The sequence below is a fragment of the Mediannikoviicoccus vaginalis genome, assembly GCF_928097925.1.
Taxonomy (GTDB): Bacteria; Bacillota; Clostridia; order Tissierellales; family Peptoniphilaceae; genus Mediannikoviicoccus; species Mediannikoviicoccus vaginalis.
The window spans coordinates 230,687-346,029 of sequence record NZ_CAKMRI010000001.1; the positions used below are offsets into that span (position 1 = coordinate 230,687).

The following is a 115,343-nucleotide window of genomic DNA, read 5'->3' on the forward strand; positions in this document are numbered from 1 at the left end:
CATCGGTTGAATTAAACCCTGATTACTTTAGATCTACATTTAATCTTGGAATAGCATATGAAAGATTAAATAGTGAAGATAAGGCGCTTGAATATTATTACAGGGCCTGTAAATTAAATCCTGAATATCAAGATATTTATCTAAACATATCCGCACTGTATATAAAGCAGAAAAAATTCATGGAGAGTTTAGAAATACTCACTGAAGGAATTTCATATGCTGAAAACACCTACAATCTTTATTACAACAGAGCCTGTGTATATTTAAAGGTTGGAGAAGAGGAGAAGAGCTTTAACGATTTAGAAAATGCTGTTAAAGAAAACCCGAAGCTAATTGATTATTTAAAAGTAGACGAAGATTTTAAGAGCTACAGGAAAGATGAACGATATTTAAAAATAATAGGAAGGGATTAAAATGAAAAATATTAAAAAAATACTTTTATTTACACTATGTTTATCAATTTTAACATTTACTGCTTCATGTAATAAGGGAAATGTTGACGAAACAAAAAATGGACAAATTGAAGACACTTCAAAGGAAACTGAGCAAACTTCAGGTGGAGAAATTTTAGTAGGTGCAGCAGCTAGTTTAACTGATGCAATGAATGAAATCAAACCTATATTTGAAGAAAAAGAAAACTGCACATTGAACTTTACTTATGCGGCAAGTGGAACACTTCAAAAACAAATTGAAGAAGATGGTGGAATAGATGTATTTATCTCTGCCAGCGAAGCAAAGATGAATGCAGTTAACGAAAAGGATTTAATGGTTAAGGAATCCATATTTCCTCTATTAAAAAATAAACTTGTACTTATTAAGAACAAAGAAGCTAATGAAGATATTAATATGGAGAACTTTATTGAAAAGTCAAATAAGATTGCCATTGGTCAACCAGATGTAGTTCCTGCAGGACAATATGCAAAACAAAGTTTGGAAAGTTTAAATCTTTGGGAAAGTGGACAAGAAAAATTTGTTTTTGCAAAGGATGTTAGAGCGGTACTTGCATATGTATCTACAGGTGAATGTGAATCAGGTTTTGTATATAAGTCAGATGCTGTTATAGACGACAATGTTGAAATAGCTGAAGAAGTTAAAGATGATGTACATGACGATATAGTATATCCTGGTGGAATTGTAAAATCTACAAAGAACCAAGAGCTTGCACAAAAGTTTTTAGATTTCTTAAAAGAAAGTGAAGCAAAAGATATACTAACAAAGTACGGATTTGAAGTAAATGAATAGAGCTGAAATCATGGCGCCAATATTACTATCTTTAAAAATTGCTGTTATTTCAACTTTTATAACGCTTATTTTAGGTTTGATATTGGCGTATGTATTCACTAAACATGAATTTTTATTTAAGGACGGCTTAGAAGTTATACTAACTCTGCCAATGACATTGCCACCTACCATAATGGGTTATATCCTATTACTTTTATTTAGCAGGAAGGGGCCAATAGGAAGGATTCTCTACAATGCATTTGATATAAATGTAATTTTCACCTGGGTGGCTGGTTGTATTGCGGCGGTGGTTGTATCACTTCCACTTATGTATCAAAGTATAAAATCATCTTTTCTAAGTACTGATCCAGTTTATGAAAATGTGGCAAGGACTCTAGGTAAATCGGAGTTTGAAATTTTTACAAAGGTGACCATACCCTTGGCTCTTCCGGGAATCGTAAGTGGAATTGTACTGAGTTTTTCAAGGGCCATAGGTGAGTTTGGTGCAACTTTAATGGTTGCGGGAAATATTCCAGGTAAAACTGAGACCATACCACTTGCCATCTTTTATGCAGTTGAGTCAAATAATAGACAAAAGGCAAATCTACTAATGGCGATCGTAATAGGCTTTAGCTTCATAAATATATATCTACTAAACAAGTGGATAAAGAAAAGGAAGGTAAATTGATGCTCTCTGTTGACATTGAAAAACAATTAGAGTTATTTAAATTGGATTTAAAATTTGATATTGAAAAAGAAGTTTTAGCAATTCAAGGTGCTTCAGGAAGCGGAAAGACAACAATATTAAATATAATTTCTGGACTTGTGAAAGCAGATAGAGCAGAAATATCCAATGGAGATACTATTTTAGAGTCAACGGAAAAAAATATCTATCTCCCATCAAGAAAGAGAGATTTAGGGTACATGTTTCAAAACTATGGACTTTTTCCACATCTAAGCGTTGAGAAAAATATTAAATTTGCAATGAAGGATAGAGAGATTTATGAAGACCTTCTAGATGTATTAAGACTTAGAGATTTACTTAAGAGATATCCTTCCGATATATCCGGTGGTGAGAAGCAAAGGGTTGCACTTTTAAGAACTTTAGTAACAAAGCCCAAAGTTTTATTAATGGACGAACCATTTAGTGCCCTGGACGCTGAACTAAAAGAAAAATTATATCCAAGCTTTAGTGAATTAATAAAAAGTTTAAACATACCAGTTTTAATTATCACCCATGATAATGATGAAGCCAACTTTTTAGCAGATAATATAATTCACATCGATAAAGGTAAAATAACAGCTTAAATGCTGTTATTTTATTTTTAACGATGACATTTTCTTTGATTTGGTATAATGGATATAAAGAGTGAAAGCAGGAGGTAAAAATGAGAATAAAAGAAAGAATATTAGAATATATTTCATCAGAGGACTACATGCCAAGAACTTCTGAAGAGCTATGTATGATTTTTGATATAGAGCCTAAGGGAAGAAGGGACTTTGTGAATGTTTTGAAGGTTCTCGAAAAAGAGGGCTTGCTAATAACAACTGCAAAGGGCAAGTATATGCTTCCTGCAAGTGAAAATCTATTTAGAGGTGTTCTTGAAGGTAATAAGGCGGGCTTTGCATACTTTATAGAAGAACATGGTATTATAGATGATGTTTTCATTCCAAGGGATGATTTAAATAAAGCATGGCATCAAGATAAGGTTCTAATAAAAGTTACAAAAAAAGCCGAAGCAGACAAAAAGGCAGAGGGCGAAGTTGTAAAGATAATAGAAAAAAATAAAAAGCCAATAATAGGAACTTATATTCAAGGTAAAAACTTTGGTTTTGTTGTTCCCGATGACACTAGATATGGCTTTGACCTATTCATTAGCAAGGGCGACCGAAACGGCGCCAAGACCAACGATAAAGTTGTTGCAAGGATAAAGGAAAGAAAACCTAAGGGAAAGAATCCAGAAGCCATAGTGACAAATATAATTGGAAATATAAATGAAAAGGGCGTGGACATTACATCCATCGTAATGGAATTTGATTTACCCTTTGAATTTTCTAAAAAAGTGCAAGATAGGGCAAGGGAAATTGAAACGGAAGTGGACTCGAAAGAAGTTGAAGAGAGAACTGACTTTAGAGATCTCTTCACAGTTACAATTGATGGAGCTACTGCAAAAGATTTTGATGATGCCATATCCATTGATAAGAAAGACGATAACTATTTGCTCTATGTTCATATTGCAGATGTTGCCCACTATGTGGCGAAAGGCTCTGCACTGGACAAAGAGGCCTATAGAAGAGGAAACTCAGTTTATTTATTAGACAGAGTTATTCCAATGCTACCAAAGGAATTATCCAATGGTATTTGTAGTTTAAACCCAGGAGTGGATAGACTTTCCATGACTGTAAAAATGGAAATTAATAAGAGGGGAAAGGTAGTTGACTACAAGTTTTATGAATCGGTTATAAACTCTGATTACAGATTAATTTACACAAATGTTTCCGACATCATTGAAGGTGAGCAAGATATTTACGAAGATGATTTATTAAAGGAAAAACTTTTAATGATGAATGAGCTATTTGAAATTCTTAAAGAAAAGAGGGAGAGAAGGGGAAGTATAGATTTTAACTTCACCGATCCTGAAATAATTCTTGGTCACGACGGAAAGCCAATAGATATTGTGCAGGAAGAGAGAAGGGTTGCAAATAGAATTATTGAAGAGTTTATGATTGTGACAAACGAAACCGTAGGAAGTCACTTTGGATTTATGGAAGAGCCGTTTATATATAGAATTCATGAAGATCCTTCGGAAACGAAGGTGGAAGAACTAAGAAAAATGATTAAAAAATTTGGTTACTCCATTAAAGGTCAGGACATTCATCCAAAGGACTATGAGTCAATAATAAACGAAGTTAAGGGAAAGCCAGAAGAGCCGCTTATTTCAATGATGCTTTTAAGATCCATGTCAAAGGCGGAGTACTCTCCTGATCCACAGCCGCATTTTGGTTTAGCAAGCATGTTCTATACTCACTTCACTTCTCCTATTAGAAGGTATCCAGACCTATTTATACACAGAATACTCAAAAACTTTTTGAGAAATAAAAAGAATACTAATAATATGAATGAGTATATGAAGTTCTTAAACGATGTGAGTAAGCACTGCTCAATGACTGAGAGAAGAGCTGAAGATGCTGAACGTGAAGTTGTAAATATGAAAATGGCAGAGTATATGGAGGACAACATCGGCAAGAGATTTGACGGTGTAATATCGGGGCTTACTAAGTTTGGTATATTTGTAAGACTTGATAATGGTGTTGAAGGTCTTGTGTCCTTTGTAAACATGACCGATGATTATTACAATTTCAATGAAGAGGCCTTTATAGTCGTTGGAGAGACAAGAAATAGAATATATAATCTGGGACAAAAGGTTCGAGTACAAGTAATAGATGCAAGTAGAATTAAGAGACAAATAGATTTTAAATTTGTAAATGGTGATAAAGATGGCAAAAATACTAACGAATAATAAGAAGGCAAGACATGAATATTTTATAGAGCAGGAGTATGAAGCGGGAATAGCTCTTAAAGGGACAGAGGTAAAGTCCCTAAGACTTGGCAAGGCATCTGTTACAGAAGCCTTTTGTCAAATAAGAAATGGTGAAGTTTTTATATATGGAATGCATATTAGCCCCTATGAACAGGGAAATAGAAACAATGTGGATCCATTAAGAACAAGAAAGTTACTTCTTCATAGACGAGAGATAAATAAACTTATTGGTGCAACAAAAGAAAAGGGATATACAATAATCCCGCTATCCGTATATTTGAAAAACGGACTTGTCAAAGTTAAGATTGGCCTTGCAAAGGGTAAGAAACTTCACGACAAGAGAGAGACAATAGCAAAGAGAGATTCTGACAGAAGAATACAACAGGCTTTAAGACGAAGATAAAGAAAACCTCCTTGAAAAAGGAGGTTTAAATCTCTTTAAATATTTGAAAATCAAATTCTTTCGGATTTACAAAAACAGTATTAAAATCATCGTAGTAGACCATGCCAGGCTTTGCACCCTTGGCCTTTCTAACATTTTTCTTTTCAGTATAATCCACAGCGACGTTTTGTTCATTTGAAACAGAGGAGTACTTAGCGGCTAAAAGGCATCCGTCAAGAATATCTTCTTCGGTAATGTTGTCATTTCTTAAAATCACATGGGAACCTGGAACGTCCTTAACATGGATAAAGATGTCCTCTTTATTTGCAAGTTTCAAAGTGATGTAGTCGTTTTGATAATTATTTTTTCCCACATAAAAATGCTTATCCCTCTCGTTTACAAAGTGATGAGGTGTGGAAGGTTTTGAAGATTTATTTTTGTCTTTATTTTTTGTTTTGCCCTTGCTAATATAACCACCACTTGAAAGCTCAGACCTAATCTCCATAACTTCTGAATCGGTTTCAACTTTTTTTAAACTGTCTAACACCTGCTCAAAATATTTTATATCATCTTTAAGTAGGGGAATTTGTTTCTTTAAAAGATTTTCTGAAGTTTTTAACTTGCTAAATTTTTTATAGTAAAATTGTGCATTCTCCCAAGGGGATTTTTTTACATCAAGGGGAATTTCGATGTTAGAAAGTTCAGCATCGTAAAAGTTCTGAAGCGTTATGCTCTTTAAGCCTCTGTCCATATTATGAACATTTGCAGAGATTATATCTGCATAAACCTTATATTTTTCTCTATCACTAGCTTTTTCTCTTTCGTCTAAAAGTTTAACCAATTTATTCCTATCTTTTTCTAAAAGATGAGAGACCTTCTTTGAAAGACTTGAAACTTTTTGTGACACCTTATCTGAAACAAAGGTTTCGCTAAAATAATTTTCGCATGCAGTTGACATGCTATCTTCAATCTTAGGTTCTACATTTAAATAATTTAATTTTAAACAGTGAAAGTCAAGTAGCTTTCCAGTTTCATCACGATATGTTGCGTAAGTATAATCATCTGAAAGAATTCTATCTGAAATTTCATTAAATGAATTATCAATTCTTCCTAGCTCCTCAGAATTTAATTCCTTAGCTTTTTTATTTTTGTCAACATTTGACTCATAAAGAATTTCATCTGTAATCTGTGGGGAAAACCCGGTGTAATTCATATAGAAAAATCTTGCCATCTTTATATCTTTTTCCATATTGGAAATTATTTGGGATGGAAGTTTGTTTTCCTTTGTAATATCCACCTTGTCATCTTCGATATAGGAATAGCTTAGTCCTGGAAGAAGTTGACGCACTCTAGAAAGATCTTCCGTAACCCTTGTGATGGAATCTAAAATATTAAACTCTTCTCTAAGAATAATGTTGGAATACTTTCCCATAACTTCTATGGTCAAAGTCTTCGTAACTAAATCACCAAGTTCATTCATTGATGATATATTTATATCCAAAACCCTGTCTAGACCCTTTTGTTCGATTGACTCTATAACTCCATTTTGCAAATGCTTTCTTAAAAGCATGCAAAAGTTTGGTGCCTTAATGGGGTTTTCTTTAATTTCATTTGAAAGGTAAAACCCAGGGCGATTACTAGAAGCATCTAATAATAATTTGTAATTATTTTTTCTATTATAAATTTGTAGCAAGATAGTTCTATTTTCCGGCTGGTTAATTCGATTCACCTTTCCACCGATTAATTTATCATTAAGTTCTTTGACTACTGCCCTTGTTACAATTCCGTCAAAACTCATAATTACCTCCAATCTATACTAATAAATTATACCATAGTAAAACTTTCATGAATAATGCAAGAAAATTGTTACGAAAATGTAACATATTATTGAATTAGCCTTGACATTGTTATAGAATGAGAAGAAAGAAGAGGTGGATTATGATATATTCAATGACTGGTTTCGGAAGATCATCCATAGAAGACAATAGCTATGGAGTATCGGTAGAAATAAAAACGGTAAATAATAAATATTTAGATGTGCAAGTTAAAAATCCCAACTTTTTAAATTTTTTAGAAGAGGATATTAAAAAAACTGTAAGAAAAAAATTGGACCGAGGACGTGCAGATGTCTTTATAAGATGTCAAAAGAAAGAATCCAACATTTCGAAGATGTATTTTGATTCCAACTTAGTTTCAAACTATATTGAAGCGGTAAAAGATTTAGAAAAATCACTGGACCATGACTTTAAATTAAAACTTTCAGACATAATGCAACTGGAAGGGGCTTTGCAAATAGAAGAAAGCGAAGAAGATGAAAAGTATTTAAAAGAACTTATTCTTTCACAAGTTGAAAATGCTCTTGAACTTTTAATCCAAATGAGAAGAAAAGAGGGAGAGAATATATCTGAAATTATTAAAACTCAACTTGATGAAATGAAAAGAATTGTAAAGGAAATAAAAGAACTTGCAAAGTCTTCCCATGACGAATACAAAGATTCTTTAATTAAAAAGCTTCAAGAGATAAATGACGAAGATTTGAAACTGGACATGGATAGAATCTATTTAGAGGTTGCTCTATATGGAGAAAGGTCTGACATTACTGAGGAGATAGTTAGACTAAACTCACACATTGATCAATTTTTACTTACCCTTGAGTCAAATGAGCCGAAGGGACGTAAGCTGGACTTTATTGTTCAAGAGATGAATAGAGAGGTTAATACAATATCATCAAAATCTCCAAACAAGAGGATTGTACAAAATTGCATTGAGTTAAAATCAATTATAGAAAAGATTAGAGAACAAATACAAAATATTGAGTAGGAGGGCAATATGAGAGATGGTTTTTTAATGGTTATTTCAGGACCTTCAGGAGTTGGTAAGGGAACTGTATGTGAAGCTCTAAGAGCAAAGAGAGATGATATTAAGTACTCTATATCAGCAACGACAAGAAAGAAGCGTCCCGGAGAAGTTGACGGAGAAAACTATTATTTTTTATCTCTAGATGAATTTAAGGAAAAGGTAAAGAGGGATGAATTTATAGAACATGCAAAGGTTCATAATAATTTTTATGGGACACCAAGGGCCTATGTGGAAGAAAATATAGGAAAGGGCAATATTGTAATTCTTGAAATAGATGTTCAAGGTGCTTTGCAAGTAAAGAAAAATTTCCCAGGTGCAGTTTATATTTTCTTACTTCCTCCAAACTTAGAAGAATTGAGATCTAGAATTACAAAAAGAGCCACAGAGGACGAAGAAACCATTAATTTGAGAATGCATAATGCGGAAAAAGAACTTTCTTTTATAGATAAATACGACTATGCGGTTGTCAACGATGAAGTTGATGACACAGTTTATAAAATACAATGTATTATTGAAGCAGAAAAATTAAAAGCGACATATTTAGGAGGTATGAAATAATGATAAATCCATCATTTAAAGAATTAGAGAGAATTTCAGGAAGTAGATATGCAATTTGTGTAATTGCATCAAAGAGAGCAAGAAGAATCATTGACGGTTCTGAACCAATGGTAAAATCAAAGACAACAAATCCTGTTACAACAGCAATTTCTGAAATTATGGAAGGAAAAGTAACTTACAATGTAGATAGCGAAGAAGAAAAAAAGGATGAATAATGAAAAAAAGATTTTGCTTGGAATCACAAGCGGAATAGCAATTTATAAGGTAGTAGACCTTTGTTCACGACTTGTTAAGGCAGGGTATGAAATTGAAATAATAATGACTGAAAATGCTACCAAGATGATTTCACCCCTTGTTTTTGAAACCATTAGTAGGGGCAAGGTTCACACAGATATGTTTCACAGTGGTCATCATGAAGAGGTTGAACACATTGAGATGGCTAGGAGGGCAGATTTATTTTTAATTGCTCCAACAACTGTAAACACATTGGCAAAGATTGCAAATGGAATTGGAGACAACTTACTAACTTCTACGGTATTAGCATATGACAAGACAGTTATGCTTGCCCTTTCCGCTAATACAAAGATGATTGAAAATCCAGCAACAATAGAAAATATAAATAAATTGCAGGATAGAAATTTTGAATTTATCAACTCTAAGTCTGGAATGCTTGCTTGTAACAACATTGGTAATGGAAGACTTGCAGAGCCAGAAGAGATATTTGAAAGAGTTGAAGACTACTTTGTTGAAAAGGACCTAAAGGGAAAAAATATAATTGTTACAGCGGGGCCAACTAGGGAAGATGTTGACCCGGTAAGGTATATCACCAATCGTTCCAGTGGAAAGATGGGCTTTGCAATTGCAAAAAAAGCATTTCAAAGAGGAGCTAATGTAACACTGATACATGGGGACTGCAAAGTGAGCCCTCCATATGGACCAGAAAACATAAGAATAAATTATAACCACGAACTTAAAAGTGAAATAGAAAAGAGATTTGATGATGCTGACTGCTTGATTATGGCGGCGGCACCATGTGATTTTAGAGTTGAAAAATATTCGGAAAATAAAATTAAGACAAAGAATAACTTAATACTTAACTTAGTTGAAAATGAAGATATTTTAAAATACTTTGGTGAAAAGAAAAAAGAACAGATGGTAATTGGATTTGCGGCAGAGACATTTGATTTACATGAAAATGCATTAAAGAAATTAGAATCAAAAAATTGCGATTACATTATTGCAAATGACGTTTCAAGTTCCACATCAGGCTTTGATGTGGATGATAACAAGGTTTCGATAATTTCAAGAGAAGATACAATTGACATGCCACTAATGCCGAAAATCCAAGTAGCAGATGAAATTTTAGATTTAATATGATAGTAAATATTGTTTTAGAAAATAAGACTAGAGTGCTGGACCGATTATTCAGTTACAGCGTTCCAAAAGAACTACAATCAAATATAAAAAGAGGACTAAGAGTTATAGTTCCATTTGGAAGGGGCAACTCAAAAAAACTTGGAATAGTTGTGGAAATTGCAGATAGTCCACTGGTTGATGTGAAGTTAAAGGAAATCTTTAAACTTGTGGACCACGAACCAATTATTTCTGAAGAACTTATAGACCTTGCTCTTTTTATGAGGGATAGATATCTTTCAGATTTATCCTCTGCATTCCAAAGAGTTTTGCCTCCTGGGAATTGGAAGGACTTGGAAAAGTTAATTTATCTAAATGAGGAAACTGAAGACAAGGATATTTCCTTTTTTTTTCAAAGACCAAGGGAGTATAAATCGGCAGTAGAGAGATTTGATGAAGATATAATTAATAGGTTAATTGATGAAGGCGTTTTAAAAGAAAAATATGATATTAAAGGAAGAATTAAGCCGAATTTAGTAGAGTATTACACAATAAATAAAAAGGTTGAAGTAGAAAATAAATTAAAAAATGCACCGGCTCAAGAAAAAATCTTTGAATTTATTTTAGAAAATGGTCCAGTGGATAAAAAAACAATTTTAATGGAGACAAATTCATCCCTATCCAGTTTAAAAGGTCTTGTAGAAAAAGGACTAGTTTCCTCTGAACTTAAAAATGAATTTACAAAAGTTACAAGAGATTATAAAAAATATTCCAAAATATCACTCAACAATGAACAGCAAATTGTTTTAAAATCCATTCTAGATGGAGATAAAAACAAATTTTTAATTCATGGAATTACGGGGAGCGGAAAGACGGAAATTTATCTTCAAATAGTTGAAGAAATGTTAAACCAAGGTAAATCATGTATTATTTTGGTTCCAGAAATTTCATTAACACCACAGACCATACTTCGTTTTTCAGGAAGATTTCCTGGCAAAGTTGCTGTGCTTCATTCCAAATTAAATCAAAGGGAAAAACTTGAACAATGGCAACAAATAAAAAATAATACATTTCCCATAGTTATTGGTGCGAGATCTGCAATATTTGCGCCGGTAGATAATCTTGGTGCAATTATCATAGACGAGGAGCATGATCAAAGTTATATTTCAGATATGAATCCAAAGTATGTTACCAGGGAAGTTGGGGAGTTTTTAAGTGAAAAACTTAATGCAAAACTAGTTCTTGGATCGGCAACGCCTTCCATTGAGTCCTATTACTTGGGTGAACAAAAAGATTATGAAATTTTAAATATAAAAAATAGGGCAACTGCAGGAGTATTGCCAAAGGTAAATATAATCGATATGAGAGAAGAACTTAAAAAGGGAAATACTTCTGTGGTTGGAGAAAAACTCCATGATGCAATTGTAAATAATTTGGAAAATAAGAAGCAGACACTTTTGTTTTTGAATAAGAGAGGCCACACTTCATATGTATTTTGTAGAAGATGTGGATATGTAATGAACTGTGACTCCTGCGATGTTTCAATGACTTATCACAAGTACAATAATATTTTGTTATGTCATCAATGTGGAAGGACTAAAAAGAAACCAGAGATTTGTCCAAATTGTGGAAGTAAGTATATAAGAGAGTTTGGTGCGGGAACAGAAAAGCTTGAAGAGTATTGCTATGAAAATTTTCCCGATGCAAAAATATTTAGAATGGATGCAGATACCGTAAGAACAAGACAAGAGTATTTAAATGTATTTGACAGGATGAACCAAGGTAAGATAGATATACTCATTGGAACTCAAATGATAACTAAGGGATTTGACTTTCCAAATGTGACACTTGTAGGTGTTATAGCTGCAGACCTAAGTTTAAATGTTGGAAGTTATAAGGCAACAGAGACAACATTTCAGCTATTAACACAAGTTTCTGGTAGAGCGGGAAGGGGAGACTATGCTGGTGAAGTTTTCATCCAAACCTATAAGCCGGAAAATTATTCTATTGAAGCCAGCAAGAACCATGACTTTATAGATTTTTATAACATGGAGATTGAACATAGAAAACTGTTTAAGTATCCTCCATTTTATACTGTTTTTTGCATTAATATTTCAGGGAATCAGCGCATTGCAACGAGACAAAAGCTATTTGAATTACAACAGCACATTCAAGCTGAATTAAGAGAGAATAATATAAAGGAGATTGAGATTATCGGACCAAATCCTAGTCCAATCTCTAGAATTAACAATAGATATAGATTTTATACTTTTTATAAATACAGAGAAGAAAATAAAAAGATTAAGGAAATTTTCAAATCCATATTAGTAGATAACAAATACAATGTGGATTTACAGGGATACAAGTTGAGCCTAACTTTTAATCCGACAAATTTTATCTAAGGAGGTAAATATGGCTATTAGAAATATTAGGATTATAGGAGATCCTATTTTAAGTAAAAAAGCTAGAGAAGTTGAAAAGATTGATAATAGAATTTTACAGCTACTTGACGATATGGAAGAAACCATGAGAGATGCCAATGGACTAGGCCTAGCAGCACCTCAAATAGGAATATTAAAAAGACTTGTAGTTGTAGACATGCAAGATGGAAATGGGGTTATGAAGATAATAAACCCTAGAATAACTGAAAAATCTGAAGAGACTCAAGAGAATTTGGAAGGTTGTCTATCAATTCCTGGCAAATCAGGACTTGTTGATAGACCAAAGAATTTAGTTCTTGAGTACACAGATGTTAACGGTAAAAATGTAGTTGTTGATTGTGATGAGTACAAGGCAGTTTGTATTTGCCACGAGCTTGATCATTTAGATGGGATTTTGTATCCGCAATTAGCAAAGAGAATGTTTGATAATAGTGAACTTGAAAGTTCAGAAGAGGATGATGAATAGATGAAGCCTAAGGTTATATTTCTTGGCACACCTGAATTTGCAGTTGAGTCTTTAAAAGCCATACATGAAAGTGGGAAATTTGAAATTCCTCTAGTAATTTCTCAAGTTGACAGGAAGAGAAATAGAGGTAAAATGACTCCAACTCCTGTGAAACAGTATGCACTGGACAATAACTTAGAAGTATTCACTCCAGATGATATAAATAGTGACGAAAGTTTTGAAAAGATAAAATCTTTGGACCCAGATTTTCTTGTAGTAGTTGCATATGGGCAGATTATTAAAGAAAGACTGCTTTTGGAATTCAAGGACAGAATTTTAAATGTACATTCTTCACTACTTCCAAAGTACAGGGGAGCAGCGCCTATAAACTGGGCAATTGTTGAAGGTGAAGAAAAAAGTGGAATAACAATCATGCTTGTTGAAAAGGGACTTGATACAGGAGATATCCTTTATAGCTTAGAAAAAGAAATAGCTTCCGATGAAAATGCAGAGGAGCTTCACGACTCACTAATGGTTCTAGGTGGAAAGGGCATTGTGGAAGTACTCCAAAATTTTGACAAGTTCTATGAAAATAGAAAAAAGCAAAATGAAGAAGAAGCAATATATAGGGGAATGTTAAACAGAAAAGACGGAAAAATATATTGGAATGACAACTGTTTAAAAATCTATGACAAGTTTAGAGGATTTTATCCATGGCCTGGCTCATTTTTTGAATATGAAGAAAAAAATATAAAAGTTTTAAAGATGGATTATATTCTTGGAGAAGTTAAACATGAACCTGGATACGTTGAAGAAGTTGGTCCTGAAAATATTAAAATTACAGCTAGAGATGGGTATATTTTATTAAAGGAGATTCAATTTCCAAATAAAAAGAGAATGTCAGTTGCAGACTTTCTAAAGGGAAATGAATTTAAGAAAAATATTTATTTGAAATAGGGGGTAATATTATGTATGGAATGATGCCATATTATAATAGCAACGGATTTTGGATGATTGCCTTACTTCTGGCAATGGCGTTTGGACTTATAGCACAAATGAAAATAAAGAGTACCTATGCAAGGTATGCAAGGGTACAAAATAAGAAGAATATTACTGGAATGCAAGCGGCAAGGGAAATTCTTGACAGAAATGGCCTTACGGATGTAAAAATAGTTGCGATTTCAGGAGAACTTACAGACCACTATGATCCTACAAAAAATATTATCAGATTATCTGAAAGAGTTTATAATGATCCAAGTATTGCATCTGTAAGTATTGCTGCCCATGAAGTGGGACATGCTATTCAACATGATAGAGGATATTCCTTTTTAAACTTTAGAAATAGCCTTGTACCTGTGGTAAACTTCGCATCGAGATCAATTTATCCATTGTTTTTGGTTGGGCTTTTCATAGCACCATTTTTTATTAATGTTGCCATTGCAGTATTTGCAATTACTGTGCTATTTCAAATAGTAACACTTCCTGTTGAAATTGACGCAAGTTCAAGAGCATTAAAAAATCTAGATGGAACAATACTTCATAGGGATGAAGTGCCAGAGGGGAAGAAGGTGCTTTCTGCAGCGGCAATGACATATATTGCGGCAGCTCTTTTCTCGTTGGTGCAATTATTAAGAATAATGAATAGCAGAAGAGACGATTAATGAATGAAAGAAATTTTTCCATAAAAGTTTTATTAAATGTGGAGCAAGGAGGATACTCCTCAGAACTTTTAGCTAAAATTCCAAAGAATTTAAATTCTCAGTTGATTAGACAATTGGTTCTTGGAGTTATTGAAAATAATATATTCTTAGAGATGGCCGTAGTGGAAGAGCTGGATAAACCAGATAAAACTCTTCCACAAGAGGTCTTAACTATTTTAAAAGTTGGAGTATATCAAAAGTTCTTTATGAATTCAATTCCTGATTATGCCATTGTGAACGAATCTTTAAATTCATGCGAGTATTTCAAAGTAACACAGTACAAGGGTCTGATTAATTCAATTTTAAGAAATATTGATAACTCAACTATAGAAAAAAAGATTTCAAATATGCCATCTGTTAACGACAGGCTTAAAGTTAAATACTCTGTTGGTGATGATTTTTATGATTTTTTAATTGGAAATTATAAAATAAAGACCATTAGAAAAATTTTGAATTCTTTTTCAGAAGTACCGAATCTTGTTATAAGAATTAATAATTTAAAAATTACTAAAAGTAAATTGGAAAATGAATTTAAAAAGCTCGATATTCGTTTTGAAGAGCATCCATTTTTAGAAAATGCATTAATAATAATTAAAGCAAGTAATCTTTTTGAAACGGACATTTTTAAAAATGGATATTTTACAGTTCAAGGTGGAGCTTCAATACTTGCAAGCAAAGTATTAAATCCAGAAAAAAATTCTAAAATTCTAGATATTTGTGCAGCTCCAGGAGGAAAGACCTGCCACTTGTCTGAATTAGTTTCAAACACAGGAGAAATTTTGGCAAATGACTTGCATGGGCATAAGATTGAAAAGATAAAAGAAAATGCTAAAAGGCTTGGTTGTAAAAATATAAAATACAGTAATTTTGGCGCTACTTCATTTAATGGGGATTTAGTTAATTCGTTTGACTATATCTTATTAGATGCGCCTTGTTCAGGATCTGGAATAGTTAGCAGAAATCCTGAAATTAAACTTAGAAGAACGAAAAAAGAGATTGAAGAACTTGTAATAACTCAAAGAGAGATAATGGATAACTGTTTGAAATATTTAAAGGTAGGAGGCTTTTTAGTCTACAGTACCTGCAGTATATTCAAGCAAGAAAATGAAATGCAAAGAGAATACTTTTTAGATAGATATGAAAATATTAAGCCTGTGGAATTCAGTTATAGAGATAACAATATCTCATACCTTTCACTAATGCCTTATGAAAAAGGGGCGGATGGTTTTTTCATATCAAAGTTTCAAAAAACATCTAGTTAGTATGTTATAATGGTGTAAGATTAAATGAAAAAAATTATATACAATAATTTAGAATATAATGAATTAAATTCTTCTTTACAAGAATTGAAAATTGAAAGATATCGTACAAATCAAATTTTTGAAGGAATTCATCATTTACTTTACAATGATTTTGAAATGTTTACTAATCTTTCAAAAAAAATGAAAAAAATGTTGGAAGAAGAGGGGAAATTTAAAAAGATAGAACTGGTTAAAAAGTTTGTCTCAAAGGTGGATGAAACCACCAAATACTTATTTAAACTTGAAGACGGAGCTTTAATTGAAACGGTTTTAATGGGTTATCATGATAGAAATACCATTTGTATTTCCTCCCAAGTAGGATGTAAGATGGGATGTAAGTTCTGCGCATCTACTAAAGCTGGATACGAAAGAAATTTAGAAGTATCAGAGCTTTTAGAACAAATCTATTACGTTTCAAGAACGGAAGATATTAGAATAAACAATGTTGTCTTAATGGGAATTGGAGAACCGTTAGATAACTATGACAATGTAATAAAGTTTATAAAGATTATTACTGATGAGAGAGGGTACAATATGTCAATAAGAAATATTACCCTTTCAACATGTGGGCTTGCTAAAGAAATTGATAGATTATCCCAAGAGGATTTACCGATTAACTTAACTATTTCTCTTCACAATCCATTTGACTTTGAAAGAAGTGCAATTATGCCTATTAACAATAGATATAAAATAGACGAGGTATTTAAAAGCGCAAAAAAATATTTTGAATCAACTGGAAGAAGAGTTAGTTTTGAATATACTTTAATAAAAGATGTTAATGATTCTGATAGACATATAGATGAAATAGTCAAATTGTTTAATCATGAAAACTTTCATCTAAATTTAATTCCTTTAAATGCAATAGATGAATTTGGAAAACCGAGTACAAACTCAAATGAATTGGAAATTTTCAAACAAAAACTTGTAAAGAGAGGAATTAACGCAACAATAAGAAAAAGTATGGGAATAGATATTGATGGAGCCTGTGGCCAATTAAGATCTGGTCATAAAAAAGAGATGAGGAAGTGATAAATTGAATTATTTTTCAGCCACTGATATCGGGCTACAAAGAAAATTAAATGAAGATTACTACGACAACTACGTAGACGGTGACACCATATTAATGGTTGTTGCCGATGGCATGGGAGGTCATAATGCAGGTGAAATTGCTTCCGAATTAGCTGTAAAATCTTTTATTTACTACTTTAGAGAAAACCTTAAAGACGCAGAGGATATGACTAAATTTTTGACTGATTGCGTTAACTATTCTAATGGGATTATATATGAAGAATCACATAATGATGACGAGCTTTATAACATGGGAACAACAATCGTAGTAGCTCTTATTCATGAAAATTATTTATATATATTGAATGTAGGAGACAGCAGAGCGTATTTTAAAAACTCCTTTGGATTTAAACAGGTTTCAAGAGATCACTCCTTGGTGAACGACTTGTTGATTTCAGGTACCATAACTGAAGAAGAAGCTAAAAACTATGGAAGAAAAAATGTTATTACTAAGAGTCTAGGTGCAGAACTAAATGTTGAACCTGATATAACTTCCTTGGAAATAAGCGAAGGAGATAAGGTGTTATTGTGTTCCGATGGACTAAACTCTTTGGTTTCAGACGGAGAAATAGATGAAATTATTTCTAAAGAAGACAAAACTGAAGAGGAAAGGGTGTTCGAACTCATAGACCTTAGTCTAAGCAGAGGGGGATACGATAATATTACAATTTCACTATATACACATAAGGAGGAAGACAGATGATTGGTCAAACTCTTGGAAATAGATATTTAATTGAAGAGAACATCGGCGTTGGAGGAATGGCCGTTGTATATAAGGCAAAAGATAAATTATTAAATAGATATGTGGCTATAAAGGTGTTAAAAGATGAGTTCATGGATGATGAGGAATTTCTAAAAAAATTTGCCATGGAGGCTCAATCTGCAGCATCTCTGTCCCATAACAATATTGTTTCTGTATATGATGTTGGAAATGCAGTTGTAAATGACCAAAGATATAACTACATCGTTATGGAATACATTGATGGACGTACTTTAAAAGACATAATCAATAATGAGGCGCCACTTGGAGCGGAATTTGTAGCAAACATTGGTTTTCAAATTGCATCTGCCCTTGAAGCTGCCCACAAAAAAGGCGTAGTTCATAGAGATATAAAACCACATAATATCCTACTTGATAAAGATAATGTTGCTAAGGTTACAGACTTTGGTATTGCGAGAATTTCATCCTCTGCAACCATAACATATACATCTACAGTACTTGGCACAGTGCATTATATTTCACCTGAGCAGGCAAAGGGAAAATTTATAGACAAAAAATCTGACATATACTCTCTTGGCGTAGTGCTATATGAAATGGCAACGGGAAGAGTTCCTTTTGATGCAGAAAATGCAGTTGGAATTGCACTTAAACACATTCAAGATAAATTAGTAGAACCAAAGAGCTTAAATCCAGATATTCCTCAAGGACTTAATGATATTATTTTAAAAGCCATGGACAAGGATCCTAATAATAGATTTAGCTCTGCTACTGAAATGAAGATGGCATTATTAAACTTCAGAAATTTCAAATTGGAATATGATGACAACTTTGACAAAACTGAAAGAATCGGTGTGATTAAAGAAGAGGATATAAAACCAAAGACTGAAGAGAAGGCAGTATACAATATGAAAAATGAATATGAAGATGAGGAAGAAGAAAAGAAGGGTGGTTTCTTTAAAACCTATATTCTTCCAATTTTGCTTGCTCTTATAGTAGTTGCCGCTTCTGTAGTAGGAGTTAAATACTTTAAGGGGAATCTTATTAAAGAAGATGTAGTAAAGACACCTCCACTTATAGGAATTGACGTTGATTCAGCTCAAGAACAACTTGATGAACTGGACTTTGATTTAAAGGTTAAGGTAATGGGCACAGTTGAATCAGATCAAAAAGAAGGGCTAATTGCAGAACAAGACCCAGAAAGTGGAACGGAGCTTAAGAAAGGATCAATAATAGAAGTTTATGTAAGTGGCGGAGAAGAAGATATTGTTCTTAAGAGCTATACAAACTGGAAGAAGAACGATGCAATATCATCTCTTGAATCCCTCGGACTTCAAGTTGAAATTAAAGACTCCTTTAGTGATAATTTTGATGAAGGATATATTATAAGTCAAAAACCTGGTGCAGGAGAATCCGTTAAGAAAAATTCAACAGTTGAGTTAGTGGTTTCTAAGGGAAAGGAAGATGACACCGTTCCAATGATTAATGTGGCTGGAATGAATGTTAGAAAAGCCACTGAAAAACTTGCTGAAATTGGTTTAAAATACAATATTGAAGAAACTTCTTCAAGTACGATAGATAAGGGAGTAGTTATTAGTCAAAGCGTTGACAATGGAGTTATGGTTAAGAAGGGTTCAGTAATAAATCTTCAAGTTAGTACGGGAGAAAAGGAAGAGCCTACAGAAGAGCCTACTGAACCAAAAACAAATAAAAAGACAACATCCTATACCTTTAGAATAAGGGTAGCTGATATATCTCCAGGAACATATAATGTTAGAATCGAAAGAATTGATGGAGACAAAGAAGTTAATGTTTACAATCGTCAACTTGATACAGCAAGGGGCGACGCCAATATAACTATTAATGTTCGTAGGGGAGAAAGCTACAATGTTTATGTAAATGACGAATTATATAGTGGAGAGACTATAGAATAATGTCTAAGATTATTAAATCCCATAGGGGAATATACTATGTTGAAAAAGAGGGACAAGTTTATCTATGTAAGGCAAGGGGGCTTTTTAGAAATAATAAAATTAAGCCAATAGTTGGAGATGAAGTTGATATTTTAATAAATAGTGATGGCACCGCCTATATAAATGATGTGCACGAAAGAAAAAATCAACTTCTGCGACCACCTATTTCAAATGTGGACCAGGTCATAGTTATAATGAGTCTTTCTTCTCCAGACATAAATTTATATACATTGGACAAATATCTTTTGATGTTGGAACTTTCTAATATTGAAACTAGAATTATCTTTAATAAAATTGATCTAGTTGACGAAACATACAGCAATAAAATTTCAAAAATATATGAAGATATTGGCTACGATATATATTTGAATACAAATGAAGAGGATGATAATGGTGAATTAGTTGAGCTATTTAAGAACAAGACTACCGCTGTTACAGGCCCTTCAGGAGTGGGAAAGTCTACTACACTAAATAAAATATTTTCTCATTTTGATTTTGAGACTGGTGCCATAAGTGAAAAATCCCTTAGAGGTAGACATACCACTAGACATATAGAAATATCTAAGATAAATGACGGGAGTTATGTCATAGATACTCCTGGCTTTTCTGCGCTTTCTTTAGATTTTGTAAATGAAATCAATGAGATTTCAGAAGGTTTTAGGGAGTTTGTAAAACTTAGGGGTGGATGCAAATTTAATAATTGTATTCATGAGAATGAACCGAAATGTGCAGTAAAGGAAGCTGTGCAAGATAAAAAGATAGCTGAAAGCAGATATAAGAATTATTTATTACTACTAGAAGAATTTAGAAATACAAGGGGGTATTAATGAGTTTTTTATCGCCATCACTACTATCGGCAGACTTTTATAATCTTTCAAAACAACTGGATATACTTGCGGAAAATGAAATCAAGTACCTACATCTAGATGTTATGGACGGAAATTTTGTACCAAATATATCTTTTGGTCCAGGGATTATTAAATCCTTGAGAGAAAATTATGATTTTATTTTTGACACACATTTAATGATTACAAGTCCTGAAAAATATATTGAGAACTTTAAAGATGCAGGATGTGACATAGTAACTATTCACTATGAAGCCACAAAACATCCTCTAAGAGTGTTACAACAGATTAGAGAGATGGGAATGAAGGCTGGAATTTCCCTTAATCCTGGAACGCCTGTTGAGGTTTTAGATTATCTTTGGGACGAACTGGACCTAATACTTATTATGACAGTTAATCCAGGTTTTGGAGGGCAGAGCTTTATAGAATCTCAAGTTAAAAAAATTAAGAGAGTTAGAGAGCTTATAAATGAAAATAATCCAAATATCCTTTTAGAAATTGATGGTGGAGTAAAGACTACAAATATTGAAAAGTTATTAGATTTAGATATTGATTTGTTTGTTTCTGGGTCAGATGTTTTTAATAAAGATTTAGATGCGATGCAAGCTAAGCTTGATAAGTATAAAGAAATTTTAAAGGAGGAGAATATTGGAAAGTAGAAAAAATAACACTAAGTTTATTGCGGAAGCAGGAATAATGTTGGCATTGACATTTATTCTAAACTCAATCAGACTTTATAAGTTGCCGCAGGGAGGATCAATAACTCCGGGAGGATACGTTCCTCTTTTAATATTTGGCTTTAGATGGGGATGGAAAAAAGGTTTAATTCTCGGTGGACTATATGGTCTACTGGACTTTGCTATGGACCCATTCTTTTTAAATGTAATTCAATTTTTATTAGACTATCCACTTGCATATGCAATGCTTGGTTTAACAGGGTTATTTAGAAAAAATTTAATTGTTGATGGCAAGGTAAATAATGCAAAGTTAATTGTTGGAACAATTGTTGCAACGGCTTTAAGAATGTTAGCTGCAGTTATTTCAGGAGTTGTGTTCTTTAAACAATATTTACCACAAGATAAACCTTTCTTATTAGGTTCAATTCTTTATAACGGCTCCTACACATTACCAAATATGATTATTGCTATTATATTGATTTTAATTATTTTCCCAAGGGTTAAGAACCAAGCATAATGATAGTTACAATAGTTACGGGAGGCGACTTTATAAACGCCTCCCTTTTATTTAAATATACTAAAATTGCAGACTTTGTTATTGGAGTGGACAGGGGAGTAGAGGAGCTGTTAAAATCAAAGATTTCCATGGACATAGCCATAGGTGATTTTGATTCCATTGAAAATAAAGAATTACTTCAATCTGATTTGGTCAAAGAAATTAATAAATTAAATCCTATTAAAGATATTTCTGACACACATGCAGCGGTAGAGTATGCTACTTCAAAGAAACCAGATGAGATTTACATTTTGAATGCAACGGGAACTAGGATGGACCACACTCTGTCGAACATATCACTCTTAAGGGAGATTTCTGAAAAGGGGATAGAGGCATTTATAGTAGATAGTCACAATAGGATTAGATTTGGAAAGAGAAATAATTTTATAAAAAAAGAATACGATTATGTTTCAGTAATACCATTAGAAGAAAAGATAAAGGTTAGCACTGTTGGATTTCTATATGAAGTTAAAGATTTAGAATTAAATTATTCTCAAAGTAGATTTTTGAGCAATGAGGTTAAAGAAGATAAAGCATCTATTGAAATTGAAGGTAGAGCATTAATAATTGAATCAAGAGATTAAAAAAGTGTAAAAAAAAATACCTAACAAGGTATTTTCATTAAAAATTTTGAGGTCTTTCTACTTTACCAGATCTTAAACATCTAGTACAAACATTAATTCTCTTAGGTTTGCCATCAACAACTGCTTTAACTCTTCTTATATTTGGCGCCCATGTTCTATTAATTTTTCTATGTGAGAAAGTTAGCTTATTACCAAAAGCTTTGCTCTTTCCACAGATTTCACATTTTCTTGCCATTGTTACACCTCCAATCAGCGTTTATTGAATAATAACAATGGTATTATAACAAAATTTTAAAGCCTTTGCAAACTTAAATAGAAATAGTGTAGAATAGAGGGTGGAGTAATTAAAGAATTATTGGGTATAATCTATTGAGTGATGATTTTAAAATAACTTAAAATGTAATACAATAGTATTTGTTATAAATAAGGAGGAATTATGTCAGCTCATATAAAAAACGAATTTGGTTTAATAAAAATAAACGACCAGGTTATAGCAACTATTGCCAGTGATGCAGCTATGAAATGCTATGGCGTTGTTGGACTTGTTAATGCTTCTGCATCAGAGAGCATTATGAACTTACTTTCAAAAGAAAGCCTTTCAGAGGGAATTGTTTTAAAAATCGAAGATAATAACCTAAACATAGATGTATCTGTAATACTTGAATTTGGAGTTAAGATTGCAACTGTTTGCGAAAATATTATTGAGACAATTAAATTTCAAGTTGAACATGAAACAGGTATAAGAGTCAATGAAATTAATGTAATCGTAAGAGATATAAGACTCCAAGATCAGGAGGGATAGAATGTCAACAATAGATGGTAAAAGTTTAAAAAATATTTTATCAGGAGTTTATTTTAATCTTGATAATCATAAACAAGAGTTAAATAGTTTAAATGTATTCCCTGTACCAGATGGAGATACGGGAACAAATATGTCATTAACTCTAAAATCAGCATATAACAATTTACAATCAGTTAGTTCTGATAAAATTGGAGAAGTAGTTAAGGCGTTTAGCAATGGTTCACTAATGGGAGCTAGAGGTAACTCTGGTGTAATTACATCTCAAATACTTAGGGGTGTTGCAAAGGGCATTGGCGAAAATGAAACAATTGATGTTCTAGTTCTTAGAGACATCATGGAAAGTGCATGTAAAGTTGCTTATAGCGCTGTTATGCAACCAACTGAAGGTACAATCCTAACAGTTATTAGAGGTGCAGCAGAGTTTGCGGAAGAAAACTACCAAAAATATACTGATGTAAAAGAGTTTTTTAAAGATATTACAGAAGAAGCAGCTAGGGTTCTAGATACAACTCCTGATATGTTACCGGTATTAAAACAAGCTGGTGTAGTAGACGCTGGAGGTAGAGGACTAGTTGTAATGATGGAAGGTGCTTTAAACTATAATAATCTTTCAAATTATGGAGAAAAGGAAGAAGTTACAGTAAAAGCTCCTGAACATAATCATCAAAGTGAAGTTTCTGGAGATATTAAATTTGGTTATTGTACTGAATTTTTAATTGAATCAGAAAATGGAGACTATTTACAATTTAGAAATAAGATTTCAAGCCTAGGAGACTGCCTAATCGTAGTTGGTGGAGAAGGTCTTATAAAGACTCATATTCATACAAATAATCCTGGTAAGGTTTTGGAAGAGGCATTAAAGCTTGGACAATTAAAGGATATTAAAATAGACAATATGAGAATCCAACATAGCCATGTGGTTATGGGACCTGAAGCAGATGTTTATTTAGATCCTTATAACAATCCTGATGAGACAAAGAAATATGGTTTCGTTTCAATTTCCACTGGAGACGGATTTGAAAAGATTTTTGAAGAGCTTGGAGTAGATCAAGTTATTTCCGGTGGTCAAACAATGAATCCATCTACAGAGACAATACTTGAAGCTGTAAAAAAAATAAACGCAGAGGATATATTCATTTTGCCAAATAATAGCAATATCATCCTTGCGGCAGAACAGGCTAAAGAACTTTCTGAAAAAAATCTTCATATACTAAAGAGTAAAACTGTACCACAAGGTGTAGTAGCAATGTTATCTTTTGATGAAGATAATAGTGTAGATGAAAACTTTGAAGAGATGACAGAAGCTTTAGAGGCTGTTAGAACTGCTCAAGTTACATTCTCAGTAAGAGATACAGAAATGGACGGTCTAAAGATTAAAAAAGACGACTTCATAGGAATTGAAGGTGGAAAGATTCTTGCTACAGGAAAGAAAGTAAATAAAACTACTTTAGATTTACTAGAAAGAGTTGTTGATGAAGAAGCAAGTTTATTAACTGTTTACTATGGCTGCGATGTTGAAGATAAAATTGTTAACGAACTTGAAAGAAAACTTAAAAGAGTTTATAAGGATATTGATGTTGAATTTATTAGAGGAGGGCAACCTCTTTACCACTATATAATATCTGTAGAATAAGAAAGAGCCTTACTTATGTAGGGCTTTTTAAAATAGAGTTGATTATATGAAATTACAAGATATAAAAGGTCTTGGACCGAAGAAAAAAGAATATTTAAATAATTTGCATATCACCAGTGTTAAAGACTTGATTTATCATTATCCCTTTAGATATGAAGACAGAAGAAACCCTAAGACTATTGAAGAAGCTTATGGAAAAGAGGATGCGCTTTTACATTTGAGTCTATTAAGCAGTCCAAGCACCAGGTACCTAGGTGGAAATAAAAATATAACCACCATTAGGGCTACGGATGGCAAATATAAAATCGAGTTAGTTTGGTTTAATCAACCATATATTCTAAACAATTTTAAGAATGTGGAAAAAGTTTATGTATTCGGCAAGGTTGAAAACTACAAGGGACAATTAAAGATAACAAATCCAATAATCAGTAAGACTTTAGGAAATGAACTTGGGAAGATTGTTCCAGTTTACAATGTAACAAAGGGACTTACTCAAAACGATTTAAGAAACTTTATTGGTCAGTCTTTACAAAAGATGAAGTTTAAAGAAAATTTGCCAAAAGATATACTAGAATCTAATAACCTAATGGACTATAGAGAGGCCATTATAAACATTCACTTTCCAAACTCCATGTCGCTACTACAAAAAGCCATTGAAAGACTAAAGTTTCAGGAGTTATTTTTATATCAACTTTATTTAGATATGAATTTTTCACAAATAAATAAAGAGGGAATTTCATTTAAAATCGTCCCTGAAGTGGATGAGTTTATAAATAAATTACCCTTCGAACTTACATCTGCGCAAGAACGAGTTGTGGGAGAAATTCTTGAAGATATGAAATCGCCTTTTATTATGAACAGGCTATTACAAGGTGATGTAGGCTCAGGAAAGACCATTGTAGCCGCAATAGCCATATTAAACGCCTATTACAATGGATACCAATCGGTACTTATGGCGCCCACTGAAATATTAGCAACTCAGCACTATGAAGATTTAAGAGATATGTTTTTGGGATATGGAATTAGAGTTGGTATATTAAAGGGATCGCTAAGTAAGGGCAAAAAAGAAAAAATTGTGGAAGATATTAAAAATGGCAATATAGATGTGGTGGTTTCAACCCATGCGGTGCTAGAAGATAATGTTACTTTTGAAAACATTGGTCTTGTTATAACCGATGAGCAACACAGGTTTGGAGTAAAACAGAGGGCGATTTTAACTGGAAAGGGCAATGTTGACACCTTAGTTATGTCTGCTACACCAATACCAAGGACACTTGCGTTGGCAAAATATGGTTCACTGGACATTTCAATTATAGATGAGTTACCTAAGGGAAGAAAAAACATCGAGACCTATGCAGTGGGAATGGATTATGAAAAGAGAATAATGAATTTCCTTATAAAGCATGTAAATGAAGGTCGCCAATGTTATATTGTATGCCCGCTGATTGAAGAGTCGGAAAATTTAAACTTAACATCCGTTGAAGAACTTTATGAAAGACTTAATGAAACTTATTTTCGAAATATAAAGACAGGTTTGATTCATGGCGCTTTAAATCCAAAACATAAAGACGAGATAATGGAAAGTTTTATAAAGAATGAAACTAAAATACTCTTTTCCACCACAGTTATTGAAGTTGGTGTTAATGTTCCAAATGCAAACACAATGGTAATTTATAATGCAGACAGGTTTGGATTATCACAGCTTCACCAACTAAGGGGAAGAGTTGGAAGGGGAAACTATCAGTCATATTGTATTTTACTTAATGATTCTAAGAGCCAAATTGCAAGGCAGAGAATGAGAATAATGGAATCAACCAATGATGGATTTATTATTGCAAAAAAGGATTTAGAGTTACGAGGTTCTGGAGATGTAATTGGCTTTAGACAGTCTGGCGAAGAACAGTTTAAATTAGTAAACCTATTTGAAGACATAGAGATGTTAAATAAAATTCAAAGCATAACAAGAGATATTTTAGATAATAATAAACTTGAGTCTGTTGAATATAGAAGTTTAAAAGACGAACTTAATAGCTATTCTAAAGATATTGAATCACAAATTATTTTTAATTGAGGTAAATTATGAGAGTTATTTCAGGAAAGAAAAAAGGCATGAGACTACTTGGTACAAGGGATCCACATACAAGGCCCACTGAAGACAGAATAAAAGAGTCTATCTTTAATTCTCTCTTTAGTATTGAAGAGGGGTCAAAAGTTCTTGATCTATTTGCAGGCACTGGCGGCATGGGAATAGAATTTTTAAGCAGAGGTTCTGATTTGGTAGTTTTTTGCGACAAGAGCAGATTAAATATTAACTGCATAAAGGAAAATCTAAATAACACCGGCTTTACTGGGAAAGCAAAGATTTATCAAGGAGACAATGAGAGAAATCTTTTTAATATTAAATCTGATAATATTAAATTTGATTATGTTTTTCTGGATCCACCATATGACAAAGTCGATTTGTACTACGATAGTTTAGATTTTATTAGAGAAAATAATCTTTTAAATGAAGATGGAATAATAATTGTTGAATCAGAACAAAGACTGGAATTTGATGGCTATGATATAATTAAAATCAAAGAATATGGAAAGAAAATTATCTATTTTTTAGGTGGAGAGTAGAATGAATGTAATTTATCCGGGAAGCTTTGATCCCATAACTTTAGGTCATTTAGATATTATTGCTAGAGCTGCAAAAAAATTTGACAAGGTATATGTGGCCATATTGAACAATGTAAATAAGAATTATATATTTGATGTATACGATAGAAAAAAAATCATTGAAGATGCGTGTAAAGAAATTCCAAATGTGGAGGTAGTTATATTCGGAGGACTTCTAATTGAACTTTGCAAAGAGTTAGATGTGTACAATATTCTTAGGGGACTGAGGATGATTTCAGACTATGAGGCGGAAGTTCAAATGGCCCTTGCAAACAAGTCGATGAACGATGAAATTGAAACTTATTTTATGGTTTCAAGTCCAATATATTCACATGTAAGTTCTTCGCTAGTAAAAGAGATTTTCCATTATAATGGAGATTATAAAAAACTTGTGCCAAGTTTGGCATATGAAATGTTAAATAATCTTAAGTAATGTAATTTTATACAGTTAAATTCTTGTATATGTCAAGGTTTTATTATATAATTGGAACAGAATTATAAATTGGAGGTATTTGTATGGATGTAAATCAAATTATCGAAGAGATAGAAGATCTTCTAGATGACGCATCAACAGTTCCTTTTTCAAAGAAAGTTTTAGTAGATGCAGATGATGTTCTTCATCTATTACAACAAATTAGACAAGGACTACCTGGAGAAATTAAACAAGCTCAATGGGTAAATGAAGAAAAGGATAAAATTTTAGCAGAAGCTGAAAGAGATGCTGAAGAGATAAGAAACGATGCAGGAAGAGAAGCTGACAAGATTATTAATGATGCAAAAGAAACATTTAATAATATGATTAGCGAACACGAAGTTACAAAGAGCGCTAACAGATACGCTGAAGATATTGTAACAAAAGCGGAAAAGAATGCTTTAATTTTAAAGAACGAATCTATGACTTATGTTGATGAGTTATTAGCTACTACACAAGAAAAGCTAAAAGATATTTTATCTGACTTAGACGAAGATAGAAAAGAATTAAAACAAGATTAATTTTTTTGAGATTTACTCATCAAATAATCCTTGATTTTGAAATTAAATAGGGCCATGAAGAGAAAAAAGCATCTAGAGTTTTTTAAAGAGAGCTAATATTTGGTGGAAATTAGCAAAATTTAAATGTGGGGAGTCTTGGAGCCTTTAACTTTAAGAGACGGCGAGAGCCGTAATTAGGGTGGAACCGCGGATAACTTTCGTCCCTAGCTTAGGCTAGAGTCGGAAGTTTTTTTATTAAGTTAGGAGGAATTATGAAAAAGGATATTACAATGGAAGATATTGTCTCACTGGCAAAGATGAGAGGATATGTATTTCCAGGATCTGAAATATATGGTGGATTATCAAATACATGGGACTATGGTCCACTTGGAGTTGAATTGAAGAACAATGTAAAAAAAGCATGGTGGAAGAAGTTCGTACAAGAAAAAGAGTACAATGTTGGAATTGATGCAGCAATACTTATGAACCCTGAAGTTTGGGTTGCATCAGGCCATGTTGGTGGCTTCTCTGACCCTCTTATAGATTGTAAAGCTTGTAAATCAAGATTTAGAGTGGACAAACTTATAGAGGATTACTACCTTGATGAAAAGGGAGAAGAGTTAACAGGTCTTGACGGTATGTCAAACGAAGAGCTAATGGAAATTTTAAATAAAGAACATATTGCTTGCCCTAAATGCGGTAAGTTTGATTATACTGATGTTCGTAAATTTAATTTAATGTTTAAAACATTCCAAGGTGTTACTGAAGATTCTACTTCTGAAATTTACTTAAGACCAGAAACGGCCCAAGGTATCTTTGTTAATTTTAGAAATGTTCAAAGAACATCTAGAAAAAAAGTTCCTTTTGGAATTGCACAAATTGGTAAGTCATTTAGAAATGAAATAACACCAGGAAACTTTGTATTCAGAACAAGAGAGTTCGAACAAATGGAATTGGAATTCTTCTGTAATCCAGGAGAAGATTTAGAATGGTTTAACTACTGGAGAAAGTACTGCTACGATTTCCTTATTGGCTTAGGAGTAGAAGAAGATAGACTTAGACTTAGAGATCACGACAAAGAAGAGTTGTCTTTCTATAGTGTTGCTACAACAGATATTGAATATAAATTCCCATTTGGTTGGGGAGAATTATGGGGTATAGCAGATAGAACAGACTACGACTTAAATCAACATATTAATTCGGTTAATGCGGACTTTGTTTACACAGATCCTATTACAAATGAAAAATATGTTCCATATTGTGTAGAGCCTTCAGTAGGTGTAGATAGAATGTTCTTAACTTTCCTTTGTAACGCATATGAAGTTGAAACTCTTGAAGACGGAACAACAAGAAACTTATTAAAACTACACCCAGCACTGGCACCATACAAGGCAGCAGTACTTCCTCTTACTAAGAAATTAACTGACAAGAGTGACGAAGTATACAAAAAGTTGTCTAGAGTATTCAATGTGGACACAGACGTTTCAGGATCAATAGGAAAGAGATACAGAAGACAGGACGAAGCGGGAACTCCTTTCTGTATTACAGTTGATTTTGACACTCTAGAAGATGAGACTGTAACTGTTAGACATAGAGATAGCATGGAGCAAGAGAGAGTTAAGATTGACGACTTAATTGACTTTATTGCGGAAAGGATAGAGTTTTAATGGAAATAGTAGTATATGGTGGCAGCGAATGCCCTATGTGCAAACCTGCTTCAGATAAGCTTAAGGAAAATGGAATAAAACATAATTACAGAGATATTATGAGGTCCATTGTAAGATTAAAAGAATTTCTTGCACTTAGAGACAGCAGAGAAGAGTTTGATAAGATAAAGGAACAAAAACTAGTAGGAATACCATGTTTTCATCTAATAGACGAAGATAAGATTTCTTTTGATGTGGATGAAGTAATTGAATATGTAAAACAAAAAGAAAAGTAAGAAGGTATATATGGAAAACATGAATCCCATAGAAAACGCCAGACTACAACTGAAGTCAGCTTGTGAACTTGGCGATATAGATAAAAATGTTTATGAAATTTTAAAAAATCCTCAAAGGGTTATTGAGGTGTCCATACCTGTTAAGATGGACAATGGGGATGTTAAAGTCTTTACGGGATATAGATCCTGTCATAACACAGCGGTTGGTCCAGGAAAAGGTGGAGTAAGATTTCATCCAAATGTAACTATGGATGAAGTGAAGGCTCTGTCCATGTGGATGAGTTTTAAATGTGGTGTAATGAATTTGCCGTATGGAGGAGGGAAAGGTGGAATAAAAGTTGATCCATCTGAACTGTCCCAAAGAGAACTTGAAGAACTTTCCAGAGGATATATAAGAGCAATTTATAAATACCTTGGTGATGATATTGATATACCAGCTCCCGATGTAAATACAAATGGGAAAGTAATGGGGTGGATGTTGGATGAGTATATAAAGTTAACAGGCCATCACAGACCAGGAACTTTTACAGGAAAGCCAATTGTACTGGGAGGCTCAAAGGGAAGAACTGAAGCTACGGGACTTGGAGTTACGTATATAACAAGAAATATTTGCCACAAATTGGGTTTAAAACTAAGCGACACCTCTGTACTATTACAAGGTTTTGGTAATGTTGGTTCATACACTTTCAAGTTTTTAGCGGAAATGGGTTTTAAAGTTATTGGACTTTTAGAGTGGGATAAGGAAATAGGAGAATATGCCCTTTATAATAAAAATGGTATATCCTATGAAAAATTATCCAAATTCAAAGAGGAAAATAATTCCTTAGTTGACTTTGACGGTGCAAGTAGAATAAGCGCTGAAGAATTTTGGAGCTTAAGAGCAGATATTTTAATCCCTGCAGCTTTGGAAAACTCAGTTAATGAAGAAATTGCTGAAAAGCTAGATATAAAAGTTATTGTTGAAGGAGCCAATGGGCCGGTTACTTCTGCTGCTGATGAAATATTAAAGAATAGATCTATAACTGTAGTACCTGATATATTGGCAAACTCTGGAGGTGTTACAGTATCTTACTATGAGTGGGTTCAAAACCGATATGGGTTCTATTGGAATGAAGCGGAAGTGTTTAATAAACTTGAACCTTCAATGAACGAAGCCTTCGAAAATATCTGGGCGATTAAAGAAGAAAAGAATCTTACATTTAGACAGGCAACCTATGTCTATTCTTTAATTCGTATTAGTGAAGCGATGAACTATAGAGGCTGGTTTTAAATAAGGATAAAAATGGAGTATATAGCAAAAGACAATAAAATAATATTTAGAAATCAATCTTTCAATCCAAAACATATTTTTGAATGTGGGCAGGCCTTTCGATGGGAAAGAAATGATGATGAATCTTATACAAATGTTGCATTTGGTAGAGTTATAAATGTATCTAAAAAAGATGATATTATAACTTTAGACAATGTTAATGAAGAAGATTTTAATAATATCTGGATGGATTACTTCGATTTAAATAGGGATTATGAAGCCATTAAAGAAAAACTATCTAATAACGAAACCATGAGAGAGGCAATGGACTTTGGATATGGTATAAGAATACTAAACCAAGACCATTTTGAAACCATTATTTCATTTATAATTTCTGCTAACAATCAGATACCGAGAATAAAAAAATCAATTGATATTATAAGCAGAGAATATGGACAAAAAATCGGTGAATATAGGGGTAAAACATACTACAGTTTCCCCAATTTTGAAACACTATCTAAAGCAAAAGTAGAAGATATGAGAGAAATTTGCAGAGTTGGATTTAGAGATAAGAGGATTGTAGAAACTTCCCAAATGATTTGCTCAGGTGAATTTCACTTAGAAGAGTCTAAAAATTATGACTCTTCTAAGCTTTACGATGAACTTATAAAGTTTCCAGGAGTAGGACCAAAGGTTGCTTCTTGCATAATGTTATTTGCATATGGCAAGAGCGAAACTTTTCCAGTAGATGTTTGGATAAAACGAGTTATGGAAAGTTTATATATTGGTCATGAAACTTCTAAGAAAAATATAGGAATATTGGCAAAGGATATTTTTGGAGATTATGGTGGATTTGCTCAACAGTATTTATTCTACTATGGCAGAGAAAATAAGATTGGAAAGTAGATTTCTAATTTGAGACAGGAGATTATATGATAGACAAAGAAGAAGTAAAAAGAATATATGAAATAGCTCATTTGAATATCAAAGATGAAGACCTGGATAAGATGGAAGAAAAATTTAATACGGTATTAGACTTTTCACGAGTAATCTTAGAGGTGGACACAAAAGATATTGATATGCTTGAAATTGTTGAAAATCATGAAAGCATTTTGAGAGAAGATATAGTTTTTGAAAGTATCGATAGAGAAGATGCGCTTTTGAATGCAAAAGACAGAGAGTATGGATATTTTAGATTGAAAAAGGTAATTGAATAATGAATATAAGAGATTTAAGAGAAAAATTTGTAAGTAATGAGTTTAGTTTAAAAGGCTATTATGATGAGTTATTTAAGAAGATTGAAGACTCAAAGGACCTTAACATATTCATTACTTTTGATAAAGATGACGTAATAAAGCAAATTGAAAAGCTAGAGAAAAAGGAAAATAAAGGGAAATTATATGGAGTTCCTATAACTTTAAAGGACAATGTTTCATATAAGGGACTAAGAATGACTTGTGGATCTAAGTTTTTGGAAAACTTTATGCCTATTTTTGATGCAACTTTAGTAAAAAAACTTATAGAAGAAGATGCAGTTATTTTAGGTAAAGTAAACATGGACGAGTTTGCAATGGGAAGTTCTTCAGAAACATCTTTCTTTGGCCCAACAAAAAACCCTGTGGACCCAACCCTTGTTCCAGGAGGTTCTTCATCTGGTTCAGCGGCGTCAGTTGCACAAGGCCTAGTACCTGTTTCAATTGGTTCTGACACAGGTGGCTCTTCAAGGCAACCGGCTCAATATTGTAATGTAGTGGGATATATGCCAAGTTATGGAACTATTTCAAGATCTGGTGTTGTATCCATGGCAAACACATTGGACCAAGTGGGAATTCTTGGGAAAAGTGTGGCTGATATAGTGGATGTTGTAAATGTTATTGGTGGAAATGACAAAATGGACATGACATCCACATTAAAAGAAAAGATAGAGTTTAATTTAGATGAAAACTATGATTTAAAAGACAAAAAAGTTGGGGTAATAGATTTAACTCCATTTGAAATAGATCCTGTTGTACAAGAGGACTATAAAAAAGGACTTGAACTATTAGAAAAAATGGGTGCAAAACTAGTTAATCTAGATTTTGAGTATCTAAAGTACTCCACTTCTATTTATTCAGTAATAACAGCCAGTGAAGTTAGCAGTAATATGTCTAGATTTGACGGAATCAGATATGGATATTTAACTGATAACTATGAAGACACAAGGGAGCTCTACACCAACACAAGATCAGAAGCACTTGGAGAAGAAGTGCAAAGAAGAATTGCCCTTGGAACTATGTTTTTAGCTTCTGATTCAAATCAAGAAGTATATATTCAAGCTGAAAAAGTTAGAAAATTAATGGCAAGAGAGTTTAATAGCAAATTTGAAGAAGTTGATTTCATAATAACTCCTACTGCTACAAATCTACCATGGAAACTTGGAGACAGAGCAGACGATCCACTATCAATGTATGACAGTGGAACATTTAATGTGCCTGTAAACCTATGTGGACTATGTAGTATATCAATTCCTATAAGAAAAGGAATCTCTGGATCTTTACAACTAATAGGAAAGAGATATGATGATGAAAAAATGTTAAACAGCGCATATTCATTAGAGAGGAGTATTGCAAATGAACTATAAAACTCTTATTGGACTTGAAATACATGTTGAGTTAAGCACAGACAGTAAGATGTTCTGTAGCTGTAAAAACGAATTTGGCCTTGCTCCTAACACTGCTGTTTGCCCAATATGCTTAGGACATCCAGGAGCTTTACCTGTGATGAATAAAAAGGCTGTAGAGTATGCTACAATGGCAGGACTTGCTTTTAACTGTGACATACATCAAAGTTTTAAAATGGACAGAAAAAAATATTTTTATCCAGACTTAACAAAGGGATATCAAATAACTCAACAAGACGAACCACTTTGCACAGGTGGATACATTGAAATAAAAGATGGAGATGAAACTAAAAAGATTAGACTTGAAAGAATACACATAGAAGAAGATACTGGAAAGTCTATTCATAATGAAGAGGGAAGTACTCTTATGGATTACAATAGAGCGGGAGTGCCTCTAATAGAAATAGTTTCGAAACCAGATATGAGTTCTGGGGACCAAGCGAGACAATTTTTGACTAATCTAAGAGAAACTTTAAGATTTTTAGATATATCTGATGTTAAAATGGAACAAGGTTCTTTAAGATGTGACGTCAATATAAATATTTTTGCGGAAGATGGAAGTTTTAAAACTGCAATTTCAGAAATAAAGAATCTAAACTCATTTAAGGCCGTTGAAAAAGCAATTGAATATGAAGAAAAAAGACATAGGCAAATGGCTGATAAAGGAGAAACTGGTTATAAGGAAACAAGAAGATGGGATGATGCAAGTTCTTCAACAATTCCTATGAGAAAGAAAGAGTCTGGTAATGACTACAGATTTTCAGTTGAGGGAGATATACCAAGAACTATTTTGAAAGATGACTTTATTGAACAAGTTAAATCAAAACTTCCTGAACTACCACATGAAAAGATGAAGAGATTTATTGAAGATTACAAATTGCCTGAATATGATTCTGATATACTTTCAAGAAGTATTGCCCTTTCAAATTATTTTGAGAAGTCGGCTAAATTAACAAATGATCCAGTACTAACAAGTAATTGGTTACTATCTGACGTACTAAGAAGGGTTAATGAAGCAGAGATAGAATTTGAAGATGTTAAGATGTCTAGCGAAAACTTTTCAAAGCTTTTGATTTTAGTTAAAGAAAAGAAAATTAATAACAATACTGGAAAAAAAGTGTTGAGAAAACTTTTTGAAGAAAACTTTGAGCCTGAAGAGTATGTTAAGGAAAATGGACTTATTCAATTAAACGATGATGGCTTACTGGAAGAGATAGTAGATAAGGTGCTTTCAGAAAATCCTCAATCTATTGAAGATATCAAAAATGGTAAGGACAGAGCCTTTGGATTCTTAGTAGGACAATGCATGAAGGCATCTAAGGGCAAGGGAAATCCTCAAAGATTTAATGAACTTATTAGAGAGAAAATTTAATGAAAGATTTAATAGTTGCATCTCATAATAGAGGAAAAATTGAAGAGATAGGTGAAATGTTAGGGCACTTGGGTATAAAGGTTATTGGTGTCAGTGATTATATATCCATGGACGAAGTAGAAGAGAATGCTCCAACCCTTGAAGGCAATGCTAAGATAAAGGCAGAGTTTATTTATGAAAAAGTTAAAAAGGCGACTCTTGCGGATGACACTGGACTTTTCGTTAGGGCTTTAAATAATGAACCTGGAGTCAGAACTGCAAGATATGCCGGGAAAAACCCAACGGAAAGAGACAATAGAGTAAAGATGCTAAAAGAAATGGAAGGCAAAGAAGATCGATTTGCTTTTTTTGAAACTGTACTCTATCTTATAGATGAGAATGGAAAAGGGTATTCAGTAAGTGGCATCTGCGAGGGGGATATTTCCACAGAGGAAATGGGCACAAAAGGATTTGGATACGATAGTATTTTTATACCAAAAGGAGAACAAAAGACCTTTGGACAGTTGTCCATGGAAGAAAAGAACAAATACAGCCACAGAGCTAAGGTCTTAAATAAACTTAATGAATTATTGGTGAGGATTTTAGATGAAGATAGGAATAGTAAGTGATACCCATGGAAGTTATAAAGAGGTTGCAAGTAGTCTTTTAGAAAATAATGTGGATGTTATTATTCACTTAGGAGATTACTCCGATGACGGTAAAGACATTGGAGAGATAACTAATAAGCCCATATATGTGGTTAGAGGGAATAATGACTATGTGGCAACTGATGAGCCATCTGAGCTACTTATAAACATTGGAGGCATCGATTTTTTTATAACACATGGACATAAATACAATGTTTATTCAGGATTGACAAATCTTATGTTTAGAGCCAAGGCTGCAGGAGCTCAAGTGGTTTTGTTCGGACATACACATGTTTATTTAAAAGAGGTTTCTGACAATATATTGTTTTTAAATCCTGGTAGTCCAAGCTATCCAAGATTTAATGATAAAAAAGGGTATGTAATATTTGATACTGAAACACTTAAAACAAATAGAATTTATATGGAGGACAAATAATGGAAAGAATTTTAACATCAAATGATTTAGCGGTAAAACTTGAAGAAGATATTATTTCAAGGGTGGAAAAACTAAGAGAAGAAAATCATGTTCCAAAACTTGCCATCGTAAGAGTTGGTGAAAACCCAAATGATATCTCTTATGAAAAGAGTTTAGTTAAAAAGGGTGAAAACTATAAGATAGATATTCAAAGAGTACTATTAGATGAATCTATTACTACAGAAGAATTAAAGAGTGAAATCGAAAAACTTAATAACGACGACTCTGTAACTGGAATGATTATCTTTAGACCGCTTCCTAAACACATTGATGAAGAAGTTATTCAACAAACAGTTTGCTGGAAGAAAGACGTTGACTGTATGACACCTACAAACCTTGCGAAGATTTTCCAAGGAGACTTTTCTTCTTTCCAACCTGCAACACCATATGCTTCAATGAAAATTTTAGAATACTACGATATTGACCTTGAAGGAAAAAATGTTGCAATAGTAAATAGATCAATGGTTCTTGGAAAGCCTATGGCTATGATGGTTTTAGGTAAAAATGGAACACCTATTATTTGCCACTCAAGAACCAAGGACTTAAAGAAGATTCTTAAAGAAGCAGATGTTGTTGTAACAGCAACAGGAAGAGCAAAGAGCTTAACAAGAGACTTCTTAACAGAAGATTCAATTGTAATTGACGTTGGAGTTTCCATGGGAGAAGATGGAAAACTTTCTGGAGATGCTGACTTTGAAGACTTAAAGGACTTCGTAAAGGGTATCACTCCAAGACTTGGAGGAGTTGGAAAGATTACTTCAACATTATTAATGGATCAAATTGTTCAAGCAAAAGAAAAAAGTTTAAAATAGGATTCAAATTTCCAAAATAAAGGGAGATGTTGTTAACAAGCAACACCTCCTAATTTTTGTTTATAGTGAAATATCTTCAAAGAATTTTTCAAATAACAAATGAATATATTCTTGGTCTTTAGAACCTCCCAGCTCTCTTACTGAATGCATTCCAAGAATTGGACATCCCATATCAATTGATTTTATATTTAGATGTGATGAGTTAATTGGACCAATTGTTGATCCACCAGGCATATCTGAACGATTTACAAAGTATTGTACAGGAACATCTATATCTCTAGATAATTTATTTATAAATGAAGCTGATATGCTATCTGAAGTGTAACTCATTCTAGCAGCCATTTTTATACATGGTCCTTCGTTTATGATTGGGAAATTAGTTGGGTCGTTCTTCTCAACGTAATTTGGGTGAAGGGCATGTGCTTGATCGGCAGAAATCATAAATGATTTGTCTATTGCTATATCAAAATCTTCAAAATTTCCACCAGTAGTGTAGACAATTCTTTGTAACACATCTCTTAAGAAAGGAGAGTCGGCACCTTCTTTTGTCATTGAACCAATCTCTTCGTGATTTGAAACTAATACAACATTAATTCCACTCTTTGACTTCGAAGAAATCAGAGCTTCAATTGAAGAGTAGGCCATACCAAGGTTATCTATTCGTCCAATGCTATAAAACTCTTCGTCTATTCCAATGTACTTTCCTTTTTCTGTGTCATATAAAAATAAATCAAAATCTAGAATATCTTCCTTTTTTACATTTAATTTTTCAGAAATCAAAGTTATTAAGAGTTCATCTTTTTCTGAATTTGAAGACAACATTCCAAGTATTGGTAGAGTATCCTTTTGAGGATTATAAGTGTAACCCTTATTTATCTCTCTATTCATATGAATTGCTAAGTTTGGAATTGTAGTAACAGGTTTTTCGAAGTCTACTAGTTTTGAAATGATTTTTTTATTTTCAACAACAGAAACTCTCCCGGCAATTGAAAGGCTTCTATCAAACCATGTGCTTAAAATTGGTCCACCATAAACTTCTGTGTTTAGTTTAATATACTTATCCTTTTCAATCATTACAGGATTTGGTTTTATTCTAAAAGTAGGGGAGTCGCTATGTGAACCTACAATGTTAAAGTGTGTAAATTTTTTAATATCATTAACAGTAAATGCAATAATTGCAGAATCGCCATTGCTTATAAAATACTTTCCATTATTTTTTAATTTCCATTTCTCAGATCTTAAAAGTTCTGTAAAACCATTTTCGTAAAGTCTTTCTCTAATATTTTTATTAACATGATAGACGGAAGGACTGTTATCTATAAAGTCCATAAGTCCATTTACGTATTTATTCATATTATCACCTCAACTATATTGTACCATTAAATTAATTTATTTTTAGATGATGTTGTGGTATAATAAAAATATCTTCAGGGCGAGGTGTAATTCCTCACCGGCGGTTATAGTCCGCGAGCCACTTAGGCCGATTTGGTGAAATTCCAAAACCGACAGTATAGTCTGGATGAAAGAAGAGATAGCTATTATAGCCCCGAAGTAATACGGGGTTTTTTTAATGCCCCTAAATTAGGAGGACGATATGAATATTAAAAAGTTGGTAAGAATAGCGCTACTTGGTGCTATAGCAGGAATTTTGATGATTGCATTTCACTTTCCACTACCTATGTTTCCACCATTTATGGACATAGACTTTGGAGAAGTGCCAGCACTTATTGCTGGATTCACAATGGGGCCATTAGCAGGATTTTATGTTATAATAATTAAGTTGATAGTAAAATTAATTGTACAGTCAACAAGTACGGGATTTATTGGAGAGCTATCTAACTTAATTGTTTCAAGTGCACTAGTGTGTACATCTTCATATCTTTATAGCAAAAAGAAGACAGCAAAAAACTCTGCATTTGCTTTAACAATTGGAGTTTTGGCAATGGCAACAGTTGCAACCATAAGTAATTATTTCTTTATATTTCCGCTATATGGATTGGATATACCAGTATATGCAAAGACATTTGGAAAGATTAATCCGCTTGTAAAGAACTCAGCAACATTTTTATTTATTGTTATAATCCCGTTTAATATAATAAAGGGATTTCTCAATTCAGTCGTAGCTGTAGCACTAGTAAAGCCGATTGAAAAATATATGAATAAGGCATAGAGGAATCGCTTAGCGATTCCTTTCTTAATTGGAGCGATATGTATAAATTTAATTCAAATAGTTTAGAAGATACAAATGAATTTGCAAAGATATTATCTATGGGCTTAAATAAAGGCTCTGTTATATCTTTAGTTGGAGATATGGGTGCAGGTAAAACTACATTTACACAATATCTACTAAAACAACTTGGAGTTTTAGACTATGTTACAAGTCCAACATTTTCTTTAGTTAATACCTATTATGGTGACTTTGAAATTAATCATTTAGATCTTTATAGAATGGAAAATGAAGTTGAAATGGAAACATTAGATATTGACTTGTTATTTTATCCTGATGGCATAACCATAATTGAGTGGGCGGAGAGGGCGAAGAGTTATTTGCCGAGAAACCTTATTGAGATACACATTGAAAAGACTTCTACCACTGGAAGAGAGTTTAGTATTTTAGGAAATAACAGAGAGGAAAAGAAATTAATAGAGAGATTACAATGAAAATTTTAAGTATTGAGACATCTGGAATGATATCTTCTTGCAGTGTAATGGAAGATGGAAAGATAATTGGAGAATTTAATATAAACCAGAAGAGGACCCATAGTGAAACCTTGGTACCCATGATTAAAGAGCTTTTAGACAAGCTTGGATTATCCACTAATGAAATAGACCTATATGCCGTTGGAAAGGGTCCTGGGTCATTTACAGGCCTTCGTATAGGCATGACAGTGGCAAAGACATTGGCCATGGTGTTTGATAAAGACATAATTGGCGTTTCCACTTTAAAATCTATTGCAAGAGGAGTGTATTCTCCAAAAAAAATAGTTTCTATTATAGATGCAAGAGGTGGAAGGGTTTATTATGGAATATACCAGTGGAAGGATAAGAAATTGGAAGAAATTGAAAGTGAAGATTTAATCTACTTTGAAGACTTAGTTGAAAAATTAAAAATGACCAATGAAAAATATCTTTTTGTTGGAGATGTGGATGACTTTTTAGATGATATTACAGAGCTAGGATATGAATACATTGAAAATTTAAACACCAATATAGCATCTAATATTTCTAAGATAGCTTATGAAAACAAAGATGAAGCTAAGAAAGATTATTTAGATTTAAAACCTGAATACATTAGAAAGTCACAGGCACAAAGGGATCTTGAAAATAAAAATGTATAGAGTGGAAAAAGTAACTCAAAAAGAAATTGCCCTCGTATCTGAAATGGAAAATGAAATTTTCAGTTTTCCATGGGCATATGAATCTTTTGAAACCCTAATTGAAAACCCCTGTAATCATTTTTACATTGTATTTGACAAAGGCACACCAGTTGCCTATTTTGGAATTATGATTATAATGAACGAATGTGATATATATAATATTGCCGTAAGACCAAATTACCAGGGAAAGGGAATAGGAAGCTTTATAATACAAGAGATAATTGAAATTTGTAGAAAAAAAGAAGTTGATACTATTACATTAGAGGTACGTGAATTCAATTATAGGGCAATAGGTCTTTATGAGAAATATGGATTTAAACTAGTTTCTCGAATAAAAGGATATTATTCGAAACCATTGGAAGATGGATTATTAATGAGGTTGAGTATAGATGAAGAAGAACTTAAAAATTTTAGCCATAGAAACGTCATGCGATGAAACTTCCGTTGCTGTGGTAGAGGATGGAAGAAATGTACTTTCAAATATAATTTCGTCACAAATTTCTACCCATAGAGTGTTTGGTGGAGTTGTACCGGAAATTGCAAGCAGGATGCATCTCGAAAGTATAAATCACATCATTAAAGCAGCTCTAGAAGAGGCGGGATTAACATTTTCTGATATAGATGTGGTTGCATGCACAAAGGGACCAGGACTAATAGGAGCGCTACTTGTGGGGATATCCTCTGCAAAAGCACTTTCGTTGGCCTTGGATATACCACTTGTTGGAGTTAATCACATGGAGGGGCATATATGCGCCAATTACTTGGTGCACAAAGATTTAAAACCTCCATTTGGTGGCCTTGTAGTGTCTGGGGGACATACTTACTTAGTAAATATTAAAGACTATAATGATACAGAAATAATTGGAAGAACAAAAGACGACGCCGCAGGAGAGTGCTTCGACAAGATTGCAAGAGCTCTTGGACTTCCATACCCTGGAGGACCAGAAATTGACAAGAGAGCAAAGCTCGGAGATAAACATGCGATAGAATTTCCAAGACCACTTATTGACGAAAACTCCTATGACTTTAGCTATAGTGGATTAAAGACTGCTGTGCTTAATTATTTGAATCAAAAGAATCAAAAAAATGAAGAGATTGATATAAATGATGTTGCTGCAAGTTTTCAAGAAGCTGTTCTAGATGTTCTTGTTACAAAGTCAGTACGAATGATTAAAGAATTTAATATGAAAAAATTTATTATCTCTGGAGGGGTTGCCGCAAACTCTGAACTTAAGGAAAAACTTCAAAAAGAATGCGACAAGCTTGGAGTGAAGCTTTTTTATCCAACCAATATATTTTGCACAGACAATGCAGCAATGATTGGTTCAGCAGCTTATTATAATTATATTAATGGCAAAGTTTCAGAGCTGGACTTAAAAGTTTATCCCAACTTGGAACTTAATGAATAAAATATTAAATTTAAAGTAAGAAATAAAAGTAGAGATAAAGATTTGCCCTGTGTCTCTACTTTTACTTTTTAACGATATATTATACAATGTAAGTAATTAATGTTTTGGAGGAATTATGAATAAGAAAGTAGTTTTAAGCGGAGTTCAACCCTCCGGTAGTTTAACAATAGGAAATTATCTAGGAGCAATACAAAATTTTTCTAGGCTTCAAGAAGATTATGAATGTATATATGCAATAGCGGACTTACACTCAATTACAGTTCCGCAAGTTGCAAAGGATTTAAGAAGAAGGACATATGAAGTTCTTGCACTATACATGGCTTGTAATGTTGATCCTGAAAAATCAACTATATTTGTACAGTCCCATGTGCCACAGCATCTTGAACTTAGCTGGGTACTTAGTTCCATTTCATATATGGGCCAACTAAGTAGAATGACTCAGTTCAAAGACAAGGCAAAAAAATCAGAAGAAAACTTAAATGCGGCACTTTTTACCTATCCTGTGCTTATGGCGGCGGATATTTTATTATATCAAACTGATTTTGTTCCAGTTGGGGAAGATCAAAGGCAACATTTGGAACTGGCAAGGGATCTTGCCATAAGATTTAATAGCAAGTATTCAGATACTTTTAAAGTTCCAGATAACTTAATCAGAAAAGAAACAGGAAAGATATATAGTTTAAAGGACCCTAGCGTTAAGATGTCTAAGTCAAGTGAAGACGAAAATAGCTATATCTTAATGTTGGATGATCCAAAGACCATTGAGAGGAAAATTAAGAGGGCAGTTACAGACTCAGATGCAAACTTCTGCTATAGTGACGACCAACCAGGTCTAAAAAATCTTATAAATATTTACCAAGCTTTTTCAAACGAATCTGTAGAAGATATTGTAAAACAGTATGAAGGTGAAAGCTATGGACCATTTAAAAATGATTTAGCAGAGCTTATAATTGAAAGTTTAAGACCAATTCAAGAAGAATATAATAGACTTATAAATGACAAGGCATATCTTGAAGAAGTAATGGCAAAGGGAGCTTCAAAAGCAAGTTACTTAGCAAATAAAACCTTAAGAAAAGTTTATAGAAAAGTTGGTTTTGTACAGATATAATTTGAAGTTATCGTTTTTTTGCTCTTAATTTTGATATAATAAACAATGATGCAAGAAATGAGAAGGGTATTATGAAAAGAAAAAGACGAAAGAAAAAGATTAAGATTACCCCACAGATTTTGATATTATTATTGCTTATTTTAGTTGTTGCAAGAAATGTATATTCAAAACAATTTAAATCTAAAACTTTGGAACTAAATAGTATAGAAAAATATGAAAGCATATTAAACCTTAAAGGGCCAGTAATAAGAGAAGAGTATTTAATTTCATATGGTGAAAGTATAAACACCGATAAAGAAGTAATGGACAAGATTTCTGCCCTTTCTAATATTGGATCTATTAATGATTTTAAAAATAATTTAGATTTAAATCTTGAGTATGCTAAGGAGCAGGCTGAAAAACTAAATGAGATTGAAGACATATATCACAAGAAGAGACAAAAAGAAGACTCTAAAGATGCTAAAGATTCTACAGCTGAAATGGAAGAAGATGAAAGCATTGTAGCAATTAATTCTGATTATATCTATGAAAAAGTGAAAAATAATGAGCTGGAGAGTTTAAAGAGCTTAAAGGAAATAGACTATAACAACATTTATAAAAATAGAGAAGAGCTTAATTATCTAAAGAACAAGTACAATGCTTTTTCTGAAGTTTTAAGTAAAAATGGTGAAAATCTAAAAGTTTCAGTTTCAGGAGTTCTTATAAATGAAGTTGATGGTTACGAGGATATTTTAAATCCATATGACATAGATTTAGAAAACTTTGAATTTAAAATACCTTCAGATAAAGATGAAAATGAAACGATTGATGGTTCAAAAATAGTTAATAATAACTTTTTCTACTTATATTTTAAAGTTCCAAATTCTAAATTAAATGGAAAATCTGAAATTGGAGACAGAATTAAAATAAAATTAGAAAAGGAATACTTAAATGGAGAAGTAAAAGATTTATTTGACGATGGCAAGAGTACCAAATTTTTAACTAAATTTGATGAAGGTTTTAAACTGATAGAAAATACTAGATTCTTAGATTTTAAATTAGTCAAAGATGAAGAGGATGCCTTTTTAATTCCAACGTCAAGTCTTGTAAAAAAAGACGAACTATGGGGGGCATATGTAAAAAATCCATCAGGAATAGTAGAGTTCAAAGCTGTTAAGATTATCAGTGAAGATGGAAAGAATACTTTTGTTTCTATTGGTAAAGATGGTATGATTACCTTTGGTGGAAAGAGTTATAAAACATTAAGCTTATACGATGAAGTACTACTTCACCCTAAGTTGGTTACGGACAATGAATTATTAGAATAGGTGATTTTTTTGAGTATTGCTGAAAACTTAGATAAAATTAGAAATAATATTGATACAATAAAAAAAGAGAAGGGACTGGACTACGATATAACTCTAATTGCAGTTTCAAAAACTGTTGATGAAGAAAAAGTTTTGGAAGCCTATGAACATGGGCAACATGACTTTGGAGAGAATAAAGTTCAAGAACTTACAAAAAAAGAAAGTTCATTAAATAATTTAGAAGATATTAACTTTCATATGATTGGGTATTTACAAAGTAATAAGGTAAAATATTTAGTTAATACAGCGAAGTTAATTCACTCACTGGACAGAAAATCTCTAATCAAAGAGATGGAAAAAAGAGGTAAGAGCGAAGACTTTATATTCAACTGTCTAATCCAAGTGAATCTAGCTAAGGAAGAATCAAAGTCGGGAATTTATTTAGAAGACTTAGAGGAGTTATTAACTTTAATCGAAGGTTCAAAATATATAAGAGTTAAGGGACTAATGATGATTGCACCTTTTTATGAAGATGCAGAAGATGTAAGACCATTATTTAGACAAATGAAAGAACTTTTTGACGAACTTAAAGTTAGAGATTTTAAAAATATTGAAATGAAATACCTTTCCATGGGTATGAGCCACGACTATAAAGTCGCTGTGGAAGAAGGATCCAATATGGTTAGGATTGGAACAGATATATTTGGCAAAAGAGTTTATGTTTAGGAGGAGCTATGGGCAAATTTGATAAATTTAAAAGTCTTTTAGGATTGGAAGACGAATATGATGACGATGAGTATTATGAAAGAGATTATTTAGACGAAGATTATTACGACGATGTAAGGGATTACGATGAACCTGAAATTAAAGAAGAGTACAGCGAACCTGTATCTACTTCAAATAGATATAAGAAAAATAATGTAGTTCCATTTAATGACAATTACTCATCAGACAGAGTGAAAATCTTAATACATGAACCAATTTCATATGAAGATGCACCTCCAGTTCTAGATGATATATTATCTAAAAATGTTGTAGTGCTTAACTTGGAGATGTTGGACATAGATATTAAGAGAAAGACATTTGACTTTGTTAGCGGTGGAATTTATGCACTTGACGGCAAAATACAAAAAGTTAGTAAGGATATATTTGTAATAGCTCCAAAAGAACTTGAAATAGACGGCAAGTTAAAAGATCAAATCGCTAGTAAAGGATTTTATCAATTATAATGTCTAAGGAATTAGATAAAATATTAGGTCATATTAAGGACCTGGAGACAAAGCAGACTATCAAAAGTTTTTATGATAGTCTATTTGTGGTTATGGAAAAAAGTATTCCATACTGCACCGACTTTATGACACCGATAGAGATAAAGTATGCTATATCACTTATGAATACATTTGGCTTTGACCGATACCTTGTGTATCCGAGTTTAAAGGAATGTGAGCGAAATGTTCTTATCCTCTTTGGAGAGTATTTTGAGCCAGAGCCTGATGAGTATATTAAGACTTTGTCCTTTAAAATTCCCGATGAGAATATAAATCATCGTGATGTTTTAGGCTCTCTTTTATCTCTAGGAATAAGTAGGAGCAAGGTTGGAGATATTCTTTTTACAAAGACCAATGTAGTATTATTTATTAGAAACACCATCGAGAATTATATACTTAATAATTTCTTTAAGGTTCGTAATCAAAATATATCCATAGAAGAAATATCGGACTTTGACTTCAAAGATGTGGAACAAAACTATGTACAAGAAACCATGGTAGTTTCATCACTTAGACTTGATACAATTTGTTCGGGTTTAATGAAATCTTCAAGAAAAAAAGCCAGTGATAAAATTACAAGGGGCGAAGTTAAACTTAACTATGTTGAAGAAAAATCCACCCACCAATTAGTAGAAGACTTTTCTGTTATTTCCATAAGAGGCTATGGAAGATATAGATTTTTAGAGCCACTATCACGAACAAAGAAAGACAATTATGTAGTAGAATTTTTAAAATATATTTAGGAGAAAATTGTGACAATAGTAATTATTTTAGCAGTAATTATTTTAGACCAAATTACAAAACATTTAGCCATAGGACTAAAAAAAGGTTCAATTAAACTAATTGACAACTTTTTAAGTCTAGTCTATGTGGAGAACAGAGGAGCTGCCTTTGGAATTCTCCAAGGAAAAAAAATAATCCTTGTTTTCTTTACATTTCTTATAATTTTGGCCATGTGTTACTATCTTTATAAAAGTCAAAGTAGCATGGCAACAATATCTAAACTGTCAATTTCATTGATAATTGGAGGAGCTATAGGAAATTTAATAGACCGAGTTTTTAGACATTACGTAATAGACTTTATATCTGTAACATTTCCAAACGGATATGAATTTCCTGTGTTTAATGTAGCTGATATTGCAGTGGTTTGCGGGACATTTCTACTTATAATTGCCTTTATGAAAACTGATGACTTTGAGGAGTTACAATGATAGAGTTTAATAATAGTTGGGATGAACTTTTAAAAGATGAATTCCAAAAAGAGTATTATCAAAAACTTAGGAAGACTTTAATAAACGAATATAAAAATTATGAAATATTTCCAGATATGTATCTTATTTTTGATGCATTAAAGAAAGTAAGTTACGAGGATGTTAAGGTGGTTATAATCGGACAAGATCCTTATCATGGAGTTGGACAAGCCCATGGGCATAGCTTTTCAGTTCTGCCGGGAGTCGTGATTCCGCCTTCACTTAGAAACATCTATAAGGAAATAGTGGATGACGTTGGAGGATATATTCCAAACAACGGCTACTTGATGAAATGGGTAAATCAGGGGGTAATGCTTCTAAACACCACTCTTACAGTTAGAAGAGGCCAAGCGAACTCCCATAAAGATATTGGGTGGCAAATTTTAACAGACAAGATTATAGAGATACTTGGAAATAGAAAAGAACCAATAGTCTTTATACTTTGGGGTAGTCACGCTATTTCAAAAAAGAAGTTCATCAATCAAAAAATTCATTATGTTATACAGTCTCCACATCCATCTCCTCTTTCAGCGTATAGGGGCTTTTTTGGAAGTAAACCTTTTTCAAGGACGAATGAATTTTTGATATCACACAACTTAGAACCAATAGATTGGCAGATTGAAAATATATGAAAGAAATAGAAATAATTGTAAAAGAAGATGGAATAAGAATTGATAAATACATTACGGATTATTTAGAAGATTACACTAGAAACTTTGTAAAAAAACTTATTACATCTAAAAAAATCCTTGTAAATGGAAGCTCTATAAAGCCATCATACAATGTAAAGTCAAATGACATAATAAAAATTTTACTTCCAACGGAAGAGATGGGAAAAATTGAAGCTGAAGATAAGGACTTAGATATAATTTACGAAGACGACTATATTGCTGTTTTAAATAAGCCGTCAGACCTAATAGTTCATCCAACGGAGACAGTAAGAGAAAATACACTTGTAAATAGATTGCTCTGTAAACTTGATAAACTTTCCGATATTTACGAACCTTTTAGGCCTGGAATAGTTCATAGGCTGGACAAAGATACATCAGGTCTTATTATTATTGCAAAGGATAACGATACCCATGAGAAACTAAAAAAATTGTTTCAAAATAGGGAAGTTGAAAAACATTATGTTGCAATTGTACATGGAAAAATTAATGAAGAAATTACTATTGAAAATAAAATAGGAAGAGATGTAAACAATAGGACTAAGATGTCTGTATGTGATGATGGAAAATATGCAAAATCTTTTGTTAAACCGATTTGCTATAATGATGATTATTCATTGGTTGAAGTTTCAATATTGACAGGTAGGACTCATCAAATAAGGGTTCATCTATCATATTTATATCATCCAGTATTAGGTGATAAAACCTATGGAATAAAAAAAGAAAAAGTTAATGTAGCTAGACAGATGTTACATGCATTTTATTTGAAATTTCATCATCCCATATTGGACAAGGATATTAGGTTAATAGCTCCGCTTCACGAAGATTATATTGATGCAATAAGAAAATGTAACTTAGATTATGAGTGCTATAAAGAGTTAGTTTCAAAACTGGAGGACTAAAATTGGATAAAAATCTAATACTATTTTGTAATGCTCTATCAATTTCAAATAAAGCTGCCGTAGCCATTATTGAATTTTTTTCTGATTATAAAAGCTTAATGGAAAACATAGACCAAATTAAAGAAATCAAAGGACTGGACAAGAGAATTTCCGAAAGGATTTTGAAGAATAGAGATTTTGATTTAAAAAGCTATATGGAAAGAGTTTATAGTTTAGGTGCACAGACGACTTTCATAGGCGATGAAGACTATCCTATAAACTTAAATTACATAGAAGACCCACCACTTATGTTATATTATTTAGGGAATTTACAAAAAGATGACATGTATGGCATATCCATGGTTGGGTCAAGAAAATGCACTTCATATGGCGCGTGGGCATGCAAAGAGATTGCTAGAGACCTATCAAGAAATGGTATACCAATAATATCTGGACTTGCCTATGGCATAGACAAAATATCACATGAAACCAGTTTGGAAAATAAAAATAGAACCATAGGTGTAATAGGAAATGGCATTGATGTTATATATCCTAAAACACATAGAGATTTATATGAAAGAGTTTCAAGAAATGGAGCGGTGGTTTCTGAATATCCGCTGGGGACAACTCCAAAAAATTATAACTTTCCATATCGAAACAGAATAATTTCTGGAATTGGGCAAGGCGTTGTAGTGGTGGAGGCAATGAAGAAATCTGGGACTTTAATTACTGCAAACTATGCTTTAGACCAAGGGAAAGATGTATTTGCAATACCTGGTAACATAAATAGTTTTTATAGCCTTGGAACAAATGCGCTTATTAGAGAAGGGGCAAAAATTGTAACCGAAGTTGATGATATTTTAGAAGATATAATTTGTCCTAGGGAAATAAAAGACAGTGAAGAGATTATAATAAAACTGGAAGATCCAATAGAAAATGATATTATAAATATATTGTTAAACACACCATGCACCAGTGATATAATATCAGATCAACTAGGAATTGCAGTGGAAGATATAAATGCAACCTTGACTAAGCTTGAAATGAGAGGTTATGTAACGGAAGAAATGGGTGGAATATTTTACCCAATAGTTAGAAAGGAATGATAGAGTGGCTAAAAAATTAGTTATTGTCGAGTCTCCTACAAAGGCAAGGACCATTGGTAAAATATTGGGAAGTAATTATAAAGTAATAGCTTCTGTAGGCCATTTAAGAGACTTACCCAAAAGTAAAATGGGAATTGATATAGAAAACAACTTTGAACCAGAGTATATAAGCGTTAGGGGAAAGGGAGATATAATAAAACAAATTAAAAAAGAAGCTAAGTCTTCTGATAAAGTTTTATTGGCAACTGACCCTGATAGAGAGGGAGAGGCCATATCTTGGCATATTTCCACGCTTTTAAAACTTGACCCGGAAGATGAAAATAGAATAGAGTTTCATGAAATTACAAAGGAGACAGTTAAAAATTCAATTAAAAAGCCAAGGACGATAGACATGCGCCTTGTAGATGCGCAGCAGGCCCGTAGAGTCCTTGATAGACTTGTTGGTTACGAAATATCTCCTATTTTATGGAAGAAAGTTAAAAGTGGACTTAGTGCCGGTAGGGTGCAGTCGGTAGCACTTCGACTTCTATGTGAGAGGGAAAAGGAAATAAGAGAGTTTGAACCGAAGGAATACTGGAGCGTAACTGCAAACCATAAAAAAGACAAGATGGACTTCGAGTCAAGTTTTTATGGTTTTTATAAAGATGGCAAAGAACAAAAGCTTGATATAAAAACAGAAAAGGGAGCAAATGAAATATTAAGCAAGCTCGATAAGGATAATTTTGAAGTTGTTGATGTAAAGGTGGGAACGAAGAGTAAAAAGCCATACCCTCCGTACACCACAAGTACACTGCAGCAGGATGCAAATAGAAGACTTAATTTTTCGGCATCCAAGACGATGACAGTTGCACAGCAGCTCTATGAAGGGATAAGAATTGGAAGAGAAGGTAGTGTAGGTTTAATATCATATATGAGAACCGACTCCACAAGAATTTCCTCAGGTACAGTTCAAGATAGTTTAAGCTATATTATTAAAAACTTTGGCAAAGAGTATGCTACAAAGGGAAATCCATATGGGAGAAATAAGAAAAACTCACAGGATGCCCACGAGGCAATTAGACCAAGTTCTGTTTTGAGAACTCCAGAATCTGTTGAAGAGTACCTAAGTAGAGATCAATATAGACTGTATGAACTTATTTGGACAAGGACAGTTGCAAGTCAAATGACACCTGCAAAATATAAGACGACTGCTGTTGTTATTAATAATAACAATTTTATCTTCAAGACAAATGGGAATGTAGAATCATTTAAAGGATTTACAAGGCTTTATAAAATAAACGATACGGATTTTATACTTCCAGAAATAAAAAAAGATGATGTTTTAAAAGCTGAAAGTATTGACAAGAAACAACATTTTACAAAACCTAAATCCAGATTTACTGAAGCGAGTTTAGTAAAGACATTGGAAGAGGACGGAATTGGAAGACCAAGTACCTATGCTTCAATTATTAGTTCATTAACGAAGAGAAACTATGTAGAGTTAAAACAAAAGAAATTTTTCACAACGGAGCTTGGAGAAAAAGTAAATGCATTTTTAATAAAGTATTTCGATGAGATAATAAATGAAAAATTCACCGCTGAAATGGAAGCAGAGCTTGATAAAATTGCAGATGATGGACTAGATTGGAAAGAACTTGTAGCTGATTTCTATGATAATTTTGAAAAGAAATTACAAAATGCGAAGAAGGATAATGACAATTTTAAAGTGGTACCTAAAAAAACTGGAGAAAAATGTCCTGAATGTGGCCATGACTTAGTTGTTAAACATGGAAGAAATGGAAAATTCATAGGATGTAGCAACTTCCCTGACTGTACTTACACAAAGGTGTTAGTAAAGAAGATAGGCGTCAAATGTCCAGACTGTAAGGATGGAGACATAATTGAAAAAGTTTCAAAAAGAGGAAAGGTATTTTATGGATGCTCAAACTATCCCGATTGTGAATTTGCTGTATGGGACAAGCCTATAAACGAAAAATGTCCTAAATGTGGAAGTATTTTAGTTCATAAAAAGAATAGAAGAGTCGATGAAATAAGATGTTCTAACACAGAATGTGACTATGTAAAATAATTATTTGCATTAAAGTTTCAAATATGTTATTATACACAGGTAAAACACACATTTGAGGATTGCAGGAGAGTTGCTTATAAGTCCTTTTGCAAGATGAATCAAATGGAGGTAAAAACAAGGAGGAAAGAAAATGTCAGTAGTATCAATGAAAAGCCTGTTAGAAGCAGGTGTACACTTTGGACATCAAACTAGAAGATGGAATCCAAAGATGAAGAAATTTATCTTCACAGAAAGAAACGGAATCTATATTATAGATTTACAAAAGACTGTTAAGCAAATTGAAGATGCTTACAAATATGTAAGGGACTTAGTTGCAGATGGTGGAACTGTTTTATTTGTAGGAACTAAGAAACAAGCTCAAGAAGCTATCGAAACAGAAGCAAAGAGAGCAGGACAACCATATGTTAGCCAAAGATGGTTAGGTGGTATGTTAACAAACTACAAAACTATCAAGAGCAGAATTGACAGACTTAATGAATTAAAAGAATTAGAAGAAAACAATACTTTTGATCTTCTTCCAAAGAAAGAAGTAATCCAATTACGTCATGAAATGGAAAGACTTGAAAAGTATCTTGGTGGAATAAAGAACATGAAGGGTCTTCCAGATTGTCTATTTATTATTGACCCTAAGAACGAAAGTATTGCAGTTAATGAAGCGAGAATACTAGGTATTCCTGTTGTTGCTGTAGTAGATACAAACACAGATCCAGATGAAATTGATATTCCAATTCCAGGAAACGATGACGCTATTAGAGCTGTAAAACTTCTTACAAGTATAATTGCAGATGCAGTTGTTGAAGCTAACCAAGGCGCTCAAAATGACAACGTAGAAGAATCTGAAGAAACAGAAGAAGTTGAAGAAACTAAAGAAGAATCAGATGACTTTGGGGAAGAAATAGCAGTAGAAACTGAAGAAGTAGAAGAAGACAAGGAAGATTAGTAATAATCTCATAATAGATAAACAGAAATCATTTAAAGGTAAGGGATAAACTCTTACCTTTATTGTAAAAAATAAAGGAGGAATACCAATGGCTATAAAAGCATCAATGGTTAAAGAATTAAGGGACATGACCGGTGCAGGTATGATGGATGCAAAGAAAGCATTAGAAGAAACCAATGGAGATATTGAAAAGGCAAAAGAACTTTTAAGAGAAAAAGGACTTGCTGCTTCTGCTAAAAAAGCGGGAAGAATTGCAGCTGAAGGTTTAGTAGATGCTTATATCCATGGTGGAAGAATTGCTACAATTGTTGAAGTTAATACTGAAACAGACTTCGTAGCAAAAAATGAAGAATTTATTCAATTCGTAAGAGACATAGCTATGCAAGTTGCTGCAAGCGCACCAAAATACGTTTCAAGAGATGAAGTTCCTGAAGAAGAAGTTGAAAAGGAAAGAGAAATTCTTATTCATCAAGCAATGAACGAAAACGCTGAAAAGGGAATGGACCCAGAACGTTCAAAAGACATTGCACATAAAAAAGTTGAAGGTAGATTAAACAAATTCTATGAAGAAATTTGCTTACTTGACCAACCTTTTATAAAGGATCCATCAATGACTATTCAAACTCTTTTAACTAATCTAATTGCAAAAATCGGAGAAAATATTAAGATTAGAAGATTTGAAAGATTTGAAGTTGGAGAAGGCCTAGAAAAAAGAGAAGAAGACTTCGCAGAAGAAGTTTCAAAACAAATTAATGGCTAGAATTTAAAGCGAGCATATGCTCGCTTTTTTTGTAAGTTTATTTAAAGGTTTCTTTGGTATTATAGTTTTAAGATGACTTTAATTAGTTGAATTAACATTATTATAATGGTAAAATTTAATAGAATATATTTTTGGAGGTTTGATTTTGGGACTTGCTTTTAAGAGGGTAATAATAAAACTTAGTGGAGAAGCTTTATCAGGTGGAAAGGGACATGGCCTTGATGATAAAGTAATAGAAAATATTTGTAAGTCTATAAAAGAAGTGCATGAACTTGGAATGGAAATAGCCATTGTAGTTGGTGGCGGAAACTTCTGGAGAGGCAGATCTTCAGAAAACATTGACAGACCTACTTCAGATAATATGGGAATGTTAGGAACTGTTATCAACGCTCTTAGACTTCAAGCAAGTCTAGAAAACTTGGGCATTGAAACTAGAGTTCAAACTGCGATTGCTATGCAAGAGGTTGCAGAGCCTTATATTAGAAGAAAGGCCATGAGACATATTGAGAAGGGCAGAATTGTAATTTTCGGTGGTGGATCAGGACTACCATTTTTCTCAACGGACACCACAGCTGCATTAAGAGCGGCAGAGATAAAAGCTGATGCGATTTTGTTAGGTAAGACTGGAACAGACGGCATATATAACAAAGATCCTAATAAGTTTGATGATGCTGTTAAGTATGACAAGCTTAACTATATAGAAATTATCAATCAAGGATTAGGTATAATGGATTCTACAGCAACTTCTCTTTGTATGGACAATGACATACCTGTAGTTGTATTTGGTATTGATGAACCAGAAAATCTTGTTAAAGTTGCTAATGGCGAAAATATTGGAACAATTGTAAAAGGAGAATAGTATGTATACAGATGTAATTAAAAATTTAGAAAAAGATATGAAGAAAAGTATAGTTGCATATCAAGAAGAGTTAAAAAATGTTAGAGCTGGAAGAGCTAACCCTTCACTACTTGATAATATTTCAGTTGAGTATTATGGAACAATGACTCCTATTAATCAAGTTGCTACTATAAATGTTGCAGAAGCAAGATTACTTACAATTCAACCTTGGGATAACTCTGTACTTGGAGAAATTGAGAAAGCTATTTTGAAGTCAAATTTAGGTATTACTCCTTCAAATGATGGAAAGATAATTAGACTTCCTTTCCCTGCCCTAACTGAAGAAAGAAGAAAAGACTTAGTTAAGTTAGTTAAGGAATATGGTGAAAATGCTAAAGTAGCAATTAGAAATCAAAGAAGAGACGCCATGGACAAGGTAAAGAAAATGGAAAAAAAATCTGAAATTTCTGAAGATGAATTAAGAACTGCAGAAGATGATATACAAAAGACAACTGATAAGTTCGTTGAAGAAATTGATGAGATATCTAAAACTAAAGAAGCAGAATTAATGGAAATCTAGGAGATATTGATGGTAATAAATTCGCTTGACGAATTAGATTTAAATAAAATACCTGAACATGTGGGCATAATACTTGATGGCAACGGAAGATGGGCAAAGAAGAGATTTATGCCTAGAGTGGCAGGTCACAGAGAAGGTATGAAAAGGGTTGTGGATATTGTAGAAGCTTCATCCAACCTTGGAATAAAATATCTTTCTCTATATGCTTTTTCTACTGAAAATTGGAAAAGACCTTCAGAAGAAGTTAGCGCCTTAATGAATCTTTTGATAGTTTATGTAGATTCACAACTAAAGAGACTTTCTGATAACAATGTTATTGTAAAAACCATTGGTGATATTTCAAAACTTCCAGATAAGTCTAGACAGGCTATTGAAAAAGCTTGTGAAACAACAAAAGATAATACTGGAATGGTCCTTAACTTAGGTCTGAACTATGGAAGTAGAAGTGAGATAATAAGAGCTGTTGAAAAGATTGTCAACAGCTCATATGATGTAAATGAACTTACAGAAGAGAACTTTAAAGAATTTCTTGATACAAAGACACAACCGGATTTAGATTTATTAATTCGTCCAGGTGGAGAAAAGAGGCTAAGTAACTTTATGTTGTATCAAGTAGCATATGCAGAGCTTTACTTTTGTGACACTCTGTGGCCTGACTTTAAAGAAGAAGAGTTATATAAAGCTATATTAGATTTTCAAAGTAGAAATAGGCGTTTTGGAGGAATATAATGAACAACTTGGCTTTAAGAACCTTAACAGGTATATTTTTACTATTTGTTATTATAGGTTCCACAATACAGGGTGGAATCTTATTATTTCTTTTTTTATTATTCCTCTCCATAGTAGGTGTGTACGAATTTTACAAGGCTATGGGAAAATTAGATTATAAGCCAAACTTATATTTAGGAATATTATTTGCAATAATCCTCATTACTACAAACTATTTAGGTTTTAATAAGCATGAGGGAAATATTATAATTTTATTTTCAGCTATTCTTATGTTCATATTAACATTTAAGGAGAAGCTGGATATAAATTCTCTGTTCTTACAGGTTTTCACAATGATATATATTCCACTTTCACTAAGTAGAATACTTTTGCTTGCAAAGAGTGATTTAGTGTGGCTGATATATATAAGTGCTTGGGGAACAGACACTTTTGCGTATATAGCAGGAAATCTATTTGGGAAACATAAACTTGTTGAAAAGGTAAGCCCAAAAAAGACTATTGAAGGATCCGTTGGAGGTATTATAGGAACTTTAATATTGACATTGCTATATGCATATTTTATGAAATTAGATAATTACATCACCTTGTTATTAGCAGGATTTGTAGGATCCATAGTTGCACAACTAGGAGACCTATGTGCATCAAAGTTTAAAAGACTTTCAAATACTAAGGATTATGGTTATGTGTTTTTAGGACATGGTGGTGTTCTTGATAGATTTGATTCTGTGCTTTTTACAGCACCTTTCATTTATATGATTTATCTAATACTATATTAGAGGAGGCAAAATGATAACAATAATTTCATCTTTAATAGTATTTCTCATTGTTATCTTTATACATGAGCTGGGACATTTCACCGTAGCAGTAAAATCTGGTATAAGAGTAAATGAATTCTCCATAGGAATGGGTCCAAAAATACTTCAAAAGAAGAAAAATGAAATAGATTATACCCTTAGGGCAATCCCATTTGGGGGATATGTTGCAATAGAGGGAGAAGATGGAGAATCAACAGATCCAAGATCCTTTGACAATGCACCGGCAATAAAGAGATTTTTTGTTATAGTAGCAGGAGTAATAATGAACTTTTTACTTGGACTTTTGATTTTAATAATGCTAAATATTTTTTCATCCTACAATATTGTAGAGGTGGCAAAGGGTAGTCCTGCAGATGTGGCAGGTTTAAAACCAAATGATAGAATAGTAAGCGTTATGGATAAAAAAGTTGACAATTCTCTTGAAATTACCAAAGCAATAGAAAATTCACAGGGAAAAGATCTGAAAATAACTGTTGTTAGAGGAAAAGAGAGAAAAGACTTTACAGTTGTTCCAGAAAAAGATTCTAAAGGTGCATATAGAATAGGAATAACCCACGGAAAAGTTTATAATCTTTCCAATGCATCAATTGGAAGAGGTATTGTAAACGGATTTAAAGACTTTTCATTTTACTTTACAGCCATGCTAAGAGGATTTGGTCAACTAATAACAGGAAAGCTATCTATGAAGGAAATAAGTGGTCCTGTTGGAGTTGTAAAAGCAATAGGAAGTTCATTTAAATCTGGCTTTGTAACATTTTTATCTTTTATAGCACTATTGTCAATAAACATAGGTGTTTTTAATATAATGCCATTTCCTGCACTTGATGGAGGAAGAGCGGTTTTAATATTGATTGAAATGATTACAGGAAAAAAACTACCAGCAGATAAGGAAGGAATTCTTAATTTAGTAGGTTTTATAATACTTATAGGACTTATTATAGTTGTAACTTTTAAGGATATAGTTTCACTTTTTTAAGGAGAATTTAATGAGAAAAAATACGAAACAAATTTATGTAGGTGATGTACCAGTAGGAGGAACATCACCTATTACTGTTCAGTCCATGACTAACACAATAACCAGAGACATAGAAAGTACAGTTAATCAAATAATTTCTCTTGAGCAGTGTGGATGTGACATTATTAGATCTGCCATAAATAATATTGACGATGCAAAGGCTATACCTATCATAAAAGAACAGATTCATATTCCAATAATAGGAGATATTCAATTCGATTATAGACTAGCAATTGAAGCAGTAAAAAATGGAGTGGATTGTCTAAGAATTAACCCGGGGAATATTGGTAATAAAGATAGGGTTAAGGAAGTTGTAAACTGTTGTAAAGAGTATGATGTACCGATTAGAGTCGGAGTGAACTCTGGAAGTATAAGTCAAAAGTTTATTGATAAATATGGTGGAGTTAATTCCGATTCACTTGTATATAGTTGTCTTGAACAAGTGGAATTTTTAGAGTCCCTCGGATTTTATGATATGAAGCTGGCTTTGAAATCCAGCGATGTCAATATGACAATAGAATCTTATAAGAAGATTTCAGAACTAACAAACTATCCACTACATGTGGGAATAACCGAGGCAGGACCAAAATCAACTGGAATTATCAAATCTGCAGTTGGAATAGGTTCACTTTTAAGTCAAGGTATTGGAGACACCATTAGAGTTTCCCTAACAGCTCCCCCAGAAGAAGAAGTAATTGTTGGAAAAGAGATTTTAAAGTCTTTGAAACTTAAGACAGAGGGAGTAAATATAGTTTCTTGTCCAACTTGTGCAAGAACCAATATCGACCTTATAAAAATTGTAGAAGAGGCGGAAGAAAGACTTAAGACTGTTGATAAAAACATTACTGTCGCAATTATGGGGTGCGTTGTTAATGGTCCTGGTGAGGCACGAGAAGCGGATATAGGAATAACTGGAGGAAATGGAGAGGGGCTAATCTTCAAAAAGGGAAAGATAGTTAAAAAAGTTTCTGAAGAATTCCTATTAGACGAACTTATGAATGAAATAGAAAAGATGTAGATATGAAATTTATAGAGCTTAGAAACCAATTTAATTACAGCTTTCATGTTGATGACAATGTAATAATAGAATCTATAAAATATTCCAAAACCTTCGATAGGGTATCAATTTCAATTAAGGGCGTTGATGATGAAACTTGCAAGGAAAATATTATAGATTTTTTTGATGATGTTTTATTAGGTATTGAAGAAATAGAATTAAATTTTGAACAAACTAATGAAAGCGAAAATGAAACTGGTGATGTTTGCAAAGACTGTATTTTATTTTTAAATGGAGAAGGTTTTGATAAGGAAAAAATAAAAATATTCTGCATAAACGAAACTTTAAATATAAGTTTAGAAGAACCTCATGATGAATTGGATGCAGAGGAGTTAAAAACTAAAATATTAAAGTTTTTAGATGAGAAAAATTATTCTATAAAAAATTTAAGTCTTTCATTTGAAACTGAAGCAATAAGTAAAGATGAATATATAGAAAAATTAAAAATTGAAGAAAAGAAAAAAGCAAAAGAGGCAGTTGTTAATATAGATAGGGCAGAGCCGGATAAAAAAGAAGAGCCAAAGAGTGATAAAAAGGAAAAATTTGGAAGAAAGATAAAATCAGAAATAATGAAAATATCTGATTTAGGAGAGAATTGGGATTTTGTCTGTGTTGCCGGAGAAGTTTTGTCCTGTGAAAGTATTGTAACTAAAAATGAACAATATGTAATATTAACATATGACATATACGACGGAACATCTTCTGTAACTTGCAAAACTTTTTTCAAAAATGATAAGTTTAATGAGTATTCTGACTTAATTGAAAAAGGCAAATGTCTAAAAGTAGAAGGTAAATACACATATGATAACTTTTCTCGTTGTAATATAATAAATGTCAATTCAATTGAGCCCCATACTATGAATAAGAGAAGAGACAATGCTACAAAAAAGAGAGTTGAACTTCATTTGCTTAGTCAATTTTCGGCTATTGAAGGATATATTAAGATTGATGAGTTAATTCAAAAGCTTGACTCATGGGGATATACTGCAGTTGGTATAACAGATAGAGGAGTTGCTCAGGGCTACCCTTCTTTTTATGATGCTACAAAAGATACAAATATTAAACCGCTATACGGAATTGAGGCGTTAATTTTAAAAGATAATTTACGTGTAATTACGGATTTTAATTCAAATTTTAACAAAGATACATTTGTGGTTTTCGATATTGAAACTACAGGATTTTCAAAAATAAATGATAATATTATTGAAATTGGTGCGGTTAAAATAAAAAATGGGGAAATTGTCGAAAAATACAATAAATTTATAAATCCAAATCGACAATTACCACCAAAGATAGTTGAGCTAACAAACATTACTGACGATATGCTTATGGGACAACCTCAAGTAGAAGAAGTTTTGCCGGACTTTATGAAGTTTGTTGGTGATTCTACACTGGTTGCACATAATGCAGAGTTTGATATTGGTTTTATCCGTGAGAACTGTGGACGATTAAATATATCTTTTAACAATGCCTACTTAGATACATTGGCGTTAGGTAGAGGAGTCTATCCAGATTTAAAAAACCACAAACTTGATACTATCGCTAAATTTTTAGGAGTATCTTTGGAAAGTCATCATAGAGCATGTGATGATGCCATGGCTACAGCTGAAATATTCTTGAAAGCATTACAAGAGGATGTGGTAAAAGAACTTAGGTCATTAAATGATTTAAACAAAATTAAGACAACATGGCCAAAGTATAAGAACGAAGAATACAATTCAGTTATATACGCAACTAATTTGGCGGGACTTAAAAATCTTTATAAGTTGATATCCATTTCTTCAATGAAATACTTTAACCGTGCTCCTGGAATTCCAGAGAGTTTACTTGAAGAATATAAAGAGGGACTTATTATTGGATCGGGAGATTATCAAGGTGAGCTTTTTCAAAGTATAATTAGTGGATACCCTGATGAACATGTCAATAACATAATCAAAAAATTTAATTTTATTGAAGTTCAGCCTCCATTAAACTACAGACATTTAGTAGAAGATGGAAAGATAGAGTCTATGGGTGAAGTTGAAAATATAATAAATAAGATAATTTCAATGGCAAAATCAAATGATAAACTTGTGGTGGCTACAAGTGCATGTCGTTATTTTGAAGCTAAGGAATATATTTTAAGAAGTATTGTTCAATTTTCTCAACCATTTTTCAAAAGAGGAAGAATAGAAAAATATCCGTCACTTTACTTTAGAACTACTGAAGAGATGTTAAAGGAATTTTCATTCTTGCCTCAGTCTTTAAGAGAAGAAATAATAATTGAAAACACTCATAAAATTGCAGACTTAATAGAAGACTTCAAACCAATTCCTGATGGAACATATCCACCGGTTATAGAAGGATCCGATGAAACCCTTAGAAGTATGACATATGAAAAGGCAAAATCAATGTATGGTGATCCTATACCAGAATATGTTAAGGAGAGACTTGATAGAGAGCTTAACTCCATAATTTCAAATGGATACGCTGTGTTATATATAATTGCACAAAAACTTGTAAAAAAATCTAATGACGATGGCTACTTGGTAGGGTCAAGGGGTTCTGTAGGTTCATCATTTGCAGCTACTATGGCAGGTATTACGGAAGTAAATCCACTATTGCCACATTATAGATGTCCTGAGTGTAAATATTCTAAATTTATTGACGATATGAACATAGGATCAGGTCTTGATCTACCAAGAAAAAAATGTCCTGCATGTGGTGAAGAGCTTATAAGAGATGGACATAACATACCTTTTGAAGTCTTTTTGGGATTTGAAGGAGACAAAGAGCCTGATATAGATTTAAACTTTGCGGGAGAATATCAACCGACTTGCCATAAATATACTGAAGAACTCTTTGGAGCAGAAAATGTATTTCGAGCTGGAACAATAGGAACCATTGCGGAAAACACAGCCTATGGATATATTAAGAAGTACTTGGAAGAAAAAGATATAGATTTACCAGAAGCTGAAATAAAGAGATTACAAAAGAAATTAGTTGGTGTAAAGAGAACCTCTGGACAACATCCTGGCGGTGTAATGATAGTTCCTAGGGACAAAGAGATATATGACTTTTGTCCAATTCAACATCCTGCAGATGATATGACAAGTGATATTATAACGACTCATTTTAACTACAGTGCCATATCAGGAAGAATTCTAAAACTGGATTTACTTGGTCATGATGTTCCGTCTATAATAAGACATTTGGAGGACTTAACTGGTGTAGATCCACTATCTCTACCTTTTGATGATGAAGAGACCATGAGTATATTCAGCTCAATTGATGCATTAAAAATGGTAAAATCATATGAAACTACAAATATAGGAAGTTTAGGAATACCAGAGTTTGGAACAAACTTTGTAAGACAAATGTTGGTAGAGACAAAACCAACAACAATGTCTGAGCTATTTAGGATATCTGGACTTTCACATGGTACAGATGTGTGGACCAATAATGCACAGGACTTAGTAAGACAGGGCATTACAACCCTTAAAAATGTAATTTCTACAAGAGATGACATAATGACATATCTTATTCAGATGGGACTTGATAAGAAACAATCCTTTACGATTATGGAAAGAGTTAGAAAAGGAAAAAATCTATCAGATGAAACCATTGAATACATGAGATCATTTAATGTTCCTGAATGGTATATAGATTCATGTAAAAAGATTAAGTATATGTTCCCAAAGGCACACGCCGTTGCATATGTGCTAATGAGTTACAGAATTGCATATTTTAAAGTTCATTATCCTGAAGCTTTTTATTGTACGTATTTTACGACAAAAATAGATTCATTTCCAGGGCAGATTGTCTATGGAGGGCTTGAGTCAATTAGAAATGAAATGGAAAATATAAAGCAAAAAGGATATTCAGCAACAGCAAAAGAAAAAAATATTTTGACTGTATTAGAGCTAGCTGAAGAGATGTACTGTAGGGGAATTGAAATGGAAAAAGTTGATTTTAATAACTCAAAAGACCTTAAATTCACCTATAATAAAAAGGGAAGCATTACCCCTCCGTTTAGAGCTTTAGATGGTGTATCTGACGCTCACTCAATTTCAATTTACAATGAAATACAAAAGGGAGATTTTATCTCTATACAAGACTTAGTAAATAGAACTGGAATCAATAAAGTTGCTGTTCAAGCTCTTAAAGAACATGGAACTTTATCAGGTCTATCAGAATCAAATCAATTAAGTTTATTTTAGGCATTATTAATTTAATGCCTTTTTTTCTTTTCAATCTAATATGTTATAATTTAGGAGATGATAGGGAGTGATTAACGTAGAATTTATAGAAAATATACTAATAGAAGATCAAGATTTTATTTCGGAACTTTTTGATAATTTTGAATACAATGCAAATATAATTCAAAATGAGTTTAAAGTTGTGTTGACCATTAACGACAAAGGTTTACTAGTTAAGGGAGATAAAGATTATGTATTAGCTGCAACAGAACTAATAAAAAATCTTTATGGAGATTTCAAAAAGAATAATAAATTGACAGAGCAACAGATTAGATATGCTATTAATATGATAAAGAGCGGTAAAGCGCCTGATATAAATGGAATTTTAGACAATGCAATTGTTCATAACTATAAAGGTAAGCCAATTAAACCAAAGACATTGGGACAAAAGAAATATGTGGAACTAATAGAGAATAATGATATAGTTTTTGGCGTTGGACCAGCTGGAACGGGTAAAACTTATCTTGCCATGGCTATGGCTATTAAATCTTTTAAAAACCAAGAGGTTGAAAGAATAATCCTTACAAGGCCAGCAGTTGAAGCGGGAGAGAGCTTAGGATTTTTACCTGGCGACCTACAAGAAAAGATTGATCCATACCTAAGACCAATATACGATTCTCTTTTTGATATATTAGGATACGACCAATATAATAAACTTGTTGAAAGAGGGCTAATTGAAGTTGCACCTCTAGCTTATATGAGGGGAAGAACTTTAGATAATGCATATATTGTACTAGATGAAGCACAAAACACTACAAATGAGCAAATGAAGATGTTTTTAACAAGAATTGGATATGGTTCAAAGGCGATTATAACAGGAGACATTACTCAGATAGATTTGCCTAGAGGAAAATCTTCAGGACTTAAAAATGCTTCACAAATACTAAGGGGCATTAAGGGAATTGAATTTATGAAATTTGAAACTTCAGATGTTGTTAGACATCCTTTAGTTCAAAAGATTATAAATGCATATGAAAATAACAAGGTAGAGAAGAAAGATGATAATTCTAATAGATAATAGAGACTTAGACTTTGAAATACCTGAAGAAATAATAAAGGATTTTGAAAAATCCACAGAAGTTATTTTAGAAATGGAAAATATTAGGGAAGATGTGGAGGTTTCTGTTTCTTTTGTAAATGAAGATGAGATAAAAGAACTCAATAGAGATTACAGAGACAAAGATAAGATTACAGATGTTTTATCATTTCCAACAGAAATGGATTACCACATAGAGGGAGTTCCTCTTATTTTAGGAGACGTGGTAATTTGTTCTAAGAGAGCAAAAGAACAATCAGAAGAGTTCGGACACTCATTTCAAAGAGAACTAGTATATCTATTTGTTCACTCAATGTTTCATCTTCTTGGCTATGATCATCTTGTTGAAGACGAGAAGCTTTTGATGAGACAAAAAGAAAAAGAGGCTTTGAAGAGAATAGGGATATTTAAAAATGAAGGATAATCATTTTAAAAACAAAGATTTAATCGAGAGTTTTAACCATGCCATAGATGGAATCGTTTATACATTTAAAAACGAAGGAAACTTTAAAAGGCACATATGGATGGCTATACTTGTTGCAATAGTAAGCCTATTTTTTGACCTGTCTAGAGTTGAAATGGCCATATTATGTATAACCATAAGTTTCGTTATCTTTGCTGAAATGATTAATACAACTATTGAAAATGTTGTTGACCTCGTCTATGAATATTATGAACCTAGGGCAAAGATTGCAAAGGATGTTGGTGCAGGTGCGGTTTTGGTATCAGCACTAAATTCTGTTTTTGTGGGATATTTTATCTTTTATGATAGAATCGTTCCGTTTACTAATATCGCAATTTTTAAAATTCAAAATTCGCCAATTCACCTAACATTTATTGCCCTAGTTATTGTAATACTTTCAACTTTGTTATTTAAGTCATATTTTTACAAGGATAGGGGAAGTCATTTAAAGGGTGGGACCGTTAGTGGTCATTCTGCAATTGCATTTTGCTTAGCGATGATAATAATCTTTTTAGCACAAAATGCACTAATAACAACCCTAGCACTTTTACTAGCTCTACTTGTGGCAGAGTCGAGAGTTGAAGCAAAAATACATTATGTTTCTGATGTAATATTCGGAGCGATATTGGGAACATTAATAGCTACTATACTTTTTAAAGTCATATTTATAATTTAACGGAGGTAAGATGTTCAAATCAGGATTTATTTCAATAATAGGAAGGTCTAATGTTGGGAAATCAACATTTTTAAATAAGGTAATAGGTGAGAGAATATCTATTGTATCAAGTAGACCTCAAACAACAAGAAATAATATTAAATTTATATATACGGACGACAAAATGCAATGTATCTTCATAGATACTCCAGGAATACAAAAACCTAAGAACAAATTAGGTGAGTTTATGTTGGAGTCAGCCACATCTGCATTTAAAGACGTTGACATAATAACTTATATAGTAGATAATTCAGGTGTTATAGGAGAAAATGAAAATTATATAATTTCAAAATTAAAAGAAGAGAAAAAACCGATAATACTTCTTATTAATAAAACGGATATAATATCTGAAGAAAGAACTCAAGAGATAATAAAGACTTTTGAAGAATTTGGAATTTTTGATATAATACTTCCTATTTCTGCACTTACAGGAAGGAATATAGACGAATACTTTGAAACTATTTACGAAATGTTACCAGAAGGGCCTAAATACTATGATGAAGATGAAATAACAGATCAAAGTGTAAGATCTATTTGTGCAGAAATAGTTAGAGAAAAGGCATTATTATTTTTACAGGAAGAAGTACCTCATGGTATTAATATTGAAATAAATAAGTTTAAAAAGCGTGAAAATAGAGAACTTTATGATATAGAAGCCACCATATTAGTAGAAAAGAAGAGTCATAAGGGAATAGTCATTGGAAAAGGTGGCGAGATGATTAAAAAAATAGGTATGACCGCAAGAACCGACATGGAAACTTTTTTGGACTCACAGGTGAATTTGAGATTGTGGGTTAAAATTGATGCGGATTGGAGAAATAATCTAAACAAGTTACAAAACTTTGGTTACAAATAATGGAAACAAGACAGACTAAGATAATAGTATTAAATCATTTTAAGATTAGAGAAAACTCACAGATATTAAATTGTTTTAGTAGAGACTTTGGAAAGATTGATTTGAATATAAGCTCAAAGGGCACAAAGAACTCGGTGAAGTTTATGGATATATTTTCAGAGCACTATGCAAACATAGTACCAAAACAAGAAATATCTTTTTTGAAAGAAAGTGATTTAATAGCCTCAAATTATGGAATAACTAAAAGCAAAAACAAAACAGTATTAGGAAATATTGTTATAGAAATATTAAGTAAGATTTTTCCAAAGCTTGTTCCAGATGAAAAAATTTATGATCTTACTTCATCTTATTTAAGTCATTTGGCCAAGGGAAATAATGAAAACTTACTTACTATTGCCTATATATTAAAGCTACTTGGAATAACAGGATATAGAACAACATTTAACTTTTCAGAACAAGAGCTGGTTAAGAATAGAAATTATTATTATAATATAGATGAAGGAAGTATCTATATTAGACCAATTTCGGATACGCCAACAATTGTTTTAGATTATAATCAATGTATCCTAATTAGGAATTTATTATTTGCAAAATTCAAAGAAATTCCAGACATAAATTATGAAGATGGCTATTTTCTTTTAAAAGCTGTTTTAAAAACGGTTATAAACATATTTGAATTATCAAAATTAAATTCTGTTTCATATTTAAAACAGAATTAGGAAGGTAATAATGAGTAATGAATTATTAATTGAGATAGGAATAGATGGTTTACCGTATAATCTTTATGATGTTGCGGTGAACTCTCTTAAAGAGTCTATTAGAAAGAAACTAAAAGATTTAAAAATTTCCTACTCAGATTTAAAAATCAACTATAGCAAAAATAGAATTTTATTTAACTTTAATTTTATAGACCAAGAATATTCGGAAAAATTCCTGGTCGATTTTATAGTTAAAACTTTAAATACCATATATATTCCAATTAAAGGGCTGAAATATTCAAATAATCTATGGGATTATATTATTTGGGTTCAAGGAGTAGAAGATGATAAGATTTTAGACTTTTCCGAAACTGACTTATCCAATAGAAATGACGATATTGCATTTTTTAAGATTAATAATATTGAGTCTTATAAGGAAAAACTGGCAGAAAATAATATAATATTTGAAAACGAAAAGAGAAAAGAATATTTTCGAAAGGCAGCTAATAAAATTGCAAAAGAACATGGTAGTCAATTTAATAATATAGACTATATGCTTGAAAATTTTATAGTTGAGTATAACATGCCTCATCCGGTGGTTGCTTCCTTTAATCAAGAGATTTTAAAATTTCCTAAAGAACTAATAATTTCAATTCTTATGGATATTTGTAATGTAGTTCCTCTTTTTACAGATAAGGGTCAGATTATGCCTTATTATATTCTATGTATAGAGAAAAATCGAAAAAATGATGAGCTATATATAAATAACTTGATACAAGAAATTGAAGAAGAGATATCAGCTGTTTTAAATAAATGGAATAAAGTTCTTGAAAAAGACTATTCCTACTATTATGAAAATATGAAAGAAATGACACTAAAAGATAGAGTTGGTACCCTATATGACAAAACCTTAAGGATAAAAGAACTTTCTATTATAGTTGGCGAATATCTTTTAGTGGGAGATGAAACGGAAGAAAATCTTGAAATGGCTTCGGAAATTGCTAAATTTGATTTAACAACAGATATAGTAAAGTCCTATCCTCAGCTAAAGGGAGTAGTAGGATGCTTATACTCTAAAAAGATGGGAAATAATGATATAGTATCAAATACGGTTATAGATCATTACAGACCGAGATTTTTCCACGATAGTATACCAAAATCTACGGCTGCAAAAGTTTTAAGCTTAGCAGATAAGCTTGATGAGATAACTAATTATTTCATATATTCAAAAATTAATGATAGTATTTCAGAGTATCAGACCTCTGAGATAAGACGATATGCTTCGGCAATTATTAAATTGATTTTAAATGAAAGATGGAATTTAGACATATCGAGATTGATAGATGATAATCTTTATCTTTATATAAAGAATGGCAATATGGTTTTAGACTCGGATGAACTTAAGAGAGATATATACCAATTTATAATATTAAAATTCAGAGAAGATGTAGTTAAAAACTATAGTGACTATTGTAGGATTGATAGCTTAATCGATGAACATCCAAATAATTTATTGGAAGCATATGAGAGCTTACTAAAAGGGGATTCATATGACAAAGAATAAAAATATAATAATTATTTCAGATTCTACAGGAGAGACTGCTTCAAATGTTACAGATGCAATAAAGGTTCACTTTGATATTGAACAATTAAACGTTGTGAAATTTCATAATATCATGTCCAATGAAGAAATAGATAAGATATTTGATGAAGTTAAGGGAGATAATTTAATATACTCTACCATTGTGAATAGAGAGTTGTTAAAATATCTTAGAAGTAAATGCAATGAAAACAAGTTTTTGTTTGTAGATTTATTTGAAGCGCCACTTGCTGCAGCAGAAACCTTTTTTAATCAAGAGGCAAAGAGAGAGGCTGCTCTTTCTCATCAACTAGGGGAAGAGTACTTCGAAAAGATTAGTGCTGTAGAATTTGCGATGAAATATGATGATGGGAAAGATCCTAAGGGAATAGCCCTTGCGGATATAGTTTTGCTTGGAATTTCTAGAACATCTAAAACCCCATTATCATTAAACTTAGCTTTTAAAAATTATAAGGTTTGTAACATACCAATAGTTCCAGAAATTGAACCACCAAAGGAGTTATTTAACGTTGATTCTAAAAAGATATTTGGACTTATTATTGATCAAGACAAATTAAATGAAATTAGACAAAAAAGATTAGAATCCCTTGGCATATATTCCTTTGCAGAATATAGTTCCAATGATAGAATAGATAAAGAATTAAACTATGCAATGGAATTATATGAAAAAATTGGTTGTAAGATAATCAATGTTACAAATAAAACCATAGAAGAAACTTCAGTGGAAATTATTTCGAATTTTGAATCATAACAGGAGAATTTAATTGAAAAAAAGAAAGATTTTTATTACTATATTAGCTTTTATAGCAATAATTTATTTTGGTGGAGTTTATGTTTTTTCCAATTACACATATCCCAATACAAAAGTTAATGGAGTTGAGGTTCCACTTAAAAAGATACATGAAGTATTTGAAACTAGTAGATTTCAAGATATAAAAATAGAAGATAAAGATGGTAACGAGTACACTCTGAACCCAAAAAAACTTGGGTTTAAGTCAAATTGGGAAAAAGAAATAGTTGTTGACCAACAAGAGTTTTTATGGCCAATACAAATTTTTAAGAGCCATACTTATAATAATAAATTGATTAGAGAGGTTAACACTGAGAATTTAAATAAATGGATTTATAGTTCCGACTTAATAAAGAAACAAGTAAATCCTGTGGATGCAAATATAGTATTTGAAGATGGGAATTATGTTCTTAATAAAGAAATAGAAGGAAACAAACTAAATATTGAAAAACTTACCAAAGGGATTGAAGATGCATTTTTAAGTTTTGAAGATAGTTTAAAACTTGATAAAGACTATTATATTTTTCCAGAAATTTATGAAGATGACTTGAAGGAAAAATATAATTCATTAAGTAAATTAGCAGATAAAAATATAACATTAGTCTTACAAGATGGCAAAGAAGAGCCTATTACTGACTATGAAAAGTTTGTTGATGAAAAAACTTATGAAGTGTCAAAAGACAAAGTAAAAGATTTTGTAATGGAATTGAAATCTAAATATGACAATCTAAGGGCAGAAAGAGATTTTACTACATTTAGTGGGAATAAAATTAAAGTTTCTGGAGGAAACTTTGGCGTCCAAATCAATAGAGATAAAACTACGGATGCAATTTATAATAGCCTAACCAACGATGCAGATAATAAAATCCCTATAGTCTATTCCAGTGAAGCCATAAATAATGGAGAAATCGGAAACACCTATATAGAAATATCTATTGCGGATCAAAGAATGATCTATTACAAAAATGGAGAAGTAATTGCAGACACTCCTATTGTAACAGGACTACCTAATGGAAGATATAATACGCCAAGAGGTGTTTGGAAGGTTTGGATTAAAAATCAAGATAGATATCTAAGAGGATTAAATGCAGATGGATCCAAATACGAAAGCTGGGTTAACTATTGGATGCAAATAGACTATACGGGTGTTGGAATTCATGATGCCTATTGGCAAAGCTCATTTGGAGGTAAGAGATACCTTTGGGCAGGAAGTCATGGATGTATTAACACACCGCTTAAATCCATGAGAACAATATATGAGAATACGGAGATGGGAACACCAGTTATTGTTTATTAAAGCTACCTATTAAGGTGGCTTTTTTAATGAAAAAATTTCGAAAATCTTAAAAATTACCTATATTTTACTTTTTTGTAACAATTTCGTAAGATTTTTGTAACTATTCTGTAACTTTTGTTGACATATTGAAAAAGTTCCTTTACTATTATTGTAGTAGAATTTTGGGAGGAAAATAATACTATGAACAAGAAGAGACTTGGAGCTTTTAGTTTAGCTTCAGTAATGATAATTTCAGGGACGGTATATTCGAAAGAAACAATAAAAGGACTTATATCAGAAAAACCTGAAACATATGTTGAATCAATTTCAACAATTAAAAAGACTGTGAATTATTCAAATGATAATTTCAAGAATATAAAATCTGAGGAACCTAAGGTATCTGAAGAAAAAACAGAGTACATTGCTAGTTTAGAAAACTTAAATGAAGATTCTAAATTAGAAAAAAATACCGTTTCTGTAAATTATGTAAATAATAATGTAGAACAAAAAGAAAACAAAGTACAAGAGATTAAAGTACAAGAAAAAGAAGTTAAAGAAGATGTAGAGCTTAGCTCAGTATCTAAAGAAGAAGTTAAAACTGAAAATGTTGTGGAAGATTCTAAAAAGGTAGAAGAATCAAAACCTATAGAAAAAGAAGAATCAGAAGTTCCAGTTGTTTCAGGAAATACTCTTTCAGATACAGATAAAGAGATAATAGCACCTACAATCGAAACAGATGAGTCTAAGGTTATAGAACTTCCTGTAAAGGGATATATAACTAGAAACTTAAATGTTAGATCATCCGCTGTAATAGATGATAATAATATAGTGGGAGTTTTACCAGTTGGTTCAGAAATTTCAGGAACAGAATCAAATGGCTGGATTAAAATATCCTATGAAGGGAAAACAGCTTATATTTCTCGTGATTTCATTTCAAATACAAAAGTAAAAGTAGAAGAACCAGAAGCTGAAAAAGTTGAAGAAACAAAAGAAGAAAAACCTGAAGTTAAAGAACAAGCAAAAGATCCTGTAAAAGATGAAGCTCCAGAAAAAGCTGTCGAAGGATGGTTAACTTCAGCTTTAAACCTTAGAGAAGGACAAGGTACAGACACAAAAATACTTACTGTTATACCTAAGGGTACTAAAGTTTCAGGAATTGAATCAAATGGCTGGGTTAAAATAAAATATAATTCTTTAACTGGATATGTTGCTAAGTCCTATATATCAGATAAAGAAGTTAAGGTTGAAGAAGTTAAAGAAGAAGTTGAAGAAATAAAAGAATCTACAAATAATGTTAGTTCAAACGCAGCTATTAATAATATTGTAGGAGATGCATATAAGTATTTAGGATATAAATATGTTTATGCTTCAGCAAATCCTTCAGTAGGCTTTGACTGCTCAGGTCTTGTTTACTATCTATATAAGACACATGCTGGTGTAACATTAAATAGAAGCTCAAGAGATCAAGCTTTAAATGGATACGCTGTAAGTAGAGATAACTTAAAACCAGGAGATTTATTATTCTTCTCAACATTTGGTGGAAATAGAATTACACATGTTGGATTATATGTGGGAGATGGTAAAATGATTCATGCTTCTACACCAAAAGAAGGAGTTATAATAACTGATGTAAACTCTAGTTACTATGTAAAGAATTTTATGACAGCAAGAAGAGTTTTAGACTAAAAATTGATTATTAGAAGATGGGTAAGTGCCCATCTTTTTTTATGGTTCTAAAGAATCCGTTGGGGGATGCTAACCTATAAAGTTGGCATCTCCTCTTATTTATACATCATTATTCACTTACTTTTAAAAGACCTAACTAAATAGTCACTTTTTTACTGTTTTTAGGTTCACTTAATAAGCCTATAGGCTTATTTTTCCTAAAAGCTAATTCTTTTATTCAGTTCTTGTATATTATTCGAGTGCTAATATCCTATTTCTAAATCTTTTGAAATTTTTCATTCCAAATGTTATTCTCTTTAATACTTTTATTTTGTTGTTCATTCCTTCTACGTACCCATTGGTGAATTCGTAGTCAAAGCTATTGGATATTGGTTCTATCCAGTTCTTAAAGGCTGTTAAACAGGCTCTCCACTTAATGGATCCGTCTTTTAACAGGTATTCTATCCAACCTTGTATGTTTTTTTGAGCTTTCTCTTTGTTTTCGCTCTTCATTACTAAATTGTAGAAGGTTTCTTTTGTTAGGTATGCTTTTCTTATTTCTTCGTTTCTTTCTAACATTATTGATACTTTTATTTTTTCATCTTCGTGTAGTTTTATCATTGGTTTTGTCAGTAGGGATTTACTTCTCATAAAGTGTGTTCTTTCTTGTTTTTTCATCTTTTTTGATTCTGCTATTCTTGTGTTTTCAAATCCCCATGTTACCTGTCTTATGAAGTGATATCTGTCTATTAGATGTTTTGCGTTTGGAAAGTGTTTTTTCTTTATATCTCTGTATGGTCTATACATATCGCTTACGAAGATTTTTACTTTATCTTTTTCTTCTTTTGGTATTTGACTGAAGTATTTATCTAGGTAATCAAATTTCCTTGTTGGTAGTACGTCTAATATCTTTTTATTTTGACTATCTGCTATTATTGTCTGGTATTTCTCTCTTCCGGAGTCGCCTTTGAATTCGTCTATATTTAGTACTTCTCCTAGTTTTAATCTTTTTATTTCTATGGTATCTATTATATTTGAGACTGTTTTGGGTGAAATGTAAAATTTTTTAGCTATATCTTTGATGGATATTTTATTTTTAAATTCTTCTAATACTCTTCTTTTGAGTCTTGTTGTTATTTGGCAATGTTTTGATACGAATGGTTTAGATTCTGTAAATCTTTTATTGCACTGTCTACATTTAAATCTTCGTACGTCTATTTTTAGTATTACTTGTTTATCTCTATATGGTAGATCTCTTATGTTTTGATGTCTATGGTCATGTATTTCTATCTTTTTTGATCCACAACAAGGACATGTTTTAGGTCTTTTCTTGCATTTACCTGTTATTGTTATCTTGTCTTCTGTTTCTTCTACTTTTTCTAATTTTATACCTTTTATTCCCACAAGCTTTGTGATATTATTTATTTGCACTTACTTTACCTCCTTTATTTGGTTGTGGTGACTTTATTTTAGGTGATTTGTAGAGTAAGTGCAATTTTTTTAATAAAAACTGTTGAGGTGGTATGTTTATTCATACCCCCCCAACAGTTTCTTTTGTTCCTTTTATTTGTTTAATCCAATTAAAATAACTACTAAAATTTTGTTTAATTTTAATTTAATAGGATAAAATTAAATTAAAGTAACACTTTTTATAAATTTTAAAATTTCGTAACTTTTGTAGATATTTTAGAATGTTAGTGTTACTATAAAGAGGGGTAAATATGTTAAAGAGAAATAAAGATAAAATAATTATAATCATTCTTGTTGCAGTTCTTACAGGAGTTGGATTTTATAAATCAAATAGTTCAATTGAGGAGCCAGAGCAAAATTTATTGCAATTTGCCAATACAAATGTTGATGAAACTTCAGAGAAACCTAAAGAGGTTTATGTTCATATAGATGGAGAGGTTGTAAATCCGGGTTTGTATAAACTAACCACCGATGATAGAGTAAATGATTTGTTGGTATTAGCTGGTGGAGCTACTGATAAAGCTTCATTAAAAGATGTAAATTTGGCAAAAAGGCTAGAAGACGAAATGAAAATATATATCCCTTCTAAAGATGAAATAGGATCTAATGAGGTTTCAGGTCAATCTGGACTCTCTAGTTCTACTGGTAAGATAAATTTAAATACTGCTAGTAAAGATGAGTTAAAAACTCTTCCAGGAATAGGGGATAGTCGAGCTGATGAAATAATTAGATATCGTGAAAATACAGGTTTTTCTAAATTAGAAGATATAAAAAATATCTCTGGAATAGGAGATAAAACTTACGAGAAATTAAAAGATTTAATTTCTGTTTATTAGATTTGGAGGATTTATGAGTAAAAATATAGATGTAAAACTAACACAATATGCAAAAACTTCAGGTTGAGCAGCAAAGTTTGGACCAGATGTCTTGGCGCAAGTTTTGCGTAAACTACCTAAAGAAGATATAAGGGATGAAAATCTATTAGTAGGAATAGAAACTTCAGATGATGCCGCAGTTTATAAAATAAATGATGATGTGGCAATTATACAAACACTAGATTTTTTTACTCCTATAGTAGATGATCCATATAATTATGGAAGAATAGCGGCAGCAAATAGTCTGTCCGACGTATATGCCATGGGTGGAGATCCTCTTGTAGCACTTAATATTGTATGTTTCCCTTCATGCTTAGACCCTTCAATACTTTCTGAAGTATTAAAAGGTGGGGCAGAAAAGGTTAGTGAAGCCGAGTGTCTATTAGTAGGGGGCCACACTGTTCAAGATGATGAGCCTAAGTTTGGACTTTCAGTTACAGGAACTGTTCATCCTGACAAGGTTTGGGCAAACTCCACTTGTAAAGAAAGAGATGTTCTAATAATAACTAAGCCAATAGGTACTGGTATATTAAACACTGCCTTTAAAGGTGGAATTATAGATGATAGCCTTGAAAGAAATATTGTAAAGTATATGTCATTATTAAATAAGTATGCTAAGGATATTGCTGTAAAATATCCAATTAATAGCTGCACTGACATTACAGGATTTGGACTTGCAGGTCATCTTTTAGAAATGGCCGAAGGAAGTGACAAGACAATAAAGCTTCACTTTGATGAAATACCAATTATTGACGGAACCATAGAGATGTTTAACTTAGGTCTTATTCCTGAAGGGGCTTATCAAAATAAGAGTTTTATAGGGGATAAAATTAAAATCATAAACGATAACGAAAATGCGGATATTATTTTTGATCCACAAACTTCAGGAGGACTTTTATTTAGTTTACCTGAAGGTTCCGCTGTTGATTTACTAAGGGAATTAAATGAGAATAACATTGAATCTGCTATTATAGGAGAGGTTGAAAAATTTAAAGATAAATCATTAATTCTTGTATAACGAATAGGGGTGTAGAATGGAAATTAATATTTTGATTTCTTTTTCCGAGTCGAGTTATAGAGACAATCTTCTTTATAATTTTAAAGAAGATTCAAATTACCATATAACTTATGCTGATACGGTACATCAAACTTTAAATATATTTCAAAATAAAGATTTTGACATAGTGCTGCTTGATATGCATTATATGGATGGAAATGGATTAGAACTAAAAAAGAAAATGAACGATATAAGAGATGTTCCCACTATATTTGTTACAAATATTAATGACGATATTCAAAAAGTTTTAGCCCTTGAATATGGGGCTGATGATTATGTTGTATTTCCATTTAATGTCTTAGAGTTAAAAGCAAGAATAAGAGCGGTTTTAAGGCGTTCTTGCAAAGGTGTTAATAGAAATAATGATAATCTTGATAAAGAAAATGTCATTACCTTTGCAAATTATGAATTCAATGTAGTTGGTCGAAAAGTAAAAATCGACGGAGAAGATGTAGATTTAACTGGTAAAGAATTTGATATATTTTTTATTTTAGTTTCAAATCCAGGAGTTGTATATTCAAGAGTAACAATTGCAAAAGAGATTTGGGGAGATAACTACGAAGGCCATTTGAGAACAGTAGATGTTCATATAAAAAGACTCAGAGAGAAAATAGATGACGTAGAAGGCCATGTAATTCGAACTAAATGGGGCAAGGGATACTACTTTGGGAAAATTGAGGAGTAAATATGTTTAGACAATACGACAAAGATAATGATAAAAATATTAAAGCGACAATTAAAACCAACAAGGGTGATATAAAGATTAATTTATTTCCAGATTTAGCTCCTAAAACCTGTGAGAACTTTATTGAACTTTCAAAGAAGGGTTACTATGATGGAGTGATATTCCATAGGGTAATAGAAGACTTTATGGTTCAAACAGGTGATCCAACTGGCACAGGAATGGGAGGAGAAAGTATTTGGGGAAGTGACTTTGAAGATGAGTTCTCTAATGACTTAAGAAACTTTAGAGGTGCTATTTCAATGGCAAATAAAGGACCAAATACAAACTCTAGCCAGTTCTTCATAGTAACTAAAAGAAAAGTGGAAGAAGATTATATCAAGCAATTAAGAAATAGCAATAGCGACATATATACAGACGATGTCATAGACAAATATGCTGAAGAAGGTGGCACTTTCTGGCTTGATTTTAAACACACTGTATTTGGCCAAGTTGTTGAGGGCATGGATGTAGTTGAATCCATTGAACTTTCAAAAACAGACAGCATGGATAAACCACTTTATGACTGTATAATTGAAACAATTGAAATAATCATGACCACCCGTCAAACGGGTGGTTTGTTCAAGGGCTATAAGCCCGAGTGATACCAACCAGCGTCTCAAGGCGCTGGTTTTCACTCTGTTCAAACCTAACTGTTTTTGCCACTTTAGCTTATCCCTGAAAGGGATTTTTAATTTCTATTTCCCAAATGGATCTGTATATTCTTTTACACTCAACTTATCAAGTGCTATATCGTGTTGCTCTTGCTCTCTTATATATTTTGCTATTGTTTTTTCATTCAATCCCACTGTGCTCACATAATATCCTTCTGCCCAAAAATGACGATTACCAAATTTATATTTTAAATTCGCATGTCTGTCAAACATCATCAATGCACTTTTCCCTTTTAAATAACCCATAAAACTTGATACTGATATTTTGGGTGGAATACTTACTAACATGTGTACATGATCTGGCATCATATGCCCTTCTATTATTTCTACTCCTTTGTATTTGCAAAGTAATTTAAATATTTCTATGAGACTTTCTCTATATTGATTAAATATCACTTTTCGTCTATACTTTGGGGTGAAGACTATGTGATACTTGCACATCCATTTTGTGTGAGATAATGAATTAGTTTTATTTGCCACAAAATCACCTCTTATTATATTAGGTCTGAACAACTCTATTATAATACTTGGTGATTTTTTTGGTATAACCTAAGAACGCCTACCCGCATAGCGGGTAGTTTATTGTTTCGTTCGCAAGCGAACTCAACAGACTAAAGTCATTAAAATTTAAAAAATTCCTTAGATCCATATGGATTTAAGGAATTTTTTTATTCAAATGATAATGCATCTTTTTGAATTGAAACAGAAAATACTATACCTACTGCAATCAAGTTAATTAACTGGTAAGTTCCACCGTAACTAAAGAATGGTAGAGGTATTCCTGTTACAGGCATTACTCCAAGAGTCATACCAATATTTTCAAATATATGGAATAAGAACATTGCTGCAAGTCCCATAATAACAAATTTGGAAAAAGAGTCCTTTCTATTTTCAGCAAGGACAACAAGCCTGTATAGTAATAATAAATACAATGCGATTACTGCAAAACCACCAATAAATCCAAATTCTTCAACAAGAACAGGATAGATGTAGTCCGTTTGTTTTTCTGGAATAAAATTAAATTGGCTTTGAGTCCCCTTCATATAACCTTTACCAAAAAACTTTCCAGAGCCTATGGCTATTCTACCTTGAAGAGCTTGATAGCTAGAGTCTGAAATGTCATGCTCAGGGTTTAAGAATGTCAAAATCCTCTTTTTTTGAAAGGGTTCTAGTCTACTATATAGTATTGGTGAACTCAAAACTAAAATACCTAGTGCACCTAAAAAATATTTTAAATCTAGTCCAGCAATAAAAAGCATTATGGCCATTATAAATATAAAAACAAAGGCCGTCCCAGCATCTGGTTGTAAGAGTATTAAAAGTATGGGAAAGCCACCAAAAGCAAGAATTTTCAAAAGCGTTTTAGGCTTGCTAATACTCTTTTGGTTTATCTCAAGGTATCTTGCAAAGGATAAAATAAATCCGATTTTAACGAATTCTGCAGGTTGAAATCTGAAAGATCCTATTACAATCCAGCTATTTGAACCCCATTGTTCTTTACCAGTTCCAAAGATTAGAACCAAAAATAAAAGAACATTACATATTACATAGATTGGCATATAGAACTTCTTTATAAAGTCCGTATCAATACATACTACAAAGGCCATTAAAATAAAACCTATTACAGTGGCAATGACTTGAGATAGAATTGTTTTGTTGCTAAGGGTGCTTGTTGCACTAAATAGCACTATTAATCCAAAGATAACTAGTGCTAATAATATTATAAATAGCTTTAAATCAAGCTTACCAAAATTTTTCTTTCTTATATTAAACATAAAATCACCTAGTGAAATTATACCATAGAAAAGAGAATTATTGTTTATGCTATAATGAAGTGTGAGGTGAATTATGAAATTAGGTTTTCACGTTTCAACAAGTAAAGGATATCCCAATGCGATTAACGAGTCATTAAACCAAGGCGGCACTACATTTCAGTTTTTTGCCAGTAATCCAAGGGGGAATAGTAGAAGAGCATTAGAAAATGAAGAAATTAATGAATTTAATTCTTTAAGAAAAGAAAAGAATTTTGACACATTAGTTTGTCATGCGCCATATGTAATAAATTTGGCTTCAAATAAAGAAAATGTTGTGGATAATGCTAAGGATATTATTTCAAAAGATCTTTATCGACTTAGCAAGCTAAATGTTGATAGATATGTACTTCATCCAGGAAATCATGTGGGACAGGGTTATAAAAAGGGAATGGATTTAATTGTTAAATCATTAAATGAGGTATTAAATGATGAACTTGAAGTCTATTTATGCCTTGAAACCATGTCTGGCATGGGAACTGAAATTGGAAGTAAGTTTGAAGAACTGGGTTATTTAATTGAAAATATAGATTATGAAAAGATGGCAGTGTGTCTTGATACATGCCATATATACTCAGCAGGCTATGACATAAAGAATGATTATGAAGGTGTAATAGATGAATTTGAAAGAACTATTGGCCTTGATAAATTAAAAGTAATTCATTTTAATGACACGCTAAAAGAATTGGGATCAAAAAAAGATAGACATGAAAAAATAGGCGAAGGAGTATTGGGGATAGAAACTTTTAAGAAATTTGTTAATGATGAGAGATTAAAAGACATTCCAATAATATTAGAAACTCCTAACGACCTATATGGATATAAAAAAGAAATACAAATGATTAGGAATTTACAAAATGAGTAAGCATTTAACAATGAAAGTAATTAGCGATGTTTTGGATATTTTAGAAGAAACCTATCCCGACGCTAAGGCTGAATTAAATTATACAACTCCATACGAACTTTTAATTGCAACTATTCTTTCGGCACAATGTACTGATGTTAGAGTTAACAAGACCACTGTAGTATTATTTAAAAACTATAATACACCAGAAAAAATGGTTAGTCTTTCCGTTGATGAACTTGGAAGTATTATAAAAAGCTGTGGATTTTTTAATTCAAAAAGCAAAAATATACTTTTAACTAGTCAAATATTAATTGATGAATTTAATTCAGAAGTTCCTCAAACCATGGAAGAGTTGGTAAAACTTCCAGGAGTTGGAAGAAAGACTGCAAATGTTGTACTTTCAAATGCATTTGATGTGCCATCTATTGCCGTAGATACTCATGTCTTTAGGGTTTCCAATAGAATTGGAATTGCAAATGCAGATAATGTAGAAAAAACTGAAAAGCAATTAAGAAGAAGAATTGACAGAAATAGGTGGAGCAAGAGTCATCACACTTTAATATTTCATGGAAGAAGGATTTGCAGCTCAAGAAGTCCAAAATGTGGAATTTGCCCTGTAAGTTTTTATTGCTTATATTACAAGAAAGAGGCGAAAAATGTTTAATATAGTATTGCTGGAGCCTGAAAAGCCTACAAATACAGGAAATATTGGAAGAACATGTTATTTAACTGATACAAGGCTTCATCTAATAAGGCCATTTAAATTCAAAATGGATGATAAAACCCTTAGACGCACAGGACTTGACTATTGGAAAGACGTAGATGTGGTTATTTATGATAATTATGAGGATTTTCTTTTGAAAAATCCTGGTATAAATATTTACTATGCAACAACTAAAGCAAGTAGTTATTATTCAGATGCGGAATTTAAAGATGGTGATTTTATTATGTTTGGAAAAGAGTCGGCAGGAATACCTGAAAACATTTTAAATGAGAATAAGGAAAAATGTATCAAAATACCGATGACAAATAAATTAAAACGCTCATTAAACTTATCGAATTCTGTTGCAATTATACTTTATGAAGCTTTAAGGCAAAGTGAATTCAATTCTTTGTTATAAATTTAATTAAAATTAGAAAAAATACTTCAAAATGAGAGTTTTTTACAAATTTGGGTATACAAGTTAGTGATGATTATAATGCTTTGGCATTATGATATATGCAAAAGATTAAAGAAAAAACTAGGAGGTAAATATGAAAGTAGCAGTAAATGGTTTTGGTAGAATAGGAAGGGATGTTGTTAGACAAATATTCGAAAGAAAAGAAGCGGATTTAGAACTTGTTGCAATTAACTTCAGTTCAGATTTAGACACAATGGCTCATCTTTTTAAATATGATTCACTTTACGGAAAGTTTGATGGAACTATCGAAGTTAAAGATGATTCATTTGTTATAAATGACAAAGTAGTTAAGATTGTAAACGATAGAGATCCTGCAAATCTTCCATGGAAAGAATTAGGAGTAGAACTTGTAATCGACTCTACAGGAGCTTTCAAAGATGCTGAAGGTTTAGGAAAACATATTGAAGCTGGAGCAAAGAAAGTTATTTTAACAGCACCTGGAAAGGGAATTAAAACAATCGTAATGGGTGTAAACTGCGATACTTATAATCCTGAAGAAGATAATATAATTTCTAATGCTTCTTGTACTACAAACTGTTTAGCACCAGTAACAAAAGTTATTGATGAAAACTTTGGTATTAAACGTGGTCTTATGACAACTATCCACGCTTATACTGGAGATCAAAACATTCATGACAATAAACATAGAGATTTAAGAAGAGCAAGAGCTGCTGCACTTAGCATGGTTCCTACAACAACAGGGGCTGCAAAGGCAGTTTCATTAGTTCTTCCTCAAATGGAAGGTAAATTAAGTGGATATGCTGTAAGAGTTCCAGTCCCAACAGTTTCTTTAGTTGACGTTACTTTTGAACTTGAAAAAGATGTTACAAAGGAAGAAGTTAACGAAGCAGTTAAAAAAGCTTCAGAAAACGAATTAAAGGGAATCTTAGGATATTCAGATGAACCACTTGTATCAATTGACTATCAAAAAGACCCAAGAGCTTCTATATTTGACTCTGCATTAACAACTGTTATCGACGGTAACTTTGTTAAAGTGGTTTCTTGGTATGACAATGAATGGGGATATTCACAAAGAGTAATTGACTTAGCTGAACTTGTAGCTAAAAACTATAAATAATATTTTAGCCCGGGTCGTACCGGGCTAAATTTAAGTAAAGGTGATAAAATGTTAAACAAAAAAACTTTAAAAGATCTAAATGTAGATGGTAAAAAGGTTCTTGTAAGAGTGGATTACAATGTACCTATATCATCTGAAACAGGAGAAATATCGGATGATACAAGAATAGTCGCATCACTTGATACAATAAAATATCTATTAGATCATAATGCAAAAGTTATACTAATGTCTCACTTAGGAAGACCTAAAAATGGACCTGAAAAGAAATTTTCATTGGAACCAGTAGCAAAAAAACTTTCTGAATTAATAGGCAAAGATGTTAAATTTTTACAATCAGATACAGTAGTTGATGAAAATGTTAAAGAAGCTTGTAAAGGGCTAGAAAATGGAGACATAGTTCTTTTAGAAAACACAAGATTTAGAGCTGAAGAGACAAAAAATGGCGACGAATTTGCAAAAGAATTAGCTTCACTTGCAGATTTATATGTTAATGATGCCTTTGGTACATCCCATAGAGCTCATGCTTCAAATGTTGGTGTGTCAAAACATCTTGAATCTGCCCTTGGATTTTTAGTTGAAAAAGAAGTTAGTATAATGGGTAAAGCCTTGGAAAACCCAGAAAGACCTTTCATAGCAATCCTTGGTGGAGCTAAGGTAAGTGACAAGATAGGCGTTATAGACAACTTGCTTGACAAAGTTGATGGTATTCTTGTAGGTGGAGGAATGGCATGGACATTCTTAAAATCTGAAGGATATGAAGTTGGTAAATCCCTTGTAGAAAATGACAAGTTAGATTTAGCAAAAGAACTTCTAAAGAAAGCAACAGAAAAGGGAGTTAAGTTCTTCTTACCAATTGATGCGGTAGTGGCTGAAGAAATGACTGAAGATTCTCCTTCTAAAGTTATTTCTATAAGTGACTTTACTCCTGAAGAGAAGGCTTTTGACATTGGACCAAGAACTGTTTCCGTATTCGTAGAAGAAATTAAAAAATCAAAGACAATTGTATGGAATGGCCCAATGGGAGTTTTTGAAATTAAACAATTTGCAAATGGAACATTTGATATAGCTAAGGCGCTATCAGAAGCAGATGCCACAACAATAATTGGTGGTGGAGATTCCGCTTCAGCTATAGAAAAGTCAGGCTATAAGGATAAGGTAACTCATGTTTCAACAGGTGGTGGAGCTTCACTAGAATTTTTAGAAGGAAAGACTCTACCAGGAATTGATGCCATTTCAGATAAATAGGAGGTAAAATGCGTAAACCTATAATAGCGGGAAACTGGAAGATGAATAATACTCCATCGGATACAAAGTTATTTATAAACTCTTTAAAACAAAAAGAGCTTTCAGAGGATGTTGAAAAAATAATAGCTACTCCATTCACTTCTCTTTATCTTGCTAGTGAACTTTTAAATGATACGGATATAAAACTTGGTGCTCAAAATATGTATTTTGAAGACAGAGGAGCTTTTACCGGGGAAGTATCTGGACAAATGCTAAGAGATTCAAATGTAACCTATGTAATTATTGGACACTCAGAGAGAAGAGAAATTTTTAATGAATCTGATGAACTATTGAATAAAAAAGTTAAAGCTGCTATTTCTAAAGAGTTGTCACCAATCCTTTGTTGTGGTGAAACGCTAGAAGAAAGAGAAGCTTCAAAATATAAAGAAAAAATAAAAAATCAAATCACAAAGGATTTAGATGGAATTTCTGAAAAAGATTTAGACAAACTTGTTATTGCCTATGAACCTATTTGGGCAATTGGCACAGGAAAAACGGCTTCTCCTGAAGATGCTGAAGAAATGTGTAAATACATTAGAGGTATCTTAGAAGAACTATATTCTAAAGATTTGGCAGATAAAACTAGAATTTTATATGGTGGATCCGTTAAGCCAGAAAATATAAAAGAAATTATGGCTAAGGAAAATATTGATGGTGCTCTTGTTGGAGGAGCAAGTTTAAAAGTTGATAGTTTCACAAGTTTAATCAATTATTAATTGGAGGTTAGTATGAGCAGAATTATAGATATATATGCAAGAGAAGTTCTTGATTCAAGGGGAAATCCTACTGTAGAAGTTGAAGTGTTAACTGAAGAAGGTGGTGTTGGTAGAGCCATAGTTCCTTCAGGAGCATCAACAGGAGCTCACGAAGCGGTTGAGCTTAGAGATGGTGACAAGTCAAGATACCTTGGTAAAGGTGTTCAAAATGCAGTGGACAATGTAAATGAAATCATTGCAGATGAAATAATTGGTGAAGAAGTTCTTGAACAAGTTAGAATAGATAATCTTATGATAGAACTTGACGGAACACCAAATAAGGGCAAATTAGGTGCCAATGCAATCCTTGGAGTTTCAATTGCAGTAGCTAAAGCTGCGGCAGATGAACTAGGACTTCATCTATATGAATATCTTGGCGGTGTTAACTCAAAAGTTATTCCACTTCCTATGATGAATATATTAAATGGTGGAGAACATGCAGATAATAACGTTGACATTCAAGAATTCATGATTATGCCTGTGGGAGCAGATACATTTAAAGAAGCCATTAGAATGGGTGCTGAAATTTTCCATTCACTTAAAAATGTATTAAAGGGCAAAGGATTAAATACTGCAGTTGGTGATGAAGGAGGTTTTGCTCCAAATCTTAACTCAAATGAAGAAGCCCTTGAAACAATAGTAGAAGCTATTAAAGAAGCTGGATACAAACCAAAAGAAGATGTGGTTTTAGCTCTAGATGTTGCATCTACAGAAATGTATGAAGATGGAAAGTACAACTTTAAAGGTGAAGGAGTAGTTAGAACTACCGATGAACTTATTTCATACTATGAAATGTTAGTTGAAAAATATCCAATTATTTCAATTGAAGATGGTCTTGCAGAAGACGACTGGGATGGTTGGGCAAAACTTACAGAAAAACTTGGAAAGAAAATTCAATTAGTTGGAGATGACTTATTTGTAACTAATGTTGAAAGACTTAAAAAGGGAATAGAAATGAATGTTTCCAATTCTATTCTTATTAAGTTAAATCAAATTGGTACTATCACAGAAACATTAGATGCTATTGAACTTGCAAAGAGACATGGATTTACATGTGTTATCTCTCATAGATCAGGAGAGACAGAAGACACTACAATTGCAGACCTTGCAGTGGCAGTTAATAGTGGACAAATTAAAACAGGTTCAGCTTCAAGAACAGATAGAATTGCTAAATACAATCAATTGTTAAGAATTGAAGACTATTTAGAAGACGAAGCTATTTTCGAAGGTGTGAATGCATTCTACAACTTAAGATAATATTAATTGGCTCTATTTTATAGGGCCAATTTTTTAATATTCTCAAATTTATTATATAATTGAATTGATATAATAATTTGGAGCAAAAAATGAAGAAATATAACTCTATAATCATACTGGCAATAGTTATTACAACCATGTTTTTTGGGTATTTTTTTGAAATCAATAAATTGTTTTATATATCAGCCTTTGCCATAAGCCTAGGTATATTTTTGTTTTCAAATAAAAATCTAACATATATATCCCTTGGAATAATTCTTGGAGTACTATGCCTATACAGATATAACATTCTTCAAAATAATTTTAATTATGCCTTAGATAATAAATTCTTTTATATTGATGGCGTAGTAACAAAGGCAATTGAAAAAGAAGATTCTACAACCCTTTATATAAAAGACGTATTATTAGATGGAAATAAAAAAGGACCTAATATTTATGTATATTATAAAGGTGAAGAAAGTTTTAAAATAGGTGATAGAGTAAAATTTAGCACAAAGTTATACATACCAAAAAACAAAAAGATACCAGGAAGATTTAACTTCTATAATTACTTAATGGCCAAAGATTTACATTCCTATTGCTATGCAAATAAAATTTCAAAAGAAGGAGTTTCTGAGAAAATATTATTGAAGTGGCAGGGAGGTTTTGATGAACTTATAAAATCTAGAGCTTCGAACTTTCACGGAAATCTTTCTAACTTTTTATATTCTGCATCAACGGGAAGAAATATTATTAATATGGAGATAAAGGATGAATATAGAGATTTAGGAATTTCACATATTCTTGCAATTAGTGGATTTCATATTATGATAATCTACTCCAGCATAATGTTTTGCTTAAGGCTTTTAAGTATAGATATGAAGATAAGGAAAGTTATATCTGTTTTATTTGTAGGTTTTTATTGCCACCTTATAGATTTTCCTTTCTCATCATTTAGAGCATTTTTATTTTTGCTTATTAGTGTAATTTCATACTTAACAATGATTCCAGAAGATAGAAAGAAGACAATTGCAATTTCAGCCCTTATAATAATATTGGTTTATCCTTTTTCAATTTTTGATATAGGATTTCAATTTTCGTTTCTTGCAGTTACAGCAATGGAAATTATATATCCTATAATAAAAAACAAGAACGAAAAGGATGGTTCAATTACAAATTTAATTTACTTAATTGTTTCGGTAAATACACTAATATTTCCACTGCAATTGTATTATTTTAAAAGTTTTTCCTACTTTGTTTTCCTGGGAAACTTATTTGTAGTTCCCATTTTAACAATTGTTTTGTACTTGTTTATTCCATATATACTACTTGCAAGGTTGCCTATATTTGGAAGCTTACTGAAGTACATAATTGATTTTGTTTTCAAAATTTCAGAATATGTAATGAAGGCGCTTACTCCTGATAATGGATTTAGTAAAGTGGAACTAAGCTTTAATATGGAAAATGTAGTGCTTTATTTTTGTGTTATAGCTGTAATAATAATGATTTATTACGATAAATTTCAATATGAAAAGCTCTTAAAACAAAATGCAAAAGTAATTTTACTACTTTCCTCTACCACATTTATTTTTAATATACTTTTAAATAGTACAAGGCCAATAGGAACTCTTACGATGATTGATATAGAGCAGGGGGATTGTTTTTTACTAAGATATAATGACGAAAATTATTTAATAGACACTGGCGGAAAAATTAAAGAAGGAGATAACTCTCAAATAGTTTTCGATAACTTGTCCTATGAAAAAGTGAAGAAGTTAAATGGAATATCTTTGTCCCATTTAGATAAAGATCATATTGGTAACATTGGTTTTATAATGGAAAAATTTCCTAAAACACCTGTGTATTCCCATATAGACAGTACTGAATATCTTTATAATGATTTTATTAAAAAAGATTTCAATTCTGTAGAATTAAAAAAGGATGATATACTAAAGAAAGGTGACTTAAAGATAGAAGTTTTAAATTCATCTAATGATAGAGAAGAAAATGATAACTCTTTAGTTCTTTTGGTAGACATAAATGGTGCTAAAGTGCTTTTTACAGGAGACATTACTTCAGAACTTGAAGAGAGCTTACTTGATAAAAATATTGACGTGGATATTTTGAAAATTGCCCACCATGGATCTAAGTATTCATATTCTGAAGAGTTTTATAAAAAAACGAGCCCTAAGATAGCGCTTATTTCTGTTGGTGAGTACAATTCTTATAACCACCCAGATGTAAATATTATAAAGTACTTAAATGATAACAAGATTAGGACGTTTAGAACAGATATTTCAGGAAATTGTTATATAGATTTTTACGAAAATTATATGAAAAGTTATGACTCCACAGAATATGTCAAAGAAAAAATACTTTCAGTAGATAAAAAATTAAGCTTTATTTATTACTTTCTATTGCTATATTTTAGTAGAAAAATATTTCTAGAAGAAGAGAGGTGTTTAAAATTAGAAATATAATTTTAATACATGGCAGCGAAAGCTTTTTAATAGAAAAGCATTCAAAAGACATTATAGACAAATTAGTAGATAAAAGTTTTTATGACTTTAATGTTTCAAAATTTGAATTTGAAGACTTAGAAACTGAAAAATTATATAATAGTTTACAGACTTTGCCTCTAATGAGTGATAATAAAGTTGTAATAATTGAGAATATGCCCTTAGATAAAGGAGCAATTTCTAAATATAAAACAGTTTTTGAGGAATTAGCTAATATAATTAATAATGTACCACCTTCAACCTACTTAATAATAAATTCATCAACTGAGAAATTATTTAATGGTAAATTTTTAAAAAAATTCAAAGAAGTTGGAGATATAAAGGTAGTTAACAAACTAAATAGACCGGAGTTAATGAAATATATATCGAACTATTTAGGCATTAAACAAGCGGACAATATTAAGCTGATTAATTATATTGCGGACAATAGCGGATACTTGATTGCTGAGTTGAAGATGACATTGCTCGATTTAAACAACGAGCTAGATAAAATAAAAAATTTAGATTTAAATGCTTCCGATAAAGATATTATAGATACTTTAACTAAGATTTCAGGATATAACATTTTTAATCTAACGGATAGCATATTAGAAAAATCATTGAAAAAATCCTTGTTGATTTATAATACATTAATGGATGATAATGATGACGCTTTTAGAATATTTTATATGATTTTAAGAACTATTAGAAACATCTTAATAATAAAAGAATGTAGACGCAGGGGAATGAATAATATTCAAATAACAAAAAAGTATGGCATATCAAATTTCGAACTTAAAAAGATAGAAAGATACACAAACTCTTGGACTTATAAGGATTTAAAAGAGGCCATTAATAGTTCGTATGACTTAGAGGTTGGACTAAAATCAAGGCCAATTAAACCAAGGGCACAGGTTGAAAACTATATTCTAAATCTATGCACCTAAAAAAAGACATTAAATAAGAGATAATGAAACCATTATCTCTTTACTAAATGTATTATTTTGCAACATTTAATTTTTTTGCTAATCTACTTACATGTCTTGAAGCTGTATTCTTGTGTATGATATTTTTTGTAGTTGCTTTCTTCAATTTTTTATCAATCAATCTCAATAATTTTTCTGCTTCGTCAAAATTTTCGTCAGTTATAGCTTGTTCAAACTTCTTAGTATAAGTTTTGATTTCTGACTTTCTAGATTTGTTTTCAAGAGTTTGTCTCTTAGTAACTTCAATTCTCTTAATAGCTGATTTTATATTTGCCATTGTTTCACCTCCTGCACATAACATTGTTATTATAATATAGCAAATGGTAAAAATCAAGATAATTATTATGGAAAGTTCAAGATATAGTTCATATTTTAAATTTTTTTATCTTTTCTCCAGGATTTTCGTGTAAATTTTTAAATGCTTATAAATTTATGTAAAAAATATCTATACTACTAATAGCCATGTTAAATTAGTTCACTGTGTTTAAATTATGTTATAATGTTCTTGATTTCAAAGATTATGATAAAATGTATATAATTTAAAGAAATTACCTTTGCATTAGAAAGAAGGTAATTAAAATAGAGATGAGGTATTAAATGAATATAAAAAAATCTAATATCAGAAACTTTTGTATTATTGCACATATTGACCATGGAAAGTCAACTTTAGCCGATAGGCTAATAGAAAACACAGGCACCCTTACTAAGAGAGAAATGGAAGAACAAGTTCTTGATAGCATGGATCTTGAAAGGGAAAGAGGTATAACCATTAAGTTAAAGGCTATTAAACTAAAATATAGAGCAGAAGATGGGGAAGATTATATTTTAAATTTAATAGACACACCGGGCCATGTGGACTTTTCATATGAGGTTTCAAGAAGTTTAGCGGCTTGTGAAGGGGCTGTTTTAATTGTTGATGCAAGTCAAGGAGTGGAAGCACAAACCCTTGCCAATGTTTATCTTGCCTTGGACCAAGACTTAGAGATTCTTCCTGTAATAAATAAAATAGATTTACCATCAGCAGACATTGATTTTGCAAAGAGGGAGATTGAAGATATCATTGGTCTTGATACTGAAGGTGTTCCACAAATCTCTGCAAAAGAAGGAACAAATATAGACCAAGTTCTAGAAGATATTGTAAAGAATGTTCCAGCTCCAGTTGGCGATGACAACGATCCTTTAAAGGCCCTTATTTTCGACTCATACTATGATTCATATAAAGGAGTTGTGTCATATGTAAGAGTTTTTGATGGTGTTATTAAACCGGGAATGGACATTAAGATGATGTCCACAGGTAAGACATTTGAAGTTACTGAAGTTGGCTATACTGCAGGAGGACCTGTTTCAGTTAAAGAACTTAGCGCTGGGGATGTTGGATTTGTAGTTGCTTCTATAAAAAATGTAAGGGATTCTAAGGTAGGGGACACAATTACTTCTGCAGACAATCCTACAAAAATTCCACTACCAGGATATAAAGATGTAACTCCTATGGTTTACTGTGGAATTTATCCTGCAGAAGGCGAAGAATATAATGCCATAAGGGAAGCTTTGGAAAAATTACAAGTAAATGATGCATCATTGGTATTTGAGCCGGAAACATCACAAGCCCTAGGTTTTGGTTTTAGATGTGGTTTCTTAGGACTTCTTCATATGGAGATAATACAAGAAAGACTTGATAGAGAGTTTGATTTAAATATTATTGCTACTGCACCTTCAGTTATTTACAATGTTATGACCAAGGCTGGGGAGATGCTTACAATACAAAATCCTTCTAACTTACCTGATCCTTCGGAGATAGAGTACATGGAGGAACCTATCGTCGATGCAAATATAATGGCTCCAACAGATTATGTTGGTGCTATTATGGAGATATGCCAAAATAAGAGGGGAACTTTTTTGAATATGGAATATCTTGACGAAAAAAGAGTAAACATAAACTATATAATGCCTCTAAATGAAGTTATATATGACTTTTTTGATGCGTTAAAGTCAAAAACAAGAGGTTATGCTTCTCTTGATTATGAATTTAAGGGATATCAACAATCTCAACTTGATAAGCTTGATATATTAATAAACGGGGAACTTGTGGATGCCTTCTCTCTAATTGTTCATAGAGACAAGGCCTATGAAAGAGCGAGAGTTATAGTTGAAAAGCTTAAAGATGAAATTCCAAGGCATCAATTTGCTGTACCTATTCAAGCTTCAATTGGATCTAAAATAATTGCAAGAGAAACTGTTAGAGCACTTAGAAAAGACGTTCTTGCAAAATGTTATGGTGGAGATATTTCAAGAAAGAGAAAACTGCTTGAAAAACAAAAAGAAGGAAAGAAAAGAATGAGACAAATAGGATCTGTTGAAGTTCCTCAAAATGCTTTCCTTGCAGTATTAAAATATGACGAAGACAAATAATTTAGCAAATAAAGCTGGACTATATATCCATATTCCATTTTGTGCATCTAAATGCTACTACTGTGACTTTTCCACCATGCCATATCAAGATAAGAGAATTGATGAATATTTCTATTATCTTTTTGAAGAAATAAAATTATTATCAATGGATTGGCAGGGTTTTGAGTTTGATACAATTTTCTTAGGTGGCGGTACACCTAATTACGTACCAAGTGAAAAGATTATTCAGTTGGACAAATTAATAAAATCTAGATTTAATATTTCTGAAGAAATAGAGTACACCATAGAATGTAATCCAGAATATCTTGAAGAAAATAAAGTGAAAGACTATTTAAACTGTGGGATAAATAGATTTTCTGTGGGAGTACAGACATTTAACGACTCTATTTTAAAAAAGTTAGGTAGACTTCATACAGGCGAAATTGCTTATGAAAATATATTGAAGCTCAAAGCTCTTGGAGTTGAAAATATAAGTTTAGATTTTATTATGGGACTTCCTGGACAAAGAGAAGATAGTCTATTAAACGACCTAAGTATAATTAAAGATTTAGATGTGAATCACATATCTTATTATGATCTTATAATTGAAGAGAATACTAGATTTAATTTTGAATTTAAAAAAGGAAATTTAAATTTGCCAAGCGAGGATGCAAATAGAAAATATTACCATGAAGTTATTAGCTTCTTGAAAAATATTGGTATTTATCAATATGAAATATCAAATTTTTCTAAACCTGGATTTGAATCAAAGCACAATTTGAAATACTGGCATACTTTGCCCTACGCAGCCTTTGGATTAGGAGCTAGTGGTTACGATGGCAGTATAAGGTATACCAATCATCATCGATATAAAGATTATATAAACTCAATTAAACAAAAAGATGCTCCCACTGAGATTATAGACAATCTAAGTAATGAAGATAGACTTTTTGAAAAGATTATTATGAATATGAGACTTATAGAAGGTGTGTCTACAAAAGAGTTAGCAGAGAAGTTTGATTATGATATATGGAAAGACAACACAGAGCTAATAAAAAGTTACGAAAAAAATAATTTGATAAGGGTTTTTGATGATAGAATAGCCTTTACAGATTATGGTTTTGACATATCTAATAAATTTTTTAAAGATCTTTTGATTTAATGTTGACAAAAGATCTTTTTTGTTTTATCATAATATTAGCACTTGAGGTTAGTGAGTGCTAATCAAGAAAGGATTTGATTTTATGAACTATTCCGACATTGATATGAGAAAAAAACATATTATGGAATTTATCATAAATGAATATTTGGAAAGTTGTACTCCTGTAGGATCAAGAACCATTTCAAAAAATTCTGATTTAGGAGTATCTGCTGCAACTATAAGAAATGAAATGAGCGATTTAGAAGAACTTGGTCTATTAGAAAAAGCTCATTCCTCTTCTGGAAGAATCCCTTCTGAGTTGGCTTATAGATATTATGCACATGAATTGTTAAATGAATTTAATGAAAAAAAATCAGACGAAAAGACAAATTCATTAACAGTTCGAAGTGAAAGATCGGGAATTAAAGGAGAGAACGCTTTAAGTTTAGCATGCGACATACTTTCAGAGTCAACAAATTCTGTGGTTATTTCATCTTTAGAAAGATTTAATCAACCAAGAATTAAAAAACTTGAAATAATTAATATAACTTCAAAAACATATGTTATTGTTTTTGTTTTGGATAATTTAGAAGTTTCGAGTAAGGTTTTTAATGTTGACTTCGAAATTAGTAGCTCAGATTTAAAGAAAATAAATTTCTTGCTAAACAAAATCTTAAGCATTAACACTCAAGATGAGTTGACGGCAGAAGAATTAGATGAACTTGTAAGTTCAGCTTTGAATAGAGATTTAATTCAATATTTTCTTTATTTCATCAATAAGGAGTATAGGGGAATAAATGATATTAAGACAAAGGTAACTGGCTTGATGAATGTTTTAGAGATGCCAGAGTATAATGATTTTTTTCAATTAAAATCCTTTTTAAACTTACTTAATAGTGAGTCTGAAATAAAGAGAATTCTGAACAAGAAATTGAATAATCATATAGAAGTTTTTGTTGGAGAGGAAATAGGGCTTGAAGAGCTATCAAAAAATAGTTTGGTGCTTACTGAATTGATATTAGACAATGCTTATAAGATTAAAATAGGAGTGTTATCTCCGTTAAGATCTGATTATAGAAAAAATATTTCAAGCTTGTACAATATTTCATGGAAGCTGATTAGTTTATAAAGGAGGTATTCTATGGAGTCTAAAGAGAAGGATATTAAAGATGAAAATATTGATTTAGAAAATGAAGTCAATATTGAAGATGAGGTTGAAGAGCAGGTTGACAATGTAGAACAAGAAGAGATTATCGATGCTGAATTAACGTCTGAAATTGAATTACTTAAAGATGCTAATACAAGTTTAAGTTCATCGCTGGCTCGTCTACAGGCAGATTTTTCAAACTATAAAAAAAGAATTGAAAAAGAAAAATCGATGTCGGTTAAACTGGCTAATGAAGATTTGATTATGAAACTTCTGCCGGTTATAGATGACCTTGAGAGAGCATATAATCATATGGAATCTTCAGAATATTCTGAAGGAATAAATATAATAATAAAAAATTTTAAAGAAGTTTTGAAAAAAGAAGGGCTTGAAGAAATAGAATCGGATGGCATACCATTTGATCACAATTTCCATCAAGCAATTCTAATGGAAGAAAGCGAAGACGTAGAGTCAGGTAATATTATTGAAACATTCCAAAAGGGATATATTTTAAACGGGAAAGTTATTAGACCAAGCATGGTCAAAGTTTCTGAATAATTAGGAGGTATATTATGTCAAAAATAATTGGAATCGACTTAGGTACAACAAACTCAGCTGTAGCCGTAATGGAAGGTGGATCAGCTAGTATAATTACAAACGTAGAAGGTAATAGAACAACACCATCTGTAGTTGCTTTTACTAAAGATGGCGAAAGATTAGTTGGTGAAACTGCAAAGAGACAAGCTATAACAAATCCTAGCAGAACTATTTCATCAATAAAGACTCATATGGGTTCAGATTATAAAGTAGATATCGATGGCAAGCATTTAAATCCTGAAGATATTTCTGCAATGATACTTCAAAAGTTAAAGGCAGATGCAGAACACTTTTTAGGTGAAAAGATTACTGAAGCAGTTATTACAGTTCCTGCATACTTTACAGATAGCCAAAGGCAAGCTACAAAAGACGCTGGACAAATTGCAGGTTTAAATGTAAGAAGAATTATAAATGAGCCTACAGCAGCAGCGTTAGCTTATGGACTTGACAAAGACCATGACCAACATAAGATAATGGTTTATGACCTTGGTGGTGGAACATTTGACGTTTCAATTCTTGAAGTAGGTGACGGAGTATTTGAAGTTCTTTCTACAAGAGGTAATAACAAGCTAGGTGGAGATGACTTTGATAACGCTGTTATAGATTATTTAGCAGAAGAATTTAAAAAGGAAAATGGAATTGACTTAAGACAAGATCCAACTTCTCTACAAAGACTTAAAGATGCAGCTGAAAAGGCAAAGAAAGAGCTATCAACAACTCTATCTTCAAATATAAATTTACCATTTATAACTGCAGTTAATGGAGTTCCTGCTCATTTAAATATGGACCTTAGCAGATCTAAGTTTGAAGAGTTAACTGAACATTTAGTTGAAAAGACTATTGATCCTGTTAAACAAGCATTAAAGGACGCTGGATTACAAGCATCAGACATCGAATCTGTTTTACTTGTAGGTGGTTCTACAAGAATTCCAGCTGTACAAGAATCAGTAAAGAAATTGATAGGTAGAGATCCTCAAAAGGATATTAACCCTGACGAATGTGTTGCTATGGGTGCAGCAATTCAAGGTGGAGTATTAAGTGGAGAAGTAAAAGACTTACTATTACTTGATGTTACCCCATTATCATTAGGTATTGAAACACTTGGTGGAGTTACAACTAAGTTAATAGAAAGAAATACTACAATACCTACTAAGAAGAGTCAGGTATTTACAACTGCAGCAGATGGACAAACCAATGTTGAAGTAGTAGTTCTTCAAGGTGAAAGAGAAATGGCTGCTGACAACACTTTATTAGGTAAGTTCACATTAGCTGACATACCTGCAGCTCCAAGAGGAGTACCTCAAATTGAAGTAACTTTTGATATCGACGCAAATGGTATAGTAAATGTTACTGCAAAGGACTTAGGATCAGGTAAAGAACAAAAGATGACAATTTCATCTTCAACTAAATTATCAGATGAAGAAATACAACAAAAGGTTGATGATGCAGCAAAGTATGCTGAAGAAGATAAGAAGAAAAAAGAATTAATTGAAAATAGAAATAATGCAGAATCTGTAATCTACCAAACAGAAAAGACAATGAAGGACTTGGGAGATAAGGTAAGTGCAGATGAAAAATCAGCAATTGAAGATAAGATAAAAGAACTTAAAGATACTTTAACTTCTGAAGATGCTGAAGAAATTAAATCTAAAACTGAAAATCTTACTCAAGAACTTTACAAGATGTCTGAAAAACTATATGCACAAAATGCAGATGCAAATGCAGGAGAAGCTCAAGGTAATAACGATGATGTAGTTGATGCAGATTACGAAGTTGTAGATGAGGATGAAGAAGACAAATAATAATATTCAATAGGGACAGAGATTTCCTCTGTCCTTGTTTTCTTTTTAAACTATATTATGATAAGATAATTAGAGAATTTTTGAGTTATTAAATCTTTTAAAGGAAGATTTAATATTTTATTATGGAGGTAATTTTAAATGAGAAACCCTTATGAGGTTTTAGGTGTTGAAAAGGACTTTACTAAGGATGAGTTAAAAAAGAAATATAGACAACTTGCCAAAAAATATCATCCAGATTTAAATCCTGACAATGAAGATGCAAAAGAAAAATTACAAGAGATAAATGAAGCGTATGCTATTTTGTCTGATGATGAAAATAGAAGAAAGTATGATATGTATGGCGAAGCTGCTTTTAACGGAGCAGGTGGAGGCTTTGGAGATATAAACTTTGACCTTTCAGATATATTCGGAGATATATTTGGCGATATTTTTTCAGGAGGATTTTCTTCAAAAAGCAGAAGCAACTATCCTCAAAAAGGCGAAGACTTACAGACTGTTGTCAATTTAGATTTTAATGAAGCGGCCTTTGGTGCAAAAAAAGAAATTTCATTTAGAAGGACTGAAAGTTGTCCTAAATGTGACGGAACTGGAGCTAAAAAGGGAAGTAAAGTTAAAGTGTGTCCTAAATGTCATGGAACAGGTGAAGTAAGGTACCAACAGCAATCTCCTTTTGGAACATTTGTAAGAACTAGTGTTTGTGACGAATGTCATGGAACTGGTGAAGTAATAGAAGAAAAATGTCCAACTTGTAAAGGAAAGAAAAAAGTAAGTAAGACAAAGACTATAAACATAGATATACCTGCAGGAGTTGATAATGACTCTGTAATTAACTTAAGAGGAGAAGGTAATGCAGGGCATAATGGTGGACCTTCAGGAGACCTTTATGTAATCATCAAGGTAAAAGAGCATGAACTTTTTGAAAGAAGGGGCTATGATCTATATTTCAAAATGCCTATAAGTTTCTCACAAGCAGCCCTTGGAGCAGATATAGAAATACCTTTAATAGATGGTATTGAAAAATATACTATACCGGAAGGAACTCAAACTGGAACAGTATTTAAATTAAAAAATGAAGGTATTCAAAAATTAAATAACAAAGAGGGTAAAAGAGGCGACTTATATTTTGAAGTAGTTGTAATAACCCCTAAGAATTTAGATAGTAAGCAAAAAGAGCTATTAAAAGAGCTTGCAGATGGTTCAGATATAGATTTAAAACAACATAAAGACAAAAAGTCTTTATTTGAGAAAATCAAGGAGAAGTTTGAAATATGAAATGGATAAATTTTAGCCTTAAATCTCCATATGAATACGAAGATTTAATTTATAATTACCTATATGAAAATGAAGTATATTCTTTTGAAGTAGTAGATGATAGAACCGTTGATGAAGTTGAAGAAACTAAACCATACTGGGTGGAAATAGATAATGATTTAAGGATTGGAGAAGAATTATTATTTATCAAGTTTAACTTAGAAGATAATGAAGAAAATTTAAATAGAATTTTAAATCTTATTGAGAGCTTAGAAAGCCTATCATCTGAAATAGAAACGGATTATAAAAGAGGATGCGAGGATTATGATTGGACTGTGGAATGGAAAAAGTTTTTCAAGCCACTTGAAGTGGGAGAAAAATTTGTAATTGTTCCAAGCTGGGAAGAATATAAAGCTGATGCAGATAAAATAATTCTTGAAATTGATCCTGGAATGGCATTCGGTACAGGAAGTCATGAAACTACTGCTATTTGCTTAAAGCTTTTAGAAGGAATAGATTTAAAGGATAAAGAAATTGCAGATGTGGGAACTGGTTCGGGTATACTTGCCATCGCTTGCGCTAAATTAGGAGCAAAGCATGTACTCGGCCTTGATATTGATCCATTATCAATTAAAACTGCAAGAGAAAACGTGAAAGTAAATAACTGTGCTGATAAGATAGAAGTTATGGAAAGTGACTTACTAAACACTTCGAAAGATAATTATGATTTAATTATTGCAAACATTCTACCAGATGTGATAATAAACTTGATTCCTGATGCTTATGATAAATTAAACCATAGTGGATTGATGTTAGTTTCAGGAATTATAATTGAAAAGAAAGATTTGGTTATTGACGAATTAAAGAAGCAAGGTTTTAATATCGTTAAAGATTTAGATATGGGAGAATGGACTGGAATTATAGGTAAAAAAGATGTTTAGATTTTTCATAGATGAGTCAAATATAATTGATGATAATTTTATAGAAATAGTTGAAAAAGAAGATTTTCATCATGGAAAAAACGTACTGAGACTTAAAGTAGGAGAAAAATTAGAGCTAATATCAGAAGCAAATAAATATATAAATGAAATTACAGAGATAAAAAGCGACTCTATTTTGACTAAGATATTAGAAAAAACTGAATTAAAAAATAAAGATGTTTCTATAAAATTATATCAAGGGATGCCCAAGTCTGATAAATTTGAATTAATCATACAAAAATCTGTGGAACTTGGGGTAGATGAAATAGTTCCCTTCGAATCAGAAAGAACAATAGTTAAGTTTAAAGCAAAAAGTTATAATAAAAAACAAGAAAGATATGAAAAAATTATAAAAGCGGCAGCGATGCAGTCAAAGAGAAATAGTATACCAAAAATAGATTTTCCAATAAATTTAAATGAAATAGAGCTTGAAGATGGAGAACTAGGTATTTTAGCGTATGAAGAATCTTACTTGCCTATTAGAGAAGTTTTGAAAAACTTAAATGAGTACAATAAAATATCCATTGTGATTGGACCTGAGGGCGGTTTTTCAAAGAATGAAGTTGACAATTTAGTTTCAAAAGGATTTAACTCCGTTTTGCTTGGAGAAAGAATTTTAAGAACAGAAACTGCGTCATTAAATTTATTATCTATAATAGGCTATGAATTAGAAAGGTAAAGGATGAAAAAAGTAAGCTTTTTAACACTGGGATGTAAAGTAAATCAATATGAAACAGAAGCTATGACGGAACTTTTCACAAGTAGGGGATATGAAGTTGTTCCCCATGGTGAATATAGTGACATCTTTGTTATAAACACATGTACCGTTACAAACCAAAGCGACAGAAAATCTAGGCAAGCCATAGGAAAGGTGAAAAAACTGAATGAAGATGCAATCATAGCCATGGTTGGATGCTATGTTCAGATTAAGCCAGAAGAAGTTTCTGAAATCGATGGTGTTGATGTAGTACTTGGCACAAACAATAAATCACAAATAGTAGACGCCTGTGAAAGAGCAATTACAGAAAAAAGAGTAATTAATGTAGTTGATGAAATAAAAAATAATAGAGACTTTGAAGAGCTTGAAATTTACAATCAATCTGAAATGACAAGAGCCTATATTAAAATTCAAGAAGGCTGTAATCAGTATTGCTCTTACTGCATTATTCCATATGCAAGGGGACCTGTGAGATCAAGAGATATTAAATCAATAATAACAGAAGCTCAAAGACTTTCTTCTCGTGGCTATAAAGAGATTATACTTACTGGTATTCATGTTGCGTCATATGGTATTGACTTTGAAGAGGATATTTCGTTAATTGATGTTATAGAAGATATCAGCAAGGTAGAAGGTATTAAAAGAATAAGATTAAGTTCTATAGAACCAAGACTTATAACAGAAGAATTCTTAAGTAGAGCAAAGGAAACAGGAAAGTTTTGTGATCACTTCCATCTATCACTTCAAAATGGATCTAATAAGATTTTAAAACTTATGAATAGAAAATATACCACAGAAGAATATGAAGACAAAGTAAAACTTATAAGGAAGTTTTTCCCAAATGCAGGTATAACTACCGATATAATCGTAGGTTTTCCAGAAGAGACAGAAGAAGATTTTGAATTGACCTGTAATTTTGTAAGAAAAATAGGATTTTCAAAAGTTCATATTTTTAAATACTCACCTAGAGAAGGTACTAGGGCTGCTAAGATGAAAAATCAAATAGCTGGAGACGTTAAAAAATATAGAAGTACAAAATTATCCGAAGTTTGCCAAGAGGTTTCAAATAAATATTTAAATAGCTTAATTGGAAAAACTTTTGAAGTTCTATTTGAATCTAAATCAGACTTCGATGGATATATATCAGGATATGCTACAAATTATACCAGAGTAAATATTCTTGAAGACGATAAAATGATTAATGAAATTCTAAGTATCGAATATAAAAATGTACAAAATAGTGAAGTATTTGGTATAATTAGATAATAGGAGGTGAAATAATGGATTGTATTTTTTGTAAAATAGCAAATAAAGAAATTGAATCAGCTATTATTTATGAAGATGATTCAGTTATTGCTTTTAATGACCTTAATCCTCAGTCTCCTATACACTTTTTGGTTATCCCCAAAGAGCATATATCATCAGCCAATGATATAAATGAAGATAATAAGGAAATAATTGGTCACATCTTTTGTGTAATAAATAAATTAGCTAAAGACAAAGGATTTGATAAAGATGGATATAGGATTGTAAATAACATCGGAAAAGATGGAGGTCAATCTGTAAATCATATTCACTTCCATGTATTGGCAGGAAGAAGTTTACAATGGCCACCAGGCTAAATGTTGCAATATAATAATTCTTAAGTTATAATATTAAAGTGTTCTGCTCAATATGAGCACTCTTTATACAAGAGGGGAGGGGAAACCTATGCCAGAAATCAGAGTTGGTGAAAATGAATCTTTAGAAAGTGCTTTAAAAAGATTTAAAAGACAATGTGCTAGATCAGGCGTGTTATCTGAATACAGAAAAAGAGAACACTATGAAAAACCTAGCGTTAAAAGAAAAAAGAAATCAGAAGCAGCTAAAAGAAAAAAAGTAAGAAGAGGTTTTTAACACCGCATACCCGGGATTGTCCTGGGTATTTTTTTGTTTATTTTTATATGTGGAGGGTATAAATAATTAGGAGGTATGTATGAAAAAACGTATATCTATTTCAAGCTTATTATTTACTTTAATTTTATTTTCAAAAACTCTAACATTAGCCTCAGAGACTTCTAAAGGTATTTTTATAAATACTCCATTGAAGGCGAATTCTTTTAATGATGTTTTTGCTTTTTTTGCAAATCCTTTTGTTTCAACTTTACTTTTAACGCTAGCAACTTTACTTATAATATTTGAGTTATTTTTCAACTTAAAAGGCTTAGGAGTAGGATTTGCCATTATTTCTCTAGTACTATTTTTCATGGGAAATATAGGAATGGGTTACACCAATTTATTGGAACTAATATTGTTCTTAATCGGTGTTGTATTTATAGTTTTTGAAATTTTTATACCTGGATTTGGCATTCCGGGAATATTGGGAATAGGATTTATTCTATATGCACTATACAATGCAATGAGTGACCCTACCATAAGTTTAATTTCAATAACTGTTTCTGGAGTTATAGGACTTTTAGTTTTTGTGATAATATTAAAAATGGGATTTCGAAGTAATGCATTTAATAAAATTATATTACAAGATGATATTTCGTCTCATACAAGTAATGACAGAAAAGAACTTTTAGGAAAGTCAGGAACATCTCTTAGTATGTTAAGACCTTCAGGAAAAATCTCAATTGATGGAGAGACATATGATGCAATAACTGAAGGTAACTTTATTCAAGCTAATAAACCAATCAAGGTTTATAAAATAGAAGGTTTTAAAATAGTAGTTAAGGAGGAAATAATTTAATGCCAGGAAACGTATCATTAATTTTAACAATCGTAATAGTCTTAGTTTTATTATCCCTATTTTTTACATTTGTACCTGTAGGACTATGGGTTACTGCATTCTTTGCAGGGGTTAAAATCAAAATATCTACACTTATAGGAATGAGACTAAGAAGGGTATCACCAAGCAGGATAATAAATCCACTAATAAAAGCAACTAAAGCAGGACTTAATTTAAATGCTAACCAACTAGAGGCACACTATCTTGCAGGTGGTAATGTAAATACTTTGGTAGACGCATTAATAGCTGCACAAAGGGCAGAAATTCCTCTAGACTTTGACAGAGGTGCCGCAATAGACCTTGCAGGTAGAAATGTTTTAGAAGCAGTTCAAGTTTCCGTAAATCCAAAGGTAATTGAAACTCCACTAATATCTGCCGTTGCAATGGATGGTATTGAAGTCATTGCAAAGGCTAAGGTTACTGTTAGAGCAAATATTGACAGATTAGTTGGTGGAGCCGGTGAAGAGACCATTATTGCAAGGGTTGGAGAAGGTATTGTAACAACTGTTGGTTCTGCAAAAAGCCATAGCCAAGTTTTAGAAAATCCTGATTCTATTTCGCAAATGGTTTTAACTAAGGGTTTGGACTCAGGAACAGCTTATGAAATTTTATCCATAGACATTGCAGATGTAGACGTTGGAAGAAATATTGGTGCAAAGCTTCAAACAGATCAAGCTGAAGCTGATAAGAGAATTGCACAAGCTAAGGCGGAAGAAAGAAGAGCCATGGCAGTTGCCTCTGAACAGGAAATGCTTGCAGAAATTAAAAAGATGAGATCTAAAGTTGTTGAAGCGGAATCGAAAATTCCACTTGCTATTGCAAAGGCATTAGAAAATGGCAACATTGGAATCATGGACTATTATAAAATGGAAAATATAAATGCTGATACAAAAATGAGAAATTCTATTTCAGGATATGACACAGGAACTAATGAAAAGGATAAAAAATAATGCTTTTTCTAATTTTTATTATCATTCTAGTTATCTATTTGGATAATCAAAAAAAAGTATATAAAAATAAATCTAAGAAAAAAACATATACTTATCCCGATAAGAATAAAAAAAGAGAGGATCCTGAAGTTAGAGATTTAAGTTCAAAAAAAGTGGTGAAAAAAGAAATCTCAAATAGCAAGAAAAATAAAAAAGTAGATGTGAAGAAAGAATCTGCTAAATTAAATATTCCAGATAAACCAAAAAAGGTTAATAGGGATAAGGAACTTGTTATTGAAGATGTAAAAGACACTTTAGATGAAAATGATGATGTAAAAACAGAAAATAACAAAAGCGATTTTAAATTTAATCCAAAAGAAGCTTTTATTTACTCGGAGATTTTTAATAGAAAATACTAAAGGTTGAAATATTAAGCAAATCTTGATATAATTAACTTAAGATAGTGGAATTGATAGGAGTGGGGTTGTCCCGCTCTTATTTATTTAGTTAAGGGAGGGAATATGAGAAAAAAAGATTTACTCAGTCTTTGCGAAAAAGAATTTGAACCACTAATAATACAATCAGGTTTGGAATTATATGAGATTGAATATGTTAAAGAGCCTGTTGGAAATATATTAAGAGTTTATATTAGCAAAGATAATGGAAGTGTAAGCATAGAAGACTGTGAAACAGTAAGTAATTTAATTAGCGAAAAGCTTGACGAATTAGATCCTATAGAAGATTCTTACTTCCTCGAAGTTTCTTCTCCAGGAATTGATAGACCTTTTAAGAAAGAGAAAGATTATGAAAAAAATATAGGAGAAAATGTAGAAATTAAATTCTATGGCTCCCATAAAGGACAAAAGACTTTAATAGGAAAGCTTTTGAGCTATGATGAAAATATATTAAAAGTTGAAACTGAAAAAGGGGTAGAAGAATTGGATAGGGAAACTATTTCTACCGTAAGATTATCATTATTTTAATAGGAGAAAAAATGAACAAAGAATTTATTGATGCCCTAAAAGAAATTGAAAGAACAAAAGGGGTTTCGAAAGATGTAATAATCGAGGCTTTAGAAAAAGCTTTGATTAAGAGTTATGAAAAAAACTTTGATGAAAATGCAAATGTTACAGTTAATATTAATAAAGAAACTGGAGAAATAAAAACATATTCCATAAAAGAGGTAGTTGAAGAAGTTGAAGATCCTATTACTCAAATATCAGAACTTGAAGCAAGAAAGATTAATTCAAGTATAGAAATAGGCGATGAACTTTCCATTGAAGTAACGCCTAAGGACTTTGGAAGAATTGCAGCTCAAACTGCAAGAAACATAGTTATTCAAAAGATTAAAGATGCTGAAAGAGATATTGTCTATAATGAATTTATAGATAGAGAAAAGGAAATTGTAACAGGCTTAATTCAAAGAATTGACAGAGGAATTTTATATGTTGATTTAGGAAGGGTTGAAGGTATTGTACCTTACGAAGAACAAATACCTGGAGAATCATATAACTTAAACTCTAGATATAAATTCTTCATAAAAGAAGTAAAAAACACAACAAAGGGCGCACAAGTTATCCTATCCCGATCTGATGTTGGATTAGTAAAAAGACTTTTAGAGCTTGAAATACCAGAAATTACTGAAGGCATTGTAGAGGTTCAGGCAATTGCAAGGGAAGCAGGATCAAGAACGAAGCTTGCAGTTTTTGCAAAGGATGAAAATGTAGATCCAGTTGGAGCTTGTGTAGGATTTAAAGGAAGCAGAGTTAAAAACATTGTGGATGAACTAAATGGTGAAAAGTTAGATATTGTAGTTTGGGACAAAGATATAAAGAACTTTTTAGCAAACAGCTTAAGCCCTACAGAGGTTAAGAAAGTTTTTGTCGATGAAAAAGAGAAAGTAGCAAGAGTGATTGTTGCTAATGACCAGTTGTCACTGGCAATTGGTAAAGAAGGACAAAATGCAAGGCTTGCTGCAAAACTTACTGGTTGGAAAGTTGATATAAAAGGATTTGAACAATATATTGACGAAATGGAATCGCGTGAATTGGAACCAGAGTTTCCTGAAGAAAAAGAATATATTGAATCTATTTTGAATCCTGATTCAGATGAAATAGAAGAGGATTTTGTTGAAGGCAATGATGAAGACCAAGAGGAATTTTTAAATAATGAAGACTAAAAAAATCCCTATGAGAAAATGTGTTGCCTGTGGTTTAAATAAACCTAAGGGTGAGATGTTACGAATAGTTAAAAATAAAGAAGAAGGTATAGTTGTTGATACTACTGGGAAAAAGAATGGTAGGGGAGCCTATATCTGTAAAGATTTGGAATGTTTAGAAAAAGCAAAGAAAAACAAAAAGATTTCACATGCATTAAACGCTGAATTAAGCGAAGAAATTTATAAGGAGATTTCGAGTTATGTAATGGAATAATAAGTTCGAGAGGAGTGCTGTATATGAAAAAAATAAGAATTTATGAACTTGCAAAGAATTTAGATGTACCAGCAAAAACTGTAATTCAGGAGCTGGATAAGATGGGGATAAAGGTTAAAAGTCACATGTCATCTGTTGATGCAGATTTTGAAAATAAACTAAATGATGTATTTAACCCTAATACTAGTAAAAATAAAACCAAAAAAGAGGGTAGTACAGAAAACAATAAACAAAAATATAATAACAAAAACAAAAATTTTAAAAAGAACTCACATAAAAAAGAAAATGATGACGAATCAGAGGTAGATAGTAAGGCTTTTAAACACGAAAATAGACAAAGAAATAAAAACCAAAACACTCCTAAGAAAAATAAAAGAAATAGAAAAAATTCTAAAAAAGTAGAAATAGATGAAGATCACTTTAAAAATTTACAAAAAACTACTCCTAGGTTAAAAAATAAATACAAGAAGAAGGAAGAAACTGAAAAAGTTGATCCGGATGCACCTATAGAAATACCAGGAAGTATTACTGTGGCTGATTTAGCAGAAGCTATAGATGTTACTCTTACAGATTTAATGGGTAAGCTTATTTCATATGGAATAATGGCTTCTCAAAATGAAGAATTAAGTTTTGAAAATGCACAAATTATTAGTTTAGAGTTTGGCAAAGAAGTTGTTCAAATGACAGAAGAAGATCTTGAAGAAGATATGATGGAAGAACTTGACTTTGAAGATAAAGAATCATCTTTGAAGAAAAGACCTCCAGTTGTTACTGTTATGGGACACGTAGACCATGGTAAGACTTCTCTTCTTGACAGCATTAGAAATACAGCTGTTACTAGAGGAGAGGCAGGTGGTATTACTCAACATATTGGTGCTTCTGTAGTAAATGTAAATAACGAAAAAATAGTATTTTTAGATACTCCTGGACACGAAGCCTTTACTGCAATGCGTTCTAGAGGAGCTCAAGTAACTGACCTAGCAATATTAGTTGTTGCTGCAGATGATGGAGTAATGCCTCAAACAATAGAAGCTATAAACCACGCAAAGGCAGCAGAAGTTCCCATAATTGTGGCAATTAATAAGATGGACAAGCCTGAAGCAAATGTAGAAAGAATAAAACAAGAACTTGCAGATAATGACTTAATGCCAGATGATTGGGGCGGAGACGCTATTTGTATGCCTGTTTCTGCAAAAACCGGAGAAGGAATAGATGATCTTCTAGAGATGATTCTTACTGTATCTGAAATGGAAGAGCTTAAAGCAAATCCTAATAGAAAAGCTATCGGAACTGTTATTGAAGCTCAACTTGATAAGGGAAGAGGACCTACAGCTACAGTATTAATTCAAAAAGGTACTTTGAAAACTGGAGATATTGTAGTATCAGGAACTACAAGTGGACGTATAAGGGCTATGTTTGATGACAAAGGAAAGAATATCAAAAAGGCAGGACCTTCTTTTCCAGCGCAAATATTAGGTCTATCAGATGTGCCAGAATCGGGAGATACACTATATGCAGTTAAAGACGAAAGAACTGCTAGAGGTTATGCTGATAAGGCTAAAGAAGTTCAAAAGGAAGATATGATTAAATCTTCATCCAATATAAATTTAGATGATTTATTTAATCAAATTTCAAGTGGAGACATTAAAGACCTTAACATTATAATTAAAACAGATGTTAGAGGTACAATAGATGCAGTTAAACAGTCATTTGAAAAACTTAGTAATGAAGAAGTTAAGGTAAATATCATCCATGGAGCTGTAGGTGGTGTTACAGACTCAGATGTTAACTTAGCAGCTGCTTCAAATGCACTTATTATCGGATTTAACGTAAGGCCTTCTCAATCTGCTATAGAGCTTGCAAATTATGAGAATGTAGAAATCAGAACCTATAGAGTTATATATGAAGCTATAGAAGACTTAAAGAACGCAATAAAAGGTATGCTTGCACCAAAACTTGTTGAAGAAGTAACAGGAAGGGCAGAAATAAGAGCGGTATTTAAAGTTCCAAATGTAGGTTCGGTTGCTGGTATCTATGTTACAAGTGGTAAAATATTAAGAAATGCTTCAGTAAGACTAATAAGAGATGATATTGTTATACATGAAGGGGAAATTTCATCGTTAAAGAGATTTAAAGATGATACTAAAGAGCTTGCTACAGGCTATGAAGGTGGTCTTGGAATCGAAAATTACAACGATATTAAGGAAGGCGACGTAATAGAATCATTTGTTATGAAAGAAGTTGCTCCAAAGTAGGTGATATTATGAATGAAAAAAGAGTTAAGAGAATTTCTTCAGAAATAAACAAAATTGTTTCGAATCTAGTATATACAGATTTAAAAAATCCTCACATTGATCCTCTATACACAGGAATAACAGGTGTAGAGGTAACAAATGACCTTAGTTTTGCTTACATCTATATATCAGTTATAGGTGATGATGTAAAAAAACAAGAGACATTAAAAGGATTTGAAGAATCAAAGGGATATATTAGAAAAGAAATTAGTAGGAATGTAGATCTTAGACATACTCCATCTTTAATTTTTAAATTAGATGAATCAACTGAAAGAGGTATGCATATAGAGAAAATCATTGATGATTTGAACTCTGAAGGAAATGGTAATGAATAAAATACAAGAATTAAAGGAGATAATTGCAGATAATGAGAGATTTGCAATTATCTCTCATTTAAGTCCAGACGGGGATAACCTCGGATCGATAATAGCCATGACAAATTATCTAAGTGACTTAGGTAAATTGGTTTATCCTATTGAACTTGATAATATTCCTAATAAATTTAAATTTATCACAGATTCAATAAAATTTTACGATAACAGTAATTTTGAAGTTGATGTATTAATTACCTTAGATTGTGCTGATAGGAAACGTCTTGGGAACATAGATAATCTATTTGATAATTCTACGAAAATCATAAAGATAGACCATCATAACTCCGGGGATGACTATGCCGACTTAAGCATTGTGGATAGTGATATATCTTCTACCTGTGAACTTTTATCAGAGATTTTTTTAGAACTTGATGCTAACTTCACAACAGATATTTCCACTGCCTTATTAATGGGTGTTTTAACGGATACTGGCAGATTTTTATTTGATTCAGCTGATTCAAGAACTTTTGAAATAGCTTCCATATTATGTTCTAATGGGGCAAAAAAAGATCTTTTAATGGATAAAATATTTCAATCAGAAAGTCTTAGTGCTAAAAGAGCTCAACTTGAGATTTTAAAAGATGCTTCCTTTTACTATGATTCAAAATTAGTTATATTAGAACAGAGTTTAAATTTACTAAAGAAGTATGGCGTAGCTGATACGGATGTTGAAAATGTAATAAATTATTTTAGAGAAAGTTCAGAAGTTTGTGCCGTTGCGTTAATTAAAGAGCTGTCTAAAGACAATTATAAAATAAGTTTAAGAAGTAAAGGTAATATCAATGTGTGTGAGATTGCTAAAAAACATGGTGGCGGAGGACATATAAATGCTTCTGGATTAAAGATAGAAGCTCCTTATAAAGAAGTTAAAAGCAAAATTATAGAAGGATTTGATATTCTTGACAAATAAAAATAATATTGACGGAGTTATAAATGTATATAAAGAAATAGGATACACTTCTCATGATGTTGTTGCAATACTTCGCAAAACCCTAGAAATAAAAAAAATTGGTCATACTGGAACGCTTGACCCAAATGTGTCAGGAGTGCTTCCTATTTGTGTTGGAAATTCTACAAAAATATCTTCCTATCTAATGAATCATGAAAAATCTTATCTTGGTGAGCTTACTTTTGGATATGAAACGGATACTGAAGATATTTGGGGAAGTATCACAGAAACTTGCGATTATACTCCGTCTGTTGATGAGCTTGAAAAGGCAATATCTAGAATAAATGGCAAAGAAATTCTTCAAACTCCACCAATGTACTCTGCAATTAAAGTAGGCGGAAAAAAACTCTATGAACTTGCAAGAGAAGGAAAAGAAATTGAAAGAAAAAAAAGAAACGCCCATATTTACTCCATAGAACTTATAAGATATATTAATGGGAAAGCTCATATTAAGGTTACATGCTCCAAGGGGACCTATATAAGGACGTTATTTAAAGATATAGCTAGAGAGTGTAATTCTCTAGGCACTATGACCTCTCTTATAAGGCTATCTTCTGGTGGATTTAATATTAAGGATTCAATAACCTTGGACGAAATAAGTGAGTTGAGTAGACAAAGAAACTTTGATTTCTTTGTTAGTGCAGACAAAGCTCTTGAAGATATGGAAAGAGTGAATATTCCTGATTTTCTCTTTGATAAGGTAATCAATGGAGTGGCGATAAAAACAAATCTATTAGGTTTAAAATTACAGGAAGACAAAGAATATTTAGTATATTGCAGGGAAGAATTTATTGGTATTTATTACCACTTAGATAATTTATTAAAAGTAAAAAGTTATTTGTATAAGAGGTAATCTATGATTATAGATTTAGACAAAAAAATTAATGGAATAGATAAAGACAATTGTATTGTTCTTGGAAATTTTGATGGATTTCATATTGGCCATCAAGAGTTGATAAAAAAATTGTTGGAAGTTTCAGAAAGTAAAAAGTTAAATCCGTCCATATTATTATTTAAAGAACATACCAAAAGCGCTTTAGATAAAGATGAATTTAAATATTTAACTAAACTAGATGACAAAATAGATATATGTAAACAATTTGGACTCGACAATATCTTTATCATAAATTTTGATAATATAAAATCATTAACTCCAATAGAATTTTTAAATTTTTTAAAGGATAAATTAAATGTTAAGGGCATTATTGTTGGGGATGATTATACATTTGGCGAATTTGCTAAAGGCGATATTCAATTTATGAAAGAATATTGTTATAAGAACAAAATTTTATTTAACACCATCACTCAAGTTAAGTTAGAAGGAAATATTATAAAAAGCACAAATATACGTAGTTTAATTGAAGATGGTAAAGTTGAAGAGGCTGCTATTTTTTTAGGCAGACCATACAAGATTAATGGAATTGTTAATCACGGTTTTAAAAGAGGGCGTAAATTAGGATTTCCAACTGCTAATATATCAATAGAGAGGGGATATATTTTACCTAAGGAAGGTGTATATCTTACAAAGACAATTACTGACGATAAAAAGGAGTATAACAGTTTATCCTTTGTAGGAAAGAATATAACTTTTAATGAAGAAGAGTTGAAGATTGAAACTTATATTCTAGATTTTTCTGGTGATTTATATGGCAAAGAAATCTATATTGAATTTATGAATTTCATTAGAAGCAATAAAAAATTTGATGATCCAAAGGATTTGGTAAATCAAATTAACATGGATATTGAAAAATCCAGAAAACTATTGAAAAATTAATTTACAACAAAGATTTATTATGTTACAATCATATAGTAATACCTTTACGTTGATATTCGATTCCTCAACGATTTCAATAGTAATGGTGAATTAAATTTTAGGAGGACATTATGTTTAGTAAAGAAGAAAAAAAATCAATAATTGAAGAGTACAAATTAAGTGAATTAGATACAGGTTCACCAGAGGTTCAAATTGCGCTATTATCAAAAAGAATAGCTGATTTAACAGAACATTTAAAACTTCACCCAAAGGATCATCATTCAAGAAGAGGTCTTTTTAAAATGATAGGTAAGAGAAGAGGTCTTCTAAACTATCTTAAGAATAAAGACATTGAAAGATACCGTGAACTTGTTAAAAAATTAAACATCAGAGGATAATATAATAAGAGCGGTATAATACGCTCTTATTTTTGAATTAAGAATTTCTAAGGAGAAAGTATGATAAAGGAATTTAAATACAAAATTGCCGACAAAGAACTCACAGTTACCACAGGCAAAGTTGCAAAGCAAGCTAATGGAGCATGTCTTGTACAATCTGGTGAAACTGTAATTTTGGTTACGGCTGTTGCTTCAAAAGAGCCTAGAGAAGGAATAGATTTCTTTCCGTTAAGCTGTGATTTTGAAGAAAAATTATATTCAGTAGGTAAAATACCTGGTGGATTTATAAAAAGAGAAGGTAAAGCTACTGAAAGAGCTACACTTATTTCAAGATTAATTGATAGGCCTTTAAGGCCTCTATTCCCAGAAGGATATAGAAATGACGTTCAAATAATTGCAACTTCATTATCCGTAGATCCTGACCATAGCCCAGATATACTTGCTATGATTGGATCTTCAATAGCACTTTCCATTTCTGATATACCTTTTAATGGACCAACAGGAGCAGTTGGAGTAGGAATGATAGATGGAGAAGTTATTATAAACCCAACTGTTGAGCAAAAGGAAAAATCAGACTTAGAATTGACTGTTGCAGGTACTGATGAAGCTATTATGATGGTGGAAGCTGGCTGCAACAAACTAAAAGAAAAAGATGTATTGAATGCAATTCTTAAAGCACATGAAGAAATAAAAGGAATTTGTAAATTCATAAAAGAAATTCAAGATGAAATAGGTAAAGAAAAATCTGAATTTACTGTTGAATTACCTGATGAAGATTTAGTTGAAAAAGTTAAAGCTTTTTCCGAATCTAGAATAGTGGACGCTTTAAGAGATGAGGATAAAGTTTCAAGAGAAAATAACATTGATGAAATAATTAAAGAAACTAAAGAACATTTTGAAAAAGAATATCCTGAATCTGGCAAGATGATTTCAAGTATACTTGAAGAAATTCAAGTTAAAGAAGTTAGAAGACTTATAATCGAAGATAAGATAAGACCGGATAATAGAAGAACAGATGAGATTAGACATTTGTCATGTGAAAGGGGACTTCTACCAAGAGCACATGGATCAGGATTGTTTACTAGAGGACAAACTCAAGTTCTTTCTGTAGTTACACTAGGTTCACCTAGTGATGTTCAAGTGTTAGATGGGCTTATTGAAGAAGAAGATAAAAGATACATGCATCAATACAACTTCCCTCCTTACTCTGTAGGAGACACTAGACCTCTTAGGGGACCTGGTAGAAGAGAAATTGGTCATGGAGCCCTTGCAGAAAGAGCGTTAGTTCCAGTTCTTCCATCAGCAGAGGAGTTTCCATACACAATAAGAGTTGTTTCTGAAGTTTTAGAATCAAATGGTTCAAGTTCTCAAGCTTCAGTTTGTGGTTCAACATTAGCATTACTTGATGCAGGTGTTCCTATAAAAGACTCTGTGGCAGGAATTGCAATGGGCCTTATGAGTGACGGCAATAATACTACAATCTTAACAGACATTCAAGGGCTAGAAGACCACTTTGGAGACATGGACTTTAAGGTTGCTGGAACAAGAGACGGAATTACCGCATTACAAATGGATATAAAAATTGATGGTATTTCTGAAGAGATATTAACTAATGCTCTTGAACAAGCAAAAACTGCAAGACTTCAAATTCTTGATACAATGGATGAACTTATTTCAAAACCTGAAGCAGACATTTCAAAATATGCACCAAGATTAATGTCAATTAAGATTGATCCTGATAAGGTGAGAGAAGTAATTGGACCTGGTGGAAAGACTATTAATAAAATAATTGATGAAACTGGGGTTACAATAGATACTCAAGACGACGGAACTATAACAATAACATCAGATACAACTGAAAATGGTAAAAAGGCTATTAAGATGATTGAAGATATAGTTGCCGAAGTTGAAGTTGGCAAGTCTTATCTAGGAAAAGTTATGAGAATTACAAACTTTGGTGCTTTCATCGACATCTTAAATGGTAAAGAAGGACTACTTCATATATCAAAAATTGCACATGAAAGAGTTAATAAAGTAGAAGACGTTTTAAATGTTGGAGATGAAGTACTAGTTAAAGTTACAGAAATAGACAATATGGGACGTATCAATCTTTCGAGAAAAGCATTACTACCAAAACCAGAAGAAAAAAATAAATAAAATATTAATTCTAACCAAATAAAACATAGATATTCTATGTTTTATTTTTTAGGAGGTAAAATGATAGTAAAAGTTATAAACAAAAGTAACAATCCCCTTCCAAAATATGCAACAGAAGGTTCTGCGGGGCTTGATGTTCATGCTTTTTTGGAAGAACCTGTTATTATAAAACCTTTAGAGAGAAAAATAATACCTACGGGATTGTATTTAGAAATACCTAATGGCTATGAAATCCAAGTTAGGGCAAGAAGTGGTATGTCTATTAAACATGGAATTACACTTGTAAATGGAGTAGGTACCATTGACTCTGATTATCGTGGAGAACTGGGAATACCAGTTATAAATCTATCCAATGAAGAGTATGAAATAAAGAGCGGAGATAAAGTTGCTCAAATTATTTTAGCTAAATATGAGCATTTAGAATTTAAATTAGAAGAAAATCTAGAAGAGACAGATAGAAGTGATGGAGGATTTGGTCATACAGGCTATTAATTCCATTTATTGGAGGCAGTTTTGGGAAGAAAAACAAATACTAAAAATATTTCACTCAAAAATTTAAAACTAAAAAACTTTCTAAGTTTCATTTCCGTTTTACTTGTAATTTCATTTATATGTATTGTTGGAAAGAACACTGGAGTTTTTGGAAGAAAGATAAAAGAATTTTATTTTAATATGTTTGGAGTTGGTTCTTTTATAATAGTGCCAGCTGTTCTATCACATATTCTTCTTGGCGTTTTTAATAAAACAAATAAAAAAATTCATATTTCCTATGCTCTTTTATATTTATTATTTATTTTAGGTCTTATTATACTGGATCTAAACACAAATATAGGAGATACACTAGCTATTAGAAAAGAAAATTCGCTAATATTAGCAAATCACTTTCAAGGCGCTGGTCTTTTAGGTTCATCCATTTGTCACTTTCTATTAACTTCCATTGGAAAAGTGGGCATTTATATCTCAACTATAATTGCAGTATTCTTTTCAGGAATTTATATTTTGGATGTAGATATTAAATCATTAAGAGATGATGTTACTACATTTTTTAAGAAATTAGGAGAGATAATAGTTGTATTCTTTAACAAGGTTAAGGAACTTTTTAATAATATGTCAAATAAAGGACATATCCCTTCAAAAGAACATAAGCTAAAAGTAAATGATAATATAAAGAATCATCCAATTAAAGATGTAACACATAAGAAAGATGTTGATAGAGAGTCTATAACTTTTAATACTTATGAAGACACAGGTACAAAAGAAAAAAATTCGAAAACTCATGAAGTTGAAGAATTTGAAGATTTCTCAGAACAATTAGAGATAGAAGAAAATATATTATCTAAGACTAAAGTTAATAGCGTTTATAAATTTCCGCCTATTGAACTTTTAAAAGATCCTATAAAAACATCCGGTGATTCAAAACAAATTTTATTAGAAAAGGCAAGAAAAATAGAGGAGACTTTATCAAGTTTTGGCATTGAATGTAGAGTTGTTTCAATTAACAAGGGTCCAACTGTTACGAGTTTTGAACTTGAACCTCCTTTAGGTGTAAAGGTGAGTAAGATTGTAAATCTTTCGGATGATTTGGCACTCGCGTTAGCTTCTCCAGACATAAGAATAGAAGCACCAATACCTGGAAAATCCCTGGTGGGTATTGAAGTTCCAAATTCTAATAAAGAGATGGTATTTTTCAAAGAGATTATAGATTCTGAAGAGTTTACAAATCTTTCTAGCCCACTTCCACTAGGACTTGGAAAAGATATTCAGGGAAATACCATAGTATCGTCCATAGAAAAAATGCCTCACTTACTAATTGCAGGAGCTACAGGATCTGGTAAGTCAGTATGTATAAATTCAATTATTTTAAGCATACTATTTAAATCGAACCCAGATGATGTTAAGATGATACTAGTGGATCCAAAAGTTGTGGAATTAGGAATATATAATGATATACCGCATCTGGCAATACCAGTTGTAACAAATCCTAAAAAGGCAAGTTTTGCACTGAATTGGGCAATTAGTGAAATGGAGAGAAGATACAAAATTTTCTCAAACAATTATGTAAAGGACATAAAAGCATATAATGCAAAGAGCGCTGAAGAAGATCTAGAAAAACTACCATATATTGTAATTATTATAGATGAGTTATCGGATCTTATGATGGTAGCAGCAGGCGAGGTTGAAGATGCAATAACAAGACTTGCTCAAATGGCGAGAGCTTGTGGAATTCATTTGATTATTGCCACACAAAGACCTTCAGTTGACGTTATAACAGGAACTATTAAGGCAAATATTCCTTCTAGAATTTCCTTTGCCGTATCTTCTCAAATAGATTCTAGAACAATTCTAGATATGTCTGGAGCAGAAAAACTTTTAGGTAGGGGAGATATGTTATTCTTACCGTCAGGACAATCAAAGCCAATAAGAATACAGGGAGCTTTTATTTCTGATAAGGAAGTTGAGAATATAGTATCCTACTTAAAGAATAAAAACGAATCTGACTACGATAAAGATATAATTGAAAATATCGAAAAGACAACAGAAAAGGCAAATAGGCAATCTGGCACGGATGAACTTTTTAATGAAGCCGTTAAGATTGTCATAGAAGAAGACTCTGCATCCATTTCAATGTTGCAACGTAGAATGAAGATTGGCTATGCAAGAGCTGGAAGAATTATAGATGAAATGGCAGAAATGGGTATAATATCAGGGTATGAAGGTAGTAAGCCTAGAAGAGTATTAGTAGATAAAAATTATTTAGAGGAACTTGATGTATAATGAATATAGCAAATAAATTAACAACTTTAAGATTATTTTTGATACCTGTGTTTGTAGCAGCAGTTATGCAATTTTCAATAAAGAGTCCAATACC

119 protein-coding genes and 1 riboswitch (2 of these 120 running past the window's edge) are annotated in these 115,343 nt (G+C 31.9%); of the genes, 111 read left to right on the forward strand and 8 right to left on the reverse strand.

Annotation, left to right across the window (positions count from 1 at the left end; all coding sequences use genetic code 11):
• The 6 genes from L6651_RS01125 to smpB all read left to right on the forward strand — a co-directional run.
• Nucleotides 1-413: the final stretch of a tetratricopeptide repeat protein gene (locus L6651_RS01125; protein ID WP_237036218.1), read on the forward strand. It extends 511 nt beyond the left edge of the window; only the last 413 of its 924 coding nucleotides appear in the window; the start codon falls outside the window, past its left edge; its stop codon occupies nt 411-413.
• 1 nt (nt 414) lies between these two features.
• Nucleotides 415-1,242 (forward strand): molybdate ABC transporter substrate-binding protein, encoded by an 828-nt coding sequence (gene modA, locus L6651_RS01130; RefSeq protein WP_237036219.1) that lies wholly within the window; start codon nt 415-417, stop codon nt 1,240-1,242.
• Complete coding sequence (gene modB, locus L6651_RS01135) at nt 1,235-1,909, forward strand: molybdate ABC transporter permease subunit (protein WP_237036220.1); 675 nt, start codon at nt 1,235-1,237, stop codon at nt 1,907-1,909. Before modA ends, modB begins: the two co-directional genes overlap by 8 nt.
• Nucleotides 1,909-2,529: an ATP-binding cassette domain-containing protein gene (locus tag L6651_RS01140; RefSeq protein WP_237036221.1), complete on the forward strand. Its 621-nt coding sequence runs from the start codon at nt 1,909-1,911 to the stop codon at nt 2,527-2,529. Before modB ends, L6651_RS01140 begins: the two co-directional genes overlap by 1 nt.
• Before the next feature lie 80 nt (nt 2,530-2,609).
• Entirely contained in the window at nt 2,610-4,742 is a 2,133-nt protein-coding gene (rnr, locus tag L6651_RS01145) for a ribonuclease R (protein WP_237036222.1), read from the forward strand.
• Nucleotides 4,720-5,166, forward strand: a complete 447-nt coding sequence (smpB, locus tag L6651_RS01150) for an SsrA-binding protein SmpB (protein ID WP_237036223.1) — start codon at nt 4,720-4,722, stop codon at nt 5,164-5,166. The genes rnr and smpB overlap by 23 nt, the downstream gene beginning before the upstream one ends.
• A gap of 25 nt (nt 5,167-5,191) precedes the next feature.
• On the opposite strand, the gene L6651_RS01155 is transcribed toward smpB, so the two are convergent.
• Nucleotides 5,192-6,943 (reverse strand): Rqc2 family fibronectin-binding protein, encoded by a 1,752-nt coding sequence (locus L6651_RS01155; protein ID WP_237036224.1) that lies wholly within the window; start codon nt 6,941-6,943, stop codon nt 5,192-5,194.
• 140 nt (nt 6,944-7,083) lie between these two features.
• On the opposite strand from L6651_RS01155, the gene L6651_RS01160 reads away from it, so the two are divergent.
• The 16 genes from L6651_RS01160 to L6651_RS01235 are packed head-to-tail and all read left to right on the forward strand — an operon-like array spanning nt 7,084 to nt 22,223.
• The gene (locus L6651_RS01160; RefSeq protein ID WP_237036225.1) at nt 7,084-7,965 is read left to right on the forward strand and encodes a YicC/YloC family endoribonuclease; all 882 of its coding nucleotides are present in this window, start codon (nt 7,084-7,086) and stop codon (nt 7,963-7,965) included.
• A gap of 9 nt (nt 7,966-7,974) precedes the next feature.
• A complete protein-coding gene (gene gmk / locus L6651_RS01165) occupies nt 7,975-8,562 on the forward strand; it encodes a guanylate kinase (RefSeq protein WP_237036226.1) in 588 nt (195 codons plus the stop codon).
• Nucleotides 8,562-8,777, forward strand: coding sequence for a DNA-directed RNA polymerase subunit omega (rpoZ, locus tag L6651_RS01170; RefSeq protein WP_237036227.1), 216 nt, complete (start codon nt 8,562-8,564; stop codon nt 8,775-8,777). The genes gmk and rpoZ overlap by 1 nt, the downstream gene beginning before the upstream one ends.
• Nucleotides 8,770-9,939, forward strand: a complete 1,170-nt coding sequence (gene coaBC / locus L6651_RS01175) for a bifunctional phosphopantothenoylcysteine decarboxylase/phosphopantothenate--cysteine ligase CoaBC (RefSeq protein ID WP_237036228.1) — start codon at nt 8,770-8,772, stop codon at nt 9,937-9,939. The genes rpoZ and coaBC overlap by 8 nt, the downstream gene beginning before the upstream one ends.
• A complete protein-coding gene (gene priA / locus L6651_RS01180) occupies nt 9,936-12,317 on the forward strand; it encodes a primosomal protein N' (RefSeq protein ID WP_237036229.1) in 2,382 nt (793 codons plus the stop codon). Before coaBC ends, priA begins: the two co-directional genes overlap by 4 nt.
• 10 nt (nt 12,318-12,327) lie before the next feature.
• Nucleotides 12,328-12,822, forward strand: a complete 495-nt coding sequence (gene def, locus L6651_RS01185; RefSeq protein WP_237036230.1) for a peptide deformylase — start codon at nt 12,328-12,330, stop codon at nt 12,820-12,822.
• On the forward strand, nt 12,823-13,758 hold the full coding sequence (fmt, locus tag L6651_RS01190; RefSeq protein ID WP_237036231.1) for a methionyl-tRNA formyltransferase: 936 nt from the start codon (nt 12,823-12,825) through the stop codon (nt 13,756-13,758).
• An 11-nt stretch (nt 13,759-13,769) separates the two neighbouring features.
• Entirely contained in the window at nt 13,770-14,462 is a 693-nt protein-coding gene (locus L6651_RS01195) for a zinc metallopeptidase (RefSeq protein WP_237036232.1), read from the forward strand.
• Nucleotides 14,462-15,763, forward strand: a complete 1,302-nt coding sequence (rsmB, locus tag L6651_RS01200; protein WP_237036233.1) for a 16S rRNA (cytosine(967)-C(5))-methyltransferase RsmB — start codon at nt 14,462-14,464, stop codon at nt 15,761-15,763. The genes L6651_RS01195 and rsmB overlap by 1 nt, the downstream gene beginning before the upstream one ends.
• A gap of 24 nt (nt 15,764-15,787) precedes the next feature.
• A complete protein-coding gene (gene rlmN, locus L6651_RS01205) occupies nt 15,788-16,831 on the forward strand; it encodes a dual-specificity RNA methyltransferase RlmN (RefSeq protein WP_237036234.1) in 1,044 nt (347 codons plus the stop codon).
• A 4-nt stretch (nt 16,832-16,835) separates the two neighbouring features.
• Entirely contained in the window at nt 16,836-17,573 is a 738-nt protein-coding gene (locus tag L6651_RS01210) for a Stp1/IreP family PP2C-type Ser/Thr phosphatase (protein ID WP_237036235.1), read from the forward strand.
• The gene (pknB, locus tag L6651_RS01215; RefSeq protein WP_237036236.1) at nt 17,570-19,522 is read left to right on the forward strand and encodes a Stk1 family PASTA domain-containing Ser/Thr kinase; all 1,953 of its coding nucleotides are present in this window, start codon (nt 17,570-17,572) and stop codon (nt 19,520-19,522) included. The genes L6651_RS01210 and pknB overlap by 4 nt, the downstream gene beginning before the upstream one ends.
• A complete protein-coding gene (gene rsgA / locus L6651_RS01220) occupies nt 19,522-20,388 on the forward strand; it encodes a ribosome small subunit-dependent GTPase A (RefSeq protein WP_237036237.1) in 867 nt (288 codons plus the stop codon). Before pknB ends, rsgA begins: the two co-directional genes overlap by 1 nt.
• Nucleotides 20,388-21,065, forward strand: a complete 678-nt coding sequence (gene rpe / locus L6651_RS01225) for a ribulose-phosphate 3-epimerase (RefSeq protein ID WP_237036238.1) — start codon at nt 20,388-20,390, stop codon at nt 21,063-21,065. Before rsgA ends, rpe begins: the two co-directional genes overlap by 1 nt.
• Complete coding sequence (thiT, locus tag L6651_RS01230; protein ID WP_237036239.1) at nt 21,055-21,600, forward strand: energy-coupled thiamine transporter ThiT; 546 nt, start codon at nt 21,055-21,057, stop codon at nt 21,598-21,600. The genes rpe and thiT overlap by 11 nt, the downstream gene beginning before the upstream one ends.
• Nucleotides 21,600-22,223: a thiamine diphosphokinase gene (locus tag L6651_RS01235; protein WP_237036240.1), complete on the forward strand. Its 624-nt coding sequence runs from the start codon at nt 21,600-21,602 to the stop codon at nt 22,221-22,223. The genes thiT and L6651_RS01235 overlap by 1 nt, the downstream gene beginning before the upstream one ends.
• A gap of 37 nt (nt 22,224-22,260) precedes the next feature.
• On the opposite strand, the gene rpmB is transcribed toward L6651_RS01235, so the two are convergent.
• Nucleotides 22,261-22,458 carry a 50S ribosomal protein L28 gene (gene rpmB / locus L6651_RS01240; protein ID WP_237036241.1) on the reverse strand — a complete coding sequence of 66 codons (198 nt, stop codon included), beginning with the start codon at nt 22,456-22,458 and terminating at the stop codon, nt 22,261-22,263.
• A 201-nt stretch (nt 22,459-22,659) separates the two neighbouring features.
• Between rpmB and L6651_RS01245 the strand changes: the two genes are divergently transcribed.
• From L6651_RS01245 to L6651_RS01320, 16 genes are all read left to right on the forward strand, one after another.
• Nucleotides 22,660-23,025, forward strand: coding sequence for an Asp23/Gls24 family envelope stress response protein (locus tag L6651_RS01245; RefSeq protein ID WP_237036242.1), 366 nt, complete (start codon nt 22,660-22,662; stop codon nt 23,023-23,025).
• Nucleotide 23,026: 1 nt separating this feature from the next.
• On the forward strand, nt 23,027-24,658 hold the full coding sequence (locus tag L6651_RS01250) for a DAK2 domain-containing protein (RefSeq protein ID WP_237036243.1): 1,632 nt from the start codon (nt 23,027-23,029) through the stop codon (nt 24,656-24,658).
• A 46-nt stretch (nt 24,659-24,704) separates the two neighbouring features.
• A complete protein-coding gene (gene recG, locus L6651_RS01255) occupies nt 24,705-26,729 on the forward strand; it encodes an ATP-dependent DNA helicase RecG (protein WP_237036244.1) in 2,025 nt (674 codons plus the stop codon).
• Nucleotides 26,730-26,737: 8 nt separating this feature from the next.
• Nucleotides 26,738-27,280 (forward strand): 16S rRNA (guanine(966)-N(2))-methyltransferase RsmD, encoded by a 543-nt coding sequence (gene rsmD / locus L6651_RS01260; protein WP_237036245.1) that lies wholly within the window; start codon nt 26,738-26,740, stop codon nt 27,278-27,280.
• A gap of 1 nt (nt 27,281) precedes the next feature.
• Nucleotides 27,282-27,752 (forward strand): pantetheine-phosphate adenylyltransferase, encoded by a 471-nt coding sequence (gene coaD / locus L6651_RS01265; protein WP_237036246.1) that lies wholly within the window; start codon nt 27,282-27,284, stop codon nt 27,750-27,752.
• An 83-nt stretch (nt 27,753-27,835) separates the two neighbouring features.
• The gene (locus L6651_RS01270; RefSeq protein WP_237036247.1) at nt 27,836-28,312 is read left to right on the forward strand and encodes an ATPase; all 477 of its coding nucleotides are present in this window, start codon (nt 27,836-27,838) and stop codon (nt 28,310-28,312) included.
• Nucleotides 28,313-28,563: 251 nt separating this feature from the next.
• Nucleotides 28,564-29,958 carry a glycine--tRNA ligase gene (locus L6651_RS01275; RefSeq protein ID WP_237036248.1) on the forward strand — a complete coding sequence of 465 codons (1,395 nt, stop codon included), beginning with the start codon at nt 28,564-28,566 and terminating at the stop codon, nt 29,956-29,958.
• Entirely contained in the window at nt 29,958-30,233 is a 276-nt protein-coding gene (locus L6651_RS01280; RefSeq protein WP_237036249.1) for a glutaredoxin domain-containing protein, read from the forward strand. The genes L6651_RS01275 and L6651_RS01280 overlap by 1 nt, the downstream gene beginning before the upstream one ends.
• A 10-nt stretch (nt 30,234-30,243) precedes the next feature.
• A complete protein-coding gene (locus tag L6651_RS01285) occupies nt 30,244-31,503 on the forward strand; it encodes a Glu/Leu/Phe/Val family dehydrogenase (protein ID WP_237036250.1) in 1,260 nt (419 codons plus the stop codon).
• A gap of 12 nt (nt 31,504-31,515) precedes the next feature.
• Nucleotides 31,516-32,388: a DNA-3-methyladenine glycosylase family protein gene (locus tag L6651_RS01290; RefSeq protein WP_237036251.1), complete on the forward strand. Its 873-nt coding sequence runs from the start codon at nt 31,516-31,518 to the stop codon at nt 32,386-32,388.
• A 26-nt stretch (nt 32,389-32,414) separates the two neighbouring features.
• The gene (gene gatC / locus L6651_RS01295) at nt 32,415-32,699 is read left to right on the forward strand and encodes an Asp-tRNA(Asn)/Glu-tRNA(Gln) amidotransferase subunit GatC (protein WP_237036252.1); all 285 of its coding nucleotides are present in this window, start codon (nt 32,415-32,417) and stop codon (nt 32,697-32,699) included.
• Nucleotides 32,699-34,102 carry an Asp-tRNA(Asn)/Glu-tRNA(Gln) amidotransferase subunit GatA gene (gene gatA, locus L6651_RS01300; RefSeq protein ID WP_237036253.1) on the forward strand — a complete coding sequence of 468 codons (1,404 nt, stop codon included), beginning with the start codon at nt 32,699-32,701 and terminating at the stop codon, nt 34,100-34,102. The genes gatC and gatA overlap by 1 nt, the downstream gene beginning before the upstream one ends.
• The gene (gatB, locus tag L6651_RS01305) at nt 34,092-35,513 is read left to right on the forward strand and encodes an Asp-tRNA(Asn)/Glu-tRNA(Gln) amidotransferase subunit GatB (RefSeq protein ID WP_237036254.1); all 1,422 of its coding nucleotides are present in this window, start codon (nt 34,092-34,094) and stop codon (nt 35,511-35,513) included. The genes gatA and gatB overlap by 11 nt, the downstream gene beginning before the upstream one ends.
• Entirely contained in the window at nt 35,513-36,121 is a 609-nt protein-coding gene (rdgB, locus tag L6651_RS01310) for an RdgB/HAM1 family non-canonical purine NTP pyrophosphatase (protein ID WP_237036255.1), read from the forward strand. Before gatB ends, rdgB begins: the two co-directional genes overlap by 1 nt.
• The gene (locus tag L6651_RS01315; protein ID WP_237036256.1) at nt 36,099-36,575 is read left to right on the forward strand and encodes a metallophosphoesterase family protein; all 477 of its coding nucleotides are present in this window, start codon (nt 36,099-36,101) and stop codon (nt 36,573-36,575) included. The genes rdgB and L6651_RS01315 overlap by 23 nt, the downstream gene beginning before the upstream one ends.
• Nucleotides 36,575-37,426, forward strand: coding sequence for a bifunctional 5,10-methylenetetrahydrofolate dehydrogenase/5,10-methenyltetrahydrofolate cyclohydrolase (locus L6651_RS01320; protein ID WP_237036257.1), 852 nt, complete (start codon nt 36,575-36,577; stop codon nt 37,424-37,426). The genes L6651_RS01315 and L6651_RS01320 overlap by 1 nt, the downstream gene beginning before the upstream one ends.
• A 60-nt stretch (nt 37,427-37,486) precedes the next feature.
• On the opposite strand, the gene L6651_RS01325 is transcribed toward L6651_RS01320, so the two are convergent.
• Entirely contained in the window at nt 37,487-38,779 is a 1,293-nt protein-coding gene (locus L6651_RS01325; protein ID WP_237036258.1) for a M18 family aminopeptidase, read from the reverse strand.
• A 66-nt stretch (nt 38,780-38,845) separates the two neighbouring features.
• Nucleotides 38,846-38,961: riboswitch (FMN riboswitch) on the forward strand.
• A gap of 59 nt (nt 38,962-39,020) precedes the next feature.
• Here L6651_RS01325 and L6651_RS01330 point away from each other — a divergent pair.
• From L6651_RS01330 to L6651_RS01490, 33 genes are all read left to right on the forward strand, one after another.
• The gene (locus L6651_RS01330) at nt 39,021-39,596 is read left to right on the forward strand and encodes an ECF transporter S component (protein WP_237036259.1); all 576 of its coding nucleotides are present in this window, start codon (nt 39,021-39,023) and stop codon (nt 39,594-39,596) included.
• 38 nt (nt 39,597-39,634) lie between these two features.
• The gene (gene tsaE, locus L6651_RS01335; protein WP_237036260.1) at nt 39,635-40,087 is read left to right on the forward strand and encodes a tRNA (adenosine(37)-N6)-threonylcarbamoyltransferase complex ATPase subunit type 1 TsaE; all 453 of its coding nucleotides are present in this window, start codon (nt 39,635-39,637) and stop codon (nt 40,085-40,087) included.
• Nucleotides 40,084-40,764 (forward strand): tRNA (adenosine(37)-N6)-threonylcarbamoyltransferase complex dimerization subunit type 1 TsaB, encoded by a 681-nt coding sequence (gene tsaB, locus L6651_RS01340; protein WP_237036261.1) that lies wholly within the window; start codon nt 40,084-40,086, stop codon nt 40,762-40,764. Before tsaE ends, tsaB begins: the two co-directional genes overlap by 4 nt.
• A complete protein-coding gene (rimI, locus tag L6651_RS01345) occupies nt 40,745-41,239 on the forward strand; it encodes a ribosomal protein S18-alanine N-acetyltransferase (RefSeq protein WP_237036262.1) in 495 nt (164 codons plus the stop codon). Before tsaB ends, rimI begins: the two co-directional genes overlap by 20 nt.
• Nucleotides 41,193-42,212 carry a tRNA (adenosine(37)-N6)-threonylcarbamoyltransferase complex transferase subunit TsaD gene (gene tsaD / locus L6651_RS01350; protein WP_237036263.1) on the forward strand — a complete coding sequence of 340 codons (1,020 nt, stop codon included), beginning with the start codon at nt 41,193-41,195 and terminating at the stop codon, nt 42,210-42,212. Before rimI ends, tsaD begins: the two co-directional genes overlap by 47 nt.
• Before the next feature lie 112 nt (nt 42,213-42,324).
• Complete coding sequence (gene trpS, locus L6651_RS01355) at nt 42,325-43,320, forward strand: tryptophan--tRNA ligase (RefSeq protein ID WP_255784918.1); 996 nt, start codon at nt 42,325-42,327, stop codon at nt 43,318-43,320.
• Between the two features lie 71 nt (nt 43,321-43,391).
• Nucleotides 43,392-44,627, forward strand: coding sequence for a biotin/lipoyl attachment domain-containing protein (locus tag L6651_RS01360; RefSeq protein ID WP_237036265.1), 1,236 nt, complete (start codon nt 43,392-43,394; stop codon nt 44,625-44,627).
• A gap of 9 nt (nt 44,628-44,636) precedes the next feature.
• Complete coding sequence (locus L6651_RS01365; RefSeq protein ID WP_237036266.1) at nt 44,637-45,332, forward strand: YggS family pyridoxal phosphate-dependent enzyme; 696 nt, start codon at nt 44,637-44,639, stop codon at nt 45,330-45,332.
• 8 nt (nt 45,333-45,340) lie between these two features.
• Nucleotides 45,341-45,835, forward strand: coding sequence for a cell division protein SepF (locus L6651_RS01370; protein WP_237036267.1), 495 nt, complete (start codon nt 45,341-45,343; stop codon nt 45,833-45,835).
• Entirely contained in the window at nt 45,835-46,617 is a 783-nt protein-coding gene (locus tag L6651_RS01375; RefSeq protein WP_237036268.1) for a YlmH/Sll1252 family protein, read from the forward strand. Before L6651_RS01370 ends, L6651_RS01375 begins: the two co-directional genes overlap by 1 nt.
• 9 nt (nt 46,618-46,626) lie before the next feature.
• On the forward strand, nt 46,627-47,085 hold the full coding sequence (gene lspA, locus L6651_RS01380) for a signal peptidase II (protein WP_237036269.1): 459 nt from the start codon (nt 46,627-46,629) through the stop codon (nt 47,083-47,085).
• Nucleotides 47,082-47,756 (forward strand): uracil-DNA glycosylase, encoded by a 675-nt coding sequence (locus tag L6651_RS01385; RefSeq protein ID WP_237036270.1) that lies wholly within the window; start codon nt 47,082-47,084, stop codon nt 47,754-47,756. The genes lspA and L6651_RS01385 overlap by 4 nt, the downstream gene beginning before the upstream one ends.
• The gene (locus L6651_RS01390; RefSeq protein ID WP_237036271.1) at nt 47,753-48,694 is read left to right on the forward strand and encodes an RluA family pseudouridine synthase; all 942 of its coding nucleotides are present in this window, start codon (nt 47,753-47,755) and stop codon (nt 48,692-48,694) included. The genes L6651_RS01385 and L6651_RS01390 overlap by 4 nt, the downstream gene beginning before the upstream one ends.
• A 2-nt stretch (nt 48,695-48,696) precedes the next feature.
• Nucleotides 48,697-49,779 (forward strand): DNA-processing protein DprA, encoded by a 1,083-nt coding sequence (gene dprA, locus L6651_RS01395; protein WP_237036272.1) that lies wholly within the window; start codon nt 48,697-48,699, stop codon nt 49,777-49,779.
• 4 nt (nt 49,780-49,783) lie between these two features.
• Nucleotides 49,784-51,847 carry a type I DNA topoisomerase gene (topA, locus tag L6651_RS01400; RefSeq protein WP_237036273.1) on the forward strand — a complete coding sequence of 688 codons (2,064 nt, stop codon included), beginning with the start codon at nt 49,784-49,786 and terminating at the stop codon, nt 51,845-51,847.
• 130 nt (nt 51,848-51,977) lie between these two features.
• The gene (gene rpsB / locus L6651_RS01405; protein ID WP_237036274.1) at nt 51,978-52,787 is read left to right on the forward strand and encodes a 30S ribosomal protein S2; all 810 of its coding nucleotides are present in this window, start codon (nt 51,978-51,980) and stop codon (nt 52,785-52,787) included.
• Between the two features lie 88 nt (nt 52,788-52,875).
• Nucleotides 52,876-53,547, forward strand: a complete 672-nt coding sequence (gene tsf / locus L6651_RS01410) for a translation elongation factor Ts (protein WP_237036275.1) — start codon at nt 52,876-52,878, stop codon at nt 53,545-53,547.
• Nucleotides 53,548-53,689: 142 nt separating this feature from the next.
• Nucleotides 53,690-54,406, forward strand: coding sequence for a UMP kinase (gene pyrH, locus L6651_RS01415; RefSeq protein ID WP_255784920.1), 717 nt, complete (start codon nt 53,690-53,692; stop codon nt 54,404-54,406).
• A 1-nt stretch (nt 54,407) separates the two neighbouring features.
• Nucleotides 54,408-54,965: a ribosome recycling factor gene (frr, locus tag L6651_RS01420; RefSeq protein WP_237036277.1), complete on the forward strand. Its 558-nt coding sequence runs from the start codon at nt 54,408-54,410 to the stop codon at nt 54,963-54,965.
• Between the two features lie 9 nt (nt 54,966-54,974).
• Complete coding sequence (locus L6651_RS01425; protein ID WP_237036278.1) at nt 54,975-55,694, forward strand: isoprenyl transferase; 720 nt, start codon at nt 54,975-54,977, stop codon at nt 55,692-55,694.
• Nucleotides 55,694-56,470, forward strand: a complete 777-nt coding sequence (locus L6651_RS01430; RefSeq protein ID WP_237036279.1) for a phosphatidate cytidylyltransferase — start codon at nt 55,694-55,696, stop codon at nt 56,468-56,470. Before L6651_RS01425 ends, L6651_RS01430 begins: the two co-directional genes overlap by 1 nt.
• A gap of 10 nt (nt 56,471-56,480) precedes the next feature.
• A complete protein-coding gene (gene rseP / locus L6651_RS01435; RefSeq protein ID WP_237036280.1) occupies nt 56,481-57,485 on the forward strand; it encodes an RIP metalloprotease RseP in 1,005 nt (334 codons plus the stop codon).
• Nucleotides 57,486-57,495: 10 nt separating this feature from the next.
• Nucleotides 57,496-58,542, forward strand: a complete 1,047-nt coding sequence (gene ispG, locus L6651_RS01440) for a flavodoxin-dependent (E)-4-hydroxy-3-methylbut-2-enyl-diphosphate synthase (protein WP_237036281.1) — start codon at nt 57,496-57,498, stop codon at nt 58,540-58,542.
• A gap of 2 nt (nt 58,543-58,544) precedes the next feature.
• A complete protein-coding gene (locus L6651_RS01445; RefSeq protein WP_237036282.1) occupies nt 58,545-62,780 on the forward strand; it encodes a PolC-type DNA polymerase III in 4,236 nt (1,411 codons plus the stop codon).
• Nucleotides 62,781-62,847: 67 nt separating this feature from the next.
• A complete protein-coding gene (locus tag L6651_RS01450) occupies nt 62,848-63,837 on the forward strand; it encodes a PhoH family protein (RefSeq protein WP_237036283.1) in 990 nt (329 codons plus the stop codon).
• The gene (gene ybeY / locus L6651_RS01455; protein ID WP_237036284.1) at nt 63,818-64,279 is read left to right on the forward strand and encodes an rRNA maturation RNase YbeY; all 462 of its coding nucleotides are present in this window, start codon (nt 63,818-63,820) and stop codon (nt 64,277-64,279) included. The genes L6651_RS01450 and ybeY overlap by 20 nt, the downstream gene beginning before the upstream one ends.
• Nucleotides 64,269-64,994: a diacylglycerol kinase gene (locus tag L6651_RS01460; RefSeq protein ID WP_237036285.1), complete on the forward strand. Its 726-nt coding sequence runs from the start codon at nt 64,269-64,271 to the stop codon at nt 64,992-64,994. The genes ybeY and L6651_RS01460 overlap by 11 nt, the downstream gene beginning before the upstream one ends.
• A 10-nt stretch (nt 64,995-65,004) precedes the next feature.
• Complete coding sequence (gene era / locus L6651_RS01465; RefSeq protein WP_237036286.1) at nt 65,005-65,889, forward strand: GTPase Era; 885 nt, start codon at nt 65,005-65,007, stop codon at nt 65,887-65,889.
• The gene (gene recO, locus L6651_RS01470; protein WP_237036287.1) at nt 65,889-66,608 is read left to right on the forward strand and encodes a DNA repair protein RecO; all 720 of its coding nucleotides are present in this window, start codon (nt 65,889-65,891) and stop codon (nt 66,606-66,608) included. Before era ends, recO begins: the two co-directional genes overlap by 1 nt.
• 10 nt (nt 66,609-66,618) lie before the next feature.
• Complete coding sequence (locus L6651_RS01475; RefSeq protein ID WP_237036288.1) at nt 66,619-68,151, forward strand: glycine--tRNA ligase subunit beta; 1,533 nt, start codon at nt 66,619-66,621, stop codon at nt 68,149-68,151.
• Complete coding sequence (locus tag L6651_RS01480; protein ID WP_237036289.1) at nt 68,138-68,938, forward strand: pyruvate, water dikinase regulatory protein; 801 nt, start codon at nt 68,138-68,140, stop codon at nt 68,936-68,938. Before L6651_RS01475 ends, L6651_RS01480 begins: the two co-directional genes overlap by 14 nt.
• A gap of 13 nt (nt 68,939-68,951) precedes the next feature.
• Entirely contained in the window at nt 68,952-70,274 is a 1,323-nt protein-coding gene (locus L6651_RS01485; protein WP_237036290.1) for a L,D-transpeptidase family protein, read from the forward strand.
• 180 nt (nt 70,275-70,454) lie between these two features.
• Nucleotides 70,455-71,939, forward strand: a complete 1,485-nt coding sequence (locus tag L6651_RS01490; protein ID WP_237036291.1) for a C40 family peptidase — start codon at nt 70,455-70,457, stop codon at nt 71,937-71,939.
• A gap of 231 nt (nt 71,940-72,170) precedes the next feature.
• On the opposite strand, the gene L6651_RS01495 is transcribed toward L6651_RS01490, so the two are convergent.
• Nucleotides 72,171-73,349 carry an ISL3 family transposase gene (locus L6651_RS01495; RefSeq protein WP_237036292.1) on the reverse strand — a complete coding sequence of 393 codons (1,179 nt, stop codon included), beginning with the start codon at nt 73,347-73,349 and terminating at the stop codon, nt 72,171-72,173.
• Nucleotides 73,350-73,639: 290 nt separating this feature from the next.
• Here L6651_RS01495 and L6651_RS01500 point away from each other — a divergent pair, with 290 nt between their 5' ends.
• The 4 genes from L6651_RS01500 to L6651_RS01515 are packed head-to-tail and all read left to right on the forward strand — an operon-like array spanning nt 73,640 to nt 76,646.
• A complete protein-coding gene (locus L6651_RS01500; protein WP_237036293.1) occupies nt 73,640-74,224 on the forward strand; it encodes a helix-hairpin-helix domain-containing protein in 585 nt (194 codons plus the stop codon).
• Nucleotides 74,225-74,237: 13 nt separating this feature from the next.
• Nucleotides 74,238-75,281, forward strand: coding sequence for a selenide, water dikinase SelD (selD, locus tag L6651_RS01505; protein ID WP_255784604.1), 1,044 nt, complete (start codon nt 74,238-74,240; stop codon nt 75,279-75,281).
• A 16-nt stretch (nt 75,282-75,297) separates the two neighbouring features.
• Nucleotides 75,298-76,005 carry a response regulator transcription factor gene (locus L6651_RS01510; RefSeq protein WP_237036295.1) on the forward strand — a complete coding sequence of 236 codons (708 nt, stop codon included), beginning with the start codon at nt 75,298-75,300 and terminating at the stop codon, nt 76,003-76,005.
• Between the two features lie 2 nt (nt 76,006-76,007).
• Nucleotides 76,008-76,646 carry a peptidylprolyl isomerase gene (locus tag L6651_RS01515; protein ID WP_237036296.1) on the forward strand — a complete coding sequence of 213 codons (639 nt, stop codon included), beginning with the start codon at nt 76,008-76,010 and terminating at the stop codon, nt 76,644-76,646.
• Between the two features lie 93 nt (nt 76,647-76,739).
• Here the strand turns inward: L6651_RS01515 and tnpA are convergent, their stop codons facing one another.
• On the reverse strand, nt 76,740-77,195 hold the full coding sequence (gene tnpA, locus L6651_RS01520) for an IS200/IS605 family transposase (protein WP_237036064.1): 456 nt from the start codon (nt 77,193-77,195) through the stop codon (nt 76,740-76,742).
• Nucleotides 77,196-77,383: 188 nt separating this feature from the next.
• Nucleotides 77,384-78,490 carry a rod shape-determining protein RodA gene (rodA, locus tag L6651_RS01525; RefSeq protein ID WP_237036297.1) on the reverse strand — a complete coding sequence of 369 codons (1,107 nt, stop codon included), beginning with the start codon at nt 78,488-78,490 and terminating at the stop codon, nt 77,384-77,386.
• Between the two features lie 73 nt (nt 78,491-78,563).
• Here rodA and L6651_RS01530 point away from each other — a divergent pair, with 73 nt between their 5' ends.
• The 9 genes from L6651_RS01530 to holA all read left to right on the forward strand — a co-directional run bounded on the left by L6651_RS01530 (nt 78,564) and on the right by holA (nt 88,352).
• Complete coding sequence (locus L6651_RS01530; RefSeq protein ID WP_237036298.1) at nt 78,564-79,391, forward strand: deoxyribonuclease IV; 828 nt, start codon at nt 78,564-78,566, stop codon at nt 79,389-79,391.
• Nucleotides 79,384-80,037 (forward strand): endonuclease III, encoded by a 654-nt coding sequence (nth, locus tag L6651_RS01535; protein WP_237036299.1) that lies wholly within the window; start codon nt 79,384-79,386, stop codon nt 80,035-80,037. Before L6651_RS01530 ends, nth begins: the two co-directional genes overlap by 8 nt.
• Nucleotides 80,030-80,494: a tRNA (cytidine(34)-2'-O)-methyltransferase gene (locus L6651_RS01540; RefSeq protein WP_237036300.1), complete on the forward strand. Its 465-nt coding sequence runs from the start codon at nt 80,030-80,032 to the stop codon at nt 80,492-80,494. Before nth ends, L6651_RS01540 begins: the two co-directional genes overlap by 8 nt.
• A 133-nt stretch (nt 80,495-80,627) precedes the next feature.
• Entirely contained in the window at nt 80,628-81,632 is a 1,005-nt protein-coding gene (gene gap, locus L6651_RS01545; protein WP_237036301.1) for a type I glyceraldehyde-3-phosphate dehydrogenase, read from the forward strand.
• 48 nt (nt 81,633-81,680) lie between these two features.
• A complete protein-coding gene (locus tag L6651_RS01550) occupies nt 81,681-82,877 on the forward strand; it encodes a phosphoglycerate kinase (protein WP_237036302.1) in 1,197 nt (398 codons plus the stop codon).
• 8 nt (nt 82,878-82,885) lie between these two features.
• Nucleotides 82,886-83,632 (forward strand): triose-phosphate isomerase, encoded by a 747-nt coding sequence (gene tpiA, locus L6651_RS01555; RefSeq protein WP_237036303.1) that lies wholly within the window; start codon nt 82,886-82,888, stop codon nt 83,630-83,632.
• A 12-nt stretch (nt 83,633-83,644) separates the two neighbouring features.
• Nucleotides 83,645-84,928, forward strand: a complete 1,284-nt coding sequence (gene eno / locus L6651_RS01560; RefSeq protein WP_237036304.1) for a phosphopyruvate hydratase — start codon at nt 83,645-83,647, stop codon at nt 84,926-84,928.
• Nucleotides 84,929-85,017: 89 nt separating this feature from the next.
• The gene (locus tag L6651_RS01565) at nt 85,018-87,387 is read left to right on the forward strand and encodes a DNA internalization-related competence protein ComEC/Rec2 (protein WP_237036305.1); all 2,370 of its coding nucleotides are present in this window, start codon (nt 85,018-85,020) and stop codon (nt 87,385-87,387) included.
• The gene (holA, locus tag L6651_RS01570) at nt 87,366-88,352 is read left to right on the forward strand and encodes a DNA polymerase III subunit delta (protein ID WP_237036306.1); all 987 of its coding nucleotides are present in this window, start codon (nt 87,366-87,368) and stop codon (nt 88,350-88,352) included. The genes L6651_RS01565 and holA overlap by 22 nt, the downstream gene beginning before the upstream one ends.
• Nucleotides 88,353-88,404: 52 nt before the next feature.
• Here holA and rpsT read toward each other — a convergent pair whose 3' ends face one another.
• A complete protein-coding gene (rpsT, locus tag L6651_RS01575; RefSeq protein ID WP_237036307.1) occupies nt 88,405-88,668 on the reverse strand; it encodes a 30S ribosomal protein S20 in 264 nt (87 codons plus the stop codon).
• A 320-nt stretch (nt 88,669-88,988) separates the two neighbouring features.
• On the opposite strand from rpsT, the gene lepA reads away from it, so the two are divergent.
• From lepA to rpsU, 11 genes are all read left to right on the forward strand, one after another.
• Nucleotides 88,989-90,800, forward strand: coding sequence for a translation elongation factor 4 (lepA, locus tag L6651_RS01580; RefSeq protein ID WP_237036308.1), 1,812 nt, complete (start codon nt 88,989-88,991; stop codon nt 90,798-90,800).
• Nucleotides 90,784-91,941: a radical SAM family heme chaperone HemW gene (hemW, locus tag L6651_RS01585; protein WP_237036309.1), complete on the forward strand. Its 1,158-nt coding sequence runs from the start codon at nt 90,784-90,786 to the stop codon at nt 91,939-91,941. Before lepA ends, hemW begins: the two co-directional genes overlap by 17 nt.
• A gap of 55 nt (nt 91,942-91,996) precedes the next feature.
• Nucleotides 91,997-93,049: a heat-inducible transcriptional repressor HrcA gene (gene hrcA / locus L6651_RS01590; RefSeq protein ID WP_237036310.1), complete on the forward strand. Its 1,053-nt coding sequence runs from the start codon at nt 91,997-91,999 to the stop codon at nt 93,047-93,049.
• Nucleotides 93,050-93,061: 12 nt separating this feature from the next.
• The gene (gene grpE, locus L6651_RS01595) at nt 93,062-93,625 is read left to right on the forward strand and encodes a nucleotide exchange factor GrpE (RefSeq protein WP_237036311.1); all 564 of its coding nucleotides are present in this window, start codon (nt 93,062-93,064) and stop codon (nt 93,623-93,625) included.
• 14 nt (nt 93,626-93,639) lie between these two features.
• Nucleotides 93,640-95,466, forward strand: coding sequence for a molecular chaperone DnaK (dnaK, locus tag L6651_RS01600; RefSeq protein WP_237036312.1), 1,827 nt, complete (start codon nt 93,640-93,642; stop codon nt 95,464-95,466).
• A 138-nt stretch (nt 95,467-95,604) separates the two neighbouring features.
• A complete protein-coding gene (gene dnaJ / locus L6651_RS01605) occupies nt 95,605-96,738 on the forward strand; it encodes a molecular chaperone DnaJ (RefSeq protein ID WP_237036313.1) in 1,134 nt (377 codons plus the stop codon).
• Nucleotides 96,735-97,658: a 50S ribosomal protein L11 methyltransferase gene (gene prmA, locus L6651_RS01610; protein WP_237036314.1), complete on the forward strand. Its 924-nt coding sequence runs from the start codon at nt 96,735-96,737 to the stop codon at nt 97,656-97,658. Before dnaJ ends, prmA begins: the two co-directional genes overlap by 4 nt.
• Nucleotides 97,651-98,376, forward strand: a complete 726-nt coding sequence (locus L6651_RS01615) for an RsmE family RNA methyltransferase (protein ID WP_237036315.1) — start codon at nt 97,651-97,653, stop codon at nt 98,374-98,376. The genes prmA and L6651_RS01615 overlap by 8 nt, the downstream gene beginning before the upstream one ends.
• A gap of 3 nt (nt 98,377-98,379) precedes the next feature.
• Entirely contained in the window at nt 98,380-99,681 is a 1,302-nt protein-coding gene (mtaB, locus tag L6651_RS01620) for a tRNA (N(6)-L-threonylcarbamoyladenosine(37)-C(2))-methylthiotransferase MtaB (protein WP_237036316.1), read from the forward strand.
• A gap of 14 nt (nt 99,682-99,695) precedes the next feature.
• Nucleotides 99,696-100,037 (forward strand): histidine triad nucleotide-binding protein, encoded by a 342-nt coding sequence (locus L6651_RS01625; RefSeq protein WP_237036317.1) that lies wholly within the window; start codon nt 99,696-99,698, stop codon nt 100,035-100,037.
• An 88-nt stretch (nt 100,038-100,125) separates the two neighbouring features.
• Nucleotides 100,126-100,311 (forward strand): 30S ribosomal protein S21, encoded by a 186-nt coding sequence (rpsU, locus tag L6651_RS01630; RefSeq protein WP_237036318.1) that lies wholly within the window; start codon nt 100,126-100,128, stop codon nt 100,309-100,311.
• A gap of 66 nt (nt 100,312-100,377) precedes the next feature.
• On the opposite strand, the gene L6651_RS01635 is transcribed toward rpsU, so the two are convergent.
• Entirely contained in the window at nt 100,378-100,638 is a 261-nt protein-coding gene (locus tag L6651_RS01635; RefSeq protein WP_237036319.1) for a hypothetical protein, read from the reverse strand.
• Between L6651_RS01635 and L6651_RS01640 the strand changes: the two genes are divergently transcribed.
• The 16 genes from L6651_RS01640 to pgsA all read left to right on the forward strand — a co-directional run.
• The gene (locus L6651_RS01640) at nt 100,589-101,149 is read left to right on the forward strand and encodes an NfeD family protein (RefSeq protein ID WP_465221312.1); all 561 of its coding nucleotides are present in this window, start codon (nt 100,589-100,591) and stop codon (nt 101,147-101,149) included. The two genes, L6651_RS01635 and L6651_RS01640, sit on opposite strands and share 50 nt — an antisense overlap.
• A complete protein-coding gene (floA, locus tag L6651_RS01645) occupies nt 101,149-102,138 on the forward strand; it encodes a flotillin-like protein FloA (RefSeq protein WP_237036321.1) in 990 nt (329 codons plus the stop codon). Before L6651_RS01640 ends, floA begins: the two co-directional genes overlap by 1 nt.
• Nucleotides 102,138-102,536 (forward strand): hypothetical protein, encoded by a 399-nt coding sequence (locus tag L6651_RS01650; RefSeq protein ID WP_237036322.1) that lies wholly within the window; start codon nt 102,138-102,140, stop codon nt 102,534-102,536. The genes floA and L6651_RS01650 overlap by 1 nt, the downstream gene beginning before the upstream one ends.
• Before the next feature lie 102 nt (nt 102,537-102,638).
• Nucleotides 102,639-103,100, forward strand: coding sequence for a ribosome maturation factor RimP (locus L6651_RS01655; protein ID WP_237036323.1), 462 nt, complete (start codon nt 102,639-102,641; stop codon nt 103,098-103,100).
• Between the two features lie 11 nt (nt 103,101-103,111).
• The gene (gene nusA / locus L6651_RS01660; protein WP_237036324.1) at nt 103,112-104,296 is read left to right on the forward strand and encodes a transcription termination factor NusA; all 1,185 of its coding nucleotides are present in this window, start codon (nt 103,112-103,114) and stop codon (nt 104,294-104,296) included.
• Nucleotides 104,286-104,549, forward strand: a complete 264-nt coding sequence (rnpM, locus tag L6651_RS01665) for an RNase P modulator RnpM (protein ID WP_237036325.1) — start codon at nt 104,286-104,288, stop codon at nt 104,547-104,549. The genes nusA and rnpM overlap by 11 nt, the downstream gene beginning before the upstream one ends.
• 23 nt (nt 104,550-104,572) lie before the next feature.
• Nucleotides 104,573-106,804, forward strand: a complete 2,232-nt coding sequence (gene infB / locus L6651_RS01670) for a translation initiation factor IF-2 (RefSeq protein WP_237036326.1) — start codon at nt 104,573-104,575, stop codon at nt 106,802-106,804.
• Between the two features lie 8 nt (nt 106,805-106,812).
• The gene (gene rbfA, locus L6651_RS01675) at nt 106,813-107,178 is read left to right on the forward strand and encodes a 30S ribosome-binding factor RbfA (RefSeq protein WP_237036327.1); all 366 of its coding nucleotides are present in this window, start codon (nt 106,813-106,815) and stop codon (nt 107,176-107,178) included.
• Nucleotides 107,171-108,127 carry a DHH family phosphoesterase gene (locus tag L6651_RS01680; protein WP_237036328.1) on the forward strand — a complete coding sequence of 319 codons (957 nt, stop codon included), beginning with the start codon at nt 107,171-107,173 and terminating at the stop codon, nt 108,125-108,127. The genes rbfA and L6651_RS01680 overlap by 8 nt, the downstream gene beginning before the upstream one ends.
• Complete coding sequence (gene truB / locus L6651_RS01685) at nt 108,117-109,019, forward strand: tRNA pseudouridine(55) synthase TruB (RefSeq protein WP_237036329.1); 903 nt, start codon at nt 108,117-108,119, stop codon at nt 109,017-109,019. The genes L6651_RS01680 and truB overlap by 11 nt, the downstream gene beginning before the upstream one ends.
• 3 nt (nt 109,020-109,022) lie before the next feature.
• Nucleotides 109,023-109,940, forward strand: a complete 918-nt coding sequence (locus L6651_RS01690) for a bifunctional riboflavin kinase/FAD synthetase (protein ID WP_237036330.1) — start codon at nt 109,023-109,025, stop codon at nt 109,938-109,940.
• A gap of 110 nt (nt 109,941-110,050) precedes the next feature.
• Entirely contained in the window at nt 110,051-110,317 is a 267-nt protein-coding gene (gene rpsO / locus L6651_RS01695) for a 30S ribosomal protein S15 (RefSeq protein ID WP_237036331.1), read from the forward strand.
• 60 nt (nt 110,318-110,377) lie between these two features.
• A complete protein-coding gene (locus L6651_RS01700; protein ID WP_237036332.1) occupies nt 110,378-112,474 on the forward strand; it encodes a polyribonucleotide nucleotidyltransferase in 2,097 nt (698 codons plus the stop codon).
• 60 nt (nt 112,475-112,534) lie between these two features.
• The gene (gene dut, locus L6651_RS01705) at nt 112,535-112,966 is read left to right on the forward strand and encodes a dUTP diphosphatase (protein WP_237036333.1); all 432 of its coding nucleotides are present in this window, start codon (nt 112,535-112,537) and stop codon (nt 112,964-112,966) included.
• Between the two features lie 21 nt (nt 112,967-112,987).
• Nucleotides 112,988-115,249: a DNA translocase FtsK gene (locus L6651_RS01710; RefSeq protein ID WP_237036334.1), complete on the forward strand. Its 2,262-nt coding sequence runs from the start codon at nt 112,988-112,990 to the stop codon at nt 115,247-115,249.
• A protein-coding gene (gene pgsA / locus L6651_RS01715; protein WP_237036335.1) for a CDP-diacylglycerol--glycerol-3-phosphate 3-phosphatidyltransferase crosses the window boundary here: on the forward strand, nt 115,249-115,343 show its start. The gene runs 445 nt beyond the window's last position; only the first 95 of its 540 coding nucleotides appear in the window; the start codon lies at nt 115,249-115,251; the stop codon falls past the right edge of the window. Before L6651_RS01710 ends, pgsA begins: the two co-directional genes overlap by 1 nt.

Excerpts from the sequence above, each read along its gene's own strand:
- L6651_RS01330 (WP_237036259.1), top strand. The coding sequence starts at position 39,021 with ATGAATATTAAAAAGTTGGTAAGAATAGCGCTACTTGGTGCTATAGCA.
- rpoZ (WP_237036227.1), top strand. The coding sequence starts at position 8,562 with ATGATAAATCCATCATTTAAAGAATTAGAGAGAATTTCAGGAAGTAGA.
- L6651_RS01315 (WP_237036256.1), top strand. The coding sequence starts at position 36,099 with ATGAAGATAGGAATAGTAAGTGATACCCATGGAAGTTATAAAGAGGTT.
- rdgB (WP_237036255.1), top strand. The coding sequence starts at position 35,513 with ATGAAAGATTTAATAGTTGCATCTCATAATAGAGGAAAAATTGAAGAG.
- modB (WP_237036220.1), top strand. The coding sequence starts at position 1,235 with ATGAATAGAGCTGAAATCATGGCGCCAATATTACTATCTTTAAAAATT.
- eno (WP_237036304.1), top strand. The coding sequence starts at position 83,645 with ATGAGCAGAATTATAGATATATATGCAAGAGAAGTTCTTGATTCAAGG.
- rodA (WP_237036297.1), bottom strand. The coding sequence starts at position 78,490 with ATGTTTAATATAAGAAAGAAAAATTTTGGTAAGCTTGATTTAAAGCTA.
- mtaB (WP_237036316.1), top strand. The coding sequence starts at position 98,380 with ATGAAAAAAGTAAGCTTTTTAACACTGGGATGTAAAGTAAATCAATAT.
- L6651_RS01700 (WP_237036332.1), top strand. The coding sequence starts at position 110,378 with ATGATAAAGGAATTTAAATACAAAATTGCCGACAAAGAACTCACAGTT.
- L6651_RS01460 (WP_237036285.1), top strand. The coding sequence starts at position 64,269 with ATGAAGGATAATCATTTTAAAAACAAAGATTTAATCGAGAGTTTTAAC.
- hemW (WP_237036309.1), top strand. The coding sequence starts at position 90,784 with ATGACGAAGACAAATAATTTAGCAAATAAAGCTGGACTATATATCCAT.
- priA (WP_237036229.1), top strand. The coding sequence starts at position 9,936 with ATGATAGTAAATATTGTTTTAGAAAATAAGACTAGAGTGCTGGACCGA.
- L6651_RS01160 (WP_237036225.1), top strand. The coding sequence starts at position 7,084 with ATGATATATTCAATGACTGGTTTCGGAAGATCATCCATAGAAGACAAT.
- ispG (WP_237036281.1), top strand. The coding sequence starts at position 57,496 with ATGAGAAAAAATACGAAACAAATTTATGTAGGTGATGTACCAGTAGGA.
- rseP (WP_237036280.1), top strand. The coding sequence starts at position 56,481 with ATGATAACAATAATTTCATCTTTAATAGTATTTCTCATTGTTATCTTT.
- rpsO (WP_237036331.1), top strand. The coding sequence starts at position 110,051 with ATGTTTAGTAAAGAAGAAAAAAAATCAATAATTGAAGAGTACAAATTA.
- L6651_RS01565 (WP_237036305.1), top strand. The coding sequence starts at position 85,018 with ATGAAGAAATATAACTCTATAATCATACTGGCAATAGTTATTACAACC.
- era (WP_237036286.1), top strand. The coding sequence starts at position 65,005 with ATGTTCAAATCAGGATTTATTTCAATAATAGGAAGGTCTAATGTTGGG.
- rnpM (WP_237036325.1), top strand. The coding sequence starts at position 104,286 with ATGAAGACTAAAAAAATCCCTATGAGAAAATGTGTTGCCTGTGGTTTA.
- L6651_RS01390 (WP_237036271.1), top strand. The coding sequence starts at position 47,753 with ATGAAAGAAATAGAAATAATTGTAAAAGAAGATGGAATAAGAATTGAT.
- rbfA (WP_237036327.1), top strand. The coding sequence starts at position 106,813 with ATGAATGAAAAAAGAGTTAAGAGAATTTCTTCAGAAATAAACAAAATT.
- def (WP_237036230.1), top strand. The coding sequence starts at position 12,328 with ATGGCTATTAGAAATATTAGGATTATAGGAGATCCTATTTTAAGTAAA.
- rpmB (WP_237036241.1), bottom strand. The coding sequence starts at position 22,458 with ATGGCAAGAAAATGTGAAATCTGTGGAAAGAGCAAAGCTTTTGGTAAT.
- infB (WP_237036326.1), top strand. The coding sequence starts at position 104,573 with ATGAAAAAAATAAGAATTTATGAACTTGCAAAGAATTTAGATGTACCA.
- recO (WP_237036287.1), top strand. The coding sequence starts at position 65,889 with ATGGAAACAAGACAGACTAAGATAATAGTATTAAATCATTTTAAGATT.
- dnaJ (WP_237036313.1), top strand. The coding sequence starts at position 95,605 with ATGAGAAACCCTTATGAGGTTTTAGGTGTTGAAAAGGACTTTACTAAG.
- L6651_RS01500 (WP_237036293.1), top strand. The coding sequence starts at position 73,640 with ATGTTAAAGAGAAATAAAGATAAAATAATTATAATCATTCTTGTTGCA.
- L6651_RS01430 (WP_237036279.1), top strand. The coding sequence starts at position 55,694 with ATGAACAACTTGGCTTTAAGAACCTTAACAGGTATATTTTTACTATTT.
- L6651_RS01250 (WP_237036243.1), top strand. The coding sequence starts at position 23,027 with ATGTCAACAATAGATGGTAAAAGTTTAAAAAATATTTTATCAGGAGTT.
- L6651_RS01325 (WP_237036258.1), bottom strand. The coding sequence starts at position 38,779 with ATGAATAAATACGTAAATGGACTTATGGACTTTATAGATAACAGTCCT.
- ybeY (WP_237036284.1), top strand. The coding sequence starts at position 63,818 with ATGATAATTCTAATAGATAATAGAGACTTAGACTTTGAAATACCTGAA.
- prmA (WP_237036314.1), top strand. The coding sequence starts at position 96,735 with ATGAAATGGATAAATTTTAGCCTTAAATCTCCATATGAATACGAAGAT.
- L6651_RS01530 (WP_237036298.1), top strand. The coding sequence starts at position 78,564 with ATGAAATTAGGTTTTCACGTTTCAACAAGTAAAGGATATCCCAATGCG.
- L6651_RS01155 (WP_237036224.1), bottom strand. The coding sequence starts at position 6,943 with ATGAGTTTTGACGGAATTGTAACAAGGGCAGTAGTCAAAGAACTTAAT.
- rpsB (WP_237036274.1), top strand. The coding sequence starts at position 51,978 with ATGTCAGTAGTATCAATGAAAAGCCTGTTAGAAGCAGGTGTACACTTT.
- dnaK (WP_237036312.1), top strand. The coding sequence starts at position 93,640 with ATGTCAAAAATAATTGGAATCGACTTAGGTACAACAAACTCAGCTGTA.
- L6651_RS01625 (WP_237036317.1), top strand. The coding sequence starts at position 99,696 with ATGGATTGTATTTTTTGTAAAATAGCAAATAAAGAAATTGAATCAGCT.
- rsgA (WP_237036237.1), top strand. The coding sequence starts at position 19,522 with ATGTCTAAGATTATTAAATCCCATAGGGGAATATACTATGTTGAAAAA.
- modA (WP_237036219.1), top strand. The coding sequence starts at position 415 with ATGAAAAATATTAAAAAAATACTTTTATTTACACTATGTTTATCAATT.
- tsaE (WP_237036260.1), top strand. The coding sequence starts at position 39,635 with ATGTATAAATTTAATTCAAATAGTTTAGAAGATACAAATGAATTTGCA.
- lepA (WP_237036308.1), top strand. The coding sequence starts at position 88,989 with ATGAATATAAAAAAATCTAATATCAGAAACTTTTGTATTATTGCACAT.
- L6651_RS01425 (WP_237036278.1), top strand. The coding sequence starts at position 54,975 with ATGGTAATAAATTCGCTTGACGAATTAGATTTAAATAAAATACCTGAA.
- L6651_RS01245 (WP_237036242.1), top strand. The coding sequence starts at position 22,660 with ATGTCAGCTCATATAAAAAACGAATTTGGTTTAATAAAAATAAACGAC.
- L6651_RS01680 (WP_237036328.1), top strand. The coding sequence starts at position 107,171 with ATGAATAAAATACAAGAATTAAAGGAGATAATTGCAGATAATGAGAGA.
- L6651_RS01515 (WP_237036296.1), top strand. The coding sequence starts at position 76,008 with ATGTTTAGACAATACGACAAAGATAATGATAAAAATATTAAAGCGACA.
- dut (WP_237036333.1), top strand. The coding sequence starts at position 112,535 with ATGATAGTAAAAGTTATAAACAAAAGTAACAATCCCCTTCCAAAATAT.
- L6651_RS01140 (WP_237036221.1), top strand. The coding sequence starts at position 1,909 with ATGCTCTCTGTTGACATTGAAAAACAATTAGAGTTATTTAAATTGGAT.
- L6651_RS01280 (WP_237036249.1), top strand. The coding sequence starts at position 29,958 with ATGGAAATAGTAGTATATGGTGGCAGCGAATGCCCTATGTGCAAACCT.
- nusA (WP_237036324.1), top strand. The coding sequence starts at position 103,112 with ATGAACAAAGAATTTATTGATGCCCTAAAAGAAATTGAAAGAACAAAA.
- nth (WP_237036299.1), top strand. The coding sequence starts at position 79,384 with ATGAGTAAGCATTTAACAATGAAAGTAATTAGCGATGTTTTGGATATT.
- tsf (WP_237036275.1), top strand. The coding sequence starts at position 52,876 with ATGGCTATAAAAGCATCAATGGTTAAAGAATTAAGGGACATGACCGGT.
- tsaD (WP_237036263.1), top strand. The coding sequence starts at position 41,193 with ATGAAGAAGAACTTAAAAATTTTAGCCATAGAAACGTCATGCGATGAA.
- L6651_RS01285 (WP_237036250.1), top strand. The coding sequence starts at position 30,244 with ATGGAAAACATGAATCCCATAGAAAACGCCAGACTACAACTGAAGTCA.
- L6651_RS01290 (WP_237036251.1), top strand. The coding sequence starts at position 31,516 with ATGGAGTATATAGCAAAAGACAATAAAATAATATTTAGAAATCAATCT.
- L6651_RS01270 (WP_237036247.1), top strand. The coding sequence starts at position 27,836 with ATGGATGTAAATCAAATTATCGAAGAGATAGAAGATCTTCTAGATGAC.
- L6651_RS01615 (WP_237036315.1), top strand. The coding sequence starts at position 97,651 with ATGTTTAGATTTTTCATAGATGAGTCAAATATAATTGATGATAATTTT.
- coaBC (WP_237036228.1), top strand. The coding sequence starts at position 8,770 with ATGAATAATGAAAAAAAGATTTTGCTTGGAATCACAAGCGGAATAGCA.
- L6651_RS01195 (WP_237036232.1), top strand. The coding sequence starts at position 13,770 with ATGTATGGAATGATGCCATATTATAATAGCAACGGATTTTGGATGATT.
- frr (WP_237036277.1), top strand. The coding sequence starts at position 54,408 with ATGTATACAGATGTAATTAAAAATTTAGAAAAAGATATGAAGAAAAGT.
- L6651_RS01550 (WP_237036302.1), top strand. The coding sequence starts at position 81,681 with ATGTTAAACAAAAAAACTTTAAAAGATCTAAATGTAGATGGTAAAAAG.
- smpB (WP_237036223.1), top strand. The coding sequence starts at position 4,720 with ATGGCAAAAATACTAACGAATAATAAGAAGGCAAGACATGAATATTTT.
- gmk (WP_237036226.1), top strand. The coding sequence starts at position 7,975 with ATGAGAGATGGTTTTTTAATGGTTATTTCAGGACCTTCAGGAGTTGGT.
- L6651_RS01385 (WP_237036270.1), top strand. The coding sequence starts at position 47,082 with ATGATAGAGTTTAATAATAGTTGGGATGAACTTTTAAAAGATGAATTC.
- gatB (WP_237036254.1), top strand. The coding sequence starts at position 34,092 with ATGAACTATAAAACTCTTATTGGACTTGAAATACATGTTGAGTTAAGC.
- L6651_RS01655 (WP_237036323.1), top strand. The coding sequence starts at position 102,639 with ATGAGAAAAAAAGATTTACTCAGTCTTTGCGAAAAAGAATTTGAACCA.
- L6651_RS01370 (WP_237036267.1), top strand. The coding sequence starts at position 45,341 with ATGGGCAAATTTGATAAATTTAAAAGTCTTTTAGGATTGGAAGACGAA.
- L6651_RS01275 (WP_237036248.1), top strand. The coding sequence starts at position 28,564 with ATGAAAAAGGATATTACAATGGAAGATATTGTCTCACTGGCAAAGATG.
- coaD (WP_237036246.1), top strand. The coding sequence starts at position 27,282 with ATGAATGTAATTTATCCGGGAAGCTTTGATCCCATAACTTTAGGTCAT.
- grpE (WP_237036311.1), top strand. The coding sequence starts at position 93,062 with ATGGAGTCTAAAGAGAAGGATATTAAAGATGAAAATATTGATTTAGAA.
- L6651_RS01690 (WP_237036330.1), top strand. The coding sequence starts at position 109,023 with ATGATTATAGATTTAGACAAAAAAATTAATGGAATAGATAAAGACAAT.
- rsmD (WP_237036245.1), top strand. The coding sequence starts at position 26,738 with ATGAGAGTTATTTCAGGAAAGAAAAAAGGCATGAGACTACTTGGTACA.
- fmt (WP_237036231.1), top strand. The coding sequence starts at position 12,823 with ATGAAGCCTAAGGTTATATTTCTTGGCACACCTGAATTTGCAGTTGAG.
- L6651_RS01480 (WP_237036289.1), top strand. The coding sequence starts at position 68,138 with ATGACAAAGAATAAAAATATAATAATTATTTCAGATTCTACAGGAGAG.
- tsaB (WP_237036261.1), top strand. The coding sequence starts at position 40,084 with ATGAAAATTTTAAGTATTGAGACATCTGGAATGATATCTTCTTGCAGT.
- rpsT (WP_237036307.1), bottom strand. The coding sequence starts at position 88,668 with ATGGCAAATATAAAATCAGCTATTAAGAGAATTGAAGTTACTAAGAGA.
- tpiA (WP_237036303.1), top strand. The coding sequence starts at position 82,886 with ATGCGTAAACCTATAATAGCGGGAAACTGGAAGATGAATAATACTCCA.
- L6651_RS01235 (WP_237036240.1), top strand. The coding sequence starts at position 21,600 with ATGATAGTTACAATAGTTACGGGAGGCGACTTTATAAACGCCTCCCTT.
- rpe (WP_237036238.1), top strand. The coding sequence starts at position 20,388 with ATGAGTTTTTTATCGCCATCACTACTATCGGCAGACTTTTATAATCTT.
- L6651_RS01650 (WP_237036322.1), top strand. The coding sequence starts at position 102,138 with ATGCTTTTTCTAATTTTTATTATCATTCTAGTTATCTATTTGGATAAT.
- L6651_RS01445 (WP_237036282.1), top strand. The coding sequence starts at position 58,545 with ATGAAATTTATAGAGCTTAGAAACCAATTTAATTACAGCTTTCATGTT.
- rnr (WP_237036222.1), top strand. The coding sequence starts at position 2,610 with ATGAGAATAAAAGAAAGAATATTAGAATATATTTCATCAGAGGACTAC.
- gatC (WP_237036252.1), top strand. The coding sequence starts at position 32,415 with ATGATAGACAAAGAAGAAGTAAAAAGAATATATGAAATAGCTCATTTG.
- gatA (WP_237036253.1), top strand. The coding sequence starts at position 32,699 with ATGAATATAAGAGATTTAAGAGAAAAATTTGTAAGTAATGAGTTTAGT.
- L6651_RS01475 (WP_237036288.1), top strand. The coding sequence starts at position 66,619 with ATGAGTAATGAATTATTAATTGAGATAGGAATAGATGGTTTACCGTAT.
- L6651_RS01540 (WP_237036300.1), top strand. The coding sequence starts at position 80,030 with ATGTTTAATATAGTATTGCTGGAGCCTGAAAAGCCTACAAATACAGGA.
- rpsU (WP_237036318.1), top strand. The coding sequence starts at position 100,126 with ATGCCAGAAATCAGAGTTGGTGAAAATGAATCTTTAGAAAGTGCTTTA.
- floA (WP_237036321.1), top strand. The coding sequence starts at position 101,149 with ATGCCAGGAAACGTATCATTAATTTTAACAATCGTAATAGTCTTAGTT.
- L6651_RS01635 (WP_237036319.1), bottom strand. The coding sequence starts at position 100,638 with ATGGCAAATCCTACTCCTAAGCCTTTTAAGTTGAAAAATAACTCAAAT.
- rlmN (WP_237036234.1), top strand. The coding sequence starts at position 15,788 with ATGAAAAAAATTATATACAATAATTTAGAATATAATGAATTAAATTCT.
- recG (WP_237036244.1), top strand. The coding sequence starts at position 24,705 with ATGAAATTACAAGATATAAAAGGTCTTGGACCGAAGAAAAAAGAATAT.
- L6651_RS01320 (WP_237036257.1), top strand. The coding sequence starts at position 36,575 with ATGGAAAGAATTTTAACATCAAATGATTTAGCGGTAAAACTTGAAGAA.
- L6651_RS01360 (WP_237036265.1), top strand. The coding sequence starts at position 43,392 with ATGAAAAGAAAAAGACGAAAGAAAAAGATTAAGATTACCCCACAGATT.
- pknB (WP_237036236.1), top strand. The coding sequence starts at position 17,570 with ATGATTGGTCAAACTCTTGGAAATAGATATTTAATTGAAGAGAACATC.
- rsmB (WP_237036233.1), top strand. The coding sequence starts at position 14,462 with ATGAATGAAAGAAATTTTTCCATAAAAGTTTTATTAAATGTGGAGCAA.
- L6651_RS01490 (WP_237036291.1), top strand. The coding sequence starts at position 70,455 with ATGAACAAGAAGAGACTTGGAGCTTTTAGTTTAGCTTCAGTAATGATA.
- L6651_RS01510 (WP_237036295.1), top strand. The coding sequence starts at position 75,298 with ATGGAAATTAATATTTTGATTTCTTTTTCCGAGTCGAGTTATAGAGAC.
- L6651_RS01375 (WP_237036268.1), top strand. The coding sequence starts at position 45,835 with ATGTCTAAGGAATTAGATAAAATATTAGGTCATATTAAGGACCTGGAG.
- gap (WP_237036301.1), top strand. The coding sequence starts at position 80,628 with ATGAAAGTAGCAGTAAATGGTTTTGGTAGAATAGGAAGGGATGTTGTT.